We start from the raw sequence: 115,343 nt of genomic DNA, 5'->3' as shown, positions 1-115,343 counted from the left end.
ATCGCCAGAGAATTGGCGAATCTGCCGCTGGCGAGCGACCGTCTCTATTCTCCGGGGGCCACTCTTGTTTTGTGGGAAGGGCGGACCTTGGGTTCCCGTTTGGCGTTGGCGCGGGGAGCGCCGGGAGACTATCAGAAGGGTCTCGCTTTTCTGCCGAAGAAAGAGGAGGGCCAGAAGCTCGCGACGGAGACTCCTTCCGTCATCGGGTGGGAGGCTTGGCGTCATGCTCTTGCCGCTCGCAATGCGATCTCGACCAAGGTGCTCGATGCGGGGGAAAAGTATCTCAATGCCTTGGCTGCTAGTGATGGATTGTTGGATCAGGTGTCTTCCGTGGTGGCCAAGGGGAGCAGCCGGCAGAGCTGGGAGCGGACGCGGAATGCTCTGAAGGTGGAGTGGATGTTGGCCAAGGCGGAGCTGATTAATGCCAAAGCGGGGGAGAAAGGTTCAAGTATGGCGGACTTTTGGTATCAGTCGGCGGTCGATGAACGCGAGCCGCCCAAGGGGGTTTTTCCTCCCTTGAGTTTGGCCCTGCCGCCGATGGAGTTCGCCCTGCATCTCGCTCGTCGTGGGGAGCAAGAGGAGGCTGCTGAGAAATTCAAAATCGCGATGGTCGACTATGCGAACGATGTCGAAGTCCTCGTCGCCTATGAAGCCTGGCTGCGCAAAAAGGGGGACGCGAAGATGGCGGATGCGATCGCGGATCACATCAAGGTCGTCACCGGAGTAAAGTAAAAGCGTCCCAAGCGTCTCTTGGCAGGAAGGCCTTTCGGAGGCCTTTACTTGCTTGCGAGAGTGGGCTTGCCGATGGTCGCTTGACCTTGGAAGGTTGCGCCGGAATCGACGGTGAGACTGGGAGTCGTGATGTTGCCAATCAGGACTGCGCTCGGTAGCAGGCGGGCGGATTCCGTCGCCATGACGTTGCCGACCACTTTTCCTTCGATAACCACGGTCTTCACCGTGATGGTAGCTTCTACCAGGGATTGGGCTTGGAGCGCGAGGGCTCCTTCCGAGGTGATTTCGCCCTTTAAGCGGCCATTGAAAACAAGTCGATCAACGAACTTGAGCTTGCCGTCGATGACAACATCTTGCGCGAGCTTGTTGCCTCCCTGGGTATTCATTGGAGCTTGTGCTGCTGGCGAGGGGCTTGGCGCGGGCTTGGGATCAACCCTTTGTTGGGCTGCGGGAGCTGATGTAGTTGGCGCGGCTGGCCGAACGGAAGGTTGGGAGGCTGCCTGCGAAGCTGGAGCCGGAGTGGGGGCCGCAGCTTGTGGGGCGGGCGCAGCCGGGGAGGGCTTGGGAGTGGACATCAAAGAGCCTCCCGCAGAAGCCTCCTTCGTCTCTGGAGCCTTCACGGTGACCCGTCCTGTAAATTTCGAGAGGGAGCTCCGGAGAGAGCCGCCCATACCACCACCGTTGCCAGGATTTTTTCCCATGCCCTTTTCTAAGGGGCTATGCATCTGCTCGTAAAGAGGTAACTCCCTACTGAGAATGTTATTCAGGCTTGGCGAATCGCTTTGGTCGATTGCGGCTTGCTGTCGTCAATTCTGAAAAAGTTCGCGGAAAGAGTCTTGTCAGATGGCGGGCGACAGGCATATGCTCCGCGCCCACACGAAAAGCCAGCGTGGCGGAATTGGTAGACGCGCGCGATTCAAAATCGCGTTTCTTCGGAAGTATGGGTTCGATTCCCATCGCTGGTATTTCTTTCCTGACCTCAGTTTCGGTTCGGAATCTTTCGGGTTCTCAGCAAGTTTGCACTCTCGAGATCTCTTTGTTGCCCGTGGTTTTCTCAAAGTTCTTCTTCCACTCGGCCATGTCGGTGGAGGGTTTGAGAAAGAGATTGCTCCAAGAAGTAGGGAAGCAGTTCCAACCGTGCATGGGCGGTGACTGGTTGATGGTGGTTGCGACCGTGTAGGTGTGTGCTGGGGATACCCGGGGTGCGGAGGCTTGCAAGGGGATGAGCTGTCAGACGATCGCTGAGTTCGCTATCGGACTCTTGTAGAGAGCGAAGACCCAGGGAATCAGCAGCTTTGGCAAGGTCCTGCGGAAGCTGTTCGCCGCTGCTGATGGTGAGCTCGACTCCGGCAAGCCGGGCCATTACCGCGGAGATCGCAAGGTCCATGAGGTCGCTATCCTGATGCAAGCGAAGAGTGGCTCCGTCGACCGGCCGATAGCGGAATTGATTGCTCTCAGGTTTCAAGGCCGAGGGGTCGTGCTCCTGGCTAAATTCCTTTTCCATCCAATAGCTGCCATTGCGTGCAGCGATTTGTAAGGTGTTGTGCTCTTCGGGAGAAAGGTTCGTTGAAAGGGCCTCGATCAAGGTGGTGACTTCTGGCGCAGGTTGGGAGCCGAGCTTGGGCAGGGAGGGTGAACGAGGGGTGATGAATTGGCTGACGTAGTTGGGTCCGCCGGCTTTCCCCCCCGGGCCCAGAGATGAGTTCTTCCAACCGCCGAAGGGCTGGCGCTGGACGATGGCACCGGTGATGGAGCGGTTGAGGTAGGCGTTGCCGACTTCGACCTTTTCCCGCCAGGAGGCAATTTCCACCGGGTCGAGGGAGTGGATACCGCCGGTGAGTCCGAAGCCGGTATCGTTCTGGATGGTGACGGCTTCTTCGAGGGTATCGAATGGAATGATGGCGAGCACAGGTCCGAACAACTCGCTGCGGTGGATCCAGGAGCCGGCCTTCACCCCCGTGCGGATTCCGGGGGACCAGAGACAGGGGTCGTTCTCATCGACTTTTGGTTCGACGAGCCAACTCTCCCCTTCGTCGAGTTGAGTCAATCCGCGTAGGAGGTCAGGCGAAGGTTCCTGCACGAGCGGAGTGACGATGGATGCCGGGTCGGTGGCAGGACCAACCTTGAGGGATTCGGTGGCGTCTTTGAGTCGGGTCAGAAAGGAAGTTTTTTCTAACAACGAGCGTTCAACGAGCGCGATGGAAGCGGCCGAGCACTTCTGACCGGAGTGACCAAAGGCCGACTTTACGAGGTCTTTGATAGCGAGGTCTGGGTCTGCCGCGGAGGTGATGACGAGGGAGTTTTTGCCCGAGGTTTCGGCAAAGAGCCTTAGGTCGGGACGCCATCCGAGAAAGAGGTCGGCGGTGAGCGAGGAGCCGGTGAGGATGACTGCTGCGACCCGTGGATCGGTGATGAGGGATTGTCCGATCTCATTGTCGGGAAGTGGCAGAAACTGAAGGGCGTCGCGCGGGATGCCGGCCCGCCAGAGGGCGTCTACCATCACGCGGGCGGTGGCAATGACCTCTGGGGCGGGCTTGATGATGACGGGGTTCCCGGCCGCGAGGGCCGCGAGGATGCCACCGCAGGGAATCGCGCAAGGGAAGTTCCAGGGGGGAGTGATGACCACGGGGCCGATGGCCTCATGCGCGAGGCCGTCTTGCCAAGCCGGGTCGGAGAAACTGTGTGCGTAGTAGTTGGCGAAGTCGATGGCTTCGGATACCTCCACATCGCCTTCCGCCGGGGCCTTCTTAGCCTCTTTGTTCATGATCGCGATCAGCTGGCCCCGGCTGTTGCCCAGTTCCACCGCCGCTTGCCGAAGGAGTCGCGCCCTCTCGCTTTGTGAGGTCTGGGGCCACGGAGAAGAGGTGGCGGCGAGGAGTGCCTCTTCCACGTCAGCGGCGCTCCGCAAGGCGGTGTCCAGAACGGGGATTGCCGGCTCCAGGTTCCAAGCGAGCCACTCTCGGTTGGCGGGGAGAGAGAAGTCGGTATCGGGACAGTTGGCGAAAGGTCCCTCTTGGATAGCGAGCTTTTCCTCGGATCGATTCTGTCGTCGGCGCGGACCCTTGGGTGCAAGGTCTTGTTCGGCGCATGCGGTGAGGAAGAGCTGTTTTTGTTTTTCCCATGCCTGATTGCCGGGAGCGATCTCGAAGAGGTCACGGAGGAAGTTGCCGTCGGTGGTGTTCTCGTCCAGACGCCGGATCAGGTAGGCAATGGCGGCCTCGAAGTCGACATCGTTGACCGCGGGGCAGTAGAAGAGAACCTTGCCTGCTTCCGCGAGAACCGCTCGGGCCTGGGGGGCGGCCATGCCTTCTAACATTTCAATCTCAACGGCGTTCTCGACTGCGTTTTTCTTCCGCAGAACCATTGCGTAGGACAGGTCAAAGAGGTTGTGCGAAGCGACCCCGAGATTGACTGCGCGGGCGTTCTCCGGCTTGCAGGCGTAGTGGAGCATGCGCTTGTAGTTGGCGTCCACATCAGCCTTGTTGTCATAGGGGGCGAGTTCCCAGTGATGCAGTTCGGCGTCTACCTTTTCCATCGCCAGGTTCGCGCCTTTGACGAGACGGACCTTGATGGGGGCTCCTCCTTTGTCCACGCGCTTCTTGGCCCACTCGGTCAGTTCCTGCTGGAGGGGGAAGGCGTCGGGGAGGTAGGCCTGAAGGACGATGCCCGCCCGAAGCTTGAAGAATTCAGGCTCGGCGAGAACTTCTCGAAAGACGTCCAGAGTGAGGTGGAGGTCGCGGTATTCCTCCATGTCCAAGTTGACAAAGGCTGGCGGCTGTTGGGTTTGTGCAGCCTGATAGAGAAGACGCAGTCGCGCGGAGAGTTCCCGACGGGTGTCCTCGTATGCGGTTAGATTGATTTGGGAAAAGAGGGCGGAAAGTTTGACCGAGAGATAGTTGGTGGTCTTTTCCAAAAGGGCGGAAAGGTTTTGCTCCAGTCGCTTGTTCGCTTCTTCCTCGCTCAGGACCGCTTCCCCCAGTAGGTTGAGGTTCACTTGAGCCTGTTCGACTTTTCGCCGTTCAATATGAAGCGTGAGTTCTTTTTCTTCGGCGGGGAGGATCACTTTACGGGACTCGCGGCGCAGGCGTTCGGTGATGGCGGGCATCACGACGGTGGGGAGAAAGCGGGAGACTTCGGATCCGAGCTTCATCAGGAGTCGGTCGGGTCCGCTGAGATATCGCGGGGCACCGTAGCTCTGGAGCAGGGCGCGGAAGAGCTGGGCTGCTCGCTTGGGTTCGGGAGCGCGCAGAATGCGGTCGGTCAAATGGAAGGTGAGCTCTTTGCCGGCTGGGTCTTCCATCATGGCGGCGAGCTTGACGGCGTCTTTCTTTTCTTCCGCAGTCTCGGATTCCAGAGATTGGCTCAGAAGTTTTGCTGCCAGAGTGATCGCTTCCTGGGCTAGAGAGTCGGTCGCGGCTGCCATCTCGGGTGATTCCTGCATTGTCATCATTGTAATGTATACCGCGCGTCTTGACCCGTTTGGGGAGGGTAGATGGGGTTTCGGGTCAAAGGCTTTGCGGGCTTGCGGGCTTTGGCCTATCGTCGCTGCCGATGACACCTCGGGAGATGCGGGATGAGTTCTTGGAGCGGATGGAGGACTCGACCCTGACCGAACGCCTTTTCAGCGCTTTGCCTGATATTGTCTTTTGCCTGAAAAATCGGGACCGGGTCTATATGTCGGCCAACGATGCGTTTGCGGAGCGGGTGGGTCTGGGGTCGCGCTGGACGGTGGTGGGCAAACGGGCGGAGGACCTTTTTCCCAAGGTTTTAGCGGATCACTATCGTTCCCAGGATGAGGAGGTGCTGGCGACCGGAAGGGGCTTTCAAGAGCGCTTGGAGTTGGTGCCGTTGCGGGGTGGGGGATTGGGATGGTTCCTCGCCAGCAAAGTGCCGATTCATGACCGCGAGGGGGCATTGCTGGGCATTGCCTCGGTTTCGCAGGATCTGCGCCTGCCATCGGGCCAGGAGATGAATTATCGGGAGCTTGCCGAGGTCGTGACTGAGATCGAACAGCGATTCGCGGAGGATCTGAGCAGGAAGGAGCTAGCTTGCCGGGCGGGGCTGAGCGAGGAGCAGTTCGAGCGCCGGTTGAAGCGTGTTTTCGGGCTGAGCCTCAACGGATTCGTGCGAAAGCTGCGGGTTGAGTATGGCTCCCGGCTCCTGGTGGAAACCGATAAGAGCCTGGCTGAGATCTCCTTGGATTGTGGATACAGCGAGCAATCGGCCTTTTCCCGGCAGTTCAAGTCCACGGTTGGGATGCCGCCTGGAAAGTATCGGGCAGAGTTCGGCGGCTGGTGGCGTGGCATCGAGCCCTAGGCCGGCTTTCTCCACCTGTCCTTCGCTTCCAAATTCGCGATCGCGTGTCGAAAATGTCAACTTGGCAAATAAGAAAACTTTTCGATTGTCCGGTAGTTCTGCTCTCTTTAAGACCGATGGGGAGAAAGTGATGCAATCATCTAAAATCGAACGATCAGGCTTACAAATCGATGTCTTTCCGACACGGGAAGAGGCGTCGGCAGCTGCAGCGGATGAGGTGGAGGCCTTGTTGCGCAAAAAGGATTCGGTCAATCTGGGACTGGCAACGGGGTCGACTCCCCTCCCGTTCTATCGGGAATTGGTGCGTCGCCATCGCGAGGAAGGCCTCTCTTTCGCTCAAATGGAGGGCTTCAATCTCGACGAATACGAAGGGTTACCGCCGGAGCATCCCGAGAGCTATGATTCTTTCATGCAGCAACAGTTATACGCTCACATTGATGCTCGGGAAAGTCATCTCCTTCCGGGGATCTATCAGAATGCGGAGGAGGCTTGCCGAGCTTATGAAGAAAAAATTGTAGAAAAAGGGGGGCTGGATTGGCAGCTCCTCGGGATTGGTGGGAACGGGCACATTGGATTCAACGAGCCCGGGTCGCCGGTGGACTCCAGGACGCGGCGTATTGAGCTCGATGAGCGCACGCGGCGGGATGCGGTCAAACAGTTTGGAACGTTGGAAAAGGTCCCGTTGGCGGCTCTAACTATGGGGATTGGCACGATCTTGGAAGCGAAGCGGATTGTCCTGATGGCCTGGGGGGCGGGGAAGGCTGGAATACTGCAAAAAGCTCTGCAAGGACCGGTGACAGCGGAGGTGCCGGCGAGCTTTTTGCAGACTCATGGCAACGTCCGGATTCTCATCGATGAGGAGGCGAGTCAGGGGTAGACTATTGAAAATCTTGCAAAAGCGCCCAGAGATCGGTTGACTGTCGAGGCATTGGACACACACACATCGAGTTTGGAAAGCATTGGCGAGTTAGCGCAAAGCCTCGGAGAGCCCGAGAACTACTTTGCGGGCAAGGACTGGAGTGAGCTCATCCTCCCTAACGAGGTGCTTTGCTTTTTGCGAAGCAAGCAGACGGAAGAAGATGGCTGGGGTGCAATCTCCACCAATTCCAAGCGCTACGACCAGCATCGCCGGTTCGTCTTGTTGATTGCTCTGGAAGGGGCTGGTCAGGTGGGAGTGGAAACCAGTCTCTGGAATCTGGCTCCGAGTGAAGCTCTCGTTATGTTTCCCCACCAGGCGCACTACTATGCGGAGTTGGCGGACCGTTTTTCCTGGCTTTTCGTCACCTTTGACCTCCCTCTCGCCTTTTGGCCTGAAATCCAAGAGTTGCGTGATTCTCCCCGGCACTTGTCGGAGGAATTGCTCGCGAAATTGGACCGGTTCTTGAAAGTCTGGAAAGAGGCGAATGGACCTCAGGGCGCTCTGGAGTCTTCACGGATTCTGGGGGAGATTCTTCTGGAGTTGGCTTCCGGTGAGCGTTTGCAGTCTCTGGGGCAAGAAAGCGACCTGGTGCGCAAAATCCGTGAACGAGTGGAGGCGAACCTGAAAGAAGACCTCTCCGTGAAGGCGCTTGCCGACTACCTCGGGGTGTCCGGCAGCTACTTGCGCGAGCAATTCCGCGAAGGGGCGGGAGTTTCCTTGGGTCACTTCGTGCGCTCCGTTCGTCTGATGCAGGCGACCCGACTTTTGCGCGATAGTTCGCTGAGTGTTCGCGAGGTGGCCGAGCAATCGGGCTTCGGATCCTTCACCGCATTTTCGCGAGCCTTTGGCCAAGTCTACGGCACCAGTCCCAGCGTCTACCGGAAGTCCGTTGCCGGGTCTCCGGAGACCGTCCCGGGGGCACCCAGCTCCATCGAGTCCTGAAAAGTGGCCGGCTGAGCATTTATTCGTTCAGACTTTCCTTTCGAAAGAGTTCTGTTCGGACTAGGGCCGGAAGGGAAGGCCTTAGCCAATTGGTGTTCAGTACGGTCATTGTCCGGTGACCCGGGGTTCTTGAGCATTTTCGACCCTTTTCAGGAAGCCTGGCAGAGCGGGGGCCGTGGTGTGTCTATTTGAAAATTTTGCCCGAGTTATGGGTTTAAAATTGAGGCACTTAGGTTTGTCTCAATTTGGAAAAGCCAAGTCGAAAAGGTTTAATGATGGAGTTGGTTTTTTTATGTGCTTAAGCTTGAGGGGAAATGAAAAAACATCTTTCGAAACTTGTTTTGTTGTCCCTCGGAATGGCTTTTCCCGCAATGGCACTGGCGCCCGGGGACAAAGTGGCGATCGAGGCCTTGGCTCAAGCTGAATTCGTACAGGGCGAAGCTCCTACAGATTGGAAATCCGATGAGGTCTATATCTTTGAGTGTTGGGCGACTTGGTGTGGTCCTTGTATCGCGGTCATTCCCCACGTGGATGAATTGTTCGATAAGTACCACGAACAGGGTCTCAATATCTATGGAATGAATGTTTGGGAGGATGGCAAGGACAAGGCTGCCAAGTTCGTGGAGAAAAAGGGCGAGGGCATGTCCTATCCCGTTGCTTATGTCGGTAAAGGAGGTGCCTTTGAGGAGAGTTGGCTAAAGCCTGCGGGTGTTCGGGGGATTCCACACGCCTTTGTGGTCAAAAATGGCAAACTTCTCTTCTCCACCCACCCGGCGGGATTGAAGGAAGACTTGATTGTGGCTCTGCTGGCGGGCGGTGACCAAGAGACTGCGGCGGTGAAAGCAATCAGAGACGAGGAAGCGAATAAGGCGGCGATGAGCGAAGCGGTGAAGGCTTTTCAAACGGCAGCTGGCCAAGAGGACGTTGCGGGGATGCAAGCTGCTCTCGAGAAAGTGAAGGAGCTTTCACCAGATGCCCCTTATCTGGACGCCATGATGATTGACCTGGCGACTACTAAAAAAGAGTGGGGCGAGGTTGAGAAGCTGATCTCCAGCTCTTCCGAGAGCCGTCAGGGAGCGATGAGCGCACGCAATTTGGCGATGAAGCTCGAGTCCTCTGAAGAAGAGATTCCTGCGAGCTTGCGGGAGACGATTATTAAGGTTTTGGAGCAAGGATCTTCTGCAAGTGTCTTTGATTACCCCATCATTGCGCATATGCATTTTGCTTTGGGTGATAAGGAAAAGGCCCAAGCCGCTGCGAAAAAGCTTCTGGGTGTGGATGAACGTTTGCCGGTGGAAATTAACGAAGCCTTTGTGGCAAGTTTCGATACCGATGAGCCTCAAACCATCATGGAATTTCGCAAGGCTTTGACCGACGCCATGAGAAAGCAAGCCGCAGAGAAGAAGGCTGCTTCCGAGTAGAGTCGCTTCGTCAATTGTCTGGTTATAGCAGCCCCGGGAGCCAGTCTCCCGGGGCTTTATTATGCGGACTGATCAAGGATGGCGCGGGGATTTTCAGACCTGTTTTCGCTCGGGAAAAAGTGGGGAGGAGGGTCCGCAAGACGGGCTTGCCAGATCACGCATTGGGATTAGACTTTCCTCCATGAAGTTGAAATACGCTCTTTGGCTCGCTCTTCCCGTCCTCTTCGCCTCTCTCGCCAGCTGCGCGATGGAGCAGGAACGCAAGGTTGTTCTGCCCGAATCTGATGAAAGCGATCTTCCTTGGAACGGGATGCAGGAAGGCGAAGGTCAGGGGATGCTTGGAGGTTTCCAACGCCGCTAGATGCCGACCCTTTTGTTCTCTCTTGCAGCCGTTCTTTCTCTGAGCGGCTGTTGTTTTTTTGACTCGTCGGTTCCGGATGGTTCAGGCGGGCTGGTAGACCATCTGCCGTGGAGTTCCTCTCCGATTGGTGAGCGCTCGGATGTGTTCGACGTCTTCGAACCATCGGCGGAAGGCCTATTGGATGGGAGCCAGTAGGCGGGCCAGCTTGGCAGCCAAACGGAACGGGAGAGGCTTTTCCAAAAACTCATCCCGGTCGACCTCACGGGCGCGGTCGAAGTCCTCATTGAACATTCCGGCCACCTCATACACATGTTCCTGGGCGGTGAGGATGGCGGTAATCTCGAAGTTCAAACGCAGCGACCGATTGTCCAGATTGCCTGTGCCGACTGCCGCGACCTTGTTGTCGATCAAGAAGGCCTTTTGATGCATGAAGCCTTCCGAATAGCGGAACAGCCTGATGCCATAGGGCAAAGTCTGGCGATAGTAGGTGAAGGAGGATAGCCAGACCAGAAGGTGGTCGGGCTTTTCCGGCAACAGAATACGCACATCCACCCCCCGCAGGGCAGCGGTTTGCAGCGCTGTTAGAATGCCGTCATCGGGGACGAAATAGGGCGAGGCAATCCAGAGTTTGGAGCGGGCGGTATTGGCCGCTTCCGCGACCAGCAACTGAAAGGAAGGGCGCTCGTCGGAGGGGCCAGTGGGTACGATCGCGACGGAGGCATCCTCTTTCTCGTGCTTGCAGTTCCAATCCAGATCGGGGATTTGGTGGGTGGCCCAATACCAGTCTTCCAGAAAGACCATCTGAACCGCTTGCACCGCCGGACCCTGCAGCCTGAGGTGGGTGTCGCGCCATTGGCCAAAGTTCTCGTCGCGTCCGAGGTATTCATCGCCCACATTGACGCCGCCGATGAAGGCATCATTGCCATCAATCACGATGATCTTGCGGTGATTGCGGAAGTTCAACTGCAGGCGTGACCACCACTTGCGGGTGCGGCCGAAGGCAAAACATTCCACCCCCGCCTTCTGCAGGTCTTCGAGATAGCTGTTAGGCAGTTTGTGAGAACCCAACTCGTCGAATAGGAAGTGGACGCGAACGCCTGCCTGCGCTCTTTCGATCAGAGCTTCTTTAAACCGGGTCCCCACGCGATCGCTCTTGATGATGTAAAAGTGGATCAGCAGGTAGTCCTTGGCCTTGGCAATAGAGTTGAAGATCTGAGCAAAGATTTCTTCGCCATCGATGAGCAAATCGGCATCGTTACCTCTGGTCACGGGGATGCCGCCGATGCGGACTGCGGTGGTCAAGAACGGGCCATCGGGGTCAATGCGGTGGGGCTTGATGGAGGTTTCCAGCGCGTTGACCTGAAGGTTGAGAAGTTCGTTGTCCGACTTCCGGGCCTGCACGTAGCCCACCAAGGTATTGCGTCCGAAGACCCAATAGAGTGGCACCGCCACCCACGGGAAGGTCACTAGGGCAATCATCCATGCGATGGTGGCGCTGGGGGTTCTCACCCGGAACAATGCATGGAGAACATGAGCGGCACCAATCAGGTGCAGCACAACAATGCCAAGGAAGAGAATCGGTTGAGGGATATCCACGGAACAAAGAGTCCGCCTTCTTTGCAAAATAACAAGTCTTGTTCATCATTGCCCGAGGATTGCGGACCTAGCGAATAGGCTTCGACAGCTGGGACCGGTTCTGATGAGATGCTGGAATGGAGATAATCTGGATCCTGGGGGGATTGGCCTTTCTTTTTGTCTCATTGGTCACGCTGTTCAATCTGCGAGCCCGGGTCGGGGAGCTGGAAGAGCGTCTCTATCGGCTGGAAAACCGGCCGAATAATAAAGGCGCGGAGGCTCAATCCAACAGGCCCGCAGAGAAGGAGATGGTCCGGCCAGACACGACTCCGACTTTTCCTGCGAAAGAGGGGCAGGTGGTCCCGCCTTCAGCTGATTCTCTCTCGGGGAAAGTTGTTGCGGCGGTCCCGCCTGCTCTTCCGCCGACGGTGCGTCCCGTCCCAGGGGATGAGAGTCAGGAGCCTGAGCGAGCCGTTCCTGTTCCTTTGGGGCCTTCGCCTTTGCTTGTGTGGTTGGAGCGGATGGGGCTGAAGCCGCCTGCTCCGGATGAAGAGGGGGCGAATCCGATGGCATGGTGGAGCACTCGCCTGGGACTGGCCTTCGGGGTCATTGCCGCTGTTTTTCTGGGACTTTATGTGAACAAAAATACCGTCCCGTGGGTTCGCTTGTTAGAGCTGATAGCAGTGGCACTTGCGGTGTTTGCTACCGGCTGCTGGTTCGAGCGCAAGCTCCAGGGATTTGGAAGGGCGTTGTCGGCGGGAGGCTTGGCGTTGCTGTATGTCGCCGCCTACGCCGCCTACGGCTTGCCCGCAACGAAGGTGATCGACTCGCCTTTGCTGGGAACCATTGCGCAAACGGTTGCCTTGGTTCTGACCATCGCTTGGGCCTTGTGGAAAGAGCGGGAGGCCATCTTTGGGTTGGCTCTCGTTTTAGGTTATGTCACTTGTTCGTTCGCGGCGGCCGAGGGGCTGGGTTCGGTATCATTGATCGCGCTGATGGTCTTGGCTCTGGCTGGCACGGGGTTGTTTGCCTGGCGGAGTTGGTGGTCGGGGTTGTGGGGAGCGGTCTTTGGCAGCGGATTGGGTTTGGCGGTTCTGGCCACTTTTACCTACGGACCCGACAAGGGGCCTTCCCATTGGGTCGCCCAGAGTGTGATTCTGACGCTGACCATTCTTCCTCTGGCTGCTCTATCCTGGCGGTGGTCAGAGGGGGAGAGGAAGGCGAAGTATGGAGTGACTCTGGTGACGGCGGTGGGTTTGCTCTCGGGGGCAGTGGTGACTTGGACGCGGGGTTTCGACTTTCAGCTCTTCTATCTCAGCTTTGCCGCTCTTCTGTTTCTCGCAGGTTGTTGGTGGCGCCGAGACGAGGGGGAGGGGCTTTGGCAGACTTTGTGGGCCAAGGCTATGGTCTTGCTGGCTCTCTTCCTTGTTGCGCGTTTTGAGGGGCCGGTGCGGGCGTTTTCTCTTTTGGGTCAAGCGGCTGGTTTGCTGTGGCTGGCGCGCACTCGTTCGAGGGTGGTCTTTGAGGTGGGTGCGGCTTTGGCAGCGTTGGTGGGATGGTTTTTGCTTTGGTCTGACTCGAGTCCGGTGGCCGGGTTGAATTGGTGGGACGGGCGTGGATTGCTTCTCTTGTATCTCGTAGTGGTGCAGGCACTGTTGGTGGGATATCGAGTCTTGCTGGGAGAGGACGTGGTGCGGCGCGTGGCAGGGGTCTTTGGAGCGACGCTTGTCGCCCTGGAGGTGTTGGATGTTGCCTGTTGGCAGAACCCATCTTCTTCATCCATCGTTATTCCACTGGTTTTTGGTATTATCGCTTTGTTGCAACTTTGGCCCTTGCGCTTGAAGGATGCGGAGTGGACCTCATTCCTGCTGTTGATTGGCACTCTGTTCGTTCTGCGTTCCCGATACTTGGCAGGGCAGGCGGTGAGTTCTCAAGTTCTACTTTGGCTACCTCTCGCGTGGGCTTTTTACGCATGGATCGGGCGTTCCGAAAAGCCGCGGCACTTGATGGGTGGGCTGGCAGTGTTGGTGGCCTCATTGTTTGCGGTGGGGCTTCTGACGGAAGAAGCGGTCGGCGGCCAATGGTTCCCGGTCGTTTTTGTTGGATTGGCATTGGGGTATCATGTGTTGGGGAGTGTCTTCCACTTTCTCTCCATGCGGGGAGTGGCTCTGTTGTCCGCGGGAGTTTCGATTTGGTTTCTAACCCAGTCTGGTTGGATCCCGCGCTTCGAGCCCACCATCTTGATCACCTTGCTGCTGGCGCTGGTTTGGTGGTTTTGGGGATGGCGTAATCCGGAGGAGGAAGCGGCTTTGGAGAATGTTGCCGACGGGTTTCGCACCGTGACCGTCGCGGTGGCCCTTTGGGCGTTTCTGGTTGGTGTTTTCAGCGGGGTGGCTTTGCCGGTGGTGACTCTTCTGTTGTCTACCGTGATTCTGGTCGGTTGGCGGCTTCTTCGGGCCGACAGTCTCTCCTGGCTAGGCTTGGTGGCGGCGGTGATGGCTTTGCTCAAGCTTCCCGGGCAATGGTCCCATCCTTCTTTCCCCTGGGTGGTCGTCCTGTTTTTCGTTTTGTTGGCGGCCAACGGAGTCTGGTTGGCGAGGGGGGAAGGAAAGTCTCCTCTGGCTCAGCCTAAAGTGGCATCCCTTCTGTGGGGGAGCGGGGCCCTCGTGACCGCTATGGTGGGCTTGGGGATGTCGCCTGCGGTAGTCAGTGGGATGACGGCCAGTTGGGCGGTTGCGGCGGTTGCGCTGCTCGTGGCAGGATTTTGGTTTGGTCTCCGTGGCTATCGCTTGATCGCCTTGGGAGGGTTGGCGATCACGGTGGTGCGCCTGTTCCGGGTCGATATTCAGGACAGCTTCTGGCGCATCGTGGCCTTTGGGGTCACCGGTGCCCTGCTAGTAGGTATCGGCTATTTGTATAACCGTTTCCACCAGCGGCTGGGGGACGGTGACCTTGATTGGGGAAGATCAGGAGGGGATGAGGAGCAAAAGGACGATGGTATCGAGAAGGGGATTTGAAGCTCGTGTGAGCGTTCAGTCCCTAGTCCGACTTGGGCTTGGACTCCTTTTTGGGCTCGCTGGCCGCTTTGTCCTTCTTGGCTCCATCGGTATAAGACTTGGAGCGGTAGTCGGTTTCGTAGAACCCTCCGCCTTTGAAGATGATGCCGCCACCCGTTCCGAGGAGTCTTTTGATCGGTCCCTCGCAGTTCTCGATGGGACAATCGGTGAGCTTCTCATCGCTCATCTTCTGAAAGACCTCGAAGGTGTGGCCGCAGGTTTGGCAGCGATAGTCGTAATTGGGCATATGAATTTTTTTAGTTGTAGTGGAGAGGGAAGTAGCATGATTTTCCGTCCGCGCAAGTGTCGGTTGCATACCTGCAAAGTTGCAGTATTCTTACCCCGCCCTCTTTAATACATGAAAAATAGACTTTTCCTCCTCACCGCAGTGCTTTCCTCGTTTGCCTTCGTGGCATGCGCTCCTGTTGACGGGCCCGGTGCGAGCACCGCTATCGGTGGTCAGACCGGCTATTTGGCTGGTATCCGCACTTCGACTGGCTACGACGGTTCTGCCAATCCCAACGAGTCCTCTTCCTTCTGGGATGGTGACGGAGTGCAGGGTTCACCCAAAATTCGCATCAATCTCGCCGAGCAGCGGGCCTACTATTACAAGGGCAACCAGCTGGTCGGGGTCTCTCCAGTCTCCACTGGCATCGAAGGTCGCCGTACGCCCAAGGGCAGCTTCAAGGTGACCCAGAAGAGCCCGGACCACAAATCGTCGCTCTATGGTGTGATTCGCAATGTCGCCACGGGAGAGATTGTGAACGATGATGCGGATACCCGCAAACACCGCGCGGGTCCTGGTGAGGTATTCGAGCGTGCTCCCATGCCCAACTTCATGCGCTTCAATGGCGGAATTGGCATGCACACCGGATTCTTGCCCGGATATGCTGCCTCCCATGGTTGCGTTCGGATGCCGGACAAGATGGCGAAGATTTTCTTTGAGAACACGCCAATTGGAACTCCTGTGATTGTGGAGTAATTCCCAGCCACCCTCTCAATTTTCAAAAGAAAAACCCCGAATCGAGTCGATTCGGGGTTTTTTGTTTGGTGGAAAAAGTGTTTCGGGCAGTCCGTTCGCGGCTGGTTCCGAGCGAGTGTTCGGTCTTTCCCCGATTACTGGCTCTTACCGAACATCAGCTTCGCCGTTGCCGCTGCAACCAACACTACGAAGAAGATGGCGAACGGGGTGTAGGGGAACGTCATGTAGGTCTGGCCCTTTGGCATCTCGCCGAGGACTGCGGTCGCTGGCTCTGAAGAGGTTGTTTCCTGAGGCGCGCTATTGGGGTCGGCCAGATCGGCTACCGTGAGCATGGGTTGGCCCTCTTCGCTGCGAAGTTCGGCCACCATCTCGGGAGTGACTGCTGGAGCGCTGTTGCCGAAGGAATTGCGGACGTAGGTGAGAACAGCTGCGATTTGCTCGTCAGTCTGGGTGGCCATGGGCGCCATCATGCTGTTGTAGGTCACGCCTTTCACCTCGATCTCACCTTGGAGACCTCTGAGCTGGATGCGAATCAGGTTTTCTACCGGGCCATTGACCCACTCGGACTCGGCGAGAGGGGGGAAGGCACCGGGAACGCCGTTTCCATCCGGCTGGTGGCAGGCGAAGCAGAAGGTGTTGTACTGGGTCTTCCCCATCTCCCATACCGTGGCATCGATGCCCTCGGGTGCGCTTTGTGCAGCGGCAGGAGTGGAAGCGGTCTCGGCAGGTGCGGGCGTTGGGGTAGTTTCGTCGGCCATTTCAAAAAGATTCGGTGCGGAAAAGGGATGATAGCGTTTGGGCTCTTGGGCAAGCGGATTTTTCCGCGAAGGCATCTTCTTTAGGGTTGTTAGATAGGCCACAAGGTCGCGAATCTCTTCTTTTTGTAAAAGAGAAGCCATTGCCGGCATGGGAGAAATGGGTTCGGAGGCTTCCGCGATGTCCGTCCGCAGAACGCGCCAAGCCTGACCCTCCACCATCAGATCGATGTGGGTGTCGGTCGCCTCGAGCAAAGGGCCGGAGAGGGATTCTCCGTTGTTGAGAGTCAGGGAGATGGGAGCAAAGCCCGGCGCGATGGTGGCGGACGGCAGAACGAGGGATTCCAGCAGGGAGCGGCGCGACTTGTTGCCAATTCCTGCGAGGTGGGGGCCGGCCATTCCGTTGCCGTCCACTCGCGCATCACCAGTATGGCAGCGGGCGCATTGCGCGGTGGGGTGACTGGCGAAGAGGGCGGCACCGCGCTCGGGATCGCCTCCGTAGAGACTCGCGAGATATGGGGTCAGCGGGTCGTCGTCCAGAGACTCTTGGTATGCCGTCAAGGCGTCGAGAGGAGCGTGGTGGGCGCTGACCTTTGCGGCGAGAGTCATCTCCAGCTCGATAGTGTGATCTGGATTGTCCTGCTCGCGCAAGCGGTCGAAGTAGGAGACCAATAGAAGTGGAACCTCCGGATGAGGATGGGTTGCCAGCCGCACGGCCGCTCCCTGGCGATAGGCTGGATCTTCATGGGTGAGGGCCTGGCTGAGAAACGGGAAGGAGGTCTCCGGTTTGCGTTCCGTCAGGAGGTCGATGGCATCCAACTTCAACGCCACCGGGGCACGATCCTGATCCTCCAGTTCTAGAATCTTAATCAGCAGGGGAGTGAGGGAGAAGGTCTCGTCTCTTTCCAAAAGAGCGAGTGCGGTCGAGCGAGCCTTGGCCGGGATAAGCGGACCTTCAATCAGGGCGAGAAGTTCGTCATTCTGCAGGTCGCTTGGAGCGACTTCGTAGTGGGCGACCAAGGCGATGGCCGCGTTGAGAACCGGGCTGTCGTGCTGGAGCAAAGGTGTGAGCTTCTTCTCGATAAGATCCTTTATTTCTCTCTCGGGTCGCGGGCGCATGGGGACATATCGGCCCAGTGACTGATCCACGGGATGAGGGTTGGACCATTGCAAAAGCAGTCGCAGGGCTTCCTGGCGTTCAGGCAAAGGAACTTTCGTCGTGCCGGCAATAGTCAAGAGACGTTCCGCATTTTCCTGACCCGCCAGGCGAAAGGCCGAATGAATCAGTCTCCGCCAGATGAGCGGGGGAACTTGCGAATTCTCCTTTTCCAACAACTCATCGACTACTGTCATCAGCGCCGGACGGGCAGCCTCGATGGGGGTGTCGTGGATGATACGGATCGCCTCGTGACGAATCGCGGGGGTGTGATCGAACAAGAAGCGGTTGGTGCCCACGTGACCCTTCCTCTGCAGCGCCAAGAGGGCTGGCAAACGCATTCCGGGCAGGGCGTGACCCGAGAGCGACAGCAGGTCCTGATCGCTGGCACACCCGGTCAGGCCGACCACCGCGGCATGGCGGAGGTAGGGGTCATTCGCGTCTGAGGCATGGAGCGCGAGGTTGAGGAGAGGGTCGAAAGCCTCCGGAGTTCCCAAGCGGCCCAAGGAAAGAGCGGCGAAGAAACTGACCCGATCCGAGGGATCGCGCAGGGCGGCAATCAGTCGGGCAGGGTCTTTGACCGGAGCTTCACCCAATCCCTTTGCGGCTTGAGCGCGCAGCTCGGCATCGGGACTTTGCAAAAGGCCTAACAAGGCGGCGGTCGCGTAGGGATCCTTGTTCTTGCGAGCGAGCATCGACAAGCCCCAGACGGCATGCAATCGCGCTACCGGGGTGTTGTCCTCTCTCAATTCATCGCCGTAGTCGAGTCGGGGGAGAAGGAGGTTTTCCGCAGGCAGATCCAGGAGCTCATCGCGCAGGTGCAGTTCGGCATAGAATGCGGGCAAGGCCTTCGGCTTCTCCGCAAGTGCGATTTGGGCTCGCAGGCGGACCCTCATGTCGGGGTGGGAGAGCAGGGAGGCAAGTTCTGCCTCGTTCCGGTGATGGAAACCTTCCCGCATCAGTTCCGCGACTTCCTCCGCTTGGGGATGGGGGGAATCTGGCTTGAAAGCCAACACCTGGCCCTGGGGAGCGGACTGCCATCCGGTCCCGAAGTCCGTGAGGAAGGCTGTGCCATCGTAGCCAAAATCGATATCCGTCGCACCGACCCCCCATGCGAACTTGCCCGCACTCACCATCTGATAGGATGCCCCCACAGGCTCCACCGCGAACGAATGAATCCCCGATGCGGAGGGCCCGCCCTTGTAGTCGCAAAGAAGAAACTGATTCGCAACCAGCCCACCCAATGCGGTGGCAGGGGCAAAGACAAGGCCGGAGGGACCATTCGACAAGTGGGCAATGGGCGGCATCATCCATGCGGGCTGTTCCGCATTTGCCAAGTCCCACATCCGCTCGTCCATCCAGCGATTGGGGGGGCGTTCTGTTAGACCGATTTGGCGGTGAAAGGAGTGGAGGGTCTGATGGTCCGAGCGCCAGCCGGAATCCGCGCCTTCCACGAGGTAAACCAGACGGGCCGAGTCGCCCATGTCGGCGTTGTTATCCACCGTGAAAGCATCCCCGACTTCATTGAAGGCGACTTCCTTGGGGTTGCGTAAGCCGGCGTGAATGACTTCGAAGTTCGAACCATCGGGATCGAATCGAAAGACCGCCCCCTGGTCGGTGAGCGCATAGTTCACGCCTTCTTCAGTCGTCACGTTCATCGCCCGGTCTCCCACCGTGCCATAGATTCGTCCATCGGGACCGAGCGCGAAGCCGTTCAAGTCATGTCCGGAAAGCGACACCCGCAGCCCAAACCCGCTCGCCAGAGACAAGCGCTCGTCCTCACCAACGCGGCCGTCTCCATCCAGATCGGAGAGGGCGTAAATGTCCGGGATACATGCGAAGTAGATCACCCCCTCATAAGCCATCACCCCCGCAGCCGTTCCGTCTAACAGGTCGTCGAATCCATCGGCAAAGATGGTGCTCACTTCCGCCCGGCCATCGCCGTCCTGATCCTGCAAAAGCCGAACCACCTCGCTCTTGGCAGTGAGAGATTCCAGCGGGACCTCGTGCTGCCATTTCTCATGCATCCGCTGCCTGTCCTCCACGGTGGTCGCGGCGATGTCATCCATCACCCAGAAGAGCCGGTCGCGATTGTCCTCGACGCCGAAGCGGAAGCGGTTGGTCTCCGCCACATATATCTTACCATCTTCCGCCACCGTAAGGGCTGTTGGCGAAGTCACGTTTTGCTCCTCGTGATTGGCAAAAACCGAGGCTGTGGTTCCTTCGGGAATGAGCATGCCGGGCTTGGCCGGGGAGCTTATGAGCCCTGGCTCGAAGGTCGTGCCATCACGCGTGGCATTGGGGAAAAGGGGATTCGCGGCGACGTGGGCCACCAGATGATCGGCGACCACGAAATCGAACTCGCTGTTGTCATAGATGCGGAAGGTGACGGCCTTTCCCATCCATTCCCTCACATCCCAAGTCACCCGACGGAGCGTGAGACTGCCCTGGGGAGTGGCCGAGCGGAGCAGGTCGTCACCGAGCCACATCTCCAGCCCCACCCCGTTCATGCTGCCGCCCAAGCGAAAGCTCACATAGGGTTCTTGTAGGATAATTTCAGGTGACTTGAGCTCGCCGAAGGCTGCCACGCCACCCACCGCCGAGCAGGCAAAGGATTCCTCACAATATTCTCGTGCGGTTCCATTGACCTCCGCAGGCAGATCGACGCAAGGCCCGAGCCCGAATCCCTCGCCCGTTGTAGTCCAGTCGCCAAAGCCATCACCTTCGAAGGATTGGATGATCCGACCGCCCGATACCTCTTCATCAACGGCAAGAGCCAGGCCCGAGAGAAAAGAAAGTAGCAACAGAACACGCATCAAACTTCATTGAAACTAACGCCTCCCGCTCAAATTCCCATCGGCAATTTCTGCAGAACCCGCACTCCGGTCGAACAGCCGGGCATCGAAGGTTGACGGGGTTTCCTTGAGGGGTAAGCCTTGGGCCGCCCTCTCGTTCGTCGCAACGATTGGGATGGAATCGTTGTCGAATCACTCATGCGAATTGCCCTAGGAACAGACCATGCCGGATATCTCTTGAAAGAAGAGGTCAAGAAACACCTTCTCGCCAAAGGTCATGAGGTTGAAGACTTCGGGACCGATAGCGAGCAGGCGGTGGACTATCCGGACTATGTCGGACCTGCGGCGGAGAGTGTTGGGCTGGGGAAGAATGACTTGGGAATTGTCTTTGGAGGGAGCGGCAATGGAGAGGCAATCGTGGCGAACAAGGCCGATGGAGTTCGGTGCGGACTGTGCTGGGACCTCTGGAGCGCCGAGATGACCAAGAAGCACAATAACGCCAATGTGATTGCCCTGGGCGGCAGAGTCGTGGAGCCGAAGCTGGCCCTTGCGATTGTGGATATGTGGCTGGAATCCGAGTTCGAGGGAGGACGCCATCTGACCCGTATCAATAAAATCAAAAATGGTGGTGCCGGACGTGCCAGTTTGGAATCGTGAATTCAGATTCCGCTCTCCCGGGAAATTTTTGTAGTCAGTGTGGCAAGAGTCCCGCCGGCAATCATGTTTGCTTCGGTGGGACTGGCGAGTCTGTGGTGATGTGTGATGATTGTCTCGCCAGGCAGAGCTCTTCGATTGCGGATTTTTTCAAGGAAGCGAAGAATGCGGAGTGTGACTTCTGCGGCGGTTCTCCCTGTACTGGCGGCCCTGAATTTCTAACCCCGTCGGCAGAGGGGAACGTCGCGAACCGGTGGCTGTGTGGCTCCTGCGCGCCGGACTACCATACTTTTTTACAGACAAAGATGGCTGACCTGGTGGAGGTGAGCGATTACGAGAAGCAACTTGAGGAGATGAAAAGAATTGCCGGGGAAGCCGAGGTCCATATGAAGCAATTCGTGAGACGGCGCGACAACTAGCCAGGAATGAGTTAGGCCAACGACGAAGGCTATCAGTGCGAGTTCCGCACCCCAGATAGAATCCTCCTTACGATTTGTAATCGCGGGAGAGAACGATTTCTCTATAAAGAAGGAGCTATGGGGAAGTCAGATTCAAAAGATAAGCACGACGAGGGCAAAATGATTGTCGTGGAGGGCACGCGGGAGAACACGGATCGCATCGTGCGGGCTCACGTCTTGTGGGCGATGGGGGCGGGACTGATTCCGATTCCGCTCTTCGACATCGCGGCAGTGACTGCCATCCAGATCGATGCGCTGCAGAAGCTCGCGGAAGAGCAAGGAATCGACTACAGCAGCGATGGCGGGAAGCGCTTTGTCACGGCCCTCACTGGAGGCACCTTTGCCCGTCTGGGCGCCAGCTTGATCAAGGGCGTTCCGGGCGTGGGCACGGTGATTGGCGGGCTCTCCATGTCGGCAATGTCAGCGGCTTCGACCTATGCGGTTTGCCAGGTCGCGCTCCATCATTTCCGCAATGACCGCAATTTTTTGTCTTTCGATTTGGATGATGCCAAGGGGCTCTATGAGAAGGCCTTGGAACAAGGAAAATCCTTCGTCAAATCGTTGGAAAAAGAGGTCGACCCCAAGGTCACAAAGGAGACCTATCGCAATCTGGAGAAACTCAAGGAGCTTCGTGATGCCGAGGTGCTGACCGAAGAGGAGTTTGAGAGCAAGAAAGCGAAGCTTTTAGAAAAGCTTTAGGAGAGAACTTCAACCGAAAAAGCTCGCCTGGTTTGCAGGCGAGCTTTTTTTTCGCTCCCTCGCGGAAGGAGGGAGCTTATCCAGTCCAGTAAGAGATTAGAAGACCGCGGCCAATTGGTCGGGTTCCATTTTGCCTAACAAGAAGAAGGCCTTGTCCTCATCGCGCCAGCTCGCAATCGACCAACCGGAGCGGGTGCAGTGGCTGCAGCTCTTGCGGGCTTGGGCCATTTCGGGCAAGTCACCCTCGATGTCGGAACGCTGGAAGACGAGTAGGTGCACGGTTGGTTGATCGGGGCTTTGCCGATAGCAAATCAGGGAAGCCGGCTTGTTATTGAAGTCGAGGCGCTTGCAGCCGATTCCATCCGCTTCCTGCAGGCCAACGGGGAGGATGTTGGGACTGGGGAGCTCGTTGCTGGCCAAGAATTGATAGAGCGATTCTTGCTTTGGATCGCGGCGGTCGAGGCTGAAGTTGCCGTTGAGGAAGTTGATGGCTTCCACCTGCACCGCATGCGGGGTGATGGAGGCTACCGTGATATCGGGATCCGAAGGTTTCAGCAAGCTGGTCCAGACTAGGGCCGCCACGATGCCCGCCGCCGCAGCCCCGCCGATGGCCGGGAGGCTGAAGAGCGACTTGCGTCGCTTGCGAGCATTGGAGGCGGGTGGGAGAGTGGTGACCTTTTGCTCAATCTCCATCGCAGCCAGAATGTCGCCGCGCAAATTGGATGGAGGCTCCAGTCCAGCGAGTGCTCCCGCGAAATCGTGATCGAATTGATTGTATCCCGGGGAATCGTAAGCGGTGGCAAGGGCCTCAAAGAGGCTTTCGCGCAGGCTTTCCGGAATCGGGAAATCGGCCAAGCTGTCGGCAAAGGCCATGTCTTGGGCGCGCTCGTTGGCCAGCCATTGACCGAGCTCCTTGTCCTCTGCGGCGAGAGCAAGAGCTTCCGCAAAGGCTGGATCATGGAGGTCAGAGCCGTTGGGTCGGAAGCTGGAGAGAATGAGTTTGGCTTGGGTGTGGTCCATCTTAGAGGGCTCCTTTCTGTTTGAATTCAACTACGTTTCTAGTAGCGGGGTCTTGGGCGGTTTCCATCAGTTCTCGCAGTTGTTTCTTTCCGCGCGAGATGCGGGACATGACAGTGCCGATCGGGATGTCGAGGGTTTCGGCGATTTCCTTGTAACTGTGTTCCTGGAGGAAAAAGAGAGTGAGTGGGGCGCGGAAGGTTTCATCCAGCTCGGCCAGCAGACCTACTGCCCGCTTGGCATCCAGTTGCCGGTCGGCGTCTGGTTGGTTGGAGGGGAGCTGAAACTCAGCCTCTTCCAAATCGCGCTCCGGGAACTTGGTCGACCGGCGCGCTTGCGAGAGGTGCTCGCGATAGAGAGTGGTGAAGAGCCAAGTCTTGGCCTTGGAGCGGTCTTCGAGCTGGTGGCCTTTCTCGGCCCACTTTACGAAAGTCTGCTGCACAAGGTCGGACGCGCGCTCGGGAGTCTTGGCCAACGAGTAGCCAAAGCGGTAGAGCGCCTGATAATGGGCGTCGACCAGTTCTTCAAATTCGTTCATCGGGACAGTGGGGTTGAGTAGTGTTCTCTCCCATGAGAGGGCCTGAACCCAAGTCTATTCCGGAGTTTTTTGACTTTTCCAATCTTTGGCTGCCTCCGATCAGGTCGATGTTTCGCTGCATGGACTTGAAACGTCCCCTTTAGCCACAAAGAGGCACAAGAATCGCAAACCCTTAAGTTTTTGCGCAGTCTTCGCGCCTTTTAGCGGCCAAAATCACCCAATCACCCTAGCCCGCTTGCTTGGAGTTCGGCTCTGTTTCGGTAGCCAACTCTTCAGTCTTCGGTTCGTCCAATTCCAAGCCCATCTTCTGGGCGCGGGTCTTCCAGAGCTTGCGGGCGAATTCCTGCATGTCGTCCCGGGTATCGACCTCATCAACAATCTCGAGTCCGAGCAAAGTTTCGACCACGTCTTCCATGGTCACCAGCCCGCTGAGCCCGCCGTATTCGTCCAAGACGGTGGCGAGGTGATTGCGATCCGCGACGAGAAACTCGAAGGCGTCGGTAAGTTTGGTGTCTTCCGGAAGAGCAGGAATCTCACGTTTCAAATCACTGAGCGGAAGGTCGAATTGATCTCGGGCGGCAGCGAGGAGAATGTCGTGCTTGAGGACGAAGCCTGTCACGTCATCGCGGTTTTTGTTGTAAACAGGGATGCGAGAGAAAGGGGACTCGTTGTGATGGTCGAGGTAGTGCTGAATCATGGTGTTCTCCGGCAATGCAAAGACCACGATCCGGGGGGTCATCACTTCCCGAACGGAGATTTCGCCCAAACGCAAGAGGTTGTCGAGAATCCGCGATTCACCTTCCTTAAGCTTGCCCTGGCGGGTGCCAAGTTCGGCCATCACCTTCAACTCGTCGCGGCTAAAGGTGGCCTCGTCGTGGTGACCTTTGCTAAAGAGCTCGATGAACCAAACCACCGGCGTCATCAGCCGGGTGAGCCACTCTAGGCAAAAGCTGACCCACGGTGCCCAAGCCCTCCAGTAGCGAGCACCCAGATTTTTTGGAATGATTTCCGAGGCAATCAGGATCGCCAGCGTCATGAGGGCTCCGGCGACCGCATCCCACTTGCCGCCACCGAGGGCCGAGACTTGCGCGGCGACTCCCATCGCGCCGACGGTGTGGGAAATCGTGTTCAGGGTCAGGATGGAGGTAAGAGGGCGACCAATGCGCTGCTTCAAATTCTCGATGCGGGCTCCCACCTTGGGCTGCTTCTTTTTCAGGTTCGCAACGTAGGGCGTGGAGATACTCAGGATGACCGCTTCCCAAACTGAACAGAAAAATGAAACCCCAATCGCGAGGCTGAAATAAATGATCAAAACCGTCCACGAACCAGTGGCATCGGCATCGAGGTTAGGAGCGGCGATGGCCGCCACTTCGTATGGGAACATGATTGAGAGAAGTGTGCGGAGAATCCCAGCGCCTTCAAGTCGAAAGAAAGGACTGACAATTCGGGGCGAGTGAAAAAGTAGCACTCGTCAGTGGCAAAGACTTTTAGGAAAGCGCTCGCGAAGACGCAGGATGAGAACGAACAAAGGCTGTCTGTAATGGTCCCGCGGATTGTGACGTTCGGCGAGGCCAAGTTCGACCGCGTTTTGAAGAATCTCGCAGGTTGGCAAGGAGCACAGGCGTCTCGCCTGTGAACCCTAACGCTTCGAAAGCTCTCCCACTCTCCGAAACTTCACGCGACTCGGAAGTCAACCCACTCACAGGCGGGACGCCTGTGCTCCTTGAGGTGTTCTCATCCCCTCCCATCACTTGGTGGATTTTACCCAATTGAGGTAATGCGCGGATTCGAAATTTGAGTCTTTCTGTTCTCGTAGTTTGTTTTGCAGGATGAAGAATATGAAGAAATGGTGGTTTTTGATGAGTGGGGCGCTAGTGGGTTGGGTTCACGGGGAGGTGTCTTTGAAGGCTGAGGGCAAGACCGTTTCGGTGCTTCACGACGGGGAGGTGGTCGCGGTCTACCGGGGGGACCAGCGCGTGCCGTGTATCTATCCCTTGGTCGGGCCGACCGGAACCAATGTGACGCGTCACTACCCCTTGGGGGAGGGGACGACTGGGGAGGAAAAGGACCATCCCCACCATGTTTCTTTCTGGATGGCGCATGGGGACGTCAATGGTCATGACTTCTGGCACGGGAAGGAAAATCGAATCGTCCACAAAGGGGTGACCCACAGTTCGTCCCAAAGCGTTGATGGGGTGGATGAGGCCAACCTAACGGTTGAATTGGAGTGGCAGGCTGGCGAGAAGGTGGTGTTGACCGAGGAGCGGAAGTATCGCTTTCATTTTGAGAAAGAGACTTGGCTGGTGGACGTGAGCTGTGCCTTGAGCGCGGTCGAAGAGGCCGTCTTTGGTGATACCAAGGAGGGAACGTTCGCCATTCGGGTGACTCCGACGCTGCGAATGAAGGGGGAGGTGGGGGAAGGGAAGATTCTTGATTCCGAGGGGCGCACCGATGGGGATTGTTGGGGCAAGCGCTCCAAGTGGGTCGCTTTCCACGGGCCGGATTCGGCGGGGGAGTCTCTGGTGGTGGCGCTGATGGATCACCGCGACAATCTGCGCCATCCGACCTGGTGGCACGCTAGGGATTATGGCTTGTTAGCGGCCAATCCCTTTGGCCAGCACGACTTCGAGGGGCTGAAGGACCAGCCCGAGATCGGCGACTTTACCTTGGCAGAAGGGAAGTCCTTCACCCAGCGCTACCGCCTGGTTCTTTCCGCCGGAAAGGCCGATGGGGCGGCTCTCGAGGGCCTTTGGAAGAACTGGTAAGTCTGCGTCGACCCAACGCGCTTAAAGGGTTGTCTGAATAAGGAGAGGAGAATCGCCAAAGATTTTTTCCCTGAAGACATCGCGCGAGTGGGGTGGACGTCTCGTCCACCCGTCAGTCCGTTAATCCAGATGAGTGGACGAGACGTCCACTCCACAAGCGTCATGAACGCTCACTTGGCATTTTTCAGACGGGGTCTCTTAGGCGATGTTGGTATACACGGCCTGCACGTCTTCGTCGTCTTCCAGTTTGTCGATGAGAGGCTCGATTTCTTCGATTTGCTCTTCGGTGAACTCGACGGGAGTGGAGGGGATGCGTTGGAGGTTGCCCTTGGTGGTCTCGATGCCGAGCTCCTCGATTTTCTTGGCCAGAGAACCAAAGGACTCGAACTCGCCATAGACGTAGACGGTCTCTTCGTTCACTTCCATCTCCTCCAAGCCGGCGTCGATGAGCTCCAGCTCGATCTCTTCGAGGTTGTGTTCGCCTTTTTCAAATTGGAAAACGGCCTTGCGATTGAACATGAAGCCCAGTGCGCCGGATTCCAGAAGCTGGCCTTCGTTCTTGTTGAAAATGGTGCGGACGTTGGAAAAGGTGCGGGTGTTGTTGTCGGTCGCGCACTCGACCCAGAGAAGCACGCCGTGGGGACCTTTGCCCTCGTAGTTGACCTCCTGGTAGTCAGCCGCGTCCTTGCCCTCGGCGCGTTCGATGGCCTTTTTGACGTTGTCCTTGGGCATGTTCTCCGCCTTGGCAGTCGCGATGGCGGCGCGGAGCTTCGGGTTGGATGCGGGGTCGGGGCCACCTTCCTTGGCGGCCATCGTGATGGTGCGTCCCAATTTGGGGAAAATTTTCGACATTTTGTCCCAACGCGCTTCCTTGGAAGCTCTCCGATATTCAAATGCTCTGCCCATGTGGCGCGGAGTTAACACAAAGCCCGCCGATATCTCAACCCTAGCGCACTAGCAGCAGGCAAAAAAATCGTCGCCTTCGCGATACCCTGCCGTCGTGGCCAGGCTTCGCACCCGGGCGCGCCCTCCCCGGCCCACGCATCCGAGGAGAACGGGGGAGTTGATTTTGGCCAACAGATCACCTGCCGCCCAGATGGGAAGTCCGAGGGCGGTTTTGCCGATTTTCTTGGGCGCGACATCGTAGAATCCGTGCACCTGAACTCCTTCCGCGAGGAGCAAGCCGGCCAGCCGACGGCCAATGGGGCCGCTCCCCGCGATGGCGACTCCGTTGTTCCGGACCTTTTCCAACCGGGCCAAGTAGCGGGCTTTCGTCGCGGTCATCCGCTGCTCGCTGTAATCATCGTGGCTGCGGGTCAACCGGGTCGCGGAATCACGCCATTGCAAGCGAGCCCCGGGCGCTTGCACGAAGCACGCCCCGTCTGCCAGCATCCGCAGCCAGAGGTCGTAGTCCTCAGGGCCATCCTCCACGCGATAACCACCCGCCCGTTGATAGGCTTCTCTCGACATCAAGACACCCGGCTGAATGACGGGCGACTCCACAAAACGTTCCCGGCGAAAATCCTCAGGCTCGGCGAGCGAATTCGCCCAGTCGATGAACCGGTCGAGTCCAGCGCCTTGGGAATTGAGGGCCTCCACCCGACAGGTCACCAAATCCGCCTCGTTCTCTCGAAGGGCGGCATATTGCCACTCGAGGCGCTCGGGATGAGAGAGATCATCAGCGTCCATACGCGCGAGCAGGGGGGATTTCGCCAGCGCGCAACCCAGCCGGGCTGCGGCGGCGACTCCGCCCGTTGAATCCGTCTTTTCCAGCCGAATCCGTTTGTTGCCCTCTGCCAGGTCATCCGCAATGGACTGACTCTCGTCCGTACAGCCATTGAGCACGAGGATGACCTCTGCGGGCGCGAGCGTTTGGTGGAGTATCGAATCGACTGCATCGCGCAAGGTGGCAGCTGCATTTCGCACGGCCATCACCACCGTTATCTGGGCCGGCAGATTCGTCATTCGCCCAAACTCAGAGCGGTGGCTTGCCCAGAGGAATCACAAATGACTCGGAAGGGACGGCAGCAAACTTCGCAATCATAGTCAAATTCGCAGGGGCATTCGGAAATCGGGGGGACTACGATTTCGAAGCTTTCCCAACAGGAGGGGCATTGGATGGAATCGGTACTGATGTTGCTGATCATGAACGCAACGAGTCACTCGATCGAGCCCCGAAAGGTTTGAAAAATGTGGCTTTCGTGCTTCACTCGTTGTCGAAAGGCGTGGAAACGCTCTCGTGGGAACGACTGCTGGAGCTAAACAACCACTAGAAAATTATGAAAAAATTAGGATACTTGACCGCAATTGTAGCAACTGGACTGACCCTCACCTCATGTGACAAGGCTGCGGAAGGCGTGGAGAAAGCCGGTGACGCAGTAGAAAAAGGCGCGGATGCGACTGCAGATGCACTGGAAAAGGGTGGCGACAAAGCCGCCGAAGCTGCCGAAGCCGCCAAGAACGTCGGAGCCAAAGTTTCCGAGTCTGTCGAAGAAGCGAACGAAAACGCGGCTGCTAAAGCTGAGGAAGCCAAGAAGGCCGCTAGCGAAGCTATCGAGAACACCACTGAAGGCGCTGCTGAAGCCGTAGAGGAGGCGAAAAACTCCGTGAACGAAGCGGTTGAAAACTCCAAGGCTGCTGCCAACGAAAAGGTTGAAGAGGCCAAGGCCGCTGCTGGGAACGCGGTTGATAGCGTGAAGGATGCTACCGGCAATGCACTCAAGAAGGCAGGAGAGCAGCTCGAGAAAGCTGGCGAAAAGGTTGAAGATAACGCCGAGTAACCCGCGCAACGATTGAATTTTGCAAAGAGCCTCTTCCGGTCTTCCGGAGAGGCTCTTTTTGTTCCGTTCAATGTATGACAAAATAATGTTGCCTCGGTCTCTCAAAAGGAGTAACCTATTGATGTTCACCCGCATTTTTCAATGAAGTTCACATTTCTCACCCTTGCCGCCCTTTCCGCTGGAGTTGTTTCCTCCAGCGCATTTTCACTCGATTTCACCGGCTTGGAATTGGATGGCTCCGTCACCTTGAGCGGTGCTGATGGCGACCAGCTCATCATCAATGTTCCCGGTTTCGGCAATGTTGGGTTTGGAGTAGCGGAGAAAGACCTTTCGGCCGTCGTTGACGACAATTATGGCGTTCCTGCCATCGAGTTCGACGAGACCAAGACCATTACCATCAACTTTTTCGCTGCTACGCCGGTCGAAAATGTGATGGTTTCATTCGTCGGAGTTCCTCAAGGCGATGAGCCGACTTACGTGCCAATCGACAACTATGGTGGCACGGTCAGCTTCGATGCTGGCGTGAGCGGTGGTATTCAGTCGGTAAGCTTCGACGCAATCGACACGAAGGTGCCTGAGCCTTCCACAACCTTGCTCGGCCTCATCGGAGCGGTAGCTTTGCTTCGCCGCCGCCGCTAGGTGTAGGTCAAGAGATAGACTTTTCATGAAAAAGCCCTCCTTTCCGGAGGGCTTTTTTCGTTTGTGAGGCAAAGGGCCGAGACCAAACGATTAGGATAAGAGAAGGGGACCACCGGAGCTGAGCTTCCGGTCGCCAAAGCTTTCGAGGCGATGCCCGAAGGAATGAGCAAGGCTGAGAAGGAGGCGATTGTGCGGCATCTTGCCATCCATCTGCACCATCCGGTTGCCCTGAAAGCCTGCACCCCCGCCGATGAGGACGAAGGGAATGTCGTCCAAGGTGTGATTGTTGCCTTTACCCAACTCGTTGACCCACATGATGGTGGTATTGTCCAGCATGTTGCCCGAGCCATCGGGTTCAGGCGTCTCGCGAAGCTTGCCGGCGAGGTAAGCCACCTGTTCGGCGAACCAGGTATTAATCTTAACCAACTTCTCACGAGCATCATTGTTGCCATCGGGTTCGTGGGAGAGGGAGTGGTGGCCATCTTCGATTCCAAGCCAGTTCATCCTCGCTTGACCCACCGAGCGCATGAACTGCAGCGTGCCCACGCGGGCCATATCATTGGCCATGGCGTTGACCAGGAGGTCCATCTGCATTCGTGCGATCTGAGGGGTGTTGTCATTCACGAGCTCGATGTGGGGATCGATCTCTGGCTCGGGATGGACCAGGTCTTCGCTCTGGGCCGCCGCCTTCATTTCCTGCTCCATCTGGCGAACGAGGGTCAGATGGCGTTCCAGAAGGGCCCGGTCTTCGGAGCTGAGGCCCTTGGCGACCTTCTTGAAGTCCTCACCCAAGTCATCCAAGAGGGACGCGTAGGTCTTGGTGTCCTTGGAGCTGCCGTAGAGTTTCGAGAGCATTTCCTCAGGATCATTGAGGGGGGCGACTGGTTGATTGGAACCGGCGTAACACATCCGGGTCCAAGGATCGGCCCGATCGGGGACCGCCACACCGACCTCCAGGGAGCCGAAGCGGGTGCGGGTGTCTTTTTGTGATTGTAAAAAGTTCTTAATCTCCTGGTCGATGGAGATGGAGGAAGCCCAGCCCGCCGGATTGCCGCCACCACCGCGAATGTTGCCAGTGAGGAGCGGCGCCCCGGTCAGTAGACAGGACATCCCGCGCATGTGACTGTCGCCATCGCCGCGGACTTGGTTGGAAATACCGCGCAACACGAGCGTCTGTTCACGGAAAGCTTCGAGCGGCTTGAGAATCGGGGAAAGCTGGAGTTTTCCAGCCTCATCGTTGGAGGGCCAGAAGAGATCGGGGATGGTGCCGTTGGGTGAAAAGACTACGAGAAGACGTTGTCTGCGGGTCCCTACGGTGGCGGTCTCCGCAAAGCTCGGCAGACTGCTCAAGAAGGGCAAGGCGGCTGTTGAGATACCTAGGTCGCGGAGAAAGTGACGGCGTTTCATCGGGGTATACTACGTTCGCTCGGTTTTCGCTTTTTCAAAGGCTTCCCGGCGCTAGCTTTTCCCGAGATGAAAGCAGAACCCAAACTCCTCGGCAAATCCGAGAACGCCCTTCCGACCCAGCCCTCGCGCGAGATCCTGGATCGCTTCGAGAATTGCCGTCCGGGACGTAACTATTGGATTCATCTCGATGCTCCCGAGTTTTCTTCCCTTTGTCCAGTCACCGGCCAACCGGATTCCGCCCACGTTGTGATTCGCTACCGTCCCGGAAAGTGGTGTGTGGAAACCAAGTCGCTCAAGTTCTATCTGGCATCCTGGCGAAACACGGCCTCTTTTAACGAGGAAGTGATCAATACCATCCTCGATGATTTGGTCGCGGTTTGCGAACCGGCGGAGATGAAGATCACCGGAGCCTTTGGGGCGCGTGGCGGTATCTCGCTGACAGTGGAAGTTGAGCACAAGGGCTAGGGAGCGTTGCCAAAGGAAGAAAACTTTAGTTAACTTAAGGACATGGAACAGCCGCCCCTAATCGATGTCGATCCCGAAGATGAGCCGAAGTCAAAGCTGGCTGGCTGCACTGGGTGTGTGACGAGGATTTTGCCCATCATGACCGGCTTGCTGCTGGCTCTGGTGGTGCTGCTGGGAGTCGTTTTCTTCATTTGGGGCAGCGATCGGAAGGATGAGGAACTTGTCGATGAAGGGGTGCCGGGAGATGGCACGGAATCGGTCGAGCCCAAGAAGAAGACTTTCTTGGAAAAGGTGAAGAGCGTCGTGAAAGGCGAGTCGAAAAAGCCGCCGGTCGAGGAAGCAGTGGCAGCGAATGAGGAAGCGAGCGAGGCTGGCCCGGGGGGAGCGGGCGCTGGTGCGGTAGAGGGTGCGGTGGAGAAGAGTGTGGCCCTAGCAGAGTCGGTGGGAGCGGAGGGAAAAAGCCCTGAAGAACGCAACAAACTCCTGAAAGAGAAGTTCGGCCACCTGGAGGAGAATCGCCCTGAGTCCGGAACCGAGGACGACGAAGGGTTGGCTGCAGTATTGGACGAAAGTGGCAATCTGGCTGCGGGGGCAGGTGGGGCGGATGCCTTGGTCGATCCCAGCAAGTTGGGAGGCGATAGCGAAAGCGGCGAGCTCCCAGCCTTTCCGCAAGGAGCAGACGAGATGGTCGCGGAGGCGACCCGGCGCGGAGGCAGTTATGGCTCATCCACGGGAGCGGCTTCGCAGGAGGAGAATAAGTCCTACATGATCTGGCGGAGCGACCTATCGACCGCTGGTAGTGATCTGGAATGCGAAATCATTTTCCAAGAGACCGGAGGGCAATTGCACTTTCGCCTTTTCCTCCTGCCTTACGATTCCTCGACATCGAAGCTTTTTCGAGCTGGCAAGGGGGACTTTCTGGTTTCCTTTATTGATAGTGAAGGCAAGCGCTTGGTTCCCACTGATGAGAATTTCAAGCTGCCGTTGAACAAGATGACTGCCTTCGAAAGTGCCGGAGTGGTCTCTGGCTGGGTGACCCGGGGGATCATTCCCTTGAACGAGGTGCAGCCCGAGTCGATCCACTCCGTTCGGCTCGGTTGGGATCTCGATCCAGACTTGAGCGATTGGCTGAAGGAGTTGAAGTTGACTCGAGGGCAATAGAAGTTTTTCCCGTAATTTTACTGCATGTTGGCGCTTGCTGCTTCAGTAAACTTTTTATCATGAAAGCAATTACAGTATTCGCATTAGTCTTGGGTGGCGCCGTTTTTTGTCAGGGAGAAGAAGCGAAAGAGGCCGAGGGCCCGGTGTGGAAGAGCCTGTTCAACGGCAAGGATTTGTCTGGCTGGACTCCCAAGTTCAAGGGGTATGATCTGGGCGAAAATCCCAAAAACACCTTCCGGGTGGAGGATGGCGTGCTCAAGGTCAGCTACGACGAGTATGAGGATTGGGGCTCCATGTTTGGGCACTTGTTCTACGAGAGTGAATACTCTCATTACAAATTGCGGGTCGAATACCGTTTCGTGGGCGAGCAGGTCGCGGGAGGCCCCGGTTGGGCTTGGCGCAACAATGGGGTGATGATTCATGGCCAGTCGGCCGAGAGCATGAAGAAGGATCAGGACTTTCCCTTGAGCATTGAGGTCCAGTTGATGGGAGGCGACGGGAAAAAGGATCGTCCAACAGCCAATGTTTGTACTCCCGAAACTCATATTTTCTTCAATGGGAAGGTCGATACGAATCACTGCATCACCTCCAGCTCGAAGACTTTTCATGGAGATCAGTGGGTGACGGTTGAGATTGAAGCCCATGGAAGCGAGCAGATCATCCACCGCGTGAATGGGGAGGTAGTCTTCGAGTATCAATATCCTCAGAAAAATGATGGCACTCTTCTCGAGGGCGGTACGATTTCCCTGCAAGCCGAGAGTGCGCCTATTGAGTTTCGCAAAATCGAATTGCTCGAACTTCCCAAGCCTGAAAAGGAGTAAGCGATTCATTGCGGTGGGAGAGGCCTGGCGTGCAGGGCTTGGAAAGGAGGACGGGTTTCCACGAGTTGGGGCCCCTTCGTTTTTCTCTTTTCCAATTCTTTCCCATCGGCATTCCCATCGGCCTGTGATTGATTGCTCGCGATGGAGATAGCGAAGGATTTGGAAGAATTGCTCGCCCGAGGGGTGCGGCAGTTTGTGGTCTGTGGAGGCGCGCGCAACGCGCCGGTGCTGGAGTGGATCTCCCGCATTGAGGGAGCCGAGGTCTATTCGCACTTCGAGGAGCGGGGCGCGGGCTTCTTTGCCCTCGGCCGAACCATGGTGACGGGCGAGCCTTGTGCAGTGGTTGTCACCAGTGGCACGGCCGTAGCCGAGCTGTTGCCTGCGGTGATTGAGGCATTCTATCAGCAGCGGCCGTTGGTCGTGATCTCCGCCGATCGTCCGGAACATTATCGGGGCACGGGCGCTCCCCAAGCGATTGAGCAAGAGGGCATCTTTGGCGACTATGCGGCGAGCCGGATCTCTTTTTGGGAAGGAAAAGGGCCTCTGCACTTGAACTTGCCGATGGAGGAGGATGTGGATTTGGGTGCGCCGGGATTGTTGGAGGAATTCATGCTGGATCGCAGCTCTTTCAATGTCGCGCCCTTGGCCCAGTGGTTGCGGAAAGGCGTTTTCAAGGGACTTGTTGTCATGGTTGGAGGGCTGGACGAGCAGGACCGGGAAGAGGTGTTTTATTTTTGCCAGAATCTTGGCGCTCCAGTCTTGGCAGATGCGGCCAGTGGTTTGCGCGAGGCTCTGGGGGAACTGCAATTGGTTGATGGAGACCGTCTGTTGAAGGCAAATCCACCGGGGAAAGTTTTGCGCATTGGCCAAGTGCCGGTGGGGCGCTTTTGGCGCGACTTGGAGAACTTGCCGGAGGTCGAAGTTTTTTCGATCACCTGCTCTGGATTTTCGGGTTTGGCGCGGGCGAGTGAAGTCATCGTTGGAGAGCCTGCCCGGGTGGTCAAGGGGCTGGGCGAAGTGGATGAGGTGGGCGATGTGTTGGAGCACTTTCCCGCCAGCCGCCGTCGTTACAGTCAGTGCGATGAACTGTTGGAAGCTCACCCCGATTCCGAGCCGGCACTGGTGCGCGAACTCTCGCTCTATGCGGGGCAAGCGGACTCGGTGTTCTTGGGCAACAGCTTGCCCATTCGCGAATGGAACGATTTTGCCCAGTGGGAGTTCCCCGTCACTCTGGTGCGCGCGTGTCGCGGAGCAAATGGAGTCGACGGACAGCTTTCTGCCTGGTTGGGAGCTACCGTGGAGGAAGGAAAGGCATGGGGGCTCTTCGGCGATGTCACCACTCTGTATGATTTGGCTGCACCTTATTTGTTAGGTCAGGTCGCCCAGGAGGAGCGTGTTCTCGTGGTCTTGAACAATGATGGAGGCCGCATTTTCGATCGCTTGCCGCGCTTGGGTGGAATGAGTGAGGCGGCGCGGGGTTGGATGACGACTCCCCACGGTCGCATCCTGGAACAATGGGCTGCGATGTGGGGGCTGGCCTATCACAAGATCTCCTGTCGCGAGGACGTGGATTGTCTCGAGAACTTGGAACCCGGCACGAGTGTGGTCGAGGTGTTCCCCAGTGCGAAGCAGACCGAGGCCTTTTGGGCTGATTGGAAGCGATAGATTTTTTTCGAATAGAATCCGAAATGCCTCCGTCCATTGGTTTGTGAAGGCGAAAGTGATTCAATCAACCTGTCTGGCCTGTGTGGCGCTCCTGTTTGCTTCTTGTGCAAGTGATCCTTACTACAGCAACAATGGCTATGGTGGGGGAGGATACCCCAACCAATCCGGGGGAATCGATGTCCCTAAAACGACAGCCTTGGTCGCTGCTGGGATCGCAGGTCTATCCCTTTACCATTATGCTCAGGAAAAGGATAAACGTAAGAAAGCCGAGCGAGCTCATGCGGTCCACCACCGCTCACCCTATCGCGACCGTGGCTATGACGACCACTACGGCCGCCGCGGATACGACCGTCGCGACAGCTATCGCAGATACTAGGGCCCGTTCATGAAGGCATGGCCAGTATTCTAGCGGTGAACGACGAAGAACTCTTCCCGCAACGACGAAAACCTGTGCGACGGAAAACGATGTCTCCCAGAAGGCGGGAGATACCAGAAGCAAAAACTGGAACTCGCTTGTCCATTTTCATAGGTAGGAGACATTACCTAGCTGAATGAAAATCCATTGCCTTCTCCTTAGTCTTTTTCTTTCCCTCTTCTCACCCGCATGGGGCAAGGAGGAATTTGCGCCCGAGTTTTATGCCTTTTTCAACGGGCTGCCGGAACTCTCTCACCAGAAAGAAGCCGAGTTGCTCAAGGAGTTGGGCTATGATGGTATCAGCCAAATCTATGGTCGCGACGAGGGCTTGGCCGAACGAGTGGAGGTTTATGAAAAAGCCGGGCTGAAGGTTCTCAGTGTCTACATGCCGGCCACGGATGAACCGGTGAAACCTCAAGCGGTGCAGCCACTTGCCAACGGGGGATTCATCGAATTGACGGTGAAGAAAAAGTCTCCCGAGATAGTCGATTCTCTTCGAAAAACAGCTGCCATGGCGGCCGAGTTGAATATTAAAGTCGCTCTCTATCCTCATTTCGGCGATGACATCGCGACAATGGATCAAGCCTTGGCGTTGGTTGAAGAAGTGAATCATCCGAACTTGGGGGTGATGTTCAATCTCTGCCACTTCATGCGCAGTGAGAGCATCGACGATTTGGAGGCGGCGATAGAGAAAGCTGGACCGCGCCTTTTCTCAGTGAGTACCAATGGTGCGGACTTGGATGGAAAAGATTGGGCGACACTTATTCGGTCTCTCGACCAAGGGACCTTCCCTCAAGAGCGCTTGCTAAACGCTCTTGAAAAGATTGGATACACGGGGCCGGTGGGTCTGCAATGTTACAACGTTCCAGGCGACAAGAAGGCGAGCTTGCAGGCTTCGATCAAAGCTTGGCGCGAACTCACGGGCAGTTAGAAGGTGGGACAGCCTAGCGCCGCTTCCACTTGGTTACTAGCGCAACGGTCCACTGGAATTTGCGGGCGGTTTCGCGGATGAGGAAGGGTTCGTTGACTTCTTCTAACAGTTCGAAGTCTTTCCCGAGTTTTTCCTTCAACCATTCAACGGTGCTACCCGTCGGCCAGTTGCCGGGCGGGGTGAATTCTTCCAACCAGGTGCAGGGGGTGGCCAGCACAACTTCGCCACCGGGATTGACCAGTTCGGGAAGGCGATCGAGGAACTTCTGCGGCTCGGGCAAGCGGCAGATGAGATTGGCAGCCAGCACCCGGTCGAAGGTGCCGAGGTCGGCGCGCAAGTTCATGGCGTCGCCCTGCTCGAAGTGGCAGCGCGAAGTCTCCAAGCCCTCGGGCAAGGTGACGGTGAGCTCGGTATTGAGGTGGGCCTCTTCCAAGCGCGGGATGGTCCGCGAGCCCGACTTCATCTCCTCCGCCGCGGCGACAAAGGCGTGGGAAAAATCGATGCCGATGACTTCCTCACAGCTACGGGACATCTCGTAGCTGGAGCGACCAACCGCGCATCCGACGTCCAGGCCACGGGCGACCTGTCCTTCGGAAAAGTGATTGGCGACGCGCACCGGATAGTCGAGTGCTTCCCGGGGTCCGAACTCCCAGGGAAGGATTTCTTCGGGTTGGGCGAAGTGGAAGAGGAGATACTCGGCGAGGAGCTTGTCGGTTTCGTAGATGTTCATGAAATGGTTTAGTGGACAGGAACTTCGCCATCCTTCACGGCATCGTCCTCGTAGAAGAAGTCGTTGTCGTCGTGCTTGGGGACAGGGATGTTAACGAGGGTCATCTGGCCCACCGCGCGGTGGCGACAACCGGGCTTGATGAGCACGGATGAGAGGGGCTTGACCGGAATCATCTCGCCATCGAGTTCCAAAAATCCTTCCCCCTCCAGGATGAGATAAATTTCCGCAGTCTTCTGATGATAGTGAGAAGTGGGCTCGTCCTTGACCTTCAAGAGATGAATCGAGGCGGGGGCATCGGGCAGGTCGGCAAAGCCGCGGCGCGTTGTGCCGCAGCAGCATTCAACCTCGGGCAGTTCGTCGAGTTGGACTTTGTGAAAGCGAGTTTCAGACATAATAGGAATTTTGGTGAAATGGCTTGCGGTGACAATCGGGAAGGACTGCGGCGCACAAACTGAGCAGTTGGAATAAAAAGAGCACCAAAAACTCCGAGTCCTTGGTGCCCTCTATTGTTTGAGAAATCTTCGTTAGAACTAGCTCGCGATGGCGTCGATGATGAAGCGGCTGGGGCGGAAGTTTTCGATGATGACTTCCTTTTGATCGCCGCGATTCATGCGCACCTCCTTGACGTTGAAGTTGGGGGTCTTGTGCGGGGCAAAGAGGATATCGTCGTGGGTCGAGTTCTCGTGCTTCTTGAACATGTCGGGCACGATGTCTCCGCCGAGATGGTCGTCGCGACCGGTGGCGAGATGGCAGGTGCCGAGGACCTTTTCATCCTGAATATCCTGATAGGAAACGGGGAGGACCTGGGTGCCAAAGCCGAGCTCACCCAAGGTGCCTGTCATCGGATCGTCGGCGAGGCGCGCGTTGTGCTCGTCGATGGTAGCCTGATTCCCCTCAATGAGAGTGGACTTCACGACGTCACGATTGACGACGTCGAGCACTCCGAGGGTGCCGTCTTCATATTTCATGGGAAACTTGCCGTTGGCATTTTTGGGCACGTAATAGATTTCTCCTGCCGGGAGGTTGGCAATGTCGGGCTTGGTGCCTTGGCAGAGACCGTGGGACTTCTGCGCTTCCTGACCTCCGAGCTCGAGGTCCGCAGTGAGAATGGTTCCGTCCTCCAGCTCAAAGTCGATCTCGATGGAGTCGGCCCTGGTCATCGCGAGACGGATCTTTTCCGCATCGGCCGAGACCTCTTCGTAATCGACAGCCAGTCCAGAGCTGAGGATGACGTCGTTCATCCCGTGCATGGTGGCTCCGCGGAAGTTGAACTCCTTGCACTTGGCGGTCAGGGGAGCAGTGGCGGACCAAGTGGAGATGCAGAGGACGATGTCGTAGACCGAGTAGATGTCTTTATCCAAAGAGAGCTGGTTGCCATCGGTGTCCCAGACCTCATCGGCCATATCGAGATTGGAGCCGTAGGTGTAGCGGTAGGCGAACATCTCGCCACCGGTTATGCCGAGCTCGTCGAGGACTCCTTCCTTGAGTCCTTCGTAGAAATATTTGTAGGCATTCTTTTGAACCTCGAACCCTTCTTCGCCGAGAAAGGCGAAGTCTTTGATGAGGTCCTTGGGGTCTTCGAAATCAGTAAGAATGCAGACCTTGCAGCCTTGAGTAGGTTTGAAGACAGTTCCAAGAAGGCGGGAAAGGTCAAAGGGAGGGAATTCCCGCTTTTCGGGATTGAGAAGAATTTCTTCGGCAAGGTATCCCGGCAGCGCGGAAGTCGATTGATTGGACATGACAGATGAACCGTAAAACCAAACTCTTGCCGCGCAAGTGAACTTTTTGCACGATTTTGTAGTGCGGTGTCGCTCTCGGCGTTTCTGCCTTTTTCAAAAAGTCGCTTTGGCGAAGATTCGGGAATCAAGCTGATTTTGAGGGGCTTGTGTCGACGAGATGGACGGTGTGACCGCATTGGCAGGTTGCTGGTGCATCTCGCGATACTCGTCGATGCCATCGAGAATCATTTGAACTGAGATGAGGATTAAGAGCATGCCCATTAGTCGTTCCAGTGCCATTGAGCCTCGCACTCCGAGAAACTGAAAGATGCGGGTACCGGCTGCCAGAAGGGACGTTGAGACCAGGCAGGAAAGGAAAACGGCGAGGACGACGTCGGGTTTGGGGTGGTTTTGGGCAAAGAGGATCACCATCGAGATGGCACTGGGGCCAGCGATGAGGGGCATGGCGATGGGAACGATGAGAGGAATGCCGTCGGTCGATTCGTCACCGATCTTGCGGTTGGGAAAGAGCATGCCGAGGGCGATGAGGAACAGGACAATCCCTCCCGAAATGCTGAGAGAATAGCGGTCGAGGCCAAGGAGTTGAAGCACGGTGCTACCCACTAGGGCAGCCATGAGGAGTAGGCTGAAGGCGATGATGCTTTCGCGCAAAATCACGAAGAGGCGTGTCCTGGGCGGTAGATCTTTCAGCATTGCGTTGACTGCAATCATGTTCCCGAAAGGGTCGATGACGATGATGAGCAGGAATGCGAGTGAGAGCATGGGGGGAGCCTCTCAGATTCATGAAAGAACTCGACCGAATAATTGTCCGGGGTGGTGTTTTGCGGACGGTTCTTTCTGAGATGTTAGAAAGGAATGTCGTCTCCACCCTCGTCGGTCATGCCTTCGTTGCGGAGCTCTTCCAATACGTGGGTCATGTCGGGCTGTTGGTCCCAGACGGATTTGACGAACATGATGGGGGCCTCTTGGCGCACGGCCAGGGCGATGCAGTCGGAGGGGCGGGCGTCGGCGTCGATGATCTTTTTCTCCATGATCTCATTTTCAGCCGAGAGATGGAGATGGGCGTAGAAGATCTCGTCCTCTACCTTGCTGATGATGACATGGGTGACTCGTGCTCCAAAAGCCCCGAGAACCTGCACAAATAGGTCGTGGGTTAGCGGGCGGGGAGGTTTCTGGCCCGAGAGAACCGCGTTGATGGAGGCGCCGATTGCGGGTTCGATGTAGAAGACAATGGACTTCTTACCGTCGCCTAGAAAGACGGCGCAGCCGGCCTGGGTGGGAAGGAGGGCGATGGGTTCGACTTGGATGAGCTCGACTTTCATGGGGCGCGGTGGGCGGCTTTCTTAGGAGGGATTGGCGTCGCGGGCGAGAAACTTTCGGGACTGGGCCACGTATTTTTCGGCTAGATCCCGGCCTGCCCGCTGTTCCTCGGGGGTGAGGGTGCGCACGACCTTGGCGGGGGAACCCAGCACCAGGGAGTTGGGGGGCACGATGGTGTTGCCGGTCACCAGAGCACCAGCCCCCACGATGGAATTTTCGCCAATGACGGAACCGTCGAGGATAATGGAGCCCATGCCGACGAGGACTCCGTCTTCGACCGTGGCGGCGTGCACGATGGCGGAGTGCCCCACCGTGACATGGTTGCCAATTACGCAAGGCAGGTCGTCGGAGAGGTGGAGGACGGCATTGTCCTGCACGTTCGAATAGTCGCCGATAATGATTTCGTTGATGTCGCCGCGCAAAGTGGCGTTGTACCAAATGCTTGCCTGCTTGCCGAGAGTGACGCGGCCAATCAGGTCTGCGCTGTCCGCGACAAAAGCTCCCTCGCCAAGAGTGGGCTCAATGTTGTCAAAGGGTTCGATGGCCATGGCCTACCTTTTCCATACGGTCGGAAAGATGCAAGGCTGGGTTGCGGAGCCCGGCTCTGCGGAAGGAGTTGCGCCCTGTTGGTAAAAATTTGAAATGACTACTAGACGGGAAGGCATTTCGGCACAAATTTGGTTCGTAGACACGGGGGGAAGGTTCCACGAGTGAAAGTATGGCAAGAGAAGTTTTAGTAGTGGTGGGATTGGTCGTCTTTGCGGCGGCATTTCGTGCCTGTCGCAAAAACTGGACCCGTAAGTTGGGGGCCTTGGTCTTTCTGGTAGCCTCGTTTTTGGCGCTTTATTTCCTAACTCACAATATCTGGGCGGGGATGCTGGCCGTGTTGGGTTGGTTCTTTCTCCCATGGATTGAGTTGCTGACCCGGGTTCGAAAAATGCGATTGCCGATCGACAATCAATTGCAACATCGCGATCCACCGGAGGATGAGTTTTTTCCCAATGCTTCGCGGGCCCTAGCCGCGATGTCCGATGCGCACTTCGAGCATGTCGGGGACTCGGCCTGGAAGTGGGCTGGGATGGAGCAGTACTTCCGCCTGCATTGGAACCCGGAAGAAAGAGCTGTCGCCACCGTTTGTCTGTGTGAGCAAGACAATGTGGCCTTCGCCTTCTTGGCAATCACGTCCCGCGCTGAAGACGGGCGCATCTTTCGCACTACCAATTTTCCTTTTTCTCCCACGCTGAAAAATCCTCCCGGCTTCCACTGCAAGCACGTCCCCTGTGAGCGCAATTGTTTCCACCTGATGCTCCAGGACCATCAGAGCTTTCTCGCGAAGATGAAGGTCACCCATGACGACCTAACAACCCCGGATCCCGAAAATCTGGAAGATGAAATCGAAGAGGAGATGCGGGTGCAGATTGAGCACAATCTGCAGCACGGAATTATCGAGCGAACCAACGACGGACATTTTCGCTATTCAGTCAGAGGTCTCTTTTTCCTCTGGAAGCAGTTTGCAAAAGATATGATCCGCCTCTGTTAGAGGCTGCGCCACTCGGGGCTGGAGCCTAGGCCTCGTCGGTGGTGCCAAAGAGCTCACGCTCTTCGATTCCTTCGCCCAATTCCTCCAAGATGAACTGGCGATCGTAGTTGAGTCTCAAGCTAGCCAAGTGTTTCTGAAACCACTGGTCAGGGGATATCATCGAGAGGAGATTTCGTCCTCGGGCTTCGTAGAGGTAATAGGTCTGGCCCACTACGGGCTCGAAGTTGATGTCCGCTTCGTAGGCCAACTTGTTCCAGTTGAAGTGGGTAATGGCCGAGACATACTGTTCGCGGATCTCTACCAGCTTTTGCTGCAAGTCGCGCTCGACTTGGGAGACCCCGCGCGACTTGAATGACGTGAGGTCATTCGGGACGATGGATGGTGAAAGAGTGGAGGTGGGATAGGGGAGAAAAGCTCCAGAGGGCTTTTCATCCGTCCCAATTCCTGTGATTTCCGCCAAACTGTCCTCTTGATTTTTCATCGCGCAGATTATCGACCCGTTTTGCCTGCGCGCAAGGGACAGTTTCTCTCGGGCCGAGTCCGACCTTGCCTTCGGGTCAAAGATTGGTCCTTAGAGCCCGCGTTCTTCTGCTAGCATTTCGGCGAGGCGTTTGACGTAGGCTCCGGCTTTCTTCTTTTTGCTAAACTTGATGACCCATTCGTCGGGGATTCTGTCGTGGGCATCGAGCTGGGTCAGAACATTGACGACATTTTGCTGTGCGTATTCGTTCCCTTCCTTGTTGAGCTCCGTGAGCAAAAGTTCATAGGCCTCCGCAGGCTTGTCCATGACTACCAGAGCCTGGGCGGCACTGACGCGGTTGGCAGATGATGGGTCAGCGAGGAGAACTCGAAGCGCTTCCTCGGCGGGCGCGGCCTTTTTGCCAAGGATGAGGCAGCCCTGCGAGGCCCAGTAGCGTTCCAAAGGATCCTTTGAAGCCAGTTTCTCAATAAGGAGCGGAAGCTGGGTCTCGTCGCGCTTGGTGGCGGTAAAGGCCAGCTCGATTAGGTCGGGCCACTCTTCAATTCGGGAGTGGGCGTAGGCGGCGATGGGTTGGCTCTTCGCCAGTTCCGGGAACATGGGTTCGGGGATGATGCCGGTATCGGCGATGGTTGCCATTTGCCCGGCCAGGGCCTCACGCATCGTTTTCAACTGTTCGGCAAAAGCGGGATCCTGAGCGAGGTTCTTGACTTCCCACGGATCGCTTTGAGTATCGAATAGTTCCTCCACTTCTTGATTGGGTTCCCAGATGCGGGAAAGCTCTTCGCTCAGATTGCCTTCCTGCCAAGCCTTTTTCCATGCCGTCCAACCGTCTTGGCCAAATTGATAATAGCTGTAAGGCGCGGCAGGAAGGTGGGGTGTGAAACGGCGGATATACTTCCAACGGCCATCTGTTAGGCCTCGACGCATCCCGTAAATTTCGTCGAAGCGATCGGCGTAGAGAAAGACATATTCGGGAGCGGGCTTCCGCTTCTCGCCGAGAATCGCGCGGCCTTGCATGATTTCCGGAATCTCGATGCCGAGCATGGAAAACAAGGTGGGAGCAAGGTCGATGAAGGCTGCCTTCTCCTCGGTGACCGAGCCGTTGGTGAACGGGGACAGGGCTTTCCATTTTTCGGGAACATGAACCAGCAGGGGAACGTTGACTCCAGTGTCCTTCAGGTAGCGCTTGCCGCGGGGAAGGATGCCGCCGTGGTCGGAGAAGTAAAAGACGATGGTGTCGTCGGCCAGACCCTGGGATTCGAGCTCGCTCAGGATCTTCCCAATCTTGCGGTCCAGGTGAGTGATGGTGTCGCTGTAGACTGCGTAGTCGGAGCGAATCTCCGGAAGATCAGGCAGGTATGGTGGCACTTCGACTTCCTCCGGGGAGAGACGGGGGGTGGGGGGGATATGACCATTCTCACGGTTCTTTGCGATTCGATCTGGAAAGAGCGAGCTTTCATGAGAGTCTGTGAGATTGAAAATGGAGAAGAACGGTTGGCCCTCGGCGCGGTTCCGGTAGTGGGCTTTGCCGTCACACTCGTCCCACACGGCCTTGTCATTGATGATGAAGTTGAAGTCCGTTTTGGAAGCGTTGCTGCAGTAGTAACCCGCCTCGCGCAAATAGCTGACGTAGGGCTTGTGGTTGGACGGGATGGCATGTCGGCTGCGCATGTGCTGGGAGCCTTGGCTGGGAGCGTAGACGCCAGTGAGAATCGTTGAGCGCGCCACCGCGCAAACCGGCGCATTGGAGAAAAAGTTTTGAAATTGAACAGAACGCTTGGCGAAAGAATCCAGATTGGGTGTCTTGGCTTGTTCGTTACCGTAGCAGCCCAACCATTCCTTCCCGTTATCTTCAGAGGTGATCCAGAGAATGTTTGGTCGTTCTGCGGCCCATAGGCTTGAGGTTGCGGCGAGAAGTAGAATGAAGAGACTTTTCATTGATATGGGAATGGTGGTTACGGCCATCCTTTTGCAGGATTATCGAAGTTTTGATTAAATTCGCTATACGTCTTTCGGCAAGTGTTTGATTGGATTTGTTTTTCGACCCAAGGTGTCGCAAATTGTGGTCCTTATGCTCAAGCTGTCATCTTACATTTCCCTGACGGGAATTTTGTTCTCTTCCCCCCTGGTTGTTGCCGACGTTCCTGCCGACGAATACTTCCGGGTCGAGACTTTGGCGGAAGGTTTTGTCGATGCAATGGAGATAGCGGTCTTGCCGACGGGGGATGTTTTCATTGCAGAGCGAACAGGCGCGCTGAAGTGGTATAGTCCCAAGAGTGGCGAGACCAAGGTGGTGGAAGAGTTTGAAGTTTCGGTGAAGCAAGGAGGCAAGTCGCGCGAGACGGGCTTGCTGGGAGTGACCGCTGACCCAAACTTTATGAAGAACGGGTGGGTTTACTGCTTCTACTCACCAGTTAAGCCCGAAGTGCATCGCCTATCCCGCTTCACGTTCAAGCAAGGGAAATTGAGTGATGAAAGAATGATGCTGGAGGTTCCCCAGAGCCGGGAAGAAGGGGTTTGCCACGAGGGCGGGTCCTTGGCTTTTGATAGCAAAGGAAATCTCTTTCTCTCGCTGGGAGATAACACCAACCCCTTCAAATCCGGCGGCTATGCGCCCTTGGATGAGCGAAAAGGGAACGAGTCGATCAACTCCCAGCGGACTGCGGGAAATACCAACGACTTGCGCGGCAAGGTATTGCGTATCCGTCCTACTCCTGATGGCAAATACGCGATACCCGAGGGCAACCTCTTCCCCAAAGGGCAAAAAGGAACCCGCCCTGAAATCTATGCCATGGGTTGTCGCAATCCGTGGCGGATCGGGGTCGACCAGCGCACTGACACTCTCTACTGGGGCGATGTGGGCCCAGATGCGCGCAAGGCAGGCAAAAGAGGCCCCAATGGATATTGTGAGATCAATCAGGCAGCTACTGCTGGGTACTATGGTTGGCCCTACTTCGTCGCGGACAACAAGGCCTATGCTCGTTTCGACTTTGCCACCGAAGAGGTGGGGGAAAAATTCGATCCGGAAAAACCAGTCAACGAATCCCGCCTCAATACCGGTCTGAAGGAACTCCCCGCCGCGCGCGAGCCCTTCTGGTTCGCTCCCCGTTCCTCTTATTGTGCCGGTCCAGTCTATCACTATGACGACTATCCCGAGTCTGACGCAAAGTTGCCTCGGGAGCTGGATGGTTGTTTGATTACTTATGATTGGAACAATGGTCACATGCAGTTGAGCAAGGTGGCCGACGATGGCTCTCTCGAGTGGAAGAAGGACTGGCTCCACAGCAAGAAATTTGTCCATCCCTCCGACGTCGAGATGGGGCCGGACGGTGCCATGTATGTCCTCGAATACAGCTCGGTCTGGTATGATGGCACTGATGGAAAATTAAAGAAGGTGACCTTCGGAAGCGAGCCCCAGGACAGCGTCACAGAGGAGGCCGATCCACGTTTGAAGGGGATCGATCCCAAGCATCCCGGTTACGCTCTTTTGGGTGAGGCGATTTGTTTGTCCTGTCACCAGACAGAAGTGAAGTCCGTGGGGCCGCGCTACCTCGATGTTGCCATGCGCTATCGCGATGATGAAAACGCCTCCCAGCTTCTCGCCGAAAAGATCATCAAGGGGGGCGTGGGAGTCTGGGGGGAAGTTCCCATGCCGCCCAACCCTCAATACAACGAGGAGCAGGTCAGCCAAATGGTAGACGCAATTCTCTCTCTCGCCCCGGAAGGGCACAAGGAATAGCGGCCGAAACTTCTAGCCCGAAATTTTGGACAGCTTGGCCTTTTCAGCGAGTCTGAGCGCGGCATCGCAGGCGGCGTAGAGAGAGGTCACTTGCGCAGTCCCTTGCCAGGCGAGGTCATAGGCCGTGCCATGGTCGACCGAGGTGCGGATGAAGGGGAGGCCGAGGGTGACGTTGACGGCCTCGTCGAAGGCGAGGGTCTTGAGGGGAATGAGTCCCTGGTCGTGATACATTGCAATGTAGCCGTCGATGTCCTTGCGCAGGACGGGGATGAAGGCGGTGTCGGCGGACATCGGTCCTACAAGGTTGATGCCTTCCGCTCGCAAAATTTCCATCGCCGGTTCGATGAGGCGGGCTTCTTCATCGCCAAAGAGACCATTCTCTCCCGCATGGGGATTGAGGCCCAGCACTGCGATGCGCGGCGGACTGGCTGTCGCTCGCCAGAGAGGCAAGGCGGCGGCAGTGAGGCGGGTCACCTCGCAAATTCGTTCGATGGTCAGTTGGGCCGCGACTTCCGAAATGGCAATGTGGGTGGTGACCAAAGTGGCGGTGACCTCGGGAGCGGTCAGCATCATGGCATGACGGCTCGCGCCCGAGCGTTCGACGAGAATCTCGGTGTGACCATCGTAAAGGTGTCCGCCCATGTGGAGAGCCTCCTTGGAGAGTGGACAGGTGACCACGGCATCGAACTTTCCTGCCAAGGTCAGATCAATTGCTTCGGTGAACCAGTGATAGGCGGCTTGTCCGGAAAGCGAATTAGGTGCGCCGGGTTGCAAGCCGGAGAGCCCGTCGAGCGGTAGATCCAGGATGGCCGGCCCCTCGGGTGGGTTGGCGAGGAATTCCTCCTTGCTCACCACGGGCGCGTCGCAGGGAAGGCCCGTCGCGGCGGACACCCGTCGCAAAAGCTCGGCGCTCCCCACAAGAATGGGAACTGTGCCCGCGAGCGGTTTGGCAAGGACTTGGAGCGCGAGTTCTGGTCCGACTCCGGCAGGGTCTCCGATGGTGAGGGCGAGTTTCATACGGCAAGGCTATCGAGGCATTCGTTGGTGTGCGCGGTGATTTGCTCCACCAGGATATCAAGGAAATCGCAGGCGTGTTTTTCTGCTATCAGAGCGTGGGTGGTAGGCAAGGATTCCTCGCGAAGCTTTTCCAGATATTCGCTCACGAGCGGGAGGACCCGCTTGGGTTTCAGTTTGCTTTCCGCAGCCAAGGTCTCCCATTGACGGCGGTCGATTTTGTGCAAGTGGTAAGTGTGCCCATACTTCATCGCCATTTTCGTTTTCCGGGATTTGGGGTCGCGGTAGGGGAGGTAACTCGCCAAATCGTAGAGCGGTGCGAGTCGAAGAAATCCGCCCGGGGCATGGAGGATGGAATAATTCTTGGCATGGGCATCCGTTCCCGCGATCGCCCAATTCAGGGCCAAGGCTTGGAGAAAGTGATTGATGTCGGTCTCCGCAGACGAGGAATAGGTGCTCAGAAGGGAGATGACTTGATTGGGGGTAGGACCTCCTTGATTCTGGTATTTGTTCTCCGGATCGATCGCGAGTGCCTGGCAAAAATCCTCCTGATGAATCCGCGTGACCGTTCCATCGCGCAGCCTCTGTCGATCATATCGCTCCACACAGATGATTTCCTCCACGCCGATTGTTGTTAGAAAACTCTTTGCGGTGGGGAGGCCCGACCCTTTGGCAAGCGCAAGACAGGTGTGTTCGTTGAGAGAGTGGTTTTCGTATTCGCGCAGTTGAGGCTTGAGGATGTGGGTGGTCGGAATGTTTCCCAGCGGGCGGTGCCATTGGTCCTCCTTGAGGTGAAGGGCGTCTTTGGTTTGAGCCCCAGCCAAACTAAAATGGCCTTCGGAGTCGAAGAGCGGGATGGCTTGCTCCTGCATCCTGAGGTCGCTGATTCGTTTCTCGAGTTGCTCGTCGTTGAGTGGAATCAATTGGTCCAATTTGCCGCTTAAAATCAGCTCTGTCCTTTCGGGGCGCACAAATTGAAGGGCTCCGGCGCAATCTTCTCCCACGTTTTCTAACAAGCCAAAAGGATTGCGGGGAGAGACGTGAAATCGCTTCCCCCAAGAGGCTAAAATTTCGGGATTGTCGGGGAGAAGGCCTTTGAGAAAATGGCGAATGGTTTCATCCGAATCACTACTCTGCTGAAGGGAGAGCGAAGCCGGAAAGAATTGCTCCGACCGGAACCAGTCGTCTTGATAAACCCAGTTGAGTTTGTCTCTCTGACGCTCGTATTGCAGTCGCGCAACCTCATCGCCCTGATAAAGAATGACCAGCTCCGACTTCATGGTGAGAGAACCTCATCGAGAGGATTTTTAGGAAGAGAGGTAATCTGGACCCCAAGATTGAGCGCGGTCAGCGTCCTTAGAAGGAGGTCTAGCTGGGGATTGTTTTTGCCCTTCTCGACTGCGATGATCCACTCGCGCCCGACCATCGCCTTGTCCGCCAATTGTTGTTGAGTCCACTGTCGCTGACGCCTTTCGCGGTGGATGAGTTGCCCGATTTGCTCGGAAGTTCGAATTCTCATGAAAAGAGAATAACATGTTGGCGATTGAACACAAAGGGTAAAAAGTGGTCGATTGGCCTCTTTGTGGGGGATGTGGGCGTTTGGCTACATTGAATGCGGCAGTTTCCGACGGAATATGGGGTTTTCAGATGGGCTCTGGCGGGGCAAGTTGGGGGCTTGAAGAACCAGTTCTATCGCGAGTTTGACCGGGAACGCCTGTCGGGGAAGTCCTCGGGGGAGGATTATCGCAGCACGTTCCAGATCGACCGCGACCGCGTGCTGCACACTCCGGCCTTTCGCTCGTTGCAGAGCAAGACCCAGGTGTTCTGGAGCGGGGAGTATGATTTCTACCGCACCCGGCTGACTCACTCGCTGGAGGTAGCGCAGATTGGACGGGGGATTTGCGACTGGTTGCAGAAGTCCAGCGAGGCTCTCTCGGATGACTTTTATATTGATGCCGATTTAGTTGAAGCGGTTTGTTTGTCCCACGACTTGGGTCATCCTCCCTTTGGCCATGCGGGTGAGCGTTCGCTCAATCACTTCATGCGCGACTATGGCGGCTTCGAGGGCAATGCCCAGACCCTGCGCTTGCTGACCGAGCGCATCTTTAGCGAAAAGCGCATGGGGATGGATCCTTCGCGGGCATTCTTGGATGGAGTGCTCAAATACAAATCGCTCTGGAGCGAGCTTTCTCAAGGCGACGAGCGGCCCGAGCATCACTTTGTCTACGACCAGCAAAGCCACTATCTCGATTTCGTGATGGGGGGGCGCGACTTTCCCGTCGAGCTAACCGTTGGCAAAGAGCGTAACGGGTTTAAGTCCGTCGAATGCGCCATCATGGACTGGGCCGACGACACTGCCTACTCACTCAACGACCTCGCGGACGCGACTCGCGCCGGTTTTCTGACGGTGGAAAAACTCGAAGCTTGGGCGGACAAGAACAGTCTGGAAACCTCGGACAACACCCCGCTTGGGGACCTCAAGAATGCGATGCGACGTGGCCGGGTGGACTCCTTTGCGGGAGCTCGCATCGGGACTTATATCAAGTCCGCGAGTCTCATCGAGACCACCAACTTCATGAGCGCGGAGTCCAACCGGTATCGTTTCGGGGTGGCCACCACCGAGGAGGTGCGGGCGGAGAGCGCTCTCTTCAAGAAGCTCGCCTTCGAGGTCGTCTTCCTCTCTCCCGAGCTCAAGCAACTCGAGCACAAGGGGAGCTACGTCCTGCGGAAATTATGGGAGCTGTTAGAGACGCGCTACGTGCGTGGCGAGAGTATCGATGGGCAAGCCTTCCCAATTTTGCGCGAAGCGGACGAAGCTGAGATCGCGGCCGCTCCCAATGAAGCCGCCCGCGCGCGACTGATCTGCGATTTCCTGGCGGGGATGACGGATGGCTCAACCGTGCGGATGTATCGTCGCTTGTTCGAGCCTGGCTTTGGGTCAATCGGCGACTTGGTCTGAGTCCAGCGAACGCAGACCTGTTAGAAAGGCCTTTCCCAACTGCATCTGCCCCTTGCTATCGTAGTGGACGGTGTCTTTGAGGAGGGAAAAACCGTCGGTGGAGACCATGCGTGCCATCGGGATGGCCTCGGGCGTTCCGGAATTCTGATCGGAATGGGCCATTTGCTGGCGAACTTCATCGCGATGGGTAAAGCGAGCCAAGGCAGGTTCATGCGGGAGAACCTGTCCAAAGACGAGGGGCAGCTTGTCCGTCAAGCCGAGGTCTGCTTGCAGACGATCACGCAAGAGTGCGAGATTCTGGGCATAGCTGGTTGCTGATGTCTCGTGCTTGCTATCTTGTTCGCCTTGCATCCAAAAGAACCCTGCTACCACAGGTTCGTCTCCCGCCGCCTTCACCGCAGCGAGTCCGTCACGAAATTCCTGAAGCATATTCTGGTAGAGAGCCCCTTGCTTCGGATCCTCGGCGGTGAGTCCGGGAAAAAAATTACGTCGCCCCCCTTGTACTGGTTCGCCCAGCCATTTGTTCCCATCCCAGCCGGGGTGCAAAGGCATGCCGCCAAGTGCGTATTTGATGAAGACCGCGGGCTTTTCGCTCTCAGTCAGCTGGAGCGCCATGCCGAGCTCCGGTCCAAAGCGTTTCACATTTCCAGCTGTCGCGATTTTTCCCGGTTGATATGGAACCAAGCCTTTTTTCGAGTGGAATTGGCAGCCTGGAATCTCGTTAGGGTACTCACCCTCAATGGTCCCGAGAGTTCCGGAACCTTGCATGTTGGACTGACCGCCCAAAAGATAGACCTTCACCGGTTCGGCGAAGGAATCCGAAACTCCGAAAAGAAGGAAACTGAGAAAGAGGCTGCGCATGTCGGCTAGAAAACGCGTGCCAGGGTCAAAACCTTTCTCTCTGTAAAAAATGGAATCTCCCGACGCCACCACGACCAAATGATGACGCCGGAAGATTGCCTGCGGAAATGGGTTTTTCAGCGAAAACGAACCAAATTAATTCATTTTCTACCTAACAGGGGACGAAGAATTCCGCCTCTTGGCAATGGAAAAATGAACCAGTTTCATTAAGAGAAGGCGAAATATAAAGGTCTGGAGCCTCTTTGTGAAAAAATTTCTGCTTTAAAACGATACCTTGCATTGAAAGATACCGTCCGGTAAAGAGTAGAAGGAACAGGCAATGGAAGATTTCTTTGACAATTGGACGGTGCAGGTGCGCAAGGGCGTACTGGAGCTGTTCATCCTGACCGCGTTGCAGAGTCGCGAGCGCTATGGCTATGAGTTGGTCAAAGGCTTGGTTGCCGTGCCGGGTGTCGATGTGGCGGAGGGCTCCATCTATCCCTTGCTTTCCCGGCTCAAGCGACAGGGGTTCGTGGAGACCAGATTGGTGGAAAGCGAGTCCGGGCCGGCGCGCAAATATTATGCCCTCACTGAACCAGGCCGGAAAAAGGCCCAGGCGATGCGCGTCTACTTCGACGGCTTGGTGGCGGGATTGGAACTTTTGGAAGAAGGAGATAAGCAATGAGAGAGGAACTGAAATGGAGTGGCTTGGAGTGGACCGCGACTGCGCGCGAGCGTTGGGACCGGTTCTTGAACGCACGCGTAAAGGCCGACTGTTTGGGTGAAGAAGGAGGCACCGATTTGCGCGAGGACCTCACCCTCCATTTGTTAGAAGAGTTGGCTGGAGAAGGTAGCCGCATGGTCACGCATTCGCGCGTAGATTTGGCGATTGCTCGATTGGGGGGAATGCCGGAGACCGATTCGACAGAGGACTTCGCATCCTATCCGAAAAAGTCCAGAGCCCTGGCCCACGGTGCGCTCTCGGCTTTCACGGTTCTTTTTGGAGTGGTCTTCCCATTGGGTGTTTTCGGGTTGGAGCTCTTGACCGGGTTCTGTGGTTCCGTCTTTTTCGACCCCCTCGGGACTTGGTGGCATGTTCTTTTGGTCGCGTTCGTCGTCGCCTCCAATTGGTGGCTCATGTCCAAGCGTTCGCGTGAGGTGGAGCCCAGATGGCGGGCGTTGTCGGCGGGGGCTTCCCTGGGGATTAGTGCCTTTTACGCCCTTCTTTTTGTTCCTTTGGTTCCTATTTCCTTCATGGCCTTGTTAGCTTTTGGAATGGGGCTGATTTCGCTCACTCCCGTTCTCAGTTTCATGGCAACTCGGCGAATCACTCGCCGGCAGAGCGGATGGGGAACTGCGGAATGGAAGACCTGGTGGAAGCGGGGGTTGTTCGGAGCGATTGCGATGATACTGATTCTCGAGGTTCCCTCCCTCTGGACCCGGGTGGCCTTGGAGCGCTCGCTGAGTCAGAAGGAATCAGTGTCCCAAAGTGGAGTGTCGCAACTGCGTCTTTGGCATAGCGAAAAAACCTTGCTGCGCGCGTGTTACGAGGGCAATCGCGGCACGACGATGTCGACCGATATCTCCGGTTGGCTGATGGATGGCTGGCAGTTGATGCTCCCTTTTCTATGGCAGGAGCCGTTCCGGGATTTCGACAGTGGCGAGGTTCGTTCGGTCTTTTATCGGGTGACGGGAAAGCAGTTCAATGCGGTCCCGCCTCCTAAGTTTGTGGCCAAGGCCTCCTTCATGGGAGCCGATCGGGGCGACTGGAGCGAGTTCCAATGGGATGAGCACCTCGGAGGGGAAGAGGTCGCGGTGCGGATCAGCGGGCTGGACCTCGTGGACTCGCGAATGGACGGCCACCTCGATGGCAATTCCGCGCTGGCCTATCAGGAGTGGACCTTGGTTTTCCGCAATAAAAATCGCAATGCCCAAGAGGCCCGCATGCAAGTGCTTCTTCCCGAGGAGGGGGTGGTTTCGCGGGTCACACTTTGGGTCAATGGCGAACCTCGGGAGGCCGCCTTTGCCAGCAAGTCCCAAGTGCGTGCCGCTTATCAATCGGTGGCTGTGGTGCAGCAACGCGATCCCGTTCTGGTGACTGCCAGCGGACCGGGCCGGGTGTTGGTGCAATGTTTTCCCGTCCCGCCCAACGGAGGTGAGATCAAGATTCGCATCGGAATGACGGCACCCTTGCACCAGGGCAAAGTGGCTATGCCCATGCTGTTAGAGCGGAACTTTGGAATCGAGCCCGACCTCGAGACCGCGGTTTGGGTGCAAGCGCCTGATCCATTTTCTTATCAAGGAAAGACCGCCTCCCATCGCGATGGACCGGGGCAGAGTCTCCAGCTGCGTCTGACTTCTGATTCCTTTCTCAAGGAAGGAGCCTTTCTCACGACCGCGAAGTCTCCCGCTCCCGTAGTCTGGTGTCGCGACCCGTTTGCCTTGCAAGGGGAGGAGCAGCTCACTCGGCAATGGGTGGAGGATCAGGAGCCGGCTTTGAAGCAATGCATCGTGGTGGTGGATGGCTCGGTCAGTGTGGGACCTTTTGCGGAAAAGCTCACGGCGCTGCTTGAGAGTCTGGGGGAGGGAGTCACCACCGTCATTGCTGACGATGGGGTCAATCTCGACGGGCTGGCCAAGTATCGCTTCCGAGGTGGCCGCGACAATGGGCCGGCATTGGAATGGGCTCTGCGCAAGGCGCGCGAGGCGGAAGAGAGCGCGGTGGTCTGGCTGCATGGGCCCCAGCCTATGAGCAGCGCCTCCGAGGAATCTTTTGCTCAGCTGTTAGAGAGAGGGTGGGAGGAAGTTCCGCTCTATTCCGTGGCGCTTCGGCCCGGGGGAAATCGTCTTTTGGAAAAGCTTCATCGCTTCCGGTGTGTGCAGACCGGACCACGCTTGTCCGGTGGCTTGGACGATCTGCAATCTTGGTTGACCCAGTTGGTGAAAGGCGGTCCTAGGACCACTGCCGAATGGAGCCGTGAAGCGATCAATTCGAACCCCGAGAACATCGCCGGGGTCAAGGTGTGGGATCAGCTGGCCCGCTATTGGGCGGCCGAAAAAGTCCGCACGGGTTCCCGCCAGCAGACGGCTGATCGCGACTCCATCGCCTTCGCCGCCGAATATCAATTGGTCACCGCTTATTCGGGAGCTGTCGTCCTCGAGACCGCTCAGCAGTTTGAAGACCACGGGCTCGAACCAGTTGATCCCAGCACCACCCCCAAGGTGCCCAGCACCCCGGAACCCGGAACGTGGCTGCTTCTCCTAATCGGCGGAACCATGGCCGCAACCCGCCGTCGCCGGTCCGGAAGTTAACCTTCCGGAGTCAAGCCCACCACCAGATCCCACTGGGCGACCAGTTCGTTGGTTTCGCTTTTGGGTAGCGCTTGAAAGTCGACGGTCACCAGCTTCTGTCCCGCTTCGCCGAGACGACGATAGATGCCGTCCTTCTCATTCTGTTTTTCGCCCATAATGTAGGCTTGCGAGGTGAGGACTCGCTTGCCCTTCTGGCTGACGGCGACATGAATATGCGGGGTGCGGCCGGGGTAGGGCACGGGCTTGACGGTGCGGAAATAGTAGCGTCCCTGCGAGTCTGTTAGAAAGCGACCGTAACCTTGGAACTGCTTGTCCTGGTTCTCCTTGGGAGCCTGGCTGTGGAGGTAGACTCCGTTGCCATCGACTTGCCAAATCTCCACCAAGGCATTTCTAACAGGGTTTCCCTTCACGTCGCAAACGACGCCCGAAAGATGGGTCACTTGTCCCACCGCTGGCGTCAGAGAATCGTTGATGATGATCAGATCGTTGTCGGTATCCAGGGGCAGCTTGTCCGGAAAAAAGGGGCCCTCGGTCTGACGTGGGGTTAGTTGCAAAGCTTCCGCGAAGGCGCCCGGAGTGAGAAAGGCGCTGGCCCCCAGCCCAATGCCAGTCAAGAAACGGCGGCGATCCCAGGATGAAATGGTGCAGTTCGAAGGCGCTTTCATTGGGATAAGGTAGCATTGCGGGTAGCCTTTAGCGAGTGCTCAGATTGCACCTTGTGGGTTGTAAACCTGCACTCGGTTCGGCTTTGGAAAGCGCTAGGAACGACTCTTGGTCGCGAGTTTCAAGTCGGCGACGAAACGGGCCATTTCCTCTTCGGTTTGGGTCTTGTCTTTGAGTCTTAGGAGATAACTGGGATGGACGGTCGCGACAACGGTGGGAGCCAGAGGGGTGAGTTCTTTCACCAAGCCGCGCTGCTTTAGAATTTGAAAGCTAGGGTCGATCAAGGCTTGGGCCGCGGTGGAGCCAAGGAGAACGATCACTTCTGGTTGGACCTTGAGGATCTCCGCCAGCACCCAAGGCTTGCAGCGATGAATCTCTTCCGCACTGGCGCGCTCGTGGAGGCGGCGGCCCTGCGACTTGAATTTGAAATGCTTCACGGTGTTCGTGAGGTAGAGGTCCTCGCGCTTCAAACCGGCCTGGAGTAAGGCCTGATCCAAGAGTTGTCCGGCAGGACCAACGAAGGGCCGTCCGGCAATATCTTCCTGATCGCCCGGCTGCTCACCAATCAGCATGACTCGTGCACTGGGAGGGCCTTCTCCGAAAACCGTTTGGGTAGCGGCTTCATAGAGCGGGCAATAACGACAAGCGGTAGCCTCGGCATCCAGCTGAGCCATCGAGAGTTCCGCGACTTTGGCCAAAGCCTCTTCAGGAGCCAAGCCCAGCTCGTCGGTGTCGGGGTGTTGGGCTCCGGTCGGTACCTTCGCCGATACATGCTTGCGTGTCGTGTTCGGTCCATCTTCAACCATCTTCATTGCCCGTTGAGAGGCCGACGAGGTCAGGTCGGCGATGAGGGGAGCTTCGGGCAAATTCTTCCAATACTTTTTTGGCATTTCGCTCTGCATGGCCTTTAGCTTGAGCCGCGCAGGATTGAAGATGCTGGCATAGTAGGTCCGCCAATAGTCCTCCAGCTCATCGTCCTGAGGAGCCTGCGAGGCTTCAACGCCTTGCGTAAACTCCAGTCTCTCACCATCCCAATGGGCGCAACGGTCGGGGGTGAGGATGGACCAGTCGAAGGAGGCAAAGCGCTTGGCAAAGAAGGGTGCGGTCAACTCGACAATGAAGTGCTCGGGCTCGAACCAAGCCACGAACTGTTCCCGGCCATTCTCCTCCAGCTCCCCAATTTTGCGAAAGCGGACGAAGGCCTTCATCTTGTGACGGTCGCGACTCACTGCTTTGGATAGTTCTGTTAGACGCCGGGTCAGGGGGTCGGTCGAGACCCGCAGCAGCTGCCGTTCGCGGTCCAAGGTGATGCGATGTACGGCTTGATAGAGGAGGGACCAACGTTCCGGATCGCGATTGCAGGCCACCATTTCCGCCAGATCCAAAAAGGACTTGGGAATGTTTAGCTGGGGAAGGATGCGGGGGTCGTAGTGGCTGAGTTCCTCGCCCTTTGCTGTCGGAGCGGGAGTGGCTTTCACATCGTCTGTTAGGAAAAGGGAGGGAGACTGTGAGCCGTCTTCAAAGAGTATCTCGGCGGGGGAAATTCCCTTCAGCAGCAATTCCCGCGCAGCCTCCCGCCAACTGGCGAGGGTGGGGGAGATGGTGATGGTCTGCATGTGGGATTGGTGGAAAGCCGCCCCAAGGTTCCTTCACTTTGCCACTTTCGCAAGGAGGAGCTTTGAGCAATCCCGCGCCTGCTATCAGGGTAAATTCCCATCATCGAGGAGACAATCATCAGCCTCTCACGCGTTTCACGGGAAACCCGGTCGCAATGAACGAAGAGAATCCCTATTTGCCTCCCGTCCCCGATCTCGATGAAGGTCGACCTTCTTGTCCGAAATGTTCGGCTCAAATGGAATCTGGAGAGTTCCGTTCCTTCTCCCGCATTCGTTGGGCCTCCGAGAAGGTTGAGCGCTGGCGAATGCTGGTGCTGGGCGGAAAGGATATCGCAAAAGCCCGCTCGAGCATCAGCTGCCGCTATCAGGCCCATCATTGTCCCCGCTGCCGATTGTATCTCTTCGACGAGCCTGAGAAGCACTTTTGACAAAAAAGGGAGAAAGCACTCGGTTTTCCGACAAGACGTGAAAGCGGGGCTCTGGTAACTCTCAGAGTAGAACATATGAGTGACCCCATTTTCCAAGGATGTATTCCAGCCCTAATGACGCCTTGCAACGAGGCTGGCGAAATCAACTACGACGCCCTCGTGGCGACTGCCAAGGACCTCATCGCCCAGGGAATGCGGGCGGTGGTCTATTGTGGATCGATGGGGGACTGGCCTTTGTTGACTGATGCGCAGCGTCAGGAAGGGGTTCGTCGCTTGGTGGAAGCGGGTGTTCCCGTGGTGGTTGGAACGGGAGCGCAGAACTCCAAGCTGGCTGCCGAGCACGCGGCCCACGCCAAGGAAGTGGGGGCCCACGGCCTGATGGTCATTCCCCGGGTTCTTTCCCGAGGAGCTTCACCCGCTGCGCAGAAAGAGCACTTCCGCGCGATTCTGCAGGCGGGAGGCGATTTGCCGGCGGTCATCTATAATAGCCCCTACTATGGTTTCGAGACCAAGGCTGACCTCTTTTTCGCCTTGCGGGCGGAGTTCCCGAGCCTGGTTGGATTCAAGGAGTTTGGCGGAGCAAAGTCACTGAGTTATGCGGCTGAGTTCATCACCAGCGGTGATCCTGAACTCACGCTGATGGCTGGGGTTGATACTCAGGTCTATCACGGGTTCGTCAATTGCGGGGCCAAAGGAGCGATCACCGGGGTCGGCAACGCTTTGCCCAAAGAGATTCTTCGTTTTGTCGCGCTTTGCGAAGCGGCCGCCAAAGGCGACGGGCAGGCGCGCAAGTGGGCCCAGGAGCTTTCGGAAGCGCTCACCGTGCTTTCGACTTTTGACGAACAGCCCGACCTCGTTCTTCATTACAAGGAACTGATGGTGCTTGAGGGTCACGAAGAATACCGCCACCAAATCTATGGCACTGATCAGCTGAGTGATAGCCAGCGTGAGTATTTGCACACCCAGTGGCAACTCTTCCGCAATTGGTGGAGCCAGTGGGATGGAAAAGGCAACTAGCCATGTCCGCCGAACAAACCAATCGTCCCCAAAGAATCCGGGTAGTGGATTCGCACACCGCGGGAGAGCCTACCCGCGTGGTGGTTGATGGTGGGCCGAAGATTCCACAGGCGGGAGCAGCCCTGGCCAAAGAATATCTGCGCGACCATGCCGACTGGATGCGGTGTGCTCTTCTCCATGAGCCCCGTGGCTTCGACGCCGTGGTTGGGGCCTTTCTCTGCGAACCAGCGGACGAGAGCTGTGTCGCTGGGGTGGTCTTTTTTAACAATGCGGGATACCTCAATGGCTGCCTTCATGGGACCATTGGAGTTGTCGAGACTCTTGCTCATTTGGGACGCATCGGCCCGGGTTCCCACAAGCTGGAATCCACCGTGGGCGTCATTACTGCCGAGCTGGCGGAAGATGGTCGGGTGACGGTGAGCAATGTGCCCAGCTACCGCTATCTGGCGAAGGCAGCCGTGGACGTTCCCGGCTACGGTGAAGTGACTGGGGATGTCGCTTGGGGCGGCAACTGGTTTTTCCTAATCGAGGGGCAGGGGCCGAGCGTTCGGCAGAGCCAGATCGAAGAGCTTACGAATTTCACTTGGGCCGTTCGGCAAGCCCTCGATGCTTCAGTCCTGCGGGGAAAGGACGGGGGGCTTATCGACCACGTGGAAGTCTTCGCCTATCCCCAGTCGGGAGTGGATGCTGATAGCCAGAACTTCGTGATGTGCCCGGGCAAAGCTTATGACCGTTCGCCCTGCGGCACGGGGACGAGCGCGAAGCTGGCCTGCCTTGCTGCTGAGGGCAAGTTGGCAGAAGGAGAGGTCTTTCGGCAGGCTGGAATCCTGGGGACTTCTTTCGAAGGTCGTTACCAACGGCTTGACCCCGAGACAATCACCCCCATCGTGACGGGGCAGGCATACATCACGGCTGAAAGCGAATTCATCCTGCGGGAGGACGACCCCTATCGCTACGGCGTGGAATATACAGCCTAACAACCCTAAAAATCTAAATTTATGAAACTGGAAGGATACTCAATCATCGGAAGTCAACGCGGCGCGGGTGCGGGCGGGACATGGCAGGCCAAGAACCCCGCTACGGGAGAAGAATTAGAAACGGTCTTCCATGGTGAAAACGAGGAAGGAGTCAATCAGGCCGTGGCTCTGGCCGAGGAAGCTTTCGCGACTTTTGGCGAAGCCGAGGGAAAAGTGCGGGCCGAATTACTGCGTGCGATTGCGGAGGAGATCGATGCCGTGGAGGAAGAGATTGTGCCCCGCATGATGGCGGAGAGCGCCTTGCCCGAGCCCCGTTGCCGGGGGGAAAAGGGCAGAACTGTGGGCCAGTTGCGGATGTTTGCGGACCTCGTCGAAGAGGGCTCGTGGGTGGATGCGCGCATCGATTTGGCGCAACCGGATCGGGCACCGATCCCCAAGCCGGACTTGCGCTCCATGCAGCGTTCGATTGGACCGGTGGCGGTCTTTTGTGCGAGTAACTTTCCCTTGGCCTTTTCGGTTGCGGGTGGCGATACCGCCAGCGCGTTGGCAGCAGGTTGTCCGGTCATAGTGCGGGCTCATTCCGCTCACCCGGGCACAGCCGAGATTGTGGGCAAGGCGGTTCAAGCTGCAGTAGCCAAGTGTGGGCTGCCCGAGGGAGTCTTCTCCTTGATTTTTGATGATGGCATTGAGCTTGGAACCGCTCTCGCCAAGCATCCGGGCATCAAGGCCATCGGTTTCACTGGTTCCCGCGCCGGAGGCCGCGCGCTCATGGATGTGGCGGCTGCTCGCGAAGTGCCGATTCCGGTTTATGCGGAGATGAGTTCAATCAACCCGATTTTCGTTCTGCCGGGAGCGATGGCTGAGCGTGGAGCTCAGATTGCGGAAGGACTCGTGGGTTCAGTGAGCCTCGGGGTTGGTCAATTCTGCACCAGTCCGGGATTGGTTTTCACCACGGGTGAGGGGTCTGATGACTTTGCCGCCAAGGTGGCGGAAGGACTTGGAGCGGTGGCTCCGGCGACCATGTTGCACGAAGGCATTGCGAAGAATTATTGTAATGGGGTGAGCAAGATGAGCTCCCAGGAAGGGGTTGAGCAGATTGCGTCGGTGGATTCCAGTGGCTGTCAGGCGGGACCTGCAGTTTTCCAAACAAAGGTTTCCGAGTTCCTGAGTAATGAAAATTTGAGTGCCGAGGTTTTTGGGCCCGCCACCTTGTTAGTAAATTGCGATAGTGATGTCGACTACCTTGCGGCTGCGGAGTCGCTTGAAGGCCAGCTCACCGCCAGCGTTCATGGCACCGAGGAGGACTTGAAGGCAGCAGGACCGCTTCTTTCGCTCTTATCACGTCGTGCTGGCCGTCTCATCGTGAACGGTTTTCCCACTGGGGTGGACGTGTGTCCGTCGATGGTTCACGGGGGACCCTATCCGGCCACTTCCGACGGCTCGAGTAGTTCGGTCGGGACTCGTGCCATCGGTCGCTTTACCCGCTCTGTTTCTTGGCAGGGCATGCCGGAGCATCTCCTCCCGGCCGAGTTGCAATCCTCCAATCCGCTGGGGATCTGGCGTCTGGTGGACGGGCAGTTGAGCAAAGAACCGGTCTGATTGATTCCGAACATGGCAAAGGACGCAAATTCGGTCGTGGTGGTCGGTGGTGGCGTGGTCGGCTTGGCCAGCGCCTACTACTTGGCTAAGGCTGGTCGCCAGGTGACCGTGGTCGAGAGGGATTCGACCTTGCTCTCCGGTTGTTCGGAGGGCAATGCGGGCATGATCGTGCCCAGTCACTTCATTCCGCTCGCCGCTCCGGGCGTGATCAGTCAGGGGATGAAGTGGATGCTCGATCCCAAGAGTCCCTTCTTCCTGCGTCCGCGTTTGGATTTCGACCTGGCCCGTTGGGTGTGGCTTTTCTTTCGCCATGCCAATGCCGGCCACGTGCAGCGTAGCGAGCACCTCTTGCGGGACATCGGACTGGAGAGCCGTCGTCTTCACGTGGAATTGGCAAGGGAGAGAGGTTTTCACTTGGAAGAGCGAGGTCTTCTCATGCTCTGTCAGTCGGAGAAGGGTCTCGATGAGGAAGCGGAAGTTGCCAAGGATGCGATCCGCTTGGGTTTGGATGTCGAAATTTTTGGCAAGGACCGGCTCAAGGATTTCGAACCGGGTGCCAGTGTCGAGGCCCTCGGGGGCGTGTGGTTCAAGCAGGACTGTCATCTTTCTCCCCTGGATTTTGTAGAGGCTTTGCGAAAAGCCATTGTCGCGAATGGAGGAACCTTTCTTGAGGAAGAAGTCGTCGGTTTTGCCTATGAAGGCGAACAAGTGATCGGAGTCAAGACCGCTACAGGGACTCTCGTCGAAGGCGGAAAAGTGGTTCTGGCTGGGGGAATGGCTTCGCTCGAGCTTGCTCGGAAACTGGGTCTCAAGATTCCCATGCAGGGAGGAAAGGGCTATAGCTTGACGCTCAAGGAGCCCAAAAAAGCGTTGCAACTCTGTAGTCTTCTCAAAGAAGGGCGCGTGGCGGTGACTCCGATGGGGAAGACTTTGCGTGTAGCGGGGACGATGGAGATCTGTGGTTCGGATACGTCACTGAGCCCGGCTCGCCTACAGGGTATCATCGAATCCTTCTGCCGCTTTTATCCCGATTTCTCGCCGGCTGATTTTGAAGGGATCGAGCCGTGGGTGGGGCTGCGCCCATGTTCGCCTGATGGACTTCCTTATCTTGGGAGGCTTTCGAATCAAGAGCGGGTCATCGTAGCGACTGGGCATTCCATGATGGGGCTGAGTCTCGCTCCAGTGACTGGTTGGCTGGTGGAAAAGCTCGTCTCGGGAGAAGCCTCTCCCATCGATCTGACTGCTCTCGAACCAACCCGTTTCGGATAACAATGGAGCAGGGACATTCCTGTCCCTGGGACGGTTCGTCCAAGCCGAACCGTCAGCCACGACCCCTTTCCGACGAAGGCTCTGAGACCCCAAGGCTCTGCCCAAAGACCGAAATGTCCCTGCTCCGGTAGGGTCCTTTTTGCAAAAGGACCGCGAGAGTTGAGGGCCGTTCGCCTCACCATCTCACGGACGACGGCTGGAGGCCTGGGGACCTTCCCCGAACCTTCGCGGCTGTTTTATCAAAACAGCCCTAACGATGGAGCAGGGACATGCCTGTCCCTGGGACGGTTCGTTCAAGCCGAACCGTCAGCCACGAACCTTTTCCGACGAAGGCTATGAGACCCCAAGGCTCTGCCCAAGGAGCGGAATGTGCAGGCTCCCTTAAAGTTCGCCGGTAGCTGCGCTTTTTGCGATCTCTGGAGTTGTTTTGGGCTCTGTCTTGCTGGCGAAGTCCAACTCCAGCTGGGCGGGTGGGGGAAGAAAGAGTCGCCTCAACTGATCTCCCTCTAACAGGCTCGGCGCGGGGTGATAATCGAGGGTGGTGAGAAACGGTCGACACTTCTTGAGCGAAACTCCGAGCGTTTGCAGGTCTTGCAAGCGGAGAGCGTGATGCCTGCGGCTGGTCAGAATCCGCTGGACCGACCTCACCCCGATTCCGGGAATACGGAGCAGAGTGTCCTTGGGGGCCCGGTTGATATCGACTGGAAACAAGGTGCGATTGCGCAAGGCCCAAGAGAGCTTGGGGTCCATCTCGAGGTCGAGCGTGGGATGTTCCGCATTGGCAATCTCGCCGACCGAGTATCCATAGAACCGCAACAACCAGTCGGCCTGATAGAGTCGATGTTCGCGAATGAGAGGCGGCGATTTGGCGGGGAGAATCGGTGAGGAGTCAGGAATCGGGCTGTAGGCCGAGTAGTAGACCCGCCGTAGCTTGTAACTACTATACAGGTCGTTACTTCGGTGAAGAATCTCGTGGTCGTTGGCCTCATCGGCTCCGATGATCATTTGCGTCGACTGGCCTGCCGGGGAAAAGGCGGCGGGCTTGCTGGCGCGGGAGACCGTCTTGTCACGGCGGGCCTCTTTGTTTTCCTCAATCCGCAATCGAATGCCTCCCATGGCTTGGCGCGTGCGGCGCAAATTTTTTTCCGGGGCCAAGGTCTCAAGACTCTTTTGGGTTGGCAGTTCAATATTGATGCTGATGCGATCCGCGTATTTGCCCGCCGCCTCGATCAATTCCTGCGAAGCCTCGGGGATGGTCTTGAGATGAATGTAACCGCGAAACTGGTGGTCCACCCGCAGACTGCGGGCGATCTCCACCACCTGCTCCATCGTGTAGTCGGGATTGCGAATGATTCCCGAGCTGAGAAAAAGCCCTTCGATGTAGTTTCGTTTATAAAAGTCCAAGGTCAATTTCACCACCTCTTGGGGAGTGAAACGGGCACGGGGAGTATCGCTGGAACGCCGGTTGATGCAGTAGTGGCAATCGTAGATGCAGGCATTGGTAAGCAGGATTTTCAGCAAAGAAATACAACGTCCGTCCGGAGCGTAGCTGTGACAAATCCCCGCTCCGCCTGATGAGCCCAAGGCTTTGGAATTCTTTCCCGAAGAATCCCGCTTGTCAGTACCGCTACTCGCGCAGGAAGCATCATACTTCGCCGCATCGGCGAGAATTGAGAGTTTGTTTTTGAGGTCCACAGAGAGAAGTGTTACTCTGAATAGTTGTTCAAACGAGTGAAAGATCAAGTTCTAAAGCCCGAAATCGCTCATCGGGTGCAGCGATGGTTCTTCCTTTAGGAAAAAATGATTCCGCAAATGTAACCTCGTCCGGCGGGGAAGGTTAGTCTTGGTTGTTATGATGAAAAAGACACTGCTCACTCTCGCGGCCCTCACCGCCAGCAACTTCGCTTCCCCTATTGACTTCGACCAGATTCCCGCTGCCGCCCAATGGTATCTTCACGCTGATGTCGATGCCGTGCGCACGACCGAAATCGGCGAAGAGCTGAAAGCACTGGTGGAGCAAGAAGCCGGGAAAGAGTTGAAGGCGATGACCCGAATCTTTGCCTTCGATCCCATGGAAGACCTGGCTGCCGTGACGCTGTTTGGTGAGGGTGACAATGCGGTGGTACTCATTCATGGCGAGTTCGATCGGGCGCATTTGGTGGATGTGATAGGTGGAGCGGATGAGCATGAAGTGAGCGACTATCAGGGCTTTCAGGTTCATAGCTGGGACGACAAAGGCAAAACCCAGCATGGTGTCTTCGTGAAGGCCGACCTTTTGGCCATTTCGGAAAAAACCAAGCACCTCAAGCATGCCTTGGACGTTTTCGCAGGGGTCAAGGAGCCCATGGGCAAGGGAGACGCGGAGGGTGCTCCTCTGATGTTCGGTCTCGCCAATCTCTCGAAGATGGAGATTGAAGATGAAGACATGGAGATCTTCAAAGAGGCCAAGTCGGTGACCATGCGAATGGACGAAGCGGAAGAAGCCATGATCGCCACGCTCAAGATTTCGACTGATGACGCCAAGCTCGCCAAACGAATGAGCCGAATGGTCGATGGTTTGCTGGCTATGGTCGAAGGGAGCATTCCTGCCATCGATGACTACGGCCTCGAGAGTGAGGTTGCGCAAGGCGACGACAAGACCAAGGTCGTTGCTACCGTCAAGATGCCTTCCAAGCATCTGGTCGGCCTCTTGGAATACCTCCAGACCTTGAAAGAGTAGTCCGCAGACTTGTCGAATCCGGAATCAGACGAAGAACTCGCCGCGCGTGCTCAAAAAGGAGACCGCGCGGCTTTCAACGTACTCGTGACCCGGCATCACAAGCGCATCTTCGCCTTTCATCGCAGCTCGGGGAATGCGACCCAGGATGCCGAGGACTATACCCAGGAAACTTTTCTGCGCGTTTTTAAGTCCATTGCTCGTTATGATTCCTCGCAGTGTTTTCTTCCCTGGCTCTACACCATTGCACGGCGCGAGGCGATTCGGGCCTGGAGGAAAAAGAAGCCCGCCGAGCCTCTTCCGCCAGCCGAAAGTTTGGTCGATGCTGAAGGGGACCGGCACTTGGGTCCCCACCTCTGGCATCTCGCCCGACTCCACCTCAAGCCCGTCGCTTTCACTGCCCTTTGGTTGCAATACAGAGAGGATCTGCCTTTAGGTGAAATCGCTTGTTCGATTCAGAAGTCAGAATCCGCCACCAAGGTTCTCCTCCACCGTGCCCGCGCCACCTTGCGGGAAAAAATAGACCCCGCCGAACTCATTCCCCAAACCCAGCTTCACCCCGAATCCATTAGCCCATGAATCTGTCAGACCTCGAGAATCACCTTCGCCAAGAGCACCCTCAGGAAGTGCCCCGCCCGGGACTGGATACCCGAATTCAAGCCAACCTGCCTCAGGGTAAGAAGCGTCCCTTTGCCGCTTGGCTTTCTTGCGCGACGGTTGCGGTCCATGTGATCGTTGTTGCGGTGATGTGGAAAATTTCGAGCCCATCCCTGCCGAGTGAATCCGGCGCACGGCAGACGGTCGAAGCGAACGCCTCATTATCGGTTCCCACCATCTCTCCCCAGAAAGTCTTTCGCCAAACTCCTTTGGAGAAAGAAGCGGTTGCCCTGCAAAACACCGCCCGCAAAACCACCTCCTTCCTCCTCTCCCGCTTCCCTTCTCTGCCCGAAGAACAGTCGTAGGCTAGGGGAGGACGAAGCGTTGGCGCTGGGAGTCGAACTGGAGTCGTTCGAAGTTCTGGTGGCTCCAGTCTGCGAGGTCTTCACCATAATTCTCGTCGATGACTTTCTCCAGCCACTTGTAGCGGCCCGAGTGTGAGGCGGATTCTTCGAGCACCACGGAGGTGATGAGGCGGCGAAGGGCCTCGCGATTTCCCTGCTTGGCCGCGAGGTATCCCAATTCTTCAGGATTGGCCTTTCGGGCATGGAGGTGGACGAGCCAGGCTTGCTCAATGGTCTCTGCGAGGGGGAAGCCGGGGAGCTCCTCGAGCACTTTTGCCAACTCGGCGTGCTTGTATCCCGCTTGCGTAAAGAGCCAGGCGAGGTCCGGATAGGTTGCGGGATCTTCTTGGGAAGCCACGATGACAATGACCTCTGCGATGGAGTCGTCGGGGATGGGGACTCGGTTTCGAATCAGTTCAGTTAGAACGGGCGCCGCTTCTTGGGACCATCCTTTCTCCGAGAAGAGATTGGCTAGAGACGGGTCGCGCTGGAGGGCTGTTAGAAGGGCTGGGAGGTGGGTTTCATTGGCATGCCGCTTGACCGTTTGATGTGCGAGTTGTTGCGCTGGTGGGAAGACTGGAAGGTGATTGATCAAGCTGGCAAGGTGCTCTTCTCCGACCGCGGCGTATTTTTGTTTAGCCAAGAAGAGTTCCGATTTGTCAGGGCGATCCGGCAAGTCATAGAGAATGCTGTCGAGGTAGTCTGCGACTTCGCTTTGGGATGCTTGCTGAGGCAGCTCCGCAATGGACCATCTGATTTTTTCATCGTTATCGGTTTCCTGTGGCTTCTCTGGGCTAGTGCCGAAAGGACGCCAGTTTTCACGCGCAAAGTTGCCTTGCACTGACCCCACCTGTTGGTAGGTGAACACAAGAAGCTCTAACTGAGAGAAGAGGTTTTGAGAGGGATACTGCGCTTGAAGAGAGCGCAGGTCCTCTTCGCTGAGTGTGCAGGAGAACTTGGCTTTTCGAATCGGGCTCGAGCTGTGGTTCATGCCTACGAATTGATAAGGGCATTGATATAGGGTGCCGGTGGCGGAGTCCTTTAGCAAAAGACCGAGGGGATTCTGGGTAATTGATAGCGAGTTGGAATCAGGAAATTCGTCGTATTGGTGGCGTTCCAAGGAGGTGAGGAGACCTGATAAGTGAAGCCTCAAGTTGCCTTCATCTTCGTCGATTGAGATCACTTTCAATCGGGTGCTGTCGTCAATGAGACGGGTTACTTGTCTTTGCAAAGGGAGAGTTGCCACTAGCTCTGGTTTGATTAAGATGCCGAGGTAGGAACCCTTGAGATCGATGGGGACAGGGATTTGGTTGGTCCATTCGCTGGGGAGGATGCAGTCGTCGGCAATCAGGTGATCGGTATTCAACTGGGCAGGAAGGATGCGCGCCAGTTGGGGAGAAAGCTGGAGCCGATTCTTGATGCTCTTGGAGATTCGGGAGCCATCGGTGGAGCAGTCGACACGGTAGGGCATGAGCATTTGCCCAAACGGAACCTTGGCCGCGAACTGGGGTGCGATTCGCACTTCCTCCGGACTTGGCTGCTCGTTCTCGGCAAGCACCCTGAGGTCGAGTTTCTGAGGCGCGATCTCATTGGGTTCGCGGGGCTTAAAGTAGCGAAAATTCCACAGCAGTCCACTGGTGGAGTAGACCATGAGGGCGAGGACTGCCAAGTAGGTGGCAAACTTTGGCTTTCGGTAACGGGCTGTCGCAATCCAGGCGATCAAAAGCAAAGCGCTCGATAGCAGCAGGGGGCGCAAGGGAGATTCAGAGATTCGCAAACGGGGAGGTCCGGGGTTGAGAAGGAGGCCGAGCCCGGTCTGAATGGCAATGAAGGTGACGATGGCTCCAAAAGCCCAAAACAAGACGACGACCGGTCGGGGGGAGATTCCACACAGAAGAGCGACCCAGGAAATGAGATAGAAACTGAATGCGGTAACGAGAAGAGAGGACTGTTGAACGAAGACCCAACTGGGAATGAAGAAGGCTAAGGGAAGAGTGAAGAAGGCGATGAGGGGGAGGATGATCAGGAGAATGAGGAAGGTCGCCTTTTCCCAAACGAGCTTAGACGAGTAAATTGGCAAGGTTCGCCAATGGTGACACTCCTCGCCGAAGGGCGTGGTGAAGAGAGCCAGGAAAGTCAAGAGGGCGCCGATCAAGGTGACGAATGAGTCGAGCGACCTGAGCCACAGAATCTGTAAAGAGGAGTAGTTTGTATCATCGTCCAGCGCCATATATCTACCTACCCCGATGAGAAGGAGTGAGAGTATCCACGGGCCCCAAAGGGGGAAAATTCTCCGGAAATCCCATTTCCATTGATTGAAGAAAGTCGTCATCAGTTTGAATTCTTAGAGTTGTTAGAGCGGAGGATGAAACGTCGGAGGACGGGATCGAACTGGAAGTCGGCAGGATCATGTTTTAGGATCCAGCCTATCAATTCTTGGTTATCGAGAAGGTCAGGGAGGTTGTTGGGAGGTAGGAATAAGCCTTGCAGATGATTCTCGATACTCGCACTACGATCAGTCTTCCGCGCAAAGCGAAGAATTGCGAAGAGGTCGGGGAGGGCGTTTTCGTCGCCGAGCGTGAGCGCGAGGGTGAGCTTGGGAGGCAGACTCTCTGAGGTTCGGGAGGGAGGGAGGGCGAAGAGAGGGGGCTGCCAGGTCGAAAGAGAGGACTTCTGAAGCGCATCATTTAGGTGAGGGGTGCGAACAATGTGATGAAGGAAATGAGAGGACGGGTATTCTGCGACCAGTTCGAGGAGAAGGCGGTCATTCGACGGATTTTTCCCAGCGAGCAAGCCTCTCAATGCAGCGAGTTGATATTCGGAACCGCTATTCATCTTGAGGAGATGCTTTCGGAAGACCTTTTCACCTTCCTGATACCATCCGCGCTCGAGCAAGCAGTTCATCAGCAAGGGGGTCTTCCAGGCAGCCTCGACGACTGCTTGTTTTTGCTCGGGAGTCGCCCCCAAGGAGATCGCGCGCGCGAAGACCCGATTGTGGCCCGAGTGATGATCGAAGACAGCAATCTGGTTGAGAAACAGTGGCAAGTGATTTTCTACTAGGGGGGCGAACAAGGGCGCGATCCTCTCTATCTCCCAGAAAAACTGCTGGTGAGAAAAGAAATCCAATCGTGCGTAATCCTCGAGAAAGCGGGTGACCTCACTTGGCGAGGCCTCGGGCGAGGGACGGTGCTTGCGAATCCAAAGTGCCAGTTCGCCACTGTGGTAGAGTTTTTCGTCAGGTTTAGTCCACTGCTTGCGGTGATTTCGTCCACTCGGAACAAAGGCGGGGAAAACTTTTTGAAAGGGAATCGAAACGGCTCCGATTTCAGTTGAGTGGAAGATAACGAGTTGGGCTTCCTTGGCCTGGAAGGAACCTTTGGGGAGATCGTCGAAGTAGATGCGAAGTTGATTGCGATAGAAAAGATTGGAATGAATCGCGAGATTGTCCCTTATGATTCGCCCGAACTGAATGAGCTGGTGCTCGGGGAGATAGACTCCACAAAGGTAGTCGGGGGAGGCTGCGATGACTCTTTCGGGATTGAGAAGGAGGGTCGGGACATGGCTCTGTTGGAGGGTTACCTCGAAGTGTCTGTCCTCCCTCCATTCGTAGTTGAGGAGACGCAGAGCACTTCTCCGATTGGGAGAGTCGGAACCCAAGGGGATGATGGCCTTCGTTGTCCAATTTCCCACCGGGAGATCGAACCCCGTATCGGTGACTGTTTCTCGGGTTGGGAAGGGGTCGAAGAAGGACCTGCTGTTGTGCCACTTTCCTTTTGTCATTTCGGAAATTGGGACAAGGGTTTTTACTTGGGGGAAATCCTTTTGGATGAGGCGGGTGAAACCGGGAGATAGCTCAAGCGACGCAGAGTCGATCGGGTCGAATACAGGGCGAAGTAGGTGAAGTCCGCAAAGGGAAAGCGACTGGCGAGCTTTTCTTGAATCGTAGGAGGCAGTGATATCGCCACCGGTTGTCGATTGATAGGCGGGACGAATTCACCGAAGCGGGTTTGAACTTCAATGGGCTGTTCCGACTGCAGGAGAATGTGAGCGACTTCCTTCTGATGGGGGAGTGGGGGTCGAAAATCGTGTCGAGAGAGTTGGTTGACCGCGAAGAGGGTGACGAGACAAAGACCGAACTGAAGAAGAAAAAGGTGTGGCCATCTGATAGGGGTGCGGATGGCCTTGGCTGCCAGCGCGAGAAGACCTAGAGAGAAAATGAGTGAGCCGAGGAAAAGTGCGGTGGGAGTGGGGGGAAGGTCGAACCAAGTGGTTCGGAAGAAGAAGGTGCGTCTTTGAAGCCAATCAAAAAGCCCCCAGAGCCCTGTTAGAAAGAAGAGGGTAAGGAGAGCGGAGAGGACGCAAGTGAGTGCCGAACGTTGATGCACGGTGAAGGAGGCAATAAGCAGCGCGAGTGCAGTGAGAACGAGTAGCCAGTCGGCGGTGAGAGTTCGGAGAATGGTAGAGATCTCGCCGAAATAGAGCGAGACCAGCGCATTGGTGACAAGGACGGGAAGGATGACTCCCGCGAAGATGAAGAGAGCCTTTCCTCCATACAGGGATGTCCGGGAGAGCGGACGGGTGGTGAGATGGCGGTCGTGCTTGGCAAGCGAGTCGGCGAGAAAGGGTGCCGCCACAAGAAAGGAAAAGAGTAGAAAGGTAGCGGCATTCAGGAAGTAAGCGAGCGATTCCGCGATGGACCAATCCTGCGAGGAGTTAGAGATCACTTGCTGTTGTCCCAGGGCGAACAAAGCGACGAAGCAAATGACGAGGACCCAGTGCTTTCGAAACTCGTGGGCGCATTGATGAATGAGAAGTTTCATGATTGGCTAGGCGGGTTGTTGGGTAGGCGAAAGGACTTGGCGAAGACCACGAAGATTTCCCGCAGGGTGAGGGGCTGGACCTCGTGGGTGAGGGCATCGGGAAAGTGCTTCCCGATCTGCTCGGGTAGAGTGGTGGTGTGAAAGCGATGGTCGATGAAGCGAATGGTGCGGCCCGAGACCTGGAAGTCGCTCCAGGTGGCGGGAAGGCCTGCGGGAAGGTTTTTGCTATCGGGGAAATTGACGGTGACTTTGCGAAAGCGTTCTAACAGTTCATCGGTTGATTCGTTGAGCTCGAGATGACCGCGATTGAGAATGGTGACGCGGTCACAGAGTCGTTGCACCTCCTCAATGTCATGGGAGGAGATGAGGACGGACCAGCCTTCCACCTCGGTGAGCTCTAACAGGCCATGAAGAAACTCGTCGCGGACCAAGGGATCGAGTCCCGAGAAGGGTTCGTCGAGAACAACCACCTGGGGGCGATAGGCGAGGCTGGAGAGGAGGGCCGCCTTCATTCTTTGTCCACGCGAGAGAGAGCGGAGTTTGGTTTTGAGCGGGATGTTGAACTCGCGCAGCAGTTTCTTTTCGAACTCCCGGTCCCAATCGGGATACATCGGCCGGAGATAGTCGAGGAGCTGGGTCACGTTCATCCAGCTGGGCAGTTGCTGATTCTCCGAAACGTAGCCGATGCGTTGGAGCTGTTTCGGGCCGAGCTTGCGCGAATCACAGCCGAGGATTTTTGCCTGGCCGGAGTCCGGAACTTGAAGGTTGAGTAGGCACTTGATGGTCGTGGTCTTTCCTGCGCCATTAGGCCCGAGAAAGGCCGTGACTGCTCCCTCTGGAATGGAGAGCGAAAGGTCGTTGACCGCAGGAGACTTGCGGAAGTTCTTCGTCAGATTTTCCAGTTCAATGATTGAGCTCATGATGATTTGCGATGGTTGTTGCGAAGGGCAGTGAGGACGTCGTCAAGGTCGAGTCCCAGTTCTTGGGCTTGCGCCAAGAGGTCTTGGCAGGCGGGAGAGAGGAGATTGATGCGTTCCGACTTGTTCGGGAGGTCAGGCACCCCGACCACCATGCCGATTCCGGGGCGGGCCACCAGATAACCAGCAGACTTGAGCTGGCTCACGACCTTGTGGGCGGTGGTGGGGCTAATGGTGAGTTCCTGGCTAAGAGAACGGACGGAGGGAAAGAGATCGCCTTCCTTCAACTGTCCAGTGAGGACCGCTTTGCGCACCGCGCTCAGAATTTGTTCTGAGACGGGGAAGCCATCTTTGAGCTGGAGGGAGAAAGGAAGCATGCCGAAAATTGAGGTGTAACACGAATAGTGTAACACCTAGAACGCGTCAATTTAAAATATCTTTTTCCCCAACAGGGCTCGCCTTTCACTTATTCTTTGATAGCTTTCGCCTGAAAATTCATGAAACCAACGCTCCTCTTTCTATTACCTCTTTTCGCTCTTGCTTCTTGTGAGGAAAATGATCGTCAAGTTGACCGTGAGGCTTTGCAGGAGATGGAGGAGGCACAGAGTGAGTTTGCCAGTAAATTGGAGGCCTCCTTGAGCAATGAAGACGGTCCGGGGGTCACTGCGGAGGACTTGGAGGCGCATCGGGACTCGGTAAATGCAGCCGCAGACAAGATGGGCGGAAAGTTGGGTGAGGCGATTCGAGCTGTTTCCGCCCTCGAAGATGACTCTGGCGAAGATTTGGCCAAACTGGATGAGTTCGTTGAGAAGTTTGTCGAAGCTATCGACTGGAGCACTTTGGAAGAGGCTGATGACTACGACGAACGGCGCGCTCTTTTGGAGGAGTATAAGGAGTTCAATGAGCAAATGATCGCAGAACAGAAGAATCGTCCAGCGGAGGTCAAGAAGGCCCTCGATCAGATCAATTATGAGGGCGATGAGCGGCGTGACTTCGAGACTGGAGTTCGCAGAAAGCTCGCCAAAATTTTCACTCCGTTTGCCACCATTCGACAGTGTGATATCGAAATTTGTGATTCCTCCGTGCGGGTCTTGAATATGCTTGAAGAGTCCAAGGGCACTTGGGAATGGGATACGGAGAACGATCAGATTCTTTTCGAAAATGATGATGATATCGAGTTGTTCAATGCGGAGATGGCTCTCTTCGATGAGTTTGCGATGAAGCAAGCTGAGGCGCAGTCCGCCTTGGTTGAAGCCATCCGGTAGGTGCTTCTTGCTCTCTCGATTTTCGTGAAAAAGTGCGGGTGGTTTTGTCCTCTTGAGTAGGGATTTTCTCTTCGCAAGAGGCGGTTCGGTCGCGGACTATTTCGGGATTTTATCATTTTCGTAAGGTTCGCTCAGACCTCACGATACACGTAGTTTCTGATAAAAACTGCGCAGTTCTTTCTCGGTAAAGAGGGTAGAGTTGGTGCTTTGCGGAGATGAGTCGATTGCGAGAGAGTGGACTGTTCGTCTTAGGGATGGTCTTTGCTGGGTTGCTTCAGGCTCAGGATGTTCGCATAGAGAGCCTGGCGATCACCGGGAGTGAGCAAACGAGGTTGGAATTCACGGACGAGACCGGGACGGCTAGTAGTCTCTACGAGATCTGGCGTTCGGAGGCTTTGGAGAAATGGTCGTTGGCCAATTTTTGCTACCAGGAGGGTCCTCTCACCGAGGTTCTCTTGCCCGGGTCGAGGAAGCCGCGGGAGTTCTATCGGATGCATCGGGTTGTTCAGACTCCGGGAGGAGTGGGGGCGGAGGGTTCCGGCTTCGCGTTGCGAGACACTTCTTTTCCCGATGCGGGAGCGCCGGATCCCGAGCTGATCGACTTGGGCCGTGATTTGTTCTGGGACAAAGAGTTGAGCGGCAATCGCAACATTTCTTGTGCGACCTGCCATCACACCGACCTGGCGACTGGCGATGCGCTTTCGCTGCCGGTTGGGGAGGGCGCAACGGGGCTGGGGCTCTTGCGGAATACGGGCGTGGCCGGCGATGCCATTCATGAGCGTGTTCCGCGTAATGCTCCCCATATCTTCACGATGGGAGCCAGGGAGATGACGGTGATGTTTCATGATGGTCGCATCAGCGTGGACCCCGCCGAGCCGAGTGGTTACCAGAATCCGGCAGGGGCGAGCTTGCCATCGGGTTTGGACAGTGCCCTTGCTGTGCAGGCGATGTTTCCGGTGACCTCTCCGACCGAGATGGCGGGGCAGGCAGGCGAGAATGAGATTGCGGACTTTGCCGCAGAGGAAGATTGGACCGCGTTGTGGAACGCCTTGGCCGCGCGGCTGCAGGCGATTCCGGCCTATGTGAGCCAGTTCCAAGCGGTGATCCCCGATGTGATCGACGCCGACGACATCACCTTTGTCCATGCGGCCAAAGCGATTGGCGCGTATGAGGCGGCGGTCTTTCGATCAGATAACAGTCCCTTCGACCGCTTCTTGCGAGGTGATAGTGATGCTCTCGATGCAGAGGAAATGGCGGGGATGAAGTTGTTCTATGGCAAGGCGGGATGCGCGCAATGCCATAGCGGAGTGATGCAGACCGATCAGAGTTTTCATGCCATTGCGATGCCGCAGGTGGGACCCGGAAAAGGTCACGGGGTCAGTGGTCTGGAAGACTGGGGACGCTGGGGCGTGACGGGAAATGTGGAGGACAAATTTCGCTTTCGTACGCCGACCTTGCGCAATGTCGCGCTGACAGGGCCCTACGGTCACGCGGGAGCCTACGCGACCTTGGAGGCGGTGGTGCGCCATCATCTGAATCCAGAAAAGTCCTTGGCCAATTATGATGCTTCACAGCTGGTGCTGGCCTCGCGGGTGGACCTCGATGCCATCGACTTGGCGGTGATGAACTATGCGCCCTCCCGTCAGGCGATTGCGGAGGCCAACGAGTTGATGCCGGTGGAGCTTTCGGAAAGCGAGATTGCGCAAGTGATCGCTTTTCTGCACGCCCTCACCGATCCGGATACTTTGGACTTGAGCGCGGAGGAGCCGACAGCGGTGCCGAGTGGGCTTCCGGTCCCCGATTAGGGAGGGGCGGTGCTTTTTCCTTTTTCCGCACGAAAGAAAGTCGATGCTTCGTTGATAAGACGTTGTGAGTTCGATTAAGCAAGTTGCCGGAATAGTCATAGGGGTCGTGATTGGCCTGGTGGGAGGGATGCTCTTCAAGTCGAGCCTGCCTCCGGAAAAGGACTCCGCGGCGGAGCAACTGGAGATTCAACGGCATGAGCTGAAGTCCGCCCGCAACCGCTTGGCGGTGCTGGAGGCGGAGCGGCGGCGTGGCGATTTGGCCTCTGGACAAGCTGCGCGCGACATTGCGGCCGATATCCGAGCTGGGCGCGAGGTGGATCTGGATGATGTCTTCGCGCTGACCAAGCCTTACCTCGCTGATATTTCGCCCTTGATGGAACGGATGAGATTGAAGGAGGAAAAGCGTCGTTCGGAGGAGATCGCCGGAGAGATGGCGCGTAAATATGACCTCACTAAGATTCAGCAAGCGCGCTTGGAGGACTGGATGGCGGCAGAGTCGCAAGTCAATGCAGAGAAATTTCGCATGGTGCTGGAGGACGAGGAAAGTGATTTTGAGGACTTCATCCGGGCCACTGAGGAGAATGCCGAGTTTGGGGATTTGGATGACTTCATGGAAAGCGAGTTGTCGGGGGAAAAGTTGGCCGAATACAAAGCCGAGCGATTGGTGGAGCGCTCCGAAAATGTGACCAGCGAGGCCAATCGAAAGTTGCATCGCTTGCACGAGGTGGTGGACTTGGATGTTTCCCAGCAGGATGCGGCCTTCTTGCTTTTTGCCAGAGGCTCAGGCGACTACGAGGAGGGAATGGTGGTTGATGGGATGCAGGGCACCCAAGGAGGGCTCAGTGTGGCGCAACGCAATGCTGAAGTGATGTCCCTCCTCCGGCCGGAGCAGCAGGCGCAGTATCAATCCTATCAGGCCGAACAACGGGAAGAAGCTAATCGCGAATTGCAGGAGGTGGGGCTGAAGCTGCCTGCGGACTGGGACCTCTTCGAAGACGACCTTTTTGACTGATGTCTGATTACGCTTTAGAGGTCCACGACCTGAGGGTGGACTACGGTGACTTTGTCGCGGTCGACGGGTTGAGCCTGAAGATTCCGCGCGGGAAAGTAGTGGGTCTGGTGGGGCCGAATGGCGCGGGTAAGACCAGCACCTTCAAAGTGCTCGCCACCCTGATGGAGCCCACCTACGGCGAGGTCTCGATGTGTGGACTCGATGTTCTTGAGGAGACCGCCAAGGTGCGCAAGCTGTTAGGATACATGCCGGATTTGGCACCCGTGCCCTCGGATCTGAAGCTGGGGGAGTTTCTGGAGTTTCATGCCGACACCCACGCCCTGGGCAACAAAGCACAGAGGAGGGCGCGGGTGGATGAATGCCTCGCCCGGGTCAATCTCACCGCCAAGCGCAATGCCTGGTGTCGCAAGCTTTCGCGCGGGCAAACGCAGCGACTGGTACTGGCCAAGACGCTTCTCCACGAGCCGCAAGTGATGATTCTCGACGAGCCTGCGAGCGGCCTCGATCCGCTTTCGCGCCGCGAGCTGCGGCTGACTTTGCAAAGTCTCGCGAGGGAAGGAGTGACGGTTTTGGTGAGCTCGCATATTCTCAGCGAGTTGGCGGAGATGTGCAGCTCCATCATCGTGATGAATCAAGGAAAGCTCTTGGCTTCCGGCACAGCGGAAGAAGTCCGATCCGAACTGGGTAGCGATCGTCGCGAGATGACGATGAAGGTTTTGGGAACCACCGGGGAGTTGTTCTCTTGGCTGACAGCTCGCGAAGGAGTGAGCGAGTTGGTCCAAGAAGAAGGCGCGGTGAAGTTCGACTTCGTCGGCGACGATGAAGCGCAGGTCCAGCTGTTGGCGGACTGTGTTCGGGCGGGCTTTGCGGTGAAAACTTTGGAAGAGAAACGAGCGTCCTTTGAGGAAATCCTCGTGGAAGTGGCGGAAGGAAACGAAACCCCTCTGGAGGAATGAGAGCAGCAGCTGACCGAAAACAAAAGCCCGTTTGGGCCCTCTGGGCGAACCCGATTTTTCGCCGCTATTGCAAGTCCCGGTTGCGACCCAAGGGCTTGGGAGTGATGTTGATGATGACCTTGATTGTCACAGGATTCGCCTTTGCCTTGGCCCGGGCAATCGCGTTGCACGAACTGGACCCCATCGATGCCGCCCGTATTCCGGTGATTCCCATCCTGGTGATTCAGGGCATCATTCTGTTCTTTCTCGGTACCGGACAAGTGGCGGGAGGGATGACTGCGGAAGGGGATGAGGGCGTGATTGATTACCAGCGGCTTGCTCCGATGTCTCCTTTGGCAAAAACCTTTGGCTATCTCTTCGGTTTGCCCATTCGCGAATACGTTCTTTTTCTGTCGACTCTGCCCTTTACCATTTGGTCGTTCTGGGAGGGGCAGATTCCGCTCTTTGTCGCGGGGCAGCTTTATGGTGGCGTCTTGTCCTCCGTGATTCTCTATCATCTCACCGGCCTGGTCGCGGGAACGGTGTTGAAGAATCGCCGCTGGGCCTTTCTCGTGTCGATGGGCGCAATCTTCTTTCTCTACACGGTCGTCCCGCAGATTGCGAAGTTCGGTCTCGTCTACTTCAAGTATCTCACCCTCTATCCCATTTTCGAAGAGAGTCTTCCCTACCTCGTTCCGCAGGACGCGGGGGCGGTGGTGGAGACCGCGCAGCGACTCCTCCCGCCTGCCCGCTTCTTCAACCTCAATTTGCCTCAGGCGGTGTTCACCCTTTTGTCGCAGGGCGTTTTCTCACTCGCGGCGGTGGTGATGGTCTGGCGGAGGTGGAAGTTGTCGGAGTCTCACCTTCTGGGGAAAGTTTGGTCCGTTGCCTTGTTTGCCTGGATTCAGATTCTGTTGCTGGGGAATGCTCTTCCTTTGATTGCGGGGGGCGACCTTTTTCCTTCGCGCAATTTGGGAGGCATGTTCAATCGCTTCGTGGATCCCATTTGGGAGCCGGAAGCGATGGAGGCGGTGCTGATGGCCGGGGTCTATGGGGTAGTGACTCTGACCCTCTTGCTCATCCTGTTGGTGGTCATCACTCCGGAGTATGATACTCAGGTGCGCGGCTGGCGACGGGTTCACAAGCTAGGGCAAAAGCGGCTGCCGTTCTTCGGGGACTCGTCGTCCAGCTTCTGGTGGGCAGGGGTGATGATTCTTTTGGGGACGATTGGCTGGTTCGTCTTCACGAAGAACATCATTGAGTCCCATTGGTTCTTTGGTGAAGTGAAGGTCTTTTCAGCCGTCGCCTTTGCACTCTCTCTGGTTACTGCCGGTTTCGGCTGGCAGGCGATTCTAGAATGGAAAGGGCGTCGCGCGGGGACGCTGGTTTTCATCTTGTTAGGAGTGGTGCCAATTTTGATTGGGGTGGTTATGGCGGTTAGCAACGAAGCTCTCCGGGTTCCCGCGATTTGGATCGGATCGATTTCGCCCCTAGCCGGTCCCGTGCTAGCGGCAATCAACGAAGTCTCCATTGCCGACTTCCCCCGTGACGTCGAACGAGCCGCACCTCCCGCGTTTTGGTTTTGGCAGTGTCTTCTTCTTTTTGGGGCAGTTCGGTTGATTGCCGCCAGTCGTCAACAGAAGAAAGCGTTACGAGAGGTAAGCGTGCAATAGGAAAGCGAGTGAGGTAAGCTGCTGGGATGAATATTCCGTCTTTGCTTATTCTTCTGAGCTGTTTCTTGGCGATGGGTTGCACCGAGCGGTTGGGCGCATCAGGCTTCTCGGACGAAGAGGAGAAGATTCTTTCGGAGTTGCCGAAGGTGCCGGTTGGCCTCAATTCGGGGTATGCTATCGAGAGGCGGCCTTCCGAGAAGGTCGATTGCAAGTTGAGCTACCAAGTGAGCGCTCCTAGTTTGGTAGCGGATGAGTGGATTTTCTATGCCGCTCACGCCCCCAGCCTTCCATCCCAAGAGGTGAGTCATGTGAAGAGTAATCCGCATGGTCAACTGGCCTTTAGTTCCAGCGTATTGCAGAGAAAACTCCTGTTGATTCGAGTGCCCGGGGAGGGCGGGGCTCAGCACGCGGTGGACCTTCGTGTTTTTACCGGGGCTCAGCTTTTTTCTCGGAAATTGATTCAGGGGAAGTCTCAGGAAAAGGCTCCGACTCTTTCCGAGCCGGAGAAGCGGGTGGCTTTGCGTCCTAGCGAAATGTTCGATTATCCTGCTCCGCCATTTGTGGTTTGGCTGAAAGAAAAGGGATATGTGCGAGCGAAGGCGGAAGGCGAGATAGGCTTTGCGCGTCGTGTCTTTCAGAGTCTCGCTGGCAGCTTTTCCTACGAGTATTCGGAGCAAATGGAGCGGCAGGCAACGAGGGTATGCAGGCTGGGGAAGTCGGACTGCGGAGGGCTCTCGGTGCTCTTTGTGGCGATCATGCGCTCACAAGGAATTCCTGCGCGTTGTCTGTCTGGACGATGGGCCCAATCGGCTGAGCCTGGTGAGAGCTTGCATGGCATTGCCTACTACCAGAGCCATGTTAAGGCCGAGTTTTTCGCGCAGGGAGTTGGCTGGGTTCCGGTAGATCTCTCTTTGGCGGTGAGCTATGATCTCTCGTCTGAGAGGCTGAAATTCTTCGGTGACGACCCCGGAGATTTTCTCACTCTTCATGTCGATCCTACCCTTAGTCTCGATACCCATCATTTTGGTGTGCAGAAGATCGATTGGCTCCAAGGTGCCGCATTTTGGGTGAAGGGAGGTGGGAAGTTAGAGGGCTTGAAAACTAAGGAGAATTGGGAAGTGAGATAGGAAGGTCGAAAAAGTTTCAGACCTTCAGCTCGGTTGTGAGCTCTTCCGGCTAACAAAAAACCCCGACCGAATGGGTCGAGGTCTTGAGAGTTTAAGGAAGATTTTTCTGCCTTAGTCCACTTTCGCGAACTTGGCGTCGATGCGGGTGAGGGCGAAGGCTTCGAGGGCTTCGTCTTCGAACTTTTCGACGACATCGGCGGAGAAGCCTTGCGCGATCATGCGGCGGGCGCTGCGGGGATCGATGCCTCGGCTGCAAAGGTAGTAGATCTCTTCGTCGCTCACGCGGGAGGAGGTGCTGCCGTGAGAGCACTTCACTTGGTCGGCGTTGATTTCCAAGCCGGGCATGGAGTTCGCTTCCGCCTCGTCGCTCATGAAGAGGTTGCGGCAGGTCTGGTAGGCGTCAGTGTAGTGAGCGCCTTCATCCACGAAGATGAGGCCCGAGAAGACGGTCTTTCCTTTGCCAAAGAGGGTGTTCTTGAAGAGCAGGTCACTGCCGGTGTGGGGCGCGCCGTGGTGCTGAAAGGTGCGTTGGTCGTATTCCTGGCCGGTGTCGGGAATCGCCACCGAGAGAATCTCGGAATTACTCTCTGCGCCATCGACGGTGGAATAGGTTTCCTCGCGAGCCCAGGCGGAACCGGTGTGGATGGAACCGGTCTTGGTGCGGGTGTTCTTGCCCAACTTGGAATCAGCAAGACGGATGAAGTGGCTTTTCTCGTTGAGCTCCTGGGAGACAAGGTAGCGCAATTCGCAATCGTCCATGGCAACCAAATCGCTCACCGAGACCACGGTGGCGACGTCGGTCTCATTGGCGCTCACGAAGCGCTCCAAGACAATGCCTTTGCTGCCGGGCATGCCGACAATCAGGATGTAGGGGAGGGTGGTGACCTCGTTGCCAGAAGCGAGATGCACGATCTCAATGGGCTGCTGGCAATCGATACCGATATTGATCGCGAAACCACCTTGGCTCTTCGCGCGATGGAGAGCCGCCAATTTGGGAGAACCCAGTCGGCCCTGCAGCGGAGGGAGAAGGCTTTCGATGCAATCGCCGTGGTCGCGCAGGATGTCGGCAAATGGTCCGGCGACCACTCCTTCGGGAATGGTGCCTTCGGTAGCCACGAGCTCGTTGTTGCAAAAGACGAAGCGAATCGCGTTTTCCAATGCCGGCTCGGGAAGTCCGTTGGCTTCACCGCCGTGAACGATGTTAGCCTCCGCCAGATTGGCATTCTTGTAGGAGCCGAAGCGCCAGTTCTCATCTTTGCGGGTCGGCCACGCCAACTCCGCATACTTTGCTTCCGCTTCGCTGCGGAGCTTTTCATACCAATCGGGGAAATTCACACTCACTTGCGCTTTCTCTTCTGCTAAAACAGCACTCATCAAAAAATTGTTTACTACTAGGTTTCTAGTCGTTGGGACTAGCCCACGCTTCCTTCCATCTCCAATTCAATGAGTCGCTTCAGTTCGACCGAGTATTCCATCGGAAACTCGCGCACGAGGTCATTGATAAATCCGTTCACGGCCAAGCTCATGGCCTCTGCTTCACCGATGCCACGCTGCTGCATGTAGAAGAGCATCTCTTCACTCACCTGACTGACGCTGGCCTCATGCTGGGTCACATGGTCGTTGCCGCGCACGGTGATGGCGGGGTAGGTGTCGGTCCGGCTCTTTGAGTTGATGAGCAAGGCGTCACACTCGGTGTTGTTCTTGCAGCCCTTTAGGTGCTTGGGGATGTGCACTTGGCCCCGATAGGTGGAGCGTCCTTCGCCCACCGAGATGGACTTGGAGACCACGTTGGAGGTGGTGTTGTTGGCGGCGTGAATCATCTTCGCGCCGGTGTCCTGGTGCTGGCCGTCGTTGGCCAAAGCGATGGAAATCACTTCGCCGCGAGCGCCTTCACCCTTCATGACCACACCGGGATACTTCATGGTGAGACGGCTGCCGATGTTGCAATCGATCCAGCGAATCTCCGCGCCTTCGTGAGCCATGCCCCGCTTGGTGACGAGGTTGAAGACGTTGGAAGACCAGTTTTGCACCGTGATGTATTGCACCTTGGCGTTCTTCAAAGCCACGATTTCCACCACGGCGGAGTGCAGGGTTGCGGTCTCGAACTTGGGAGCGGTGCAGCCCTCCATGTAGGTCAGTTCCGCGTCTTCATCGACGATGATGAGGGTGCGCTCGAACTGGCCGAAGTTCTCGGAGTTGATGCGGAAGTAGGCCTGCAAGGGCTGCTTCAGCTTCACGCCTTTGGGCACGTAGATGAAGGAACCGCCGGAAAAGACCGCGCTATTGAGAGCCGAGAACTTGTTGTCGCCGGTCGGAATGACTTTGCCAAACCAAGGGCGGAAAATCTCCTCGTGTTCGTTGAGGCCCTCCTTGGAGTTCACGAAGATCACGCCCTCTTTCTCGAGGCCTTCCTTCATGTTGGAGTAAGCGGCCTCGGAGTCGTACTGAGCTTCCACTCCCGCAAGGAACGCGCGCTCCGATTGCGGAACGCCGAGACGCTCGAAGGTTTCGAGGACCTCGGGAGGAACATCGTCCCAGCTGCGCTTGGGCGCTTGTCCATCAGAGAGGTAGTAGCGGATTTTGTCGAAATCAATGTTGTCGAGATCGTGCGTCGCCCAGTTGGTGGGCATGGGCTTGCTCTCGAAGACTTCCAAGGCGCGATGGCGGAACTCACGAATCCAGTCCGCGTCTTTCTTGACGTCGCAGATGTAGTCGATGGTGCCTTTGTTCAGACCAACTCCCGCATCGAACTTGTGGTTCTCGGGAAAGGTGAAATCGCCCTTGGAGCGATCGATGTCGATCGCTTCCGCGGTATCCGCGTCGGTTTCGATGACTTCAGCGTCGTAACTCATGCTGCAACCTCCTCTTTCAAAAAGTCATAGCCGTTTTCTTCCAGCTCCAGGGCGAGGCTCTTGTCGCCGCTCTTCACGATTTTACCGTCGGACATCACGTGCACATAGTCGGGCTCGATGTAGTCCAGCAGGCGCTGGTAGTGGGTGATGACGAGGAAGCCACGGTCGGGGGAGCGCATCGCGTTGACCCCCTTGGCAACCACCTTGAGAGCATCGATGTCGAGGCCAGAGTCGGTCTCGTCGAGGAGGCAATACTTGGGGGCCAGCATCATCATCTGGAGAATCTCGTTGCGCTTCTTTTCACCACCGGAGAAGCCTTCGTTGACGGCGCGGGCAGTGAACTTGCGGTCCATCTCCAGCACATCCATCTTCTCATACATCTCGTGGTAGAACTTCACCGCGTCGATTTCCTCACCTTTGGGGAGGCGGGCCTGACGGGCGGCGCGCAGGAAGTTGGCGTTCGATACCCCGGGGACTTCCGCAGGGTATTGGAAAGCGAGGAAGAGACCGGCGCGGGAACGCTCGTCGACCTCCAGGTCAAAGAGATTTTCGCCATCCATGGTCGCGGAACCCGCAGTCACCTCGTAGTCATCATGACCGGCCAACACTTTGGAAAGAGTCGATTTCCCCGAACCATTGGGTCCCATAATGGCGTGGACTTCGCCTTTGGGAATCTCCAAGGAAAGGCCCTTGAGGATTTCGGTTCCGTCCACATTCGCGTGCAAATTTTCAATAAGGAGACTCATCTTTCGTTCGTTCTGTTTACTAGTTGGAGCCAGGCATAATGCCTTTCAGGGTCAGCTCCAGCTCCCTGACCTCGACGCCTTGCGGCAAATCGAGAAAATCTTCAAGCCTAACTCCCTCTTTAAAGACCACATCGTGAATTTGGCCCGTGGCCTCATCCTGGAAGTGGACGTGTTCTTCGAGATTCGGGCAATAGCGCGAGGGCGAGCGGTCAAAGTTGACCTGCTTCACCAACTCGTGGCCGACGAGGGCTTCCAGACAGTTGTAGACTGTGGCGAGCGAGATGGAGGGCATCCGTTCCTTGGCGCGCAGAAAGACATCCTGCGCGGTCGGGTGATCGCGCTGGTCGAGGAGGACTCCGTAGACTTCCTTGCGCTGCTTGGTCATGCGCAAGCCTCCCAGCTCCGACGGAATCTCGTCGGAGCGGCTGGGTAAGTTGACTGGCTGAATTCCCATCGGCAGGGGCAACCTACCGCCTCGTTGCGCAATCTCAAGAAAGAATAGGAATGATTCTAAAATGACTGCTGCTGCATTTCAGCACGAGGTTCCGTCACCGATGCCTCATATGTGCTCGTCGCTAGCCGGCGAGGCCATGCGGGTGGCGGTTCTACCAAGCTGCCCCGTTGCCCTTCGGGGTCAATTTGTTCACTATGAAAAAGATATGGGGACAAAGCCAGTTCTTCCAAGTCTGCGGCAGACCTTGTCGGGCGCGCGGGGGATTGGATCGTATTTTGCTGAGACTGTTTTTCTCTTCTCCTTCCAATGGCTTTTCTTGTGACTGTCCACTCCTTTTCAGCATCTGAGGCTGTGTAGAAGTATGCGCAGTCAGCGGTTGAACAAGGAGACCTGAATGATATCCAGATGCAAATGAGAAGAAAAACACTTCTAGTCGGTTGGGATGCGGCAGATTGGAAGATGATTACGCCCCTGATAGAGGCTGGCCGGATGCCTCATCTGGCGAAGATGATCGAGGAGGGAAGTTCGGGCAATCTCGCGACTCTGCAACCTTGTTTCAGCCCGATGCTCTGGACGTCAATCGCGACTGGAAAGCGAGCTCACAAACACGGCATTCTCGGGTTCACCGAAATCGATCCCACGAGTGGTTTCGTACGACCGATTTCCAACCTTTCCCGGAAGACCAAAGCGGTCTGGAATATCTTCAACCAAGAGGGAAAGAACACCATTACGGTTGGCTGGTGGCCTTCCCATCCGCCCGAGCCACTCAGTCGAGGCGTCATGGTTTCCAATCGCTATCAACGTTCGGAGGGCTCTGCGAAGAAAGACGATTGGGAAATGCCGGAGGCTTGTGTTCATCCCGAGCGTCTTGCCCCGATTTTGGAAGAACTTCATTTTCACCCTTCCGAGTTGAGTCCCGGCGATTTGAGCCATTTTGTTCCTGCTCTGGACGAGATGACCCTTGAGGAAAAAAAGGAACTCATCAACCGCGGGGAGATGCAAAGCCTGATGAAGATTATCGGCGACTGCACCTCCATCAACAGTGCTGCCACCGGACTCATGCAGAACGAGCCCTGGGATCTGATGTGTGTCTACTTCGACGCCATCGACCACTTTGGCCATGGCTTTATGAAGTATCATCCCCCCAAGCTGGACCATGTGAGAGAAGCAGACTTCAAGCTCTTCTCCCGAGTCAATGCGGCGGGCTACGAATACCATGATATGATGCTGGGCACTCTGCTGCGGCAGGCCGGAGACGATTGCAATGTGATACTCATCTCCGACCACGGCTTCCATCCCGATGAGGCCAGGCTCAAATACATTCCGCGCGAACACGCGGGACCAGCACGAGAGCATCGGGAGTATGGCATCTTTGTGGCACGAGGACCGGAGATCCGTGCGGGTCAACAGGTTGTGGGAGCATCGCTGCTGGATGTCTGCCCAACGATTCTTCATCTCAACGGACTCGCGGTTGGGGAAGATATGGATGGCCGTGTCCTGCACGAGATTATGGCTGACTCGCGTGGAATCTCCTCCATCCCAAGCTGGGATCAAGTCGAGGGAGATGACGGCTGCCACACTGCCGATACCAAACTGGATGAAGCTGCCGACGAGGAAGCTCTCGAGCAATTGGTCGCGCTGGGTTACATCGAAAAGCCAGTGGGAGGGAAGGAAAAGGCGGCTGCGCAAACCCGTGCCGAGCATCAGCAAAATCTAGCGACTAGTTACATGGATGGAGGCCTTTTCGGAGCGGCCATCGATATCTTGGAGCCCCTGTATCACGAGTTTCCACAAGAGCATCAGCTCGGCTTCAAGCTGGCGAGCTGCTACCAGAAAACCAAGCGAATCCATAAGCTCAAAGCGCTCGTTCCCCAGATGCTTGAAAGACGCCTTCAGGAGAAAAAAGAAGCCGAGGAGGAAGTCGAAAAAATCAAGGCCAGGGAAGAAGAACTCTTAAAGGAAAAGAAGGATCCACTCGAAGGCAAGTCGGACCAAGAGAAGCGTGCCTACCACCAGAACCTTCGTCAATTGTATCAAAAGTTACGCCCAAATCTCTACTCCTTCCAGCATTTGATGGCGGTGGTGGACTTCGCGGAAGGCCGCTATGAGGAGGTCCTGGCCAAGACCGAAAATCTCGATAGGGACCTTTCCGCCAAGTCGTCTTCCCTGCGCTTGCGGGCCTTTGCTTTCAGCCGTTTGAAGCGCTACGAGGAAGCGATCGAGGTTCTCGACTTGGCGGCAAGTATTGAGCCTGAATCCGCAGCCAATTCACTGGGTCTTGCGCGGCAGTATTTGCGAGCGAAGAAGCCGCAGGTGGCGCTCGAGTATATCGACAGGTCGATTGCGCTCAACTTTCAGCGTGGTCGCGCCCACTACTTGAGAGGTTATATCCTTCTCTCACTCAACAAGCCGGAAGAAGCCAAGGAGGCGCTCAAGGTTGCGATCAAACTCGCACCAGGGTCACCGTCCGCTTATCGGCTGCTGGCGCTCATTCTCAAGCGGGTCGATCGCGATTACATTCAGGCGACACGATTAATCGCTCTGGCAAAGTCCCTCAAGAAGCAATCGCTGTTAGGCAAAGCCAGGCGGTCCCGGATTCAAGGTCCCACCGATGTCAACAAGTCCGCATTGCAGCCTCGCATCCCTTTGAATCGCTCTTTGCTCACGGATGCCGAATCCGTTTCCTCAAAGGAAGTGATCACGGTCGTTTCCGGACTGCCCCGATCGGGCACTTCGCTCATGATGCAAGTTCTGGAGTTTGCAGGGATTGAGCCTTTTTCCGACAAACTCCGGACTCCCGACGAGTCGAACCAGCGAGGCTATTACGAACACCAGAAGATTCTTGAGCTCGATAAAAGAACCCCGAAGGCTTGGCTCCTCGATGCCCGCGGCAAATCCATTAAAGTCGTTGCCCCGCTCATCCCGATGCTTCCATCCCAGGTAAAGAACTCATCCGGCAATCTGGTAACCCTACATTATCGTATCCTGTTTATGGAACGTCCCATTGAAGACATCATAGAAAGTCAGTCGAAGATGATTGCCCGTCTAGCTTCCGGTCCCCAAGTCCAAGACCAGAAGAAGCTGGCGCAGAACCTGAGAGCATATGAAAATCGCGCGCGGAAGTGGTGCCAACGAAGTGGCATCCCAGCCGTGGGTTTGTCCTTGTATAATTTTGTGGACGGTTCACCCGAAGAGTTGGCAAAGTTTAGCGCTCTTCTTCAGCGGTCAATTTCTGCACCTGACTTGAAAAAGGTGGTCGACCAGAGACTTCTCACGATGCGCGAGCAGAGCGCAACAGAGGAAAAGTAGTCCTCCTGTCTCGTCGTCTGCAATCCGTCTTGGCGAAGCTTTCGAAAAGAAAACCTGAGAAGAAATTAAGTTAGCATAAGAGCTGAATGGTGGAACAAAATCTGCTGATGCTTTAGAGATTTAAAATAGGCTTGAATGTTTATTGTTAGGTTGCTCAAATGACCTAGGCAATTTGCCCCAGATGAACTCACGTTCCGTCAATCCCCATTGCTATGAAGTTAAATAAAAAGCACGCTGTTGTTACAAGTGTCACCGCCGCAGTTTCCTCAGAAGCGGCCGTCGTTCAGATTACCCAAACCGGCAATTCTTTGTTGATGGGCCCGTCCACTCCCGGAGCAGGCGAATACACATTCGCCGACAATCTGTCAGCAGACCTGACGGGTGATGGGGTGGATGATATCTCAATTACCGATACGGGGCTCTGGTCCTCGCTCTCTGGGACGACCTCTTCCAGTCCCAACTATTCGATTCGCTGGTTAGGAATGAAAATCAACGGCGTCCGCAACGTAGCCGGGGTGGGGACTTCTTATGTAGGAGGTGGGTCCTTTTGCACGACCCAGTTTGCGGGAAGCTTTACGACCCTCAAAACATTCCGTCCCGGAGAAGTTACCTGTAACGGTTCTGTGGCAACTCAAACGACCTACAGGACTTGTGGAGTGATTTTTTCACCCGGTATCACCTATGGAAACAATTATGGTGGAGTGGCCGACCAGAATGCTCAGTTTTCGAATTCTTGTGAAACCATCGAAATCTCCTTCAATGACCCAGTTTATGGGCAGGTGAATGGTTGGCTTCAAGTGAGTCAAAGAGGGGGTGTGGGCATCACCTTGGACCGGGTGATCTTCGATACCGAGAACCCCAGCGTGCGTCCCGACGTAGATTGCAGGGATCCTGCTTATGCGGAAGCCTCGGACGTGGTTCCCGAGCCATCCAGTATTGCCCTCCTTGCTCTGGGGGCCGGTGGAGTCCTCCTGCGACGCCAGAGAAAAGCCGCCTAGGTGCTGGCTGGGTCGCAAGAACTAATGGTGAGTCCTCTCTCAGCTGGTGGCAGCGAGGGATGGAACACCATATTGTTCTAGAGCTTTGCAAGCTTTCGCAGTGCTCCTTCAATGGCTAAGGCGCACCTAGTGGTGCGAAACAAGAACGCCAGACAAACAAAGCCTGACCTACCGGCGTGTCAGAGTCGGTAGGGCGGGGTTTCGCCGAAACCGCCCCCTCTCGATGAGGAGAGTTCAGGGTGGGCTCATTAGTAGACGAAATAGGGCGAGGGTTTTGCGGTGGATTGGATTCGGGAGGCTGCAAGGGCGAGTCCGAAGATCACAGGGGTCAGCTTTGGCAAAGCCTGACCTACCGGCGTGTCAGAGTCGGTAGGGCGGGGTTTCGCCGAAACCGCCCCCTCTTGATGGGGAGAGTTCAGGGTGGGCTCATTGATGGGCGAAATGGGACGAAGGTTTTGCAGTGGATTGGATTTGAGCGGATGCAAGGGCGAGTCCGAAGATCACCGGGGTCAGCTTTGGCAAAGCCTGACCTACCGGCGTGTCAGAGTCGGTAGGGCGGGGTTTTGCCGAAACCGCCCCCTCTTGATGGGGAGAGTTGAGGGTGGGCTCATTGATGGACGAAATAGGACGAGGGTTTTGCGGTGGATTGGATTCGGGAGGCTGCAAGGGCGAGTCCGAAGATCACAGGGGTCAGCTTTGGCAAAGCCTGACCTACCGGGCTGTGGTCCTCTTTCTTTAAATAAAATATTTCCAAAAGGTGTTCTTTTGAGCAACGCTCCCGCGTGAGCGAAGAAATACACCGCCGGAAAAGGCTTTGCCATGAATCCCCGTTCACATTCGCATCAGGCAGTCTTCGTGAAGTCTACTTTCTCACGATCTGCACGAAAGAACGTGGTCCAAATCAGTTGGCAAAACCCGAGGTTTGGAAGGTGATCCTAGAATCTATTGAGGATCGCAATCGAAGAGAACTCTGGAACTGCTCCGTGTTTGTCGCGATGCCAGATCATGTTCATTTGCTGGCTAGCTTCGATGGGCCGGAAAAGATGGGTTTCGTGATCACCCAATGGAAGCGATGGATCGCACACAATACGGATGTGCGCTGGCAAAGAGACTTCTTCGATCATCGGCTTCGGAGCTTTGAGTCGGCAGCGGGTAAGGCCCGATATATCTATCTGAACCCTGTTCGTGGTGGTTTAGTGAATGGGGCAGAAAAGTGGCCTTATTTCTGGAAAAGGGATGGATTACCTATGAGAGATCGGTAGGGCGGGGTTTCGCCGAAACCGCCCCCTCCTGATGGGGAAAGTTGAGGGTGGGCTCATTGATGGACGAAATGGGACGAGGGTTTTGCGGTGGATTGGATTTGAGCGGATGCAAGGGCGAGTCCGAAGATCACAGGGGTCAGCTTTGGCAAAGCCTGACCTACCGGTGTGTCAGAGTCGGTAGGGCGGGGTTTCGCCGAAACCGCCCCCTCTTGATGAGGAGAGTTCAGGGTGGGCTCATTGATGGACGAAATGGGACGAGGATTCTGCTGTGGTCTGAATTCGGGAGGATGCAAGGGCGAGTCCGAGGATCACAGGGGTCAGCTTTGGCAAATCCTGACCTACCGGGCTGTTTCTTTAAATTCTCGACAACGGGCCCTCTTTTTCCCAATAGTCCCCGCGTGACGTTGAACCACGAGCTCCTTTCGCTCCTTCTCCTCCTAGCCTAGTGGCCGGGAGTTGAGATTTCTTTTGTTCAGCGTCACGGTCTTTTTCTTCTTCTTTTTCGAAGAAAACGACGGCTTTGGCGCTTGGCAAAGGGAATGGGTTCACCAAGAACTGACTCATAACTAATCAAGCAGCATGAAAACTGAATCGATTGCCAAATACCGCGCCTTTCCCAAGGTGGACCTGCCAGATCGAACCTGGCCGGACCGCGAAATCACCACGGCACCTCTCTGGTGTTCGGTGGATCTCCGTGATGGCAATCAGGCGCTCCCGGTCCCGATGTCGGTGGAGGAAAAGCTGGAGATGTTCGACATGCTGGTCGGGGTGGGCTTCAAGGAAATCGAAGTGGGCTTCCCTAGTGCGAGCGAAACCGAGTTCCAGTTCCTGCGCCGCTTGATTGAGGAAAACCGCGTGCCGGACGATGTCACTTTGCAGGTTCTGGTCCAGACGCGCCAGCATCTCATCGAGCGCACCTTTGAGGCCTTCAAGGGCGCCAAGAATGTGATTGTGCATATCTATAACTCGACGAGCACCCTGCAGCGTCGGGTCACCTTTTCCGATGCCAGCCAAGAGTCGATCAAGCAGATCGCGCTCGACGGCACCCAGTGGGTCAAGGATCTGGTGCCGACCGTGCCGGAGACCAAGGTGCGCCTGCAGTATTCGCCCGAGTCCTTCTCTGATACCGAGTTGGACTTCGCCCTGGAGGTCTGCGAGGGGGTGATGGAAATTTGGCAGCCGACCCAGGAAGAGCCCATTATCCTGAACCTGCCCGCCACCGTGGAATGGTCGACGCCAAATGTGCATGCGGACCAGATCGAGTGGATGTGCCGCAATTTGAAAAATCGTGAGGCGGCGCTGATTTCCCTGCATACTCACAACGATCGCGGCACCGGCGTGGCCGCGACCGAACTGGGCCTGATGGCGGGCGCGGATCGGGTGGAGGGCACTTTGTTCGGCAACGGCGAGCGCACCGGTAACCTGGATATCGTGATTGTGGCTTTGAATATGAACTCACATGGCATCGCGACGGGGCTGGACTTTTCCAACCTGTCGCAGCTGCGCGAAATCTACGAGCGCACCACCCGCATGACGGTGCCCGACCGCCAGCCCTACGCCGGCGAGTTGGTCTTCACCGCTTTCTCCGGCAGTCATCAGGATGCCATCAAAAAAGGCTTCGACCGTCGCGCCAAGGATGGTGACGAGGTCAAGTGGGGCGTCCCCTATCTGACCATCGACCCGGTTGATATCGGCCGCAGCTACGAGTCCATCGTGCGCATCAACTCCCAGAGCGGGAAGGGTGGGGTGGCTTATATCTTGGACAAAGATCACGGCTTCGATTTGCCCAAGACCATGCATCCCCAGGTCGGCAAGCGCATTTACGACTTGGCCGACGAGGAAGGTCGCGAGCTCTCCGTCGAGGAAGTGGGCGAAGCCTTTCGCCGCGAGTTCCTGAACGTGCAGACTGATTTGGTGTTGAACGATTACGAACTCGATCACCATGTGGGTGAACGCGGGGAAGTGGGTTGTGTGGCCAAGGTCACGCTGCGGGGCGAAGAGCACGAGCTGAAGGGCATCGGCAACGGTCCCATCAACGCCTTCGTGCACGCCATGAAGCAGGTCGGTTGGAAAGACTTCGTGCTCACCGACTATCGCTCGCACGCCGTCCGGGGAGGCTCGGGAGCGGATGCGGCGGCCTATGTCCAGCTGCGCAAAGACTCGGGCGAAATCGTCTGGGGAGCCGGGGTGGATTCTTCCATCGAGATGGCGGGCGTGAAGGCCTTGGTCTGCGCCTGGAATCTCCTGCGTTAGCAGCTTATCCCCTTACGGAAGGGGACCCAATTCTTCGATTTGAAAGAATGCCGTGGGTGCCATTGTCGGGATCGTGCTGACGTTGATGAAGGAGTCGAAGTTGGCGGGTGGAGAGAAGGTATTGCCAAACTCCAAAGTGGGTCCGTAGTGAATGAGATAATTTTTCTGCGGATCGATTTTGTAGGTGAGCTTGGTTTGCAAGTCGCCCGGGGTTCCAGTCGTCGTCGAGTCCAGAAGCTCCAACCCACTGCTTACGGGGGTGCCGAGGAGCTGGATTTCGGCGATGGCGAGGCCTTCGGTAGAAATCTGACTATTGTCTTCGCCAAAGCGTAAGCTGGGGAAGACCAAGCGATAATGCTGATAAGCCGCGGAAGGAGTTGCGCGGTAAAAAAATTGGGTGCTTCCGCGGGTGCTGAAATCTGGGATTTCTCCAGAGAGAACTGGGGTGTAGTTCCATTGGTCGTTGGATCCGAGAAGAAGAAAGGTCTTGGGATCGTGATTGAAGAAAGGCTCACTAGAAACTTGGAAGCTGACAGCTTCAATCGAGGTCGCTCCGAGGCGAGGAGTGATGTCGAGTCCAGGATTCACATTGATGAAGCTGAAGTGCTTGTCGCTGGTGTCGTCGATCGCCTCGGAGGCAAATTCACCGATTGGACTATCCAAGGAAGGGAAGGGTTGAACTGAGCTGGATGGGTCTGTCAGGTCCGCGAAGTTAGAGGGGGGAGTCACCACTGAAACGAGTCCGCCCCAGTGCGGCTGGGTTGCGCCGATATCGGGATTGTCGAAGCGAGACTCGCCCCGTTGGTCGAGGGCGGGAGTGTCCGGAGTGTAGCTTCCATTCCCAATGGCAGGAGAGCCGGGCAAAGGGAGGATCGTGGGCGTGGGACCGCCGTTGTTGATTACCGCTGGTCCCCGGTCGCCGATGTCGCCCACGAGGAGAGGTTCGAGAGGAGTGGTGCTATCGCCGACGTAGTTGCCGTCTTCGTTGGGAGAGCCGATAGGGAACTCCGTCGATGAGCCCGTATTATCTCGAATAAGATTAGGTGCCGTTGAGGTGTGAGGCCCCGCAATATCAGGGAGGGCCGGAGCCGTGTTGTGAGCGACGAGGGTGTTACCAATAAGGGTGAAGGCTCCATTGTTGCTGAGCCCTCCATTTTGAGATACCGCGTTGTTTTTAACGATTGTGCAGTTGGTCAAAGTCATCTCTGAGCCAGAGCTGTTGTTCTCAATCCCGCCTCCAAAGACGTCGGCATGATTGTTGTAAATGGTGCAATTGGTTGCGTCGAGAATGCCTCCGCTGAAGTTGAGAATGCCTCCTCCTGCATTGGTGACGGTGTTTCCAAAAATGGAGCAATTCAGTAGAGTCATCCTGGTGCCGGAACCCAAATTATTGATTCCGCCGCCTTGGTCTGCGTTTCCCCCTGTAATGGAGAAGGCATCAAGAGTAATGGTTCCTCCGCTCGTCGAGTTCACTACCCTTCCCGCTTGATTTCCATCGAGGGTGATCCCGCCGGCGGATTGGGCGTCAAGAATGAGAGTCTTGTTGGGCATCGTCAGCTGCTCTGTTAGAGTGATGGTATTGTTGCCGCCGCCGGTGAAGGAGTTGGGATCGAAATCGATGTAGGCTGGTGAGGTGGCATCCGCTAGTGCCTGCCGGAGGCTGCCAGGCCCGGAGTCATTGTTGTTGGTGACTTGCACAAAGTTTGGGGCGGTGAGAGTGACATCGTTTCCGCTCCCTCCAAGATAACTGACGGCGGCAAGTTGGGAGAGACTGCTACCAAAAAAGAGGATCTCGCCTTCTGCGAGATCGAAGAAAGTGCCGGCCACGGCCTCACTGGCATTGCTTTCGATCAGAGTCATTGTTTCCCCCGCGCGAGGAGTCCAAAAGCCGAAGCTTTGCAGGCTGGCTTCGTTCAAGTCGAGTCTGCTATTTGCGACTAGTGGCTGATGGGTGAGTGGGTCGTCGAGGATTTGTTGAAAGGTGCCTTTGATCGCAAAGACTCCATTCGGCAGGGAAATGGTGCCTCCCAACGGAGTTTGAGTGAAGACTCCGTTAATTGGCGAAACTGTGAAGCTTTCAACTTGGGCGGGGGAAACTTCGCCATCAAGGATGATGGTGCCGCTTTCGCTTTCGCAAATCAGGTGGCTCGTGGAAAATCGATCGAGCTCGGCGTCGGTTAAATCCAGTCGCCCGAAGATGTTGGAGTTTCCGAGAAAAAGGTCATCGGTATCATTGGCGGGAGCCACTGTCACCGAGCCGTTGGGTGAGCCTGTGTGGATGATAACGGTCTCATCAAATTCAAGTCCGGTCGTTTCGATTCGGATGCTGCCAGCCGCAGTCGGGGTCTCCATGAACGCGCCTCCATTCATGACCAAACCTCGCTCTTCTTGAATTCCATCGATGGCGGTGATCAGCATGTCGCCGCCTCCTGTCTTGATGCGGGCGTCGTCTCCAGTCAGCTCAATGCCGAAGTTTGCATCGGAGCCCAGCGGACCGCGCCCAATTCCGGTCACAGTAACCATTCCGCCAGCTACGGATGAAATTTCGGTGTCAGAGAAGAGGGAGACTCCAATTCCAAAATCCTGTCCCGAGTCTCCTCCGAACCCAGTGACAACCACGTCTCCACCGGTGCTTGAGATTTTAGTGTCTGTCGAAAAGAGGGTGATTCCGCGATTGACGCGATTCGGGGAAGAACCACCTGTCCCCTCGACGGTTACCCGTCCCGAGCCCCCGATGATCTGAGCTCCCGAGTCCATTTGCACGCCAACCTGAAAATCTCCCGCATTTCCACCTCGTCCTTTGATGTCGATGTCTCCCGTGCCAGTGCTTGTAATTAGGGTCCCGTTCCCTTGGAGCAATACTCCCGTGAAGGAACCGGGGTTTGCCGTCAAGCCAGCATTGCCTTCGATATGAATCCTGCCATTGGCGCTGGTCAGCGTCGCACCGTTGTGGACTCGGACCTGTTGATCGCAACGGAGGGTGATGTTGCCCTCTCCGGTGGTGGTGATCGCGGCTCCTGAACCCACGTTGATCTGGTCGGCTACGTCGAACCCTTCATTGGTCAGATTGACGTTCAATGAGTCGTTGGAGGCGAAGTTGATGGTGCCAGAAAATTGGAGCAAGTCGTCCCCTTCACCTGCGTTGATACTGAGCTCAGGAAAATCATCGGGAAGAGTGCCCACATTGATCGTGTCGCTCCCGTCGTTGGTTCGAACCGTGACCAAGGAAATCGAGGTGAGATCGATATTTTCCGAAGAACCACTGGTATTGGCTTGTCCATCAAAAGAGAAAGTGCGTCCCGGTGCCGAAAAGACGAGTTCCGTGGGATTGGTTGCTGCGGCAGCCATAGTCAGGGTGTCTCCGTTGCCGCTGATGTCGGTAATGGAAAGAGAGCTTCCGCTTACTGTAATCTCATAATCGGGAAGTTCTGCGACCACGAGGGTGGTGCTCCATGAGGTTCCCACTGAAAAGTCGACTGAGGCTCGGAGTGCGTAGTCACCCGCCAAAAAGGTCTGAGGGAGTGGGGTCGAGGTCGTTGTGGTGGTATTGGTATTGGGATCAAAGACCGCTCCATAAATTTGATTGCCGTTGAAGAAAATTAAGGGATTGGAGCCTCCGTTGATTGTGCCACTGGCTGCGATGAGGCGATGTCCGGTTGGCACTCTCGCGTTGACGAAATCTGGAGAGTTGCCTCCGCTAGAAATATTGCCACTGACGGTATTGTCGCCGGCCTCCAGTACGAAGAGCGTGCCTGGCGCGCTATTTGGGAAGTCTCCGCTCTCAACCAAGTTGGCCCCATGGAGTAAACTTCCGGTTGCCAACAATATTGAAAATAAACGACGCGTCCCCATTGTGCTAGTGGCCATGAGGTTAATGAATAGGAATATGGGAGGCAGTGCAATCCCACTTAGGAATTCCGGACAATACAGCTGGTTGCTCCTCTTGTGGGATATGCAGGGAGGTGCTATGAGTTCTGCATGAATTTTGGATACGGCGGTGGCTCGTACGGCTATGGCTCGCGTGGCGAGAACTGGCAGCCGCCACTTTTTCGGATTGGCAAGCTCCCCATCAATGTGACGGGGCTGGTCATTCTGTTGGAAGTGATCGGCATGCTGGCGGTGGTAATCGCTCCGGAGAATACCCAGAGTCTGGCCGTGTTTGCTCCCGGGGAATTTCTCTCCGGGTCCTTTTGGCAGGTCGTGAGCTATCCCTTCTTCGAGGCTCCTTCGGTGTGGCTCTTACTCGGCTTGTTCTTTTTCTATAGCTTCGGCGGCATGGTCGAGAACGCCTTGGGGCGCGGTCGTTATGTCCGGCTGTTGCTGGCTGTCAGCCTGACTCCTGCGGTGGTGGTGACGATTGCCAGTCTCCTGGGCTTGCCTGGAATTCTAGTTGGATCCCATTTGCCCCATCTTGCGGTCTTTGTTGCGGCGATCGCGATGATGCCCAATGCTCCGATGGCGTTCTTTGGCTTTCCGATCAAGTGGCTCGCAGTCGCCTTTGTGGGAATCAGTCTTTTGCAGTTTGCGATGATGCGCAATTGGGGGGCCTTTCTCGCTCTCATTGCGGTCGCCTACATCGCCATGTGGTGGATGCGGCAGGCGGGGCACGTCAGTCAATGGGGAGTGGTCGAGGACGTCATGGGGCCTCGCTCGAAGCGTAAGCGGCCCTCCCGAAAGAAGGCTTCCAAGAAAAAAAAGCCGGTCTACGAAAAGAAGCTCAAGCCAAGGGCCAAAGTGGCTTCCTCCAATCGCAAGGACATCGATCGCATCCTCGATAAGATCAACGAGCATGGCCTGCATTCCCTGACAGAGGAAGAGCGCCAGACTTTGCAAAAGGAAAGCAAGCGCTCGTAGTCGGGAGTAAGGATTGTTCCCGCGGACTTTTCCGCTATCACTAGCGCTATGACTGACGAGGAGATGATGACCTGCGACGACAAGGGGCGGCAGGTCGAGCGACTGCGGGCAATTATGCATCGCCTGCGTGCGCCGGGTGGGTGTCCGTGGGATGCCGAGCAGTCGCACGAGTCCCTAGTCTCCAATTTGCTGGAGGAAGCCTACGAGGTGGTGGCCGCGATCCGGTCCGGTGATGGCGAGAATTTACAAGAGGAATTGGGCGACCTCTTGCTGCAGGTCGTTTTTCATTCCGAGATTGCCTCCGAGCGCGAGGCCTTTGACCTCGATGAAGTCGCGCGTGGAATTTGCGAAAAGCTCGTTCGACGCCATCCCCATGTCTATGGCGAGAGCGCGGCTGGGGATAGCTCGGCTGTCCTGAAGCAGTGGGAGGAAATCAAGCGGGCGGAAAAGGGTGATGAAGAGAAGCCCTATCTCCATGGAGTGGGGAAAGGTCTGCCCGCCACTTTGCGCGGTTACAAACTGCAGAAAAAGGCGGCCAAGGTCGGGTTCGATTGGGCGGAGTCGCAGGGCATCGTTCGCAAGATCGAGGAGGAGTTGGGCGAAGTGAAAGAAGAGCTCGAACGGGTTGAGAAAGGCGAGGATGCACGCAAAGAGTTGGAGCAGGAAATCGGAGATCTTCTCTTTGTGACGGTCAACCTGGCTCGCAAGTTGAAGATCGATCCCGAGGTCGCGCTCGAGGGGACCAACGTGAAATTCGAGCGACGCTTTGCCTATTTGGAAAAGATTCTCAAAGAGCGCGGCACCAGCCTCGACGAGGCCACCATCGATGAGATGAACGTGCTCTGGGAGATAGCCAAGACCGAGGCTCGTAGTTAGTCTCGAGGGCGGTCTTCATCTGCCAAAAGAGCGAGTTCAGCTCCGTTACTCACAATGCGGAAAAAGTTTCCGCCCCCGTAGCTGAATCGGGAAGTCAAGGGGGAGCCCGTGCCGACAAAGAGATAGCGTGGAGTCCAGTCTTCCAAATTCAGGGATGACTCCAGACGATAACCCGCCCCGGCTAACGAGTCGCTGGTTCCTAAGCTGGCATAGTAGGTGGTCCCCGATTTGAAGACTTGGTTGAGGACAACGTTTGGCACATCAAGCTCGTCGGATTGTCCCTCGACTTTGCTATTGGCAGTGAGGCGGTCGAAAGTGAAGCCGACCAAATAGTCCCCATTCAAGCTCACTTCAGCCACCGCTGACTCCAGGAACTGAATCATCTCCAGAGTGGTGGGGAGCCGGTCGACTTCGGAAACAAACCGACCTCCGACTTCGACTTCGATGGTCCCAAACTGTGGGTCGGCGGATTCTGTGTCGGCGGGAAAGGTGGAGCTGAAGTCCTCGAGAGTGACGAGGGCGCGAAGGGAGTCGAGGGCGGTGCCGGTTGTCGCGATCGAATTGTTTTCGATGATAAGGGCGCCTTCCGGCTGATTGAGCATGCTGGCAATCCAGATCGGAGAATCAATGTGAACGGGATCGAGGGTGATACTGAGATCGATGTTGTTCCGAGCGTCGCCCGAGTTGCTGTCGTGATCGACTTCTGCATCCGGATCATAGCTCAAGGTCAGGACGTAGGGGTCGTTCAGACGGATGCGATTTTCCAGCGCCCCGTTGATGGACTGGAGAGTGGTGACTTTTCCCAAGAGGCTGAGCGAATGAACCTCGCTGTGGACGGACGGGGCCAGAGCCAGAGTCGAGAGAAGAATAGCGGGAAACGAGCGGAGGAAAGGCATCATGAGAAGCGACGTGATGGATTCAAGAGGTAAAGGGTAGCCTCCCTAACCGCAATGGATTGTGAGGATTTTCAAACTGATGGACAAAAAAGTGCCACCGTTTTTTCAAACGGCGGCAGCATGGGAAATCGTGGTCCGGCCAGGGTGGGCGCGGTTGACTCAGGCTTCTGTTAGAGAGCCTGCGCGAAAGAGTCCTTGGCCTTGAGGCCGAGGACGAGGGCGGTCAGCAGATCGATGGTCTCCTGGATATCGCGACGGTGGGCGGTTTCCACCACCGAGTGCATGCAACGCAGGGGGAGGGAAACCAGCGCGGAAGGAATCCCGGTGTGGACGTCGTAGATCTTGTCGGTGTCGGTTCCAGTGAAGCGTCCGGCGGCCTCGTGTTGGACCTTGATGTCGGCCTCGTCCGCGACCTCGATGAGGCGCTTGACCAGGAGGGGGTGGTTGGCCGCGCCGTGGGTCAGGCTGGGGCCTCCGCCGAGCTTGACGCTGCCGTGCTGGCTGTTGTCGATGCCGGGAGTGTCAGTGGCATGAGTCACGTCGAGGCAGATGCAGGCACTGGGATTCAAGCGGTTGGTAGCCATTCTTGCTCCCATGCCGCCAATTTCCTCCTGCACCGCATTGAGGGCCACGATGGTCCAGACGGGCTTTTTCTTGGAGGCTTTCACCGCCTTGAGAACTTGGGCGTGGATGTAGCCCCCGATGCGGTTGTCGATGGCGCGCGAGACGATGAGGTCTTTGCCCAGGTCCATGGGACCATCCTGATAGACCGCGGGATGCCCGACCCGCAGGCCGAGGGCTTCCACTTCCTTGGGATTGGAAGCACCCACATCGACCCACAGCTCGTTGACCTTGGGGGCCTTTTCCGTTCCGAGGGAATCGCGACGCAGGTGGATGGCGGTGTTTCCGATGATGCCGGTAATTTCGCCCTTGTCGCCAAAGATGGTGATGCGTCGCCCGCGCGCGGTGGCGGCGTCGGAGCCTCCCAGACGATCGAGTCGCAGGAAGCCGTCCTTGGTCACCTGCTTCACGATGTAACCAATCTCGTCGGCGTGCGACTCCAGCATGAGAACGTTCTTGCTGCTCCCCTTCACGGTTGCCCAAGTGGAGCCATAGGTATCGCACTCCACGCTGTCGGCATACTTGCCCACATACTTGGCCCACACGCGCTGGCCCGGCATTTCCCAACCAACGGGGCTGGGGGTTTCGAGGAGTTTGAAGAGGAAGTCGTGCTCAGTTTTTGTCATGGAAAAGAGACACGGCAAACTCGGCCCCGACGCAAGCCTTTCTTTCCGGACGGCTGGCTGGCGAAGTGTGGCGGCGGACTCTGTGAAAAAGCTAACCGAGCCAAGTGAGGAAGACCGCTTCGTCCGGTTCCATGCTCTCCGCGACCTTGGGGATGTCTGTGAGGCAAGCCAGGCGTTCGGGGATGGGGACGGTGCCGGGGCCGAGTTCTTCTTCCATGGTGGGAAGAAACTTGGCGGGATGGGCGGTGGAGAGAATGATTTTGTGGCCCGGGGTCTCGATGTCTTTGGCCGCGAGATAGGCGACTGCGGTGTGGGGGCAGAGGGCGTAGCGGTGGTTTTCCCAAACCTCGCGGATGGCGTGGCGGGTTGCGGTGTCGGTGTAGGCCAGACCTTGCAGGTGGGCCGACATCTCGTCCAAGGCGTCGGCTTCGGTGAGCTTTTCCGCCGCGGGATTGGCGGGGCGGGCGAAGAGGTCCACCATGCGGGCAAAGTTGGAAGGCGCTCCCACGTCCATGGCGTTGGAGATGGTGGCTACGCTGGGGCGGGGCTCATAGGTTCCGCCTAACAGATAGCGGGGAACGACGTCGTTGGTATTGGTGGCGGCGACGAACTTTTCAATGGGCAGACCGAGACGCTGCGCGAGGAGTCCGGCGGTGAGGTTGCCGAAGTTTCCAGAAGGAACGATGAAGGTGGGCTTGATCCCTTCGGGCAATTGGCGGGCGGCCTCGAAGTAGTAGAAGGACTGCGGGATGAGGCGCGAGATGTTGATGGAATTCGCCGAGGTGAGGTTCAGTCGCTCGGAGAGTTCGCGGTCCGAGAAGGCGGCCTTCACCAGACGCTGGCAGTCATCGAAGGTGCCACTGACTTCCAGGGCGGTGATGTTGCCGCCGAGGGTGGTGAGTTGCTTTTCCTGCAGGTCGGAGACTCCGCCCTTGGGATAAAGGATGACCACTTTCGTGCCCGGCACGTTGTGAAAGGCGCTGGCAACGGCTCCGCCGGTGTCGCCCGAGGTGGCGACCAGCACGGTGAGTTCGCGGCCGTCGTCTTTGGTCAAATATCCCATCAGCCGAGCCATGAAGCGCGCGCCAAAATCCTTGAAGGCGAGGGTGGGACCGTGGAAAAGCTCCAGCACCGAGAGCTTGTCGGTGAGCTGATAGAGAGGGGCGGGAAAGTTGATCGCCTCCTCCACCAAAGGACGCAAATCCTCGTCGGGAATGGCATCGCCGAGGAGATGCCGGGTGACTTGAAAACCCAATTCGCCCAGACTCAAGTCCCGCCAGCTTTCCCAAAAAGACGCCGGCAAGGGCGTGATTTCCTCCGGCATATAAAGACCGCGATCGGCAGGGAGAGACCGGAGCACGGCTTCCTTGAGCGGCTGAACGTTGGAGCGGTCGTTGGTGGAATAGAACTGAGTGGGCATCGCAGAAGGAGTCGGGTTGGGGCGCTATTTGAGTTCCGGGATTTTGTCGACGACCTGCACACCCTTCTGATTGACGGGGGAGATGTGGACTTGATTACTGAGCGGGATGGCGTTGAAGACCTTGGCGATGGCCTCGCCGGCTTCCTCCGCAATTTCCTTCCCTTCACACAGGGCAAAGACCGAGGGGCCCGCGCCACTGATCGAGAAGCCGAGGGCTCCCGCAGCCATCGCCGCGCGCTTGGCTTTGTAGAAATCGGGGATGAGCTTCTGGCGGCGGGGCTCCGCGATCACGTCGTGAATGCTGCGGCTGATGAGGCCGTAGTCGGACTGAATGAGCCCGCAAAGAAGACCTCCCAAGTTGCCGATTTGCTGGGTCGCGTTGGCGAGGGGAATGTCCTTGGGCAGAATTTCACGGGCAACCTTGGTCAGAATCTCAATGTCGGGATGCACCACCGCGGCCCAGAGATTTTTCGGCACGGGTAGTTGCGCGACGTCGAGCTCGTCATTGTCGCGGATAAAGACGATGCCTCCTAACAGACAGGGACCCACGTTGTCGGCGTGCCAGGCGCCATCGGCGGAGGCTTCCCCCGTCATGGCGAAGGGGAGGAGCTGCATCTTGGAAAGAGGTTCGCCAATGAGCTTGTTGACGGCATAGGCACCCGCCACTGCCGAGGCAGCGGACGAACCCAAACCGGAGCCGAAGGGCATGCGCTTGTGGATCTCGATCTCGATGCCACGGTCGGTCATGCCCAGGTGATGGAGCAGGTCGAGGGCCGCTACCGTCGCGGTGTTCTTTTCTGGATCGAGAGGCAGCTTGCCGTCATCGCCCGTGATGGCGGTGATGCGGAGGCCGGGCTTGTCGGCATGGCGGGCCACAATGTAGTCGCCGGGCTCGTCAATCGCGAAACCCAATACGTCGTAACCGCACGCCACGTTGGCGACGGTGGCGGGGGCGAAAACGATGACTTCGGAGGAATCTTTTGCCGTTGGCATGACCGCTCGGTAGCAGGAAGTCGAGAATTGGACAATAGCAGCCTTGCCTCCGAAGGCTGCAAATGAACGTTTGTCGAATCCGTGGAAAGTGGGCTCAACTTCGCCAGAGTGGGGGCACTGAGGGCCTTGCTGGTCCTTCTTGCAAGCCTTTGTGGCCCATGGCTCAGTTCACTTTGCCCGCCTCGAAAATTTCCGCGATTTCATCGGAACCCAGCGCGCGCGAAAAGAGCAGGAATTCGTCGATGGCTCCTGTCCAGTTGCGGAAGCTCCACTCCTCGGTCAGGCCCGGGGATTCGTCGTGATTGCTGTAATAGGGGTCGTGAAAGTTCCCCAAGGTGGCTCGTCCGAATCGCAGAGGGATGGCTTCCTCCATCGTGATGCGGCCCACTTCTCGGCCATCGACATAGTGGACGACTTCCCGGGTGGTAGAGTCGAAGCTGGTGGCCAAGAAGCGCCAGCTGCCAAAGGCCCAGGGTGAGAGCACCGGTCCGCTGAAGGCGCGGTGGAACTTGCTGATGGGCGGGGAATCCTTGGGTCGGATGCCGAACATGTATTCGCCCGCGCTGGAGAGCTGCCAATGGGTTTCCCCCTCGCTAAAGTATTCGCTGAAAAAGAGTCCATTGTATTTGCGCGGAAGGCCATCGACGCGGACCCACGCCGCCAGAGTGGCTTGGGGGAACTCGCCGGGGATCTCGATACGAACGCGGTCCGAAGGACGGTGGAACGAGAGTGCGGGCTTGCCAGGCCAGCGTCCCTCCGACCACTTGGCCGAAATCACGGAGGCACTCTGCGGTGCGGTCGCGGTTTGGGAGTGGTTCTTGATGACCTTTTGCCCCGATTCCTGGGGGAGGAAGCTCAGGTGGACCGCGAGGCTTTCGTCCTGATCGAGCTTGCGGCAATACTCCAGCCAAGCGGCTTGCCTCGCTCGGGCCGAACGCTTGGCGAGGACCTCGATCGATTCGGTGAAGCCGACGGGCTTGTATTCCGTATTGGCCAGCGAGCCAGTGTCCTCGATGGAGATCGCGTCCCCAATCAGGAGGCGGCGGGCTTCGTCCTTGCGGACCTCGGAGCTGACTTCAATTTCGCCTTCGATCACCTGGATGCGCTCGGTCTTGCCGTCGATGACGCGCACGTCGAAACTGGTGCCGTAATCGGTCACGAGACCATCGGGCAGAACCATCTTGAAGCCGATGGCGCTTTCCGGAACGACGGCCTGGGCCCCGCCTTCGGCAAAGGCAATTTCCATATCACTGGTCGGGGTGAATCGGGCGGGCCCCTCGATGGTGATCTGTGCTCCGCTGAAAAAGACCAATTCCATGAGGCCCTTGGAAATGACTACCTCCCGTCCGACTTCTAACAGCTGGCCGGCCAGGAAGTCCTCTTCGGATTCCAGATCGACGAGCTGGGAAAGATAAGCCACCGCATGATTGTTGCCCGAACGTGGATTGGTTGAGGTGGAATTCTCTTCGGATTTCGGCTCGTTCGATTCCGTCTTCGCAACGGATTGTTCCTTGGGAGCGCTTTGATTGGCCCAAAAGCCAATGCCCATGGCCACCGCCGCAGCCCATCCGCTGGCCGTGAGCCAGGGGCGCCAACGATTGGATTGATTGCGCGGAGTTTGCGGAAAGGCGATGACCTCGCCATGTTGGCGCTGGCCCCAGTTCTCCAGCTGGGACTCCAGTTGCGACCGTTCCCAGAAGAGAGCGCGAGCTTCTGGCGAGTTTTGCAAAACCTCGCTCAGTTGCAGGTGCCCCGCGTCGTCGAGTTCTTCTCCAAAATAGCCATCGAGCAAATCTTCCAGAGATCGTTTTTGGTCGTCGTTCATGCCTTTTTGGTGGTTTTTCCTTCGATGCAATCCTTGAGGACGTTGCGGGCGCGGGATAGACAGACATAAACGGCCTCGACTTTCCAGCCAACTTGTTCGGCGATGGCGGCGGGTTTGCGGCCGGCCTGATAACGAAGGTCGATCATTTTTCGCATGCTGGCGGGGAGCTCCTCCACGCATTCTTCCAAGGGCTCGAAATTTTCGTCCCACTCGGGTTGTTCGTTTTCTCCGGCGAGGACTTCGATGGCTTCTTCGGTTAGGAAGCTGAGGCGACCGGTGTCGCGACGACTGAGTTCGAGAATCTTGAAGCGAGCAATGGCGCGGGCCCATTGGGGAAACTTGGTGCCGGGCTCGAAGGAGTCGGCCTTGGCGGTGATGGTGAGAAAAGTTTCCTGCAGTACATCGTCTGCCAGCGGCCTGTTGCGGGCAAAGGCTCGGATGAACCCCCGAATCTCGTCGATGTGCTTGAGAAAGAGCTCCTGCACATGAGTGACCGCTTCTTCGTTGCTTTGGAATGAGGGCTTCAACAGTGGTAATGATGAAAAGGGGTGAAAACCTTAGCAACCAAATTGAAAAAAGGCGGTGAAAGCTCCTTTTCGACCGAAAAGCGCTGCTTCTGAATTTTTTTTGAGCTCTTTCGCTAAGGTTTTTCGATCTCGGCTCATTCTTCAATACGAGGCCTGCGATCCAGTTGTGGCGGGTGTCGGAAAAGAACTCAAAATAATGAAACTTACTTCCAAACTACTTATTCCAGCCACTTTTCTCACCTGCGGCAGCCTATCGGGGGCGACGATCAATAGCACAGGATCCGATGGGTTCGGTGTCTCATCGTTCAACTCGGGAGGAATCTGGGGTGGCACCGCTCCAACTGCCGGAAATGACTATGTCGTCGGGGCCGGTCACCGCATGCGCACTCCCTCCGATGGCGGAAGCTACACCTTTGCTGGTGACAGCCTGACGATTTCTGATGCCTCGCCTTCAGGAGACTTGGTCGGTCTTTCCTACAAAGGAACCGGGACCACTGGAATCATTACGGTTAATAATCTCATCCTCGACAATGGTTCGATCAATCACATCAGTGGTGCAGGTGATGTGATGAATCTGGATGGCAGCATTACTGTTGCTTCAGACTCCCTTATGTATGCCAAGCAAGGCTCCATCAATATCCTTGCGGACATTTCAGGCAGTGCAACCATCACCAACCCTGGTGCTGACGGAGCTGGGCGCATCCTGTCCTTCTCTTCGACTTCCAGTACTTTCAGCGGCAGCTTGGTCAACAATGGCAACTTTTTGCTCTCCGATGATGCCGTTTTCAACTTTCTCATCGGCGCATCTGGTATCAACAATTCCATGAGCGGAAGTGGTTCCACCGTAGTTGATGGGGACTTCATTCTCGACCTTGGCGGAGCCTCTTCGAGCCCGGGAGATTCCTGGGACCTCGCCAGTGGTGCCAGCTTCGGCAGCACTTTCACCGTGAGCGGTTTTGCTGACAATGGCGACGATACCTGGTCCTCAGGGCTCTACAGTTTTGACGAGTCCACCGGATTGTTGACCGTGGTTCCGGAACCTTCCGCTGCTCTCTTGGGGGGGCTTGGCCTTCTTACCCTGCTCCGTCGCCGGAGTCGCTAGAGCCTTTCCCTTTGCCACCACTATTCTTCTGCCCGGCGGCTTGAGGGCCGCCGGGTATTTCCCTGCCTCTTTCCGATTTTAAAATTATGAAAACACCAATTTGTTTTTTAGGAGTCTACGGACTCGCAGTCTCGTCGTCCTTAGCTGCACCTATTGTTAGTAACGGCTCCGATGGGGGCGGAACCTCCTCTTTCGCGAGTGCTGGCATCTGGACGGGCGGGCTAGCCCCGGCCGCTGGCAATGATTATACGGTGGCTGCCGGTCACCGGTTGCGTACTCCCCCGGATGGGAATAGCTACACCTTCGCGGGAGACAGTCTGACGATCTCCGACGGAGGCGCTCCGGCAGAGGTCATTGGTCTTTCTTATAAAGGAACAGGCAATACCGCCATTCTGACGGTAGACGATCTGATCTTGGACGGGGGGAGCATTGATCACATTAGCGGTTCAGCCGATGTGATGATTTTGGATGGTAATCTGACAATTGCGTCTGATTCCCTGATCTACGCCAAGCAGGGAGTGATTCGCATACTCTCGCCCATCGAGGGCTCGGCAACGATCACCAACCCGGGGAGGGATGCTGCGGGGAGGGCTCTCTTGATCGAGTCGCCCCTCAATACTTTTACCGGAAATCTGGTCAACAATGGTGAGACCACGCTCATCGACAACGCGGTTTTCAACTTCGTGGTGGGAGCGCCGGGAGTCAGCAACAGCATCACGGGGACGGGCGTCACGACGGTGAACGGTGATTTCGTCATCGACGTCAGCGGAGCGTCTTCGACTTTGGGGGACTCTTGGACTCTGGCTCCCGGAGCGGTGTTTGGAGCTACTTTTACTGTAAGTGGCTGGACGGAAACAGCAGCTGGTATCTGGTGGGACCCAACCTCCACTTGGCGCTTCACCACTGCGGATGGATTATTGTTAGTCGCTCCATCCGAGGACTCCGATGAGGATGGTTTGCGCGATCTGTGGGAGGACCAATACTTCGGCAACAATGATGGAATTTTCACTTCCGAAGAACTTGCGCTTCAGAGTGGAGGGGATGACCCCGATGGCGATGAGCTTTCCAATGAGCGGGAGGAGACGGCACTAACTGATCCCAATAATCCGGATTCTGATGGCGACGGTCTAAATGATGGACCCGAGCTTGATGGAACGAGTAACGCGCTCGTGAACCATGGTTACGGTCCGACCAATCCGCTGGTTGTGGATAGTGACGCCGATGGCGTGAACGATGGGAATGAAGTCTCCGGAGCGCTGAATACACAGAACTCCAACGAGTCGACGAACCCGAATGCAGCTGATAGTGACGGCGACTTGATGACCGACGGTTACGAGTTGGCCAACAATACGCCGGGTGCGGCCCTTGACCCCAACGATATTTCCGATGGGGACCTCGGCGTGGACAATGACAATGACGGCCTCGACAACTATGATGAGTTCATTGCGACTCCCCAAACTCGGGCCGACCTTGAGGATACCGATGGCGATGGATACTTGGATCCGGTAGAAGACAGCATTGGTTCATGGGGTGGTATGGATTTCACCGGGACCAGTCCGGTCAATCCCGACACCGATGGTGATGGAATTCTCGACGGAGATGAGGACCCCGACAATGGGACGATTGCAGGACTTCCTTACATCACCGACCCCAACCTTGCAGACTCAGACATAGATGGCTTCAGTGACAAGTTCGAACTCGAAGCGGGCACAAGTCCAGTGAATGGTGCTGAGTTCCCTCAGCAGCCCGCGGGCTGGGTGCTTTTGGAAAACTTTGAAGGCGCCGAGATGGTCATCGGAGAAACATTCTCCGGTCGCAATGGTTGGAGCAATGGGGTTGAGGCAGCTGCAACGGTAGTTGACGAGCCTATCGCGGGAGGGGACCGAATTGGGGTGCTCAATCATCCTGCGGGCATTCCCAATAATTTCACTCATTTCTACAAATCCTTGAGTGCTCAAGGCTTGCAAGTGATGGCGGATAAGAGCGGCACGATCTTCATGCAGGTTTATATTCCAACTGGAGGAGTCGACCATAGCGTGGGCTTGAGCGACGTTTATGCACCTGGAGCAGACTTTGGACTATTTGAGCTACAGGTTGCAATGAGAGGGGCCACCAACCTTTTGACTGTCCGGGATGGTGGGGGATTGTTTGATACTCCCTCCCATCCCGTGGGGCGTTGGTTCAATCTCTGGATGGTTGCCAACAATGCGACCGATACCGTCAAGGTCTACGTTGAATCCTTGGATGGCCAAACCGGCGTAGTGGACCTCACTCCGGACACCAATGCGGCCGCTCCTTTCAGCTTCCGCAATGGGACCACTGATGTCCTGAGCACCTTCATGATAATCGAGAATGCTCCTGACAATACTCCCTTGTATTTCGACAATGTTTACATCGATCCGGACAATGCGATTGACCCAACAGACCTCGAGCCAACGGACAAGCCAGTAATGGACAAACCAACTCCGGTAGGTTTGGTCACTCCGGAAATCACCAGCGTGAGCTTCGATGGCTCCGGTAATCTTCTCCTGACCTTTACCCCCGGTGGGAGCGGATACGTGGTAACATCTTCCGATGACCTCGTTGCCGACTTTGCCGAAGTGACGAGCGCGACTTACGACAATGTCGACACCTTCACCATTCCCGCTGCTTCACTAGCGGAGAGCAAGGACTTCTTCCGTATCGAGGAAGCTCAATAACGCTTCCTTCCCTTCATTCGCGGGTTCAGTGTTTGCTAGACTGGCAAACACCCGGGCCCGCGTTTTTTAATCTTTCTCAATGATCTCAATGCGAATCCCATTACTTCTTTTATCAGCACTCGCCCCACTCCAGGGGCAAATCACCTATCTAGATGCCACCGCTGGCAGCGGCGGCAATACCACTCTTTCCGTCGGAAACCTCTTCAGCCCTCCACAAAATGGAACGACCGGGCAAGACAATGACTGGGAGCAACGAAGCACCTTCGGCTCAGGGGGAACCATCTTCGAGTCCAGTGGCGAGGGAGGGGCGATTCCTGAGGATGCCCCGGAACTGCGCACTACGATCTCCGGATTGGATGCGGGTGAAGACTACATCGTCTTTCTCTACTTTTGGGACCCGGGAAGTCTTCAGGAGGACTGGAATATCCGTGGAGGATTCAGTTCCAATCCCGGGAGCAACGCTTTGTTCTCTGCGGCTGATTCGGCGGGGTCTTTCGGTGAAAGCACGGAGTCGGCTCTGGTCGCAAGCACTCAGGACTTCGCGGTTGCGCCAACCATCTTTGCCGAAGGCGGACGGGTTCTCCTGGCGGCGGGACTGGGAACGGCAGCGGCAGGGCAAGACGGCAAGCTCTCGGTTTACATCGACGATCTACCAACAGAGACAACAGTAAATCAAAGGACTTGGTATGATGGTGTTGGCTATCTGGCGGTGAAAGATCTGGACCCTGCAGGCGACCTTGATGGCGATGGCCTGAGCAATGGTGATGAAGAGACGGCGGGAACCGATCCTGCCCGCGTCGATACCGATGGCGATAGCTACTCCGACGGCGCGGAGGTCTCAGCGGGATCGGACCCTCTTTTAGCTGCATCGGTTCCCCCAGGGCCGGGAGGGGCTCACTCGATCAATAGCAACGGGGCGTGGACTTGGTTCAACGACGAACGGGCCATCATGCATCAGGGCTCTCTCTTCGCGGGATACGTGAAGGGAGATGGACGCTATGGCATCACCCGATACAACCCGGAGACCCATCAAAGTGATGAGGTGATCATCAGCACTGCGGCATCCCGTCAGCAGGACGATCACAACAATCCTTCCCTCACGGTTCTACCCGATGGCAAGCTGCTCGCGGTCTACTCGAAGCACATCGCAGGCTCGCAATACTACACCCGGACTTCTTTGGTTCCCTTGCCCACCACTGCGGCTGACTGGGGACCGGAAGTGGTCGTGTCGACTCCCGCCAGCAATACCTACGCGAATACCTATCGCTTGGCCGAGGAAGACAATGCCATCTACAACTTCCACCGCTGCATCAACTTCAACCCCACTCTCAGTATCTCGACGGACAATGGCGCGAGCTGGAGCACCCCGCTTCACTTCATCGATACGGGAACGGGTGGAGTTCGTCCCTACACCCGCTTCGTGTCCAACCACAAGAACCGCATCGACCTGATCTACACCGATGGACATCCGCGCGACGTCGCCAATTCGCTTTACCACCTGTTCTATCAGGAGGGGAGAATCAGGAGAACCGACGGAGGCTTGATCAAGTCCTTCCCCGATCTGCCATTGGACCATGATGCGGGCGAAAAGGGGAGCGTGGTGTATCAATACTCCGCCGCGCCTTGGACGGCCAACGATGGACCCGATGACTGGATTCCTTCCGGCCGGGCATGGTGCTGGGATGTTGCATATGAAAAGGATGGCAATCCGGTTTGCGTTTTCCAGGTCCAGAGCGACAACGTCACTGGCACGGGATGGGACAACGACCGGATCTACTACTATTACGCTCGCTGGGATGGCAGTGAGTGGAAGAAAAAGTTCGTCGCCCACGCCGGTCGGCCGCTCTATTCCAATGAGGATGATTACGGCGGGGGCATGACTATCGATCCCGAACAACCCAATGTGATCTACTTCTCCTCCAACGCGGCGAACCCTTTCAATCTGGATGATATCAATGATGTTCCTCTGCGAGCAGGCAACCGCTACGAAATCTTCCGCGGAGTCACTCAGGATGGCGGCGAGACGTTCACGTGGGAGCAGATCACGGTGGGCTCGTCGAAAGACAATCTCCGTCCCATCGTTCCCGAGGGGCATGGCTACGATAAGGCCCTCGTGTGGTTCCATGGCACATACTCGACCTATACGAACTTCGATACCGAGGTCATGGCGCTGCTGCAAAACGAGCTCAAGGTGGAGAATATCGAGTTGAAAGAAGACGAGCAGGTGCAACTGCACTGGCATTCCAGCCCCGGAAAATCCTACGACATCATCGGCTCGACGGACTTGCAGGATTTTCCAATTACCTGTGCCAGTGACGTCTTTTCACAAGGGGCCGAGTCTTCCTTCCAGTTCGTCCTTCCCGCCTTGCTTCAGGAAAGCCCGCGGGGGTTCTTTCGAGTGAAAGAGAAGCTTTGAGCAAAAGGGTGGTCTGCTCTTAGAAGATGCCTGCCAGACGAACGAACTGAACCTGTTCGTCCATCGGAATGATGGCGGATAAGCGTTGAGTCTCTTCGTTAAGTAGCACGGAATGAGACGGCTCGGTGGTCCAGAGAATGGAGTTGCCGGGCCGACTTGCGATTGTGTGCCAAGTGACTAGGTCATGTGAGGTCTGCACTTCCAGTTCTAGGCCAGAGGTGAGAGTAGGGAAAGAGTAGTGGAAGCTTTCTTCCACCACCTCGCAGGTGATGAGCGGTAGGGAAGAGGCATTGCTGGCGTCGCTGCCCAATGCGACTTCGAGACTGTCGGGGAAGCCGTCGCCATCATTGTCGGCGCTGAAGTCGAAGGGCGTGTTCGCGGTCTCGCCAAGATAGTCTTGGGCGGTGGGCGAGGCGTTGAGCAGGATGGGGGGATTGGCCGTTGAATTACTAGAAGGATCGTAGCTAGTGCTCATGCCCTGCAAGTGAGCTTCGGTGAGGGCGGGGTTCGGCCGCGCAAAGCGGAAGTAGTCGACTTGCGAGATGAGGTCACGGGTGCTGCTGGCGGGCGGGGCGTAGTTGAAGTGATAGCAAGCCTCCAATCCGGCCGCGTTGAAAGGGGCCGCAGTGGGCCAGTCGGTGTAAGCGGTGAGGCCTACTTGCAAAGTGGGGCCAAAGTCGGGGAAGGGATGATCGGGATTGGGGTAGCGATTCTCCACAATCCACTCGCCGTCTTCCGAGTGCTTGCGCAGGCAAACGATGGTGTCGCCTACCCGAACCATCTGGAGCCAAGCCTCGGTTTGATTTTGGTCGATGCCGGTATCATCATAATAGAGACGTGAGTTGCTGTTGCGGGTTGCCTTGATCTCGAACTGGCGGGTGCCGGGATTGCCCGCGGTACCGTAGCTGAGGAAGATGTAGTTCTCGCTGTTTGCCTCATAGTCACTGCCAAAGTCCTGTGGCGGCCAGACCGCATCCGTGGTGTAGGGAACTGGTGCGGCTTGCGTGATGTCGCGGGGCCCGTGGACAAGGATGCCGGTGAGAGAAAAACTGCGGTTGGGGATCTCGTTTGGGTCCTCCGTATTGTGCCGACTCAGGACCCGGAGGCGGGTGGTGACGACAAAGTCGCCGGTGACTTCCTTGAAGAAAAGCAATCCCCGCAAATGGCCGAACCAAGTGTTGCTCGCGGGAACGATGTGAAAGCGACCTGCCTCGCTGGTGTTGATATCGGCGGTCTCGTAGGAGGGGGCTTGCCAGCCTTCGACTTCTGCCAAGTCGGACCAGTTTTGCCAGGTGGAGGCGTTGTTGAACTCGTCACTCAGGGGCGCGAGGTCGTCGGCGCAGGCGCTAGTAGCGAAAATGAGAAGGGGGAGGGTTTTCATGGCAGCTTAGTTCTCGGCGATTCTCCAGAGCTTGAGTTCGATGTGCCCATCAATCAACTCAAGAGAAAGCAGGTCCTTGCGAGCACGGGTGGAGGGAATATCGAGAAGCTCGATGGGAGAATCGGGCAAAGTCGCAGGGGCACCAAGAAGGGAGAACTGTTTTTCGGTAGCGCCGTTGGCGGAGAGGGTTCCGCTATTGGCGTCGATGTTCCAATGGACGAGCTTGAGCGACCGTGAGTCATCGATGATGGCAGTCACCATGCGGCTGTCGGAAAGGGGAACGGAGGAGGTCAGCACGGGATTGGCTTGAGTCCCTGTCACCCCACCGGAGGTCGTCGGCCACTCCGCTTCCCCACGCCAGTCGGGAGTGAAGGTCTTTTGAAACCCGTAGGAAAAGAGCCGCAAGCAATCACCGGGTCGGCTTCCTGTTTGTTGCAAGGCAATGGCAAGCGGGACGCCGAGACGAGACACGATGCCCAGAGCGGAGCTGGTGCATCTGGAAACGCGGGGACGGTAGCGACCTTCCGGGTGATCTCCTGAATTCCACCAAAGGTATCCGTTCCCTCCTTTCCAGATTTCCCGACCGGGATAGAGGCCGATGGTGGTGATCTTTTGGAAAGGGTTGTTAGATTTGGTGAGGCCGTTGTCGTCGGTTCCAGTGAGGTGGGGGAGTTGGCTTCCGAAGCCGAAAGTTTCCGCCCCCATGATGCGGCGAAAGAGTGGGTCCTTCCAGCCTTCCAGCATCATGAGAATCATCTCGTCGGCATTGGTGACGCAGCCTCCTGCCGGGTGACCCCAAACGGTAGAAGCCATTCCCAAGCCGTCGCCGCGGTCATCCATCAAATCAATGAAGCCGTTGGGATGTCCGAATCGAGCTTGCGAAATGAACTCGGCAATCGCGACCGAAGCGCGGTTGCACGATTCCATCATCATGGCGTGAAGCAGCATCTCGAGAGAAAACTCGTCGCCCGGCAGAAAGAAGGGAATCGTTTCTCCCTCGTCATCCTTGAGGAAACGAATGGTGTCCCACTCCGAGGGGTAGGGTTCGGAATGGCTTTCGGAAGCCGAGTCAAAAATCCAATAGTCGAGTTTCGATCCCCCAGTCGTTCCAGCCCTCTCCGAGAATTCCACCGGGTCATCCAGATCGACCAAGCCCTCATTGATGGCGTCGACTGCGAGCAGAAGCGTCATCACCTTGGTGCAGGAGGCAATGTGAACGTGGGGAAGACCCGCGTTGAGATTCTCGGAATAAAGTCGTCCGGTTCCAGTGCTGGCTTCCTTGTCGATATCGAGCAGAAGGGCGCGCACCTCTTCGCGGCGCGTGTGCTGGAGTTTGAAAGAACCGGCATTGGAGTAGATGCGAATACTTCCCGAGTTTGCGGTGTCTTCGTCCAGGTCCAAGCTGGGCGCTCCCGCGAGGATGTCTTCCTTTCCGTCTCCATCGAGGTCGGCCAACAGAAGAGCGCTTCCTAACAGAATGCTGCTATCGTCGGTGGTCTCATCCAAACGGTAGGTGCCAGGAGTCGTGGTGAGAATTCCCGAGGAGCTTCCATCGACCACCAGCAGCGCGCCCTTGTTTTCTCCCGCCGAAGCACCTTCATAGGGAATCCCGATCACGAGGTTGGCGTAGCCGTCGTCGTCGATGTCACCGGCGGCGAGAGCATAGCCAAAGCGATCACCGCTTTCGGCCTCGCCGGGCAAATCGGGTCCAACCGGGTTAGCTGTATCCTCTCCAATCAAGAGGGCGTTGCCCGTGCCCAGACCCGAGGGGCTGCCGTAGACAATGTTCACCGCCCCCGCGTTGGTGATGCTGCCAACCGCTTCATTGGGAACTCCAATCGCGAGGTCGGCCCGCCCGTCACCGGTAAAGTCGCCCGCCGCAAGAGCCCAACCAAAGCGGTCTCCCGCCTCCCTGGCCCCGGGAATATCGCCGCCTGTAGAGTAGCCGGATTGGGTCAGGAACGGCCCCGGGTCGCCGGTGTAGCTGTTTTCGCCATAGACGATTTGCACCCCCCCGGTGTCGGCGAGGGAGCCCGCATCTTCGAAAGGAACCCCGATGGCGAGGTCGTCGGGCGAGCCACCATTGAAGTCTCCCACCGCAAGAGAATGTCCAAAGAGGTCGTGCGCACCGAGGGCTTCGGGATAGCTGGAAAGACCCTGATGAATGAGAGAATTTGCACTGGTGTTGAGCCCGTTCTCCGTGCCCCAGGCGCGGTAGACGACCCCCGCATTAACCACGCCATCGACATCGCGATAGGGGCATCCAATGGCAAGGTCGGCGTAGCCGTCTCCATTGAGGTCGCCGCTGGCTAAAGTGTAGCCGAAGAAGTCATCGGTGGCAGAGCTCTGCCCAAGAGACTCCTGCGAAATGACCTGATTACCAGGGTGCACAAGACCGAAGGGCGAACCATAAAGAATCTGAATCACTCCAGAATTTTGCGAGTTGGCGCCGGCAAAGTTTTCTTCCCCCGAGACCCCAATCGCGAGGTCGTCGTAGCCATCGCCATTGAAGTCGCCCCCTGCGAGAGCGTTGCCAAATTGGTCGTTCTCTTCAGCCACGCCAGGCAAGCTTTCGGTTTCTTGGTCAAAGGTTTGGTCGGGTTCTTCCCATGAAAAAGGTTCTGCTCCACCGCTGAAGTAGACCGCGACTTGACCGGCGTTCGCGTAAGAACTGTTGTCGCGACTAACAGCCCGGGAGGGAATGCCTACTGCGAAGTCCTTTGTGCCATCGCCATTGAAGTCGCCAGCGGCCATGACCGAGCCGAAGAGATCGTTGGTCTCTCCCTGGTCCACGACGGAATTCGTCAAGGTCGGGACGGGAGGGTGAACGCCGTGAAAGTCCGGCGAAAGGTCCCCCAGCTGATTGGTGATATTCTGTGCCTCGGGTTCCCCGCCGTAGAAAGACCGCTTTTCATAGACCGTGAGGACTAATTTTTCTTCCAGGTTCTCCTCTCTGCCGGGAGGGGCGGTGTTGACCTCCGCGTAGCGTGCATTCAGGTAGCCATTCCAGTCCAGCGAGGTGGTGGCGAGCCGGGAACCTGTTAGAAAGGCGCGCGATTGGTCGTCCCCCTCGAGCGAACGCTGGAAGAGGGTGGAGCGCTCGTAGGTGAACCGGCCTGCTTGATCGACCCGTCCATAGCCATGGACGAGGTGATAGTCACTCGGGGTAGGTCCCACAGTGGTGGAAGGATAGTTGAACACAAAGGAGCCCAAGCCGAGATGGGTTGCGGTGAGGCTGCTCGGCAGACCATCACGTCGGAGGGTGACGCGACCATCCAGCATCCCGGAGTCGTCCGTCCCTGTTAGAGAGCGGTTGGCGAGGTCGATGTGCCACACGAGGACCCGCCAAGTCGAGTTGGCGCTGTCGATAGAAGAGCTGCTTGCGGCCACGGGGGTGACGACCTGGACAATGGGGTTCTGCGCAGCGTCGTAGATGAGGCGGGTGGAGACGGCATATCGAAAAACAGTGAGCCCCAACTGGGGACCGTATCCCACGGTGTGATGGTGGGTGAACTCTCCGTTCAGGCCAATGGAGCGCAGTGATAGCCAGAGACCGCCATCGGGCCGGATGTTGGTGGTGAGAAAGAGAGGTTGTCCGGTTTGCGCATGGGTGTGGGGAAGGGCGTGAACCTCCGGCTGCTTCCCCGCAATGGGTGGGGTGCTGCGCATCTCAGTGAAGTTGTTAGAACCTGATAGATTCCAGGAAGTGAGCTGGTGCCAACTGTCCGAACCCGTGGCCGTGACCATCAGGGAATAGGAAGTTTGCCCAATGGTGTCGCTTTGCAGGTGGGCGAGGGAAAGGGCGGAGAGGTTATCTTGCGCGCCTTGGGGATGGACTCCGGGGGTGTTTGTTTCCAGCCAGTCTTCCGCTGTCTCGCAGTCATTTCCCCGTGGGTCCGGTGAGCTGTTGGGGGTCTGGTCAGAGGTGCCGATGAGGCATTCCTCATAGGCGGTGAGCCCGTCGCCATCTTCGTCGATGTCCTGAATTTGAAGACGAAAGAATCCCAGGTTGGGATAGGGGACGGGGATGGGGCCGGGTGGGAAAAGTGTCGTCGCGTTGTTTTCCGCAGTTGTGAAGGGGAGAACGGTGTCCCACGGGCCCGCGGAGGAGAGGTCCTCAGTGCCGATGATTCCGTATTGCTTACCCTTGAGGGTATCGACCTCGAAGGCAACTTCGCTACTAGATTGATCGTAGATGAAGGCCCGGATGTTGGGGTAAGAGCTGGCATCGAAGGGGTCGGTGCCTGCTGTTTCTTCTTCGGCATTGGGGTAGCCGTCGCCGTCGGGATCACCG

93 protein-coding genes and 1 tRNA gene (2 of these 94 only partly in view) are annotated in these 115,343 nt (G+C 56.7%); 49 read left to right on the top strand and 45 right to left on the bottom strand.

Annotation, left to right across the window (positions count from 1 at the left end):
• Positions 1 to 732 carry the end of a tetratricopeptide repeat protein gene (locus IE099_RS05030; protein ID WP_189567912.1) on the top strand. The gene continues 1,311 nt to the left of window position 1, outside the view, so the window shows 732 of its 2,043 coding nt (coding positions 1,312-2,043); its start codon lies off the left edge, out of view; it ends in the stop codon at positions 730 to 732.
• A gap of 44 nt (positions 733 to 776) precedes the next feature.
• Here the strand turns inward: IE099_RS05030 and IE099_RS05025 are convergent, their stop codons facing one another.
• Complete coding sequence (locus IE099_RS05025; protein ID WP_194598368.1) at positions 777 to 1,433, bottom strand: bactofilin family protein; 657 nt, start codon at positions 1,431 to 1,433, stop codon at positions 777 to 779.
• Positions 1,434 to 1,615: 182 nt separating this feature from the next.
• Here IE099_RS05025 and IE099_RS05020 point away from each other — a divergent pair.
• Positions 1,616 to 1,697 (top strand) — tRNA-Leu (locus IE099_RS05020).
• Positions 1,698 to 1,786: 89 nt separating this feature from the next.
• Here IE099_RS05020 and IE099_RS05015 read toward each other — a convergent pair.
• Entirely contained in the window at positions 1,787 to 5,182 is a 3,396-nt protein-coding gene (locus IE099_RS05015; RefSeq protein ID WP_229809390.1) for a proline dehydrogenase family protein, read from the bottom strand.
• Between the two features lie 101 nt (positions 5,183 to 5,283).
• On the opposite strand from IE099_RS05015, the gene IE099_RS05010 reads away from it, so the two are divergent.
• The 5 genes from IE099_RS05010 (at position 5,284) to IE099_RS04990 (ending at position 9,691) form a co-directional block, all read left to right on the top strand.
• The gene (locus IE099_RS05010; protein WP_189567910.1) at positions 5,284 to 6,048 is read left to right on the top strand and encodes an AraC family transcriptional regulator; all 765 of its coding nucleotides are present in this window, start codon (positions 5,284 to 5,286) and stop codon (positions 6,046 to 6,048) included.
• Positions 6,049 to 6,178: 130 nt separating this feature from the next.
• Positions 6,179 to 6,925, top strand: a complete 747-nt coding sequence (locus IE099_RS05005; RefSeq protein ID WP_189567909.1) for a glucosamine-6-phosphate deaminase — start codon at positions 6,179 to 6,181, stop codon at positions 6,923 to 6,925.
• A 51-nt stretch (positions 6,926 to 6,976) separates the two neighbouring features.
• The gene (locus IE099_RS05000) at positions 6,977 to 7,909 is read left to right on the top strand and encodes a helix-turn-helix domain-containing protein (RefSeq protein ID WP_189567908.1); all 933 of its coding nucleotides are present in this window, start codon (positions 6,977 to 6,979) and stop codon (positions 7,907 to 7,909) included.
• A 356-nt stretch (positions 7,910 to 8,265) separates the two neighbouring features.
• A complete protein-coding gene (locus IE099_RS04995) occupies positions 8,266 to 9,330 on the top strand; it encodes a TlpA disulfide reductase family protein (RefSeq protein WP_189567906.1) in 1,065 nt (354 codons plus the stop codon).
• Between the two features lie 181 nt (positions 9,331 to 9,511).
• A complete protein-coding gene (locus tag IE099_RS04990) occupies positions 9,512 to 9,691 on the top strand; it encodes a hypothetical protein (RefSeq protein ID WP_189567904.1) in 180 nt (59 codons plus the stop codon).
• 174 nt (positions 9,692 to 9,865) lie between these two features.
• Here the strand turns inward: IE099_RS04990 and cls are convergent, their stop codons facing one another.
• Positions 9,866 to 11,287, bottom strand: a complete 1,422-nt coding sequence (gene cls, locus IE099_RS04985) for a cardiolipin synthase (protein WP_189567902.1) — start codon at positions 11,285 to 11,287, stop codon at positions 9,866 to 9,868.
• Between the two features lie 116 nt (positions 11,288 to 11,403).
• Here cls and IE099_RS04980 point away from each other — a divergent pair, with 116 nt between their 5' ends.
• On the top strand, positions 11,404 to 14,283 hold the full coding sequence (locus IE099_RS04980) for a DUF2339 domain-containing protein (RefSeq protein WP_189567900.1): 2,880 nt from the start codon (positions 11,404 to 11,406) through the stop codon (positions 14,281 to 14,283).
• A 22-nt stretch (positions 14,284 to 14,305) separates the two neighbouring features.
• On the opposite strand, the gene IE099_RS04975 is transcribed toward IE099_RS04980, so the two are convergent.
• Entirely contained in the window at positions 14,306 to 14,569 is a 264-nt protein-coding gene (locus IE099_RS04975; RefSeq protein ID WP_189567898.1) for an FmdB family zinc ribbon protein, read from the bottom strand.
• Positions 14,570 to 14,680: 111 nt separating this feature from the next.
• On the opposite strand from IE099_RS04975, the gene IE099_RS04970 reads away from it, so the two are divergent.
• Entirely contained in the window at positions 14,681 to 15,304 is a 624-nt protein-coding gene (locus IE099_RS04970; protein ID WP_189567896.1) for a L,D-transpeptidase family protein, read from the top strand.
• A 134-nt stretch (positions 15,305 to 15,438) separates the two neighbouring features.
• Here IE099_RS04970 and IE099_RS04965 read toward each other — a convergent pair whose 3' ends face one another.
• Positions 15,439 to 20,031, bottom strand: coding sequence for a DUF7133 domain-containing protein (locus tag IE099_RS04965; RefSeq protein ID WP_189567894.1), 4,593 nt, complete (start codon positions 20,029 to 20,031; stop codon positions 15,439 to 15,441).
• 177 nt (positions 20,032 to 20,208) lie between these two features.
• On the opposite strand from IE099_RS04965, the gene rpiB reads away from it, so the two are divergent.
• The 3 genes from rpiB to IE099_RS04950 all read left to right on the top strand — a co-directional run bounded on the left by rpiB (position 20,209) and on the right by IE099_RS04950 (position 21,821).
• On the top strand, positions 20,209 to 20,667 hold the full coding sequence (gene rpiB, locus IE099_RS04960) for a ribose 5-phosphate isomerase B (protein ID WP_189567892.1): 459 nt from the start codon (positions 20,209 to 20,211) through the stop codon (positions 20,665 to 20,667).
• A complete protein-coding gene (locus tag IE099_RS04955) occupies positions 20,664 to 21,083 on the top strand; it encodes a hypothetical protein (RefSeq protein ID WP_189567890.1) in 420 nt (139 codons plus the stop codon). The genes rpiB and IE099_RS04955 overlap by 4 nt, the downstream gene beginning before the upstream one ends.
• A 117-nt stretch (positions 21,084 to 21,200) precedes the next feature.
• Positions 21,201 to 21,821: an SHOCT domain-containing protein gene (locus IE099_RS04950; protein ID WP_229809389.1), complete on the top strand. Its 621-nt coding sequence runs from the start codon at positions 21,201 to 21,203 to the stop codon at positions 21,819 to 21,821.
• Between the two features lie 96 nt (positions 21,822 to 21,917).
• Here the strand turns inward: IE099_RS04950 and IE099_RS04945 are convergent, their stop codons facing one another.
• From IE099_RS04945 to IE099_RS04935, 3 genes are all read right to left on the bottom strand, one after another.
• A complete protein-coding gene (locus tag IE099_RS04945; RefSeq protein WP_189567888.1) occupies positions 21,918 to 22,841 on the bottom strand; it encodes a hypothetical protein in 924 nt (307 codons plus the stop codon).
• Between the two features lies 1 nt (position 22,842).
• Positions 22,843 to 23,376, bottom strand: a complete 534-nt coding sequence (locus IE099_RS04940; RefSeq protein ID WP_189567885.1) for an RNA polymerase sigma factor — start codon at positions 23,374 to 23,376, stop codon at positions 22,843 to 22,845.
• Between the two features lie 226 nt (positions 23,377 to 23,602).
• Positions 23,603 to 24,760, bottom strand: a complete 1,158-nt coding sequence (locus IE099_RS04935; protein WP_189567871.1) for a hemolysin family protein — start codon at positions 24,758 to 24,760, stop codon at positions 23,603 to 23,605.
• Between the two features lie 445 nt (positions 24,761 to 25,205).
• On the opposite strand from IE099_RS04935, the gene IE099_RS04930 reads away from it, so the two are divergent.
• Complete coding sequence (locus IE099_RS04930) at positions 25,206 to 26,141, top strand: DUF6807 domain-containing protein (RefSeq protein WP_189567869.1); 936 nt, start codon at positions 25,206 to 25,208, stop codon at positions 26,139 to 26,141.
• A 198-nt stretch (positions 26,142 to 26,339) separates the two neighbouring features.
• Here IE099_RS04930 and IE099_RS04925 read toward each other — a convergent pair whose 3' ends face one another.
• The 3 genes from IE099_RS04925 to IE099_RS21065 are packed head-to-tail and all read right to left on the bottom strand — an operon-like array spanning position 26,340 to position 28,288.
• Complete coding sequence (locus IE099_RS04925) at positions 26,340 to 27,047, bottom strand: YebC/PmpR family DNA-binding transcriptional regulator (protein WP_189567868.1); 708 nt, start codon at positions 27,045 to 27,047, stop codon at positions 26,340 to 26,342.
• Positions 27,048 to 27,095: 48 nt separating this feature from the next.
• Positions 27,096 to 28,106 (bottom strand): glycosyltransferase, encoded by a 1,011-nt coding sequence (locus tag IE099_RS04920; protein ID WP_189567867.1) that lies wholly within the window; start codon positions 28,104 to 28,106, stop codon positions 27,096 to 27,098.
• The gene (locus IE099_RS21065; RefSeq protein ID WP_189567866.1) at positions 28,103 to 28,288 is read right to left on the bottom strand and encodes a zinc ribbon domain-containing protein; all 186 of its coding nucleotides are present in this window, start codon (positions 28,286 to 28,288) and stop codon (positions 28,103 to 28,105) included. The genes IE099_RS04920 and IE099_RS21065 overlap by 4 nt, the downstream gene beginning before the upstream one ends.
• 132 nt (positions 28,289 to 28,420) lie before the next feature.
• On the opposite strand from IE099_RS21065, the gene IE099_RS04910 reads away from it, so the two are divergent.
• Both IE099_RS04910 and IE099_RS04905 read left to right on the top strand, forming a co-directional pair.
• Positions 28,421 to 28,921: a hypothetical protein gene (locus IE099_RS04910; RefSeq protein WP_189567865.1), complete on the top strand. Its 501-nt coding sequence runs from the start codon at positions 28,421 to 28,423 to the stop codon at positions 28,919 to 28,921.
• Between the two features lie 141 nt (positions 28,922 to 29,062).
• Entirely contained in the window at positions 29,063 to 29,560 is a 498-nt protein-coding gene (locus IE099_RS04905) for a PEP-CTERM sorting domain-containing protein (RefSeq protein ID WP_189567864.1), read from the top strand.
• Positions 29,561 to 29,650: 90 nt separating this feature from the next.
• Here IE099_RS04905 and IE099_RS04900 read toward each other — a convergent pair whose 3' ends face one another.
• Positions 29,651 to 30,967, bottom strand: coding sequence for a DUF1552 domain-containing protein (locus IE099_RS04900; RefSeq protein ID WP_189567863.1), 1,317 nt, complete (start codon positions 30,965 to 30,967; stop codon positions 29,651 to 29,653).
• Between the two features lie 66 nt (positions 30,968 to 31,033).
• Between IE099_RS04900 and queF the strand changes: the two genes are divergently transcribed.
• The 6 genes from queF to IE099_RS04870 all read left to right on the top strand — a co-directional run bounded on the left by queF (position 31,034) and on the right by IE099_RS04870 (position 36,425).
• Positions 31,034 to 31,432, top strand: coding sequence for a preQ(1) synthase (gene queF, locus IE099_RS04895; protein ID WP_189567861.1), 399 nt, complete (start codon positions 31,034 to 31,036; stop codon positions 31,430 to 31,432).
• Between the two features lie 42 nt (positions 31,433 to 31,474).
• Positions 31,475 to 32,593 carry a hypothetical protein gene (locus tag IE099_RS04890; RefSeq protein ID WP_189567859.1) on the top strand — a complete coding sequence of 373 codons (1,119 nt, stop codon included), beginning with the start codon at positions 31,475 to 31,477 and terminating at the stop codon, positions 32,591 to 32,593.
• 59 nt (positions 32,594 to 32,652) lie between these two features.
• Entirely contained in the window at positions 32,653 to 33,414 is a 762-nt protein-coding gene (locus tag IE099_RS04885; RefSeq protein WP_189567857.1) for a 3-keto-disaccharide hydrolase, read from the top strand.
• Positions 33,415 to 33,555: 141 nt separating this feature from the next.
• Positions 33,556 to 35,079 carry a thiamine pyrophosphate-binding protein gene (locus IE099_RS04880; RefSeq protein ID WP_189567855.1) on the top strand — a complete coding sequence of 508 codons (1,524 nt, stop codon included), beginning with the start codon at positions 33,556 to 33,558 and terminating at the stop codon, positions 35,077 to 35,079.
• Between the two features lie 55 nt (positions 35,080 to 35,134).
• Entirely contained in the window at positions 35,135 to 35,455 is a 321-nt protein-coding gene (locus IE099_RS04875; RefSeq protein ID WP_189567853.1) for a hypothetical protein, read from the top strand.
• Positions 35,456 to 35,630: 175 nt separating this feature from the next.
• Positions 35,631 to 36,425 carry a sugar phosphate isomerase/epimerase family protein gene (locus IE099_RS04870; protein ID WP_189567851.1) on the top strand — a complete coding sequence of 265 codons (795 nt, stop codon included), beginning with the start codon at positions 35,631 to 35,633 and terminating at the stop codon, positions 36,423 to 36,425.
• 13 nt (positions 36,426 to 36,438) lie between these two features.
• Here the strand turns inward: IE099_RS04870 and IE099_RS04865 are convergent, their stop codons facing one another.
• The 6 genes from IE099_RS04865 to IE099_RS04840 all read right to left on the bottom strand — a co-directional run bounded on the left by IE099_RS04865 (position 36,439) and on the right by IE099_RS04840 (position 40,762).
• Positions 36,439 to 37,155, bottom strand: coding sequence for a putative 4-mercaptohistidine N1-methyltransferase (locus IE099_RS04865; protein ID WP_189567848.1), 717 nt, complete (start codon positions 37,153 to 37,155; stop codon positions 36,439 to 36,441).
• Between the two features lie 8 nt (positions 37,156 to 37,163).
• Positions 37,164 to 37,547 (bottom strand): cupin domain-containing protein, encoded by a 384-nt coding sequence (locus IE099_RS04860; RefSeq protein ID WP_189567846.1) that lies wholly within the window; start codon positions 37,545 to 37,547, stop codon positions 37,164 to 37,166.
• A 138-nt stretch (positions 37,548 to 37,685) separates the two neighbouring features.
• Positions 37,686 to 38,894: a M29 family metallopeptidase gene (locus IE099_RS04855; protein ID WP_189567844.1), complete on the bottom strand. Its 1,209-nt coding sequence runs from the start codon at positions 38,892 to 38,894 to the stop codon at positions 37,686 to 37,688.
• Positions 38,895 to 38,987: 93 nt separating this feature from the next.
• Positions 38,988 to 39,656, bottom strand: coding sequence for a MarC family protein (locus tag IE099_RS04850; RefSeq protein ID WP_189567843.1), 669 nt, complete (start codon positions 39,654 to 39,656; stop codon positions 38,988 to 38,990).
• 83 nt (positions 39,657 to 39,739) lie between these two features.
• Positions 39,740 to 40,216 (bottom strand): bifunctional nuclease family protein, encoded by a 477-nt coding sequence (locus IE099_RS04845; protein WP_189567842.1) that lies wholly within the window; start codon positions 40,214 to 40,216, stop codon positions 39,740 to 39,742.
• A gap of 21 nt (positions 40,217 to 40,237) precedes the next feature.
• Positions 40,238 to 40,762 carry a gamma carbonic anhydrase family protein gene (locus tag IE099_RS04840; protein ID WP_189567841.1) on the bottom strand — a complete coding sequence of 175 codons (525 nt, stop codon included), beginning with the start codon at positions 40,760 to 40,762 and terminating at the stop codon, positions 40,238 to 40,240.
• A 170-nt stretch (positions 40,763 to 40,932) separates the two neighbouring features.
• Between IE099_RS04840 and IE099_RS04835 the strand changes: the two genes are divergently transcribed.
• Entirely contained in the window at positions 40,933 to 41,754 is an 822-nt protein-coding gene (locus tag IE099_RS04835; protein WP_189567840.1) for a hypothetical protein, read from the top strand.
• A 25-nt stretch (positions 41,755 to 41,779) separates the two neighbouring features.
• Here IE099_RS04835 and IE099_RS04830 read toward each other — a convergent pair whose 3' ends face one another.
• Positions 41,780 to 42,235 (bottom strand): DUF2452 domain-containing protein, encoded by a 456-nt coding sequence (locus tag IE099_RS04830; protein WP_189567839.1) that lies wholly within the window; start codon positions 42,233 to 42,235, stop codon positions 41,780 to 41,782.
• A gap of 90 nt (positions 42,236 to 42,325) precedes the next feature.
• Entirely contained in the window at positions 42,326 to 44,173 is a 1,848-nt protein-coding gene (locus IE099_RS04825) for a sulfatase-like hydrolase/transferase (protein WP_189567838.1), read from the bottom strand.
• A 133-nt stretch (positions 44,174 to 44,306) separates the two neighbouring features.
• On the opposite strand from IE099_RS04825, the gene IE099_RS04820 reads away from it, so the two are divergent.
• Positions 44,307 to 45,974: a PQQ-dependent sugar dehydrogenase gene (locus tag IE099_RS04820; protein ID WP_189567837.1), complete on the top strand. Its 1,668-nt coding sequence runs from the start codon at positions 44,307 to 44,309 to the stop codon at positions 45,972 to 45,974.
• 12 nt (positions 45,975 to 45,986) lie between these two features.
• Here the strand turns inward: IE099_RS04820 and pdxA are convergent, their stop codons facing one another.
• From pdxA to IE099_RS04805, 3 genes are read right to left on the bottom strand one after another with little or no spacing between them, the layout of a single operon-like run.
• The gene (pdxA, locus tag IE099_RS04815) at positions 45,987 to 46,991 is read right to left on the bottom strand and encodes a 4-hydroxythreonine-4-phosphate dehydrogenase PdxA (RefSeq protein WP_189567835.1); all 1,005 of its coding nucleotides are present in this window, start codon (positions 46,989 to 46,991) and stop codon (positions 45,987 to 45,989) included.
• A complete protein-coding gene (locus IE099_RS04810; RefSeq protein ID WP_189567833.1) occupies positions 46,988 to 48,268 on the bottom strand; it encodes a HipA domain-containing protein in 1,281 nt (426 codons plus the stop codon). Before IE099_RS04810 ends, pdxA begins: the two co-directional genes overlap by 4 nt.
• Positions 48,265 to 48,507, bottom strand: coding sequence for a helix-turn-helix domain-containing protein (locus IE099_RS04805; RefSeq protein ID WP_189567831.1), 243 nt, complete (start codon positions 48,505 to 48,507; stop codon positions 48,265 to 48,267). The genes IE099_RS04810 and IE099_RS04805 overlap by 4 nt, the downstream gene beginning before the upstream one ends.
• 156 nt (positions 48,508 to 48,663) lie before the next feature.
• On the opposite strand from IE099_RS04805, the gene dgt reads away from it, so the two are divergent.
• A complete protein-coding gene (gene dgt / locus IE099_RS04800; RefSeq protein ID WP_189567828.1) occupies positions 48,664 to 49,947 on the top strand; it encodes a dGTP triphosphohydrolase in 1,284 nt (427 codons plus the stop codon).
• Here dgt and IE099_RS04795 read toward each other — a convergent pair.
• A complete protein-coding gene (locus IE099_RS04795) occupies positions 49,927 to 50,808 on the bottom strand; it encodes a sialate O-acetylesterase (protein ID WP_189567826.1) in 882 nt (293 codons plus the stop codon). The two genes, dgt and IE099_RS04795, sit on opposite strands and share 21 nt — an antisense overlap.
• A 319-nt stretch (positions 50,809 to 51,127) precedes the next feature.
• Between IE099_RS04795 and IE099_RS04790 the strand changes: the two genes are divergently transcribed.
• Both IE099_RS04790 and IE099_RS04785 read left to right on the top strand, forming a co-directional pair.
• Positions 51,128 to 51,472, top strand: coding sequence for a PadR family transcriptional regulator (locus tag IE099_RS04790; protein WP_189567824.1), 345 nt, complete (start codon positions 51,128 to 51,130; stop codon positions 51,470 to 51,472).
• The gene (locus IE099_RS04785; protein ID WP_189567823.1) at positions 51,469 to 54,099 is read left to right on the top strand and encodes a VIT domain-containing protein; all 2,631 of its coding nucleotides are present in this window, start codon (positions 51,469 to 51,471) and stop codon (positions 54,097 to 54,099) included. Before IE099_RS04790 ends, IE099_RS04785 begins: the two co-directional genes overlap by 4 nt.
• On the opposite strand, the gene IE099_RS04780 is transcribed toward IE099_RS04785, so the two are convergent.
• Complete coding sequence (locus tag IE099_RS04780) at positions 54,096 to 54,764, bottom strand: dioxygenase family protein (RefSeq protein ID WP_189567820.1); 669 nt, start codon at positions 54,762 to 54,764, stop codon at positions 54,096 to 54,098. The two genes, IE099_RS04785 and IE099_RS04780, sit on opposite strands and share 4 nt — an antisense overlap.
• 93 nt (positions 54,765 to 54,857) lie before the next feature.
• A complete protein-coding gene (locus tag IE099_RS04775) occupies positions 54,858 to 56,378 on the bottom strand; it encodes a UdgX family uracil-DNA binding protein (protein WP_189567818.1) in 1,521 nt (506 codons plus the stop codon).
• Positions 56,379 to 56,533: 155 nt separating this feature from the next.
• On the opposite strand from IE099_RS04775, the gene IE099_RS04770 reads away from it, so the two are divergent.
• The 5 genes from IE099_RS04770 to IE099_RS04750 all read left to right on the top strand — a co-directional run bounded on the left by IE099_RS04770 (position 56,534) and on the right by IE099_RS04750 (position 61,668).
• Positions 56,534 to 56,806, top strand: a complete 273-nt coding sequence (locus tag IE099_RS04770; RefSeq protein WP_189567816.1) for a PF20097 family protein — start codon at positions 56,534 to 56,536, stop codon at positions 56,804 to 56,806.
• A gap of 75 nt (positions 56,807 to 56,881) precedes the next feature.
• Positions 56,882 to 57,823 (top strand): dihydrodipicolinate synthase family protein, encoded by a 942-nt coding sequence (locus IE099_RS04765; protein WP_189567814.1) that lies wholly within the window; start codon positions 56,882 to 56,884, stop codon positions 57,821 to 57,823.
• Between the two features lie 2 nt (positions 57,824 to 57,825).
• Positions 57,826 to 58,800, top strand: a complete 975-nt coding sequence (locus IE099_RS04760) for a proline racemase family protein (RefSeq protein ID WP_189567812.1) — start codon at positions 57,826 to 57,828, stop codon at positions 58,798 to 58,800.
• 21 nt (positions 58,801 to 58,821) lie between these two features.
• A complete protein-coding gene (locus tag IE099_RS04755; RefSeq protein WP_189567809.1) occupies positions 58,822 to 60,399 on the top strand; it encodes an aldehyde dehydrogenase (NADP(+)) in 1,578 nt (525 codons plus the stop codon).
• A 12-nt stretch (positions 60,400 to 60,411) separates the two neighbouring features.
• Entirely contained in the window at positions 60,412 to 61,668 is a 1,257-nt protein-coding gene (locus IE099_RS04750) for an NAD(P)/FAD-dependent oxidoreductase (RefSeq protein WP_189567807.1), read from the top strand.
• A 381-nt stretch (positions 61,669 to 62,049) separates the two neighbouring features.
• Here the strand turns inward: IE099_RS04750 and IE099_RS04745 are convergent, their stop codons facing one another.
• Positions 62,050 to 63,363 (bottom strand): putative DNA modification/repair radical SAM protein, encoded by a 1,314-nt coding sequence (locus tag IE099_RS04745; RefSeq protein WP_189567805.1) that lies wholly within the window; start codon positions 63,361 to 63,363, stop codon positions 62,050 to 62,052.
• Between the two features lie 157 nt (positions 63,364 to 63,520).
• Here IE099_RS04745 and IE099_RS04740 point away from each other — a divergent pair, with 157 nt between their 5' ends.
• From IE099_RS04740 to IE099_RS04730, 3 genes are read left to right on the top strand one after another with little or no spacing between them, the layout of a single operon-like run.
• Positions 63,521 to 64,387, top strand: a complete 867-nt coding sequence (locus tag IE099_RS04740) for a hypothetical protein (RefSeq protein WP_189567803.1) — start codon at positions 63,521 to 63,523, stop codon at positions 64,385 to 64,387.
• A 9-nt stretch (positions 64,388 to 64,396) separates the two neighbouring features.
• Entirely contained in the window at positions 64,397 to 64,963 is a 567-nt protein-coding gene (locus IE099_RS04735) for an RNA polymerase sigma factor (RefSeq protein WP_189567802.1), read from the top strand.
• A complete protein-coding gene (locus IE099_RS04730) occupies positions 64,960 to 65,346 on the top strand; it encodes a hypothetical protein (RefSeq protein ID WP_189567800.1) in 387 nt (128 codons plus the stop codon). The genes IE099_RS04735 and IE099_RS04730 overlap by 4 nt, the downstream gene beginning before the upstream one ends.
• Before the next feature lies 1 nt (position 65,347).
• Here the strand turns inward: IE099_RS04730 and IE099_RS04725 are convergent, their stop codons facing one another.
• The 5 genes from IE099_RS04725 to IE099_RS04705 all read right to left on the bottom strand — a co-directional run bounded on the left by IE099_RS04725 (position 65,348) and on the right by IE099_RS04705 (position 71,499).
• A complete protein-coding gene (locus IE099_RS04725) occupies positions 65,348 to 67,615 on the bottom strand; it encodes a hypothetical protein (RefSeq protein WP_189567798.1) in 2,268 nt (755 codons plus the stop codon).
• A 101-nt stretch (positions 67,616 to 67,716) separates the two neighbouring features.
• Positions 67,717 to 69,165, bottom strand: coding sequence for a hypothetical protein (locus IE099_RS04720; RefSeq protein WP_189567796.1), 1,449 nt, complete (start codon positions 69,163 to 69,165; stop codon positions 67,717 to 67,719).
• 23 nt (positions 69,166 to 69,188) lie between these two features.
• On the bottom strand, positions 69,189 to 70,205 hold the full coding sequence (locus IE099_RS04715; RefSeq protein WP_189567794.1) for a hypothetical protein: 1,017 nt from the start codon (positions 70,203 to 70,205) through the stop codon (positions 69,189 to 69,191).
• Complete coding sequence (locus tag IE099_RS04710; protein ID WP_189567792.1) at positions 70,202 to 71,125, bottom strand: ABC transporter ATP-binding protein; 924 nt, start codon at positions 71,123 to 71,125, stop codon at positions 70,202 to 70,204. Before IE099_RS04710 ends, IE099_RS04715 begins: the two co-directional genes overlap by 4 nt.
• On the bottom strand, positions 71,122 to 71,499 hold the full coding sequence (locus tag IE099_RS04705; protein WP_189567790.1) for a GntR family transcriptional regulator: 378 nt from the start codon (positions 71,497 to 71,499) through the stop codon (positions 71,122 to 71,124). The genes IE099_RS04710 and IE099_RS04705 overlap by 4 nt, the downstream gene beginning before the upstream one ends.
• 120 nt (positions 71,500 to 71,619) lie before the next feature.
• On the opposite strand from IE099_RS04705, the gene IE099_RS04700 reads away from it, so the two are divergent.
• The 6 genes from IE099_RS04700 (at position 71,620) to IE099_RS04675 (ending at position 78,939) form a co-directional block, all read left to right on the top strand.
• A complete protein-coding gene (locus IE099_RS04700) occupies positions 71,620 to 72,387 on the top strand; it encodes a hypothetical protein (RefSeq protein ID WP_189567788.1) in 768 nt (255 codons plus the stop codon).
• 215 nt (positions 72,388 to 72,602) lie between these two features.
• Entirely contained in the window at positions 72,603 to 74,192 is a 1,590-nt protein-coding gene (locus IE099_RS04695) for a cytochrome-c peroxidase (RefSeq protein ID WP_229809387.1), read from the top strand.
• 64 nt (positions 74,193 to 74,256) lie between these two features.
• Complete coding sequence (locus tag IE099_RS04690) at positions 74,257 to 75,204, top strand: hypothetical protein (protein WP_189567786.1); 948 nt, start codon at positions 74,257 to 74,259, stop codon at positions 75,202 to 75,204.
• Positions 75,204 to 76,160: an ABC transporter ATP-binding protein gene (locus IE099_RS04685; RefSeq protein WP_189567784.1), complete on the top strand. Its 957-nt coding sequence runs from the start codon at positions 75,204 to 75,206 to the stop codon at positions 76,158 to 76,160. The genes IE099_RS04690 and IE099_RS04685 overlap by 1 nt, the downstream gene beginning before the upstream one ends.
• A complete protein-coding gene (locus IE099_RS04680) occupies positions 76,157 to 77,812 on the top strand; it encodes a hypothetical protein (protein WP_189567782.1) in 1,656 nt (551 codons plus the stop codon). The genes IE099_RS04685 and IE099_RS04680 overlap by 4 nt, the downstream gene beginning before the upstream one ends.
• A 26-nt stretch (positions 77,813 to 77,838) precedes the next feature.
• Positions 77,839 to 78,939, top strand: a complete 1,101-nt coding sequence (locus tag IE099_RS04675; protein ID WP_189567781.1) for a transglutaminase-like domain-containing protein — start codon at positions 77,839 to 77,841, stop codon at positions 78,937 to 78,939.
• Positions 78,940 to 79,050: 111 nt separating this feature from the next.
• Here IE099_RS04675 and IE099_RS04670 read toward each other — a convergent pair whose 3' ends face one another.
• The 4 genes from IE099_RS04670 to IE099_RS04655 are packed head-to-tail and all read right to left on the bottom strand — an operon-like array spanning position 79,051 to position 82,991.
• Positions 79,051 to 80,313, bottom strand: coding sequence for a SufB/SufD family protein (locus IE099_RS04670; protein ID WP_189567779.1), 1,263 nt, complete (start codon positions 80,311 to 80,313; stop codon positions 79,051 to 79,053).
• A 38-nt stretch (positions 80,314 to 80,351) separates the two neighbouring features.
• Positions 80,352 to 81,791 carry a Fe-S cluster assembly protein SufB gene (sufB, locus tag IE099_RS04665; protein WP_189567777.1) on the bottom strand — a complete coding sequence of 480 codons (1,440 nt, stop codon included), beginning with the start codon at positions 81,789 to 81,791 and terminating at the stop codon, positions 80,352 to 80,354.
• Complete coding sequence (gene sufC, locus IE099_RS04660) at positions 81,788 to 82,537, bottom strand: Fe-S cluster assembly ATPase SufC (RefSeq protein WP_189567776.1); 750 nt, start codon at positions 82,535 to 82,537, stop codon at positions 81,788 to 81,790. Before sufC ends, sufB begins: the two co-directional genes overlap by 4 nt.
• Positions 82,538 to 82,556: 19 nt before the next feature.
• A complete protein-coding gene (locus tag IE099_RS04655; protein WP_189567775.1) occupies positions 82,557 to 82,991 on the bottom strand; it encodes a Fur family transcriptional regulator in 435 nt (144 codons plus the stop codon).
• 411 nt (positions 82,992 to 83,402) lie between these two features.
• On the opposite strand from IE099_RS04655, the gene IE099_RS04650 reads away from it, so the two are divergent.
• From IE099_RS04650 to leuA, 4 genes are all read left to right on the top strand, one after another.
• The gene (locus tag IE099_RS04650) at positions 83,403 to 86,300 is read left to right on the top strand and encodes an alkaline phosphatase family protein (RefSeq protein ID WP_189567774.1); all 2,898 of its coding nucleotides are present in this window, start codon (positions 83,403 to 83,405) and stop codon (positions 86,298 to 86,300) included.
• Positions 86,301 to 86,512: 212 nt separating this feature from the next.
• On the top strand, positions 86,513 to 87,298 hold the full coding sequence (locus tag IE099_RS04645; RefSeq protein ID WP_189567773.1) for a PEP-CTERM sorting domain-containing protein: 786 nt from the start codon (positions 86,513 to 86,515) through the stop codon (positions 87,296 to 87,298).
• Positions 87,299 to 88,080: 782 nt separating this feature from the next.
• On the top strand, positions 88,081 to 88,560 hold the full coding sequence (locus IE099_RS04640) for a transposase (RefSeq protein ID WP_189567772.1): 480 nt from the start codon (positions 88,081 to 88,083) through the stop codon (positions 88,558 to 88,560).
• A 579-nt stretch (positions 88,561 to 89,139) separates the two neighbouring features.
• Positions 89,140 to 90,813 (top strand): 2-isopropylmalate synthase, encoded by a 1,674-nt coding sequence (leuA, locus tag IE099_RS04635; RefSeq protein ID WP_189567771.1) that lies wholly within the window; start codon positions 89,140 to 89,142, stop codon positions 90,811 to 90,813.
• 12 nt (positions 90,814 to 90,825) lie between these two features.
• Here leuA and IE099_RS04630 read toward each other — a convergent pair whose 3' ends face one another.
• Positions 90,826 to 94,680 carry a choice-of-anchor Q domain-containing protein gene (locus IE099_RS04630; RefSeq protein WP_189567769.1) on the bottom strand — a complete coding sequence of 1,285 codons (3,855 nt, stop codon included), beginning with the start codon at positions 94,678 to 94,680 and terminating at the stop codon, positions 90,826 to 90,828.
• A 111-nt stretch (positions 94,681 to 94,791) separates the two neighbouring features.
• On the opposite strand from IE099_RS04630, the gene IE099_RS04625 reads away from it, so the two are divergent.
• Together IE099_RS04625 and mazG are read left to right on the top strand one after the other, a co-directional pair.
• Positions 94,792 to 95,667 (top strand): DUF6576 domain-containing protein, encoded by an 876-nt coding sequence (locus IE099_RS04625; protein ID WP_189567767.1) that lies wholly within the window; start codon positions 94,792 to 94,794, stop codon positions 95,665 to 95,667.
• A 48-nt stretch (positions 95,668 to 95,715) separates the two neighbouring features.
• Positions 95,716 to 96,543 carry a nucleoside triphosphate pyrophosphohydrolase gene (gene mazG / locus IE099_RS04620; RefSeq protein ID WP_189567765.1) on the top strand — a complete coding sequence of 276 codons (828 nt, stop codon included), beginning with the start codon at positions 95,716 to 95,718 and terminating at the stop codon, positions 96,541 to 96,543.
• Here mazG and IE099_RS04615 read toward each other — a convergent pair.
• From IE099_RS04615 to IE099_RS04590, 6 genes are all read right to left on the bottom strand, one after another.
• Entirely contained in the window at positions 96,540 to 97,442 is a 903-nt protein-coding gene (locus IE099_RS04615; RefSeq protein ID WP_189567764.1) for a hypothetical protein, read from the bottom strand. The genes mazG and IE099_RS04615 overlap by 4 nt on opposite strands.
• Positions 97,443 to 97,609: 167 nt before the next feature.
• Complete coding sequence (locus tag IE099_RS04610) at positions 97,610 to 98,686, bottom strand: M20/M25/M40 family metallo-hydrolase (RefSeq protein WP_189567763.1); 1,077 nt, start codon at positions 98,684 to 98,686, stop codon at positions 97,610 to 97,612.
• A gap of 91 nt (positions 98,687 to 98,777) precedes the next feature.
• Positions 98,778 to 100,106 carry a threonine synthase gene (gene thrC / locus IE099_RS04605; protein WP_189567762.1) on the bottom strand — a complete coding sequence of 443 codons (1,329 nt, stop codon included), beginning with the start codon at positions 100,104 to 100,106 and terminating at the stop codon, positions 98,778 to 98,780.
• 24 nt (positions 100,107 to 100,130) lie between these two features.
• Entirely contained in the window at positions 100,131 to 101,099 is a 969-nt protein-coding gene (locus tag IE099_RS04600; RefSeq protein WP_189567761.1) for a homoserine kinase, read from the bottom strand.
• A gap of 163 nt (positions 101,100 to 101,262) precedes the next feature.
• Positions 101,263 to 102,924 (bottom strand): LamG domain-containing protein, encoded by a 1,662-nt coding sequence (locus tag IE099_RS04595; RefSeq protein ID WP_189567760.1) that lies wholly within the window; start codon positions 102,922 to 102,924, stop codon positions 101,263 to 101,265.
• Positions 102,921 to 103,451 (bottom strand): sigma-70 family RNA polymerase sigma factor, encoded by a 531-nt coding sequence (locus tag IE099_RS04590; RefSeq protein WP_189567759.1) that lies wholly within the window; start codon positions 103,449 to 103,451, stop codon positions 102,921 to 102,923. The genes IE099_RS04595 and IE099_RS04590 overlap by 4 nt, the downstream gene beginning before the upstream one ends.
• Before the next feature lie 196 nt (positions 103,452 to 103,647).
• Between IE099_RS04590 and IE099_RS04585 the strand changes: the two genes are divergently transcribed.
• The 3 genes from IE099_RS04585 to IE099_RS20765 all read left to right on the top strand — a co-directional run bounded on the left by IE099_RS04585 (position 103,648) and on the right by IE099_RS20765 (position 109,668).
• The gene (locus IE099_RS04585; protein WP_189567757.1) at positions 103,648 to 104,553 is read left to right on the top strand and encodes a hypothetical protein; all 906 of its coding nucleotides are present in this window, start codon (positions 103,648 to 103,650) and stop codon (positions 104,551 to 104,553) included.
• Between the two features lie 86 nt (positions 104,554 to 104,639).
• Complete coding sequence (locus IE099_RS04580; protein ID WP_189567755.1) at positions 104,640 to 107,252, top strand: hypothetical protein; 2,613 nt, start codon at positions 104,640 to 104,642, stop codon at positions 107,250 to 107,252.
• 79 nt (positions 107,253 to 107,331) lie between these two features.
• Entirely contained in the window at positions 107,332 to 109,668 is a 2,337-nt protein-coding gene (locus IE099_RS20765; RefSeq protein WP_229809386.1) for a BNR-4 repeat-containing protein, read from the top strand.
• A 19-nt stretch (positions 109,669 to 109,687) separates the two neighbouring features.
• On the opposite strand, the gene IE099_RS04570 is transcribed toward IE099_RS20765, so the two are convergent.
• Entirely contained in the window at positions 109,688 to 111,049 is a 1,362-nt protein-coding gene (locus IE099_RS04570; protein WP_189567753.1) for a hypothetical protein, read from the bottom strand.
• Positions 111,050 to 111,055: 6 nt separating this feature from the next.
• Positions 111,056 to 115,343 carry the 3' portion of an FG-GAP-like repeat-containing protein gene (locus IE099_RS04565; protein WP_189567750.1) on the bottom strand. The gene runs 140 nt beyond the window's last position, so only the last 4,288 of its 4,428 coding nucleotides appear in the window; its start codon lies beyond the right edge, outside the window — the gene reads right to left on this strand; the stop codon is at positions 111,056 to 111,058.

It is taken from the genome of Roseibacillus persicicus (assembly GCF_014651675.1).
Lineage (GTDB): Bacteria > Verrucomicrobiota > Verrucomicrobiia > Verrucomicrobiales > Akkermansiaceae > Roseibacillus > Roseibacillus persicicus.
The sequence above is the reverse complement of the archived record's forward strand: the minus strand, read 5'-3'. Positions and strand labels throughout refer to the sequence as shown.

Bases quoted from the DNA above. Each gene is read 5' to 3' on its own strand.
- IE099_RS05025 (WP_194598368.1), bottom strand. From the start codon at position 1,433: ATGGGAAAAAATCCTGGCAACGGTGGTGGTATGGGCGGCTCTCTCCGG.
- IE099_RS05015 (WP_229809390.1), bottom strand. From the start codon at position 5,182: ATGATGACAATGCAGGAATCACCCGAGATGGCAGCCGCGACCGACTCT.
- IE099_RS05010 (WP_189567910.1), top strand. From the start codon at position 5,284: ATGACACCTCGGGAGATGCGGGATGAGTTCTTGGAGCGGATGGAGGAC.
- IE099_RS05005 (WP_189567909.1), top strand. From the start codon at position 6,179: ATGCAATCATCTAAAATCGAACGATCAGGCTTACAAATCGATGTCTTT.
- IE099_RS04995 (WP_189567906.1), top strand. From the start codon at position 8,266: ATGGCTTTTCCCGCAATGGCACTGGCGCCCGGGGACAAAGTGGCGATC.
- IE099_RS04990 (WP_189567904.1), top strand. From the start codon at position 9,512: ATGAAGTTGAAATACGCTCTTTGGCTCGCTCTTCCCGTCCTCTTCGCC.
- IE099_RS04980 (WP_189567900.1), top strand. From the start codon at position 11,404: ATGGAGATAATCTGGATCCTGGGGGGATTGGCCTTTCTTTTTGTCTCA.
- IE099_RS04975 (WP_189567898.1), bottom strand. From the start codon at position 14,569: ATGCCCAATTACGACTATCGCTGCCAAACCTGCGGCCACACCTTCGAG.
- IE099_RS04970 (WP_189567896.1), top strand. From the start codon at position 14,681: ATGAAAAATAGACTTTTCCTCCTCACCGCAGTGCTTTCCTCGTTTGCC.
- IE099_RS04965 (WP_189567894.1), bottom strand. From the start codon at position 20,031: ATGCGTGTTCTGTTGCTACTTTCTTTTCTCTCGGGCCTGGCTCTTGCC.
- rpiB (WP_189567892.1), top strand. From the start codon at position 20,209: ATGCGAATTGCCCTAGGAACAGACCATGCCGGATATCTCTTGAAAGAA.
- IE099_RS04950 (WP_229809389.1), top strand. From the start codon at position 21,201: ATGGGGAAGTCAGATTCAAAAGATAAGCACGACGAGGGCAAAATGATT.
- IE099_RS04945 (WP_189567888.1), bottom strand. From the start codon at position 22,841: ATGGACCACACCCAAGCCAAACTCATTCTCTCCAGCTTCCGACCCAAC.
- IE099_RS04940 (WP_189567885.1), bottom strand. From the start codon at position 23,376: ATGAACGAATTTGAAGAACTGGTCGACGCCCATTATCAGGCGCTCTAC.
- IE099_RS04935 (WP_189567871.1), bottom strand. From the start codon at position 24,760: ATGTTCCCATACGAAGTGGCGGCCATCGCCGCTCCTAACCTCGATGCC.
- IE099_RS04930 (WP_189567869.1), top strand. From the start codon at position 25,206: ATGAAGAATATGAAGAAATGGTGGTTTTTGATGAGTGGGGCGCTAGTG.
- IE099_RS04925 (WP_189567868.1), bottom strand. From the start codon at position 27,047: ATGGGCAGAGCATTTGAATATCGGAGAGCTTCCAAGGAAGCGCGTTGG.
- IE099_RS04920 (WP_189567867.1), bottom strand. From the start codon at position 28,106: ATGACGAATCTGCCGGCCCAGATAACGGTGGTGATGGCCGTGCGAAAT.
- IE099_RS21065 (WP_189567866.1), bottom strand. From the start codon at position 28,288: ATGATCAGCAACATCAGTACCGATTCCATCCAATGCCCCTCCTGTTGG.
- IE099_RS04910 (WP_189567865.1), top strand. From the start codon at position 28,421: ATGAAAAAATTAGGATACTTGACCGCAATTGTAGCAACTGGACTGACC.
- IE099_RS04905 (WP_189567864.1), top strand. From the start codon at position 29,063: ATGAAGTTCACATTTCTCACCCTTGCCGCCCTTTCCGCTGGAGTTGTT.
- IE099_RS04900 (WP_189567863.1), bottom strand. From the start codon at position 30,967: ATGAAACGCCGTCACTTTCTCCGCGACCTAGGTATCTCAACAGCCGCC.
- queF (WP_189567861.1), top strand. From the start codon at position 31,034: ATGAAAGCAGAACCCAAACTCCTCGGCAAATCCGAGAACGCCCTTCCG.
- IE099_RS04890 (WP_189567859.1), top strand. From the start codon at position 31,475: ATGGAACAGCCGCCCCTAATCGATGTCGATCCCGAAGATGAGCCGAAG.
- IE099_RS04885 (WP_189567857.1), top strand. From the start codon at position 32,653: ATGAAAGCAATTACAGTATTCGCATTAGTCTTGGGTGGCGCCGTTTTT.
- IE099_RS04880 (WP_189567855.1), top strand. From the start codon at position 33,556: ATGGAGATAGCGAAGGATTTGGAAGAATTGCTCGCCCGAGGGGTGCGG.
- IE099_RS04870 (WP_189567851.1), top strand. From the start codon at position 35,631: ATGAAAATCCATTGCCTTCTCCTTAGTCTTTTTCTTTCCCTCTTCTCA.
- IE099_RS04865 (WP_189567848.1), bottom strand. From the start codon at position 37,155: ATGAACATCTACGAAACCGACAAGCTCCTCGCCGAGTATCTCCTCTTC.
- IE099_RS04860 (WP_189567846.1), bottom strand. From the start codon at position 37,547: ATGTCTGAAACTCGCTTTCACAAAGTCCAACTCGACGAACTGCCCGAG.
- IE099_RS04855 (WP_189567844.1), bottom strand. From the start codon at position 38,894: ATGTCCAATCAATCGACTTCCGCGCTGCCGGGATACCTTGCCGAAGAA.
- IE099_RS04850 (WP_189567843.1), bottom strand. From the start codon at position 39,656: ATGCTCTCACTCGCATTCCTGCTCATCATCGTCATCGACCCTTTCGGG.
- IE099_RS04845 (WP_189567842.1), bottom strand. From the start codon at position 40,216: ATGAAAGTCGAGCTCATCCAAGTCGAACCCATCGCCCTCCTTCCCACC.
- IE099_RS04840 (WP_189567841.1), bottom strand. From the start codon at position 40,762: ATGGCCATCGAACCCTTTGACAACATTGAGCCCACTCTTGGCGAGGGA.
- IE099_RS04835 (WP_189567840.1), top strand. From the start codon at position 40,933: ATGGCAAGAGAAGTTTTAGTAGTGGTGGGATTGGTCGTCTTTGCGGCG.
- IE099_RS04830 (WP_189567839.1), bottom strand. From the start codon at position 42,235: ATGAAAAATCAAGAGGACAGTTTGGCGGAAATCACAGGAATTGGGACG.
- IE099_RS04825 (WP_189567838.1), bottom strand. From the start codon at position 44,173: ATGAAAAGTCTCTTCATTCTACTTCTCGCCGCAACCTCAAGCCTATGG.
- IE099_RS04820 (WP_189567837.1), top strand. From the start codon at position 44,307: ATGCTCAAGCTGTCATCTTACATTTCCCTGACGGGAATTTTGTTCTCT.
- pdxA (WP_189567835.1), bottom strand. From the start codon at position 46,991: ATGAAACTCGCCCTCACCATCGGAGACCCTGCCGGAGTCGGACCAGAA.
- IE099_RS04810 (WP_189567833.1), bottom strand. From the start codon at position 48,268: ATGAAGTCGGAGCTGGTCATTCTTTATCAGGGCGATGAGGTTGCGCGA.
- IE099_RS04805 (WP_189567831.1), bottom strand. From the start codon at position 48,507: ATGAGAATTCGAACTTCCGAGCAAATCGGGCAACTCATCCACCGCGAA.
- IE099_RS04795 (WP_189567826.1), bottom strand. From the start codon at position 50,808: ATGCGCAGCCTCTTTCTCAGTTTCCTTCTTTTCGGAGTTTCGGATTCC.
- IE099_RS04790 (WP_189567824.1), top strand. From the start codon at position 51,128: ATGGAAGATTTCTTTGACAATTGGACGGTGCAGGTGCGCAAGGGCGTA.
- IE099_RS04785 (WP_189567823.1), top strand. From the start codon at position 51,469: ATGAGAGAGGAACTGAAATGGAGTGGCTTGGAGTGGACCGCGACTGCG.
- IE099_RS04780 (WP_189567820.1), bottom strand. From the start codon at position 54,764: ATGAAAGCGCCTTCGAACTGCACCATTTCATCCTGGGATCGCCGCCGT.
- IE099_RS04775 (WP_189567818.1), bottom strand. From the start codon at position 56,378: ATGCAGACCATCACCATCTCCCCCACCCTCGCCAGTTGGCGGGAGGCT.
- IE099_RS04770 (WP_189567816.1), top strand. From the start codon at position 56,534: ATGAACGAAGAGAATCCCTATTTGCCTCCCGTCCCCGATCTCGATGAA.
- IE099_RS04765 (WP_189567814.1), top strand. From the start codon at position 56,882: ATGAGTGACCCCATTTTCCAAGGATGTATTCCAGCCCTAATGACGCCT.
- IE099_RS04760 (WP_189567812.1), top strand. From the start codon at position 57,826: ATGTCCGCCGAACAAACCAATCGTCCCCAAAGAATCCGGGTAGTGGAT.
- IE099_RS04755 (WP_189567809.1), top strand. From the start codon at position 58,822: ATGAAACTGGAAGGATACTCAATCATCGGAAGTCAACGCGGCGCGGGT.
- IE099_RS04750 (WP_189567807.1), top strand. From the start codon at position 60,412: ATGGCAAAGGACGCAAATTCGGTCGTGGTGGTCGGTGGTGGCGTGGTC.
- IE099_RS04740 (WP_189567803.1), top strand. From the start codon at position 63,521: ATGATGAAAAAGACACTGCTCACTCTCGCGGCCCTCACCGCCAGCAAC.
- IE099_RS04730 (WP_189567800.1), top strand. From the start codon at position 64,960: ATGAATCTGTCAGACCTCGAGAATCACCTTCGCCAAGAGCACCCTCAG.
- IE099_RS04725 (WP_189567798.1), bottom strand. From the start codon at position 67,615: ATGGCGCTGGACGATGATACAAACTACTCCTCTTTACAGATTCTGTGG.
- IE099_RS04720 (WP_189567796.1), bottom strand. From the start codon at position 69,165: ATGACAAAAGGAAAGTGGCACAACAGCAGGTCCTTCTTCGACCCCTTC.
- IE099_RS04715 (WP_189567794.1), bottom strand. From the start codon at position 70,205: ATGAAACTTCTCATTCATCAATGCGCCCACGAGTTTCGAAAGCACTGG.
- IE099_RS04710 (WP_189567792.1), bottom strand. From the start codon at position 71,125: ATGAGCTCAATCATTGAACTGGAAAATCTGACGAAGAACTTCCGCAAG.
- IE099_RS04705 (WP_189567790.1), bottom strand. From the start codon at position 71,499: ATGCTTCCTTTCTCCCTCCAGCTCAAAGATGGCTTCCCCGTCTCAGAA.
- IE099_RS04700 (WP_189567788.1), top strand. From the start codon at position 71,620: ATGAAACCAACGCTCCTCTTTCTATTACCTCTTTTCGCTCTTGCTTCT.
- IE099_RS04695 (WP_229809387.1), top strand. From the start codon at position 72,603: ATGAGTCGATTGCGAGAGAGTGGACTGTTCGTCTTAGGGATGGTCTTT.
- IE099_RS04685 (WP_189567784.1), top strand. From the start codon at position 75,204: ATGTCTGATTACGCTTTAGAGGTCCACGACCTGAGGGTGGACTACGGT.
- IE099_RS04680 (WP_189567782.1), top strand. From the start codon at position 76,157: ATGAGAGCAGCAGCTGACCGAAAACAAAAGCCCGTTTGGGCCCTCTGG.
- IE099_RS04675 (WP_189567781.1), top strand. From the start codon at position 77,839: ATGAATATTCCGTCTTTGCTTATTCTTCTGAGCTGTTTCTTGGCGATG.
- IE099_RS04670 (WP_189567779.1), bottom strand. From the start codon at position 80,313: ATGAGTGCTGTTTTAGCAGAAGAGAAAGCGCAAGTGAGTGTGAATTTC.
- sufB (WP_189567777.1), bottom strand. From the start codon at position 81,791: ATGAGTTACGACGCTGAAGTCATCGAAACCGACGCGGATACCGCGGAA.
- sufC (WP_189567776.1), bottom strand. From the start codon at position 82,537: ATGAGTCTCCTTATTGAAAATTTGCACGCGAATGTGGACGGAACCGAA.
- IE099_RS04655 (WP_189567775.1), bottom strand. From the start codon at position 82,991: ATGGGAATTCAGCCAGTCAACTTACCCAGCCGCTCCGACGAGATTCCG.
- IE099_RS04650 (WP_189567774.1), top strand. From the start codon at position 83,403: ATGAGAAGAAAAACACTTCTAGTCGGTTGGGATGCGGCAGATTGGAAG.
- IE099_RS04645 (WP_189567773.1), top strand. From the start codon at position 86,513: ATGAAGTTAAATAAAAAGCACGCTGTTGTTACAAGTGTCACCGCCGCA.
- leuA (WP_189567771.1), top strand. From the start codon at position 89,140: ATGAAAACTGAATCGATTGCCAAATACCGCGCCTTTCCCAAGGTGGAC.
- IE099_RS04630 (WP_189567769.1), bottom strand. From the start codon at position 94,680: ATGGCCACTAGCACAATGGGGACGCGTCGTTTATTTTCAATATTGTTG.
- IE099_RS04625 (WP_189567767.1), top strand. From the start codon at position 94,792: ATGAATTTTGGATACGGCGGTGGCTCGTACGGCTATGGCTCGCGTGGC.
- mazG (WP_189567765.1), top strand. From the start codon at position 95,716: ATGACTGACGAGGAGATGATGACCTGCGACGACAAGGGGCGGCAGGTC.
- IE099_RS04615 (WP_189567764.1), bottom strand. From the start codon at position 97,442: ATGATGCCTTTCCTCCGCTCGTTTCCCGCTATTCTTCTCTCGACTCTG.
- IE099_RS04610 (WP_189567763.1), bottom strand. From the start codon at position 98,686: ATGACAAAAACTGAGCACGACTTCCTCTTCAAACTCCTCGAAACCCCC.
- thrC (WP_189567762.1), bottom strand. From the start codon at position 100,106: ATGCCCACTCAGTTCTATTCCACCAACGACCGCTCCAACGTTCAGCCG.
- IE099_RS04600 (WP_189567761.1), bottom strand. From the start codon at position 101,099: ATGCCAACGGCAAAAGATTCCTCCGAAGTCATCGTTTTCGCCCCCGCC.
- IE099_RS04595 (WP_189567760.1), bottom strand. From the start codon at position 102,924: ATGAACGACGACCAAAAACGATCTCTGGAAGATTTGCTCGATGGCTAT.
- IE099_RS04585 (WP_189567757.1), top strand. From the start codon at position 103,648: ATGAAACTTACTTCCAAACTACTTATTCCAGCCACTTTTCTCACCTGC.
- IE099_RS04580 (WP_189567755.1), top strand. From the start codon at position 104,640: ATGAAAACACCAATTTGTTTTTTAGGAGTCTACGGACTCGCAGTCTCG.
- IE099_RS20765 (WP_229809386.1), top strand. From the start codon at position 107,332: ATGATCTCAATGCGAATCCCATTACTTCTTTTATCAGCACTCGCCCCA.
- IE099_RS04570 (WP_189567753.1), bottom strand. From the start codon at position 111,049: ATGAAAACCCTCCCCCTTCTCATTTTCGCTACTAGCGCCTGCGCCGAC.